This is a genomic window from Alteromonas portus (assembly GCF_005117025.1).
In the GTDB taxonomy this organism is placed as follows: Bacteria; Pseudomonadota; Gammaproteobacteria; order Enterobacterales; family Alteromonadaceae; genus Alteromonas; species Alteromonas portus.
In genome coordinates this window covers 519043-634385 of the sequence record NZ_SWCO01000005.1, presented here as the reverse complement: position 1 = coordinate 634385, position 115343 = coordinate 519043, and the positions used below count along the sequence as shown (strand labels likewise).

At 42.6% G+C, this 115343-nt stretch carries 93 protein-coding genes (2 of these 93 only partly in view); 37 read left to right on the top strand and 56 right to left on the bottom strand.

Going from position 1 to position 115343, the window contains the following annotated elements; translation table 11 throughout:
- From E5672_RS10670 to E5672_RS10585, 18 genes are all read right to left on the bottom strand, one after another.
- A protein-coding gene (locus E5672_RS10670) for an oligosaccharide flippase family protein (RefSeq protein ID WP_136782183.1) crosses the window boundary here: on the bottom strand, positions 1 to 663 show its 5' portion. The gene continues 816 nt to the left of window position 1, outside the view; 663 of the gene's 1479 nt are visible here — the first part of the coding sequence; it begins with the start codon at positions 661 to 663; the stop codon falls past the left edge of the window.
- Positions 660 to 1550, bottom strand: a complete 891-nt coding sequence (locus E5672_RS10665; protein WP_136782182.1) for a glycosyltransferase family A protein — start codon at positions 1548 to 1550, stop codon at positions 660 to 662. Before E5672_RS10665 ends, E5672_RS10670 begins: the two co-directional genes overlap by 4 nt.
- The gene (locus E5672_RS10660; RefSeq protein WP_136782181.1) at positions 1547 to 2638 is read right to left on the bottom strand and encodes a glycosyltransferase family 4 protein; all 1092 of its coding nucleotides are present in this window, start codon (positions 2636 to 2638) and stop codon (positions 1547 to 1549) included. The genes E5672_RS10665 and E5672_RS10660 overlap by 4 nt, the downstream gene beginning before the upstream one ends.
- A complete protein-coding gene (locus tag E5672_RS10655) occupies positions 2613 to 3965 on the bottom strand; it encodes a putative O-glycosylation ligase, exosortase A system-associated (protein ID WP_136782180.1) in 1353 nt (450 codons plus the stop codon). The genes E5672_RS10660 and E5672_RS10655 overlap by 26 nt, the downstream gene beginning before the upstream one ends.
- A gap of 94 nt (positions 3966 to 4059) precedes the next feature.
- Positions 4060 to 5001, bottom strand: coding sequence for a glycosyltransferase family A protein (locus E5672_RS10650; protein ID WP_136782179.1), 942 nt, complete (start codon positions 4999 to 5001; stop codon positions 4060 to 4062).
- Complete coding sequence (locus tag E5672_RS10645) at positions 4988 to 6154, bottom strand: glycosyltransferase family 4 protein (protein WP_161569391.1); 1167 nt, start codon at positions 6152 to 6154, stop codon at positions 4988 to 4990. Before E5672_RS10645 ends, E5672_RS10650 begins: the two co-directional genes overlap by 14 nt.
- Positions 6151 to 7353 carry a right-handed parallel beta-helix repeat-containing protein gene (locus tag E5672_RS10640; protein ID WP_136782177.1) on the bottom strand — a complete coding sequence of 401 codons (1203 nt, stop codon included), beginning with the start codon at positions 7351 to 7353 and terminating at the stop codon, positions 6151 to 6153. Before E5672_RS10640 ends, E5672_RS10645 begins: the two co-directional genes overlap by 4 nt.
- A complete protein-coding gene (locus tag E5672_RS10635; protein ID WP_136782176.1) occupies positions 7350 to 8543 on the bottom strand; it encodes a glycosyltransferase family 4 protein in 1194 nt (397 codons plus the stop codon). The genes E5672_RS10640 and E5672_RS10635 overlap by 4 nt, the downstream gene beginning before the upstream one ends.
- 5 nt (positions 8544 to 8548) lie before the next feature.
- Entirely contained in the window at positions 8549 to 9274 is a 726-nt protein-coding gene (locus tag E5672_RS10630; RefSeq protein WP_161569390.1) for a sugar phosphate nucleotidyltransferase, read from the bottom strand.
- A 2-nt stretch (positions 9275 to 9276) separates the two neighbouring features.
- Entirely contained in the window at positions 9277 to 9873 is a 597-nt protein-coding gene (locus tag E5672_RS10625; RefSeq protein ID WP_136782174.1) for a D-sedoheptulose-7-phosphate isomerase, read from the bottom strand.
- Positions 9852 to 10886: a GHMP family kinase ATP-binding protein gene (locus tag E5672_RS10620; RefSeq protein ID WP_136782173.1), complete on the bottom strand. Its 1035-nt coding sequence runs from the start codon at positions 10884 to 10886 to the stop codon at positions 9852 to 9854. The genes E5672_RS10625 and E5672_RS10620 overlap by 22 nt, the downstream gene beginning before the upstream one ends.
- A complete protein-coding gene (locus E5672_RS10615; protein WP_136782172.1) occupies positions 10870 to 12165 on the bottom strand; it encodes a TIGR03087 family PEP-CTERM/XrtA system glycosyltransferase in 1296 nt (431 codons plus the stop codon). The genes E5672_RS10620 and E5672_RS10615 overlap by 17 nt, the downstream gene beginning before the upstream one ends.
- On the bottom strand, positions 12105 to 14009 hold the full coding sequence (locus tag E5672_RS10610; protein ID WP_136782171.1) for an XrtA/PEP-CTERM system amidotransferase: 1905 nt from the start codon (positions 14007 to 14009) through the stop codon (positions 12105 to 12107). Before E5672_RS10610 ends, E5672_RS10615 begins: the two co-directional genes overlap by 61 nt.
- Before the next feature lie 9 nt (positions 14010 to 14018).
- Entirely contained in the window at positions 14019 to 15101 is a 1083-nt protein-coding gene (locus tag E5672_RS10605; RefSeq protein WP_136782170.1) for a glycosyltransferase, read from the bottom strand.
- Positions 15098 to 16546: an exosortase A gene (xrtA, locus tag E5672_RS10600; RefSeq protein WP_136782169.1), complete on the bottom strand. Its 1449-nt coding sequence runs from the start codon at positions 16544 to 16546 to the stop codon at positions 15098 to 15100. The genes E5672_RS10605 and xrtA overlap by 4 nt, the downstream gene beginning before the upstream one ends.
- A 36-nt stretch (positions 16547 to 16582) precedes the next feature.
- Entirely contained in the window at positions 16583 to 17626 is a 1044-nt protein-coding gene (locus E5672_RS10595; protein ID WP_136782168.1) for a FemAB family XrtA/PEP-CTERM system-associated protein, read from the bottom strand.
- Positions 17602 to 18447 carry an XrtA system polysaccharide deacetylase gene (locus E5672_RS10590; RefSeq protein ID WP_110289305.1) on the bottom strand — a complete coding sequence of 282 codons (846 nt, stop codon included), beginning with the start codon at positions 18445 to 18447 and terminating at the stop codon, positions 17602 to 17604. Before E5672_RS10590 ends, E5672_RS10595 begins: the two co-directional genes overlap by 25 nt.
- A gap of 34 nt (positions 18448 to 18481) precedes the next feature.
- Complete coding sequence (locus E5672_RS10585; RefSeq protein WP_136782167.1) at positions 18482 to 19894, bottom strand: TIGR03013 family XrtA/PEP-CTERM system glycosyltransferase; 1413 nt, start codon at positions 19892 to 19894, stop codon at positions 18482 to 18484.
- A 232-nt stretch (positions 19895 to 20126) separates the two neighbouring features.
- On the opposite strand from E5672_RS10585, the gene E5672_RS10580 reads away from it, so the two are divergent.
- The 4 genes from E5672_RS10580 to E5672_RS10565 are packed head-to-tail and all read left to right on the top strand — an operon-like array spanning position 20127 to position 24884.
- A complete protein-coding gene (locus E5672_RS10580) occupies positions 20127 to 20762 on the top strand; it encodes an XrtA/PEP-CTERM system exopolysaccharide export protein (protein ID WP_420809571.1) in 636 nt (211 codons plus the stop codon).
- Positions 20763 to 20777: 15 nt separating this feature from the next.
- Positions 20778 to 22322 carry an XrtA system polysaccharide chain length determinant gene (locus tag E5672_RS10575; protein WP_136782166.1) on the top strand — a complete coding sequence of 515 codons (1545 nt, stop codon included), beginning with the start codon at positions 20778 to 20780 and terminating at the stop codon, positions 22320 to 22322.
- Entirely contained in the window at positions 22322 to 23248 is a 927-nt protein-coding gene (locus E5672_RS10570; protein ID WP_136782165.1) for an XrtA-associated tyrosine autokinase, read from the top strand. The genes E5672_RS10575 and E5672_RS10570 overlap by 1 nt, the downstream gene beginning before the upstream one ends.
- Positions 23229 to 24884: a porin family protein gene (locus tag E5672_RS10565; RefSeq protein WP_136782164.1), complete on the top strand. Its 1656-nt coding sequence runs from the start codon at positions 23229 to 23231 to the stop codon at positions 24882 to 24884. Before E5672_RS10570 ends, E5672_RS10565 begins: the two co-directional genes overlap by 20 nt.
- A 14-nt stretch (positions 24885 to 24898) precedes the next feature.
- On the opposite strand, the gene E5672_RS10560 is transcribed toward E5672_RS10565, so the two are convergent.
- Both E5672_RS10560 and hldE read right to left on the bottom strand, forming a co-directional pair.
- The gene (locus tag E5672_RS10560) at positions 24899 to 25963 is read right to left on the bottom strand and encodes an XrtA/PEP-CTERM system-associated ATPase (RefSeq protein WP_136782163.1); all 1065 of its coding nucleotides are present in this window, start codon (positions 25961 to 25963) and stop codon (positions 24899 to 24901) included.
- Positions 25964 to 26119: 156 nt separating this feature from the next.
- Positions 26120 to 27550 carry a bifunctional D-glycero-beta-D-manno-heptose-7-phosphate kinase/D-glycero-beta-D-manno-heptose 1-phosphate adenylyltransferase HldE gene (gene hldE, locus E5672_RS10555; protein ID WP_136782162.1) on the bottom strand — a complete coding sequence of 477 codons (1431 nt, stop codon included), beginning with the start codon at positions 27548 to 27550 and terminating at the stop codon, positions 26120 to 26122.
- 31 nt (positions 27551 to 27581) lie between these two features.
- Between hldE and E5672_RS10550 the strand changes: the two genes are divergently transcribed.
- A complete protein-coding gene (locus tag E5672_RS10550) occupies positions 27582 to 27929 on the top strand; it encodes a GIY-YIG nuclease family protein (protein WP_136782161.1) in 348 nt (115 codons plus the stop codon).
- A 93-nt stretch (positions 27930 to 28022) separates the two neighbouring features.
- Here the strand turns inward: E5672_RS10550 and E5672_RS10545 are convergent, their stop codons facing one another.
- Complete coding sequence (locus E5672_RS10545; protein WP_136782160.1) at positions 28023 to 28928, bottom strand: DUF350 domain-containing protein; 906 nt, start codon at positions 28926 to 28928, stop codon at positions 28023 to 28025.
- 268 nt (positions 28929 to 29196) lie between these two features.
- Here E5672_RS10545 and glnE point away from each other — a divergent pair, with 268 nt between their 5' ends.
- The gene (gene glnE, locus E5672_RS10540) at positions 29197 to 32184 is read left to right on the top strand and encodes a bifunctional [glutamate--ammonia ligase]-adenylyl-L-tyrosine phosphorylase/[glutamate--ammonia-ligase] adenylyltransferase (protein ID WP_136782159.1); all 2988 of its coding nucleotides are present in this window, start codon (positions 29197 to 29199) and stop codon (positions 32182 to 32184) included.
- A 182-nt stretch (positions 32185 to 32366) separates the two neighbouring features.
- Here glnE and E5672_RS10535 read toward each other — a convergent pair whose 3' ends face one another.
- The 7 genes from E5672_RS10535 to E5672_RS10505 form a co-directional block, all read right to left on the bottom strand.
- Positions 32367 to 32984 (bottom strand): TcpQ domain-containing protein, encoded by a 618-nt coding sequence (locus E5672_RS10535; RefSeq protein ID WP_136782158.1) that lies wholly within the window; start codon positions 32982 to 32984, stop codon positions 32367 to 32369.
- A 290-nt stretch (positions 32985 to 33274) separates the two neighbouring features.
- Positions 33275 to 34210 carry an LpxL/LpxP family Kdo(2)-lipid IV(A) lauroyl/palmitoleoyl acyltransferase gene (gene lpxL, locus E5672_RS10530; protein ID WP_136782157.1) on the bottom strand — a complete coding sequence of 312 codons (936 nt, stop codon included), beginning with the start codon at positions 34208 to 34210 and terminating at the stop codon, positions 33275 to 33277.
- A 225-nt stretch (positions 34211 to 34435) separates the two neighbouring features.
- Complete coding sequence (locus E5672_RS10525) at positions 34436 to 34693, bottom strand: DUF3081 family protein (RefSeq protein WP_136782156.1); 258 nt, start codon at positions 34691 to 34693, stop codon at positions 34436 to 34438.
- Between the two features lie 72 nt (positions 34694 to 34765).
- Positions 34766 to 35296, bottom strand: coding sequence for a hypothetical protein (locus tag E5672_RS10520; protein ID WP_136782155.1), 531 nt, complete (start codon positions 35294 to 35296; stop codon positions 34766 to 34768).
- A 13-nt stretch (positions 35297 to 35309) separates the two neighbouring features.
- The gene (locus E5672_RS10515; protein ID WP_205676486.1) at positions 35310 to 36494 is read right to left on the bottom strand and encodes a hypothetical protein; all 1185 of its coding nucleotides are present in this window, start codon (positions 36492 to 36494) and stop codon (positions 35310 to 35312) included.
- Positions 36491 to 37285 carry an outer membrane lipoprotein-sorting protein gene (locus tag E5672_RS10510; RefSeq protein ID WP_136782154.1) on the bottom strand — a complete coding sequence of 265 codons (795 nt, stop codon included), beginning with the start codon at positions 37283 to 37285 and terminating at the stop codon, positions 36491 to 36493. Before E5672_RS10510 ends, E5672_RS10515 begins: the two co-directional genes overlap by 4 nt.
- Position 37286: 1 nt before the next feature.
- Positions 37287 to 39581, bottom strand: a complete 2295-nt coding sequence (locus E5672_RS10505) for an efflux RND transporter permease subunit (protein WP_136782153.1) — start codon at positions 39579 to 39581, stop codon at positions 37287 to 37289.
- A gap of 260 nt (positions 39582 to 39841) precedes the next feature.
- Between E5672_RS10505 and E5672_RS10500 the strand changes: the two genes are divergently transcribed.
- Both E5672_RS10500 and E5672_RS10495 read left to right on the top strand, forming a co-directional pair.
- A complete protein-coding gene (locus tag E5672_RS10500; protein ID WP_136782152.1) occupies positions 39842 to 42091 on the top strand; it encodes an acyl-CoA dehydrogenase in 2250 nt (749 codons plus the stop codon).
- Between the two features lie 164 nt (positions 42092 to 42255).
- Positions 42256 to 42966, top strand: coding sequence for a hypothetical protein (locus E5672_RS10495; protein WP_136782151.1), 711 nt, complete (start codon positions 42256 to 42258; stop codon positions 42964 to 42966).
- A 121-nt stretch (positions 42967 to 43087) separates the two neighbouring features.
- Here E5672_RS10495 and E5672_RS10490 read toward each other — a convergent pair whose 3' ends face one another.
- Positions 43088 to 45598: a TonB-dependent receptor gene (locus tag E5672_RS10490; protein WP_136782150.1), complete on the bottom strand. Its 2511-nt coding sequence runs from the start codon at positions 45596 to 45598 to the stop codon at positions 43088 to 43090.
- 495 nt (positions 45599 to 46093) lie between these two features.
- Here E5672_RS10490 and E5672_RS10485 point away from each other — a divergent pair, with 495 nt between their 5' ends.
- The 3 genes from E5672_RS10485 to E5672_RS10475 all read left to right on the top strand — a co-directional run bounded on the left by E5672_RS10485 (position 46094) and on the right by E5672_RS10475 (position 51920).
- Positions 46094 to 48112 (top strand): putative bifunctional diguanylate cyclase/phosphodiesterase, encoded by a 2019-nt coding sequence (locus E5672_RS10485; protein ID WP_136782149.1) that lies wholly within the window; start codon positions 46094 to 46096, stop codon positions 48110 to 48112.
- Between the two features lie 5 nt (positions 48113 to 48117).
- Positions 48118 to 48696: a thymidine kinase gene (locus E5672_RS10480; protein ID WP_136782148.1), complete on the top strand. Its 579-nt coding sequence runs from the start codon at positions 48118 to 48120 to the stop codon at positions 48694 to 48696.
- A 320-nt stretch (positions 48697 to 49016) separates the two neighbouring features.
- The gene (locus E5672_RS10475; protein ID WP_136782147.1) at positions 49017 to 51920 is read left to right on the top strand and encodes a TonB-dependent receptor; all 2904 of its coding nucleotides are present in this window, start codon (positions 49017 to 49019) and stop codon (positions 51918 to 51920) included.
- 15 nt (positions 51921 to 51935) lie between these two features.
- Here the strand turns inward: E5672_RS10475 and E5672_RS10470 are convergent, their stop codons facing one another.
- The 11 genes from E5672_RS10470 to E5672_RS10420 all read right to left on the bottom strand — a co-directional run bounded on the left by E5672_RS10470 (position 51936) and on the right by E5672_RS10420 (position 64666).
- Complete coding sequence (locus tag E5672_RS10470) at positions 51936 to 52961, bottom strand: LacI family DNA-binding transcriptional regulator (RefSeq protein ID WP_136782146.1); 1026 nt, start codon at positions 52959 to 52961, stop codon at positions 51936 to 51938.
- A gap of 185 nt (positions 52962 to 53146) precedes the next feature.
- Entirely contained in the window at positions 53147 to 53776 is a 630-nt protein-coding gene (gene upp / locus E5672_RS10465; protein ID WP_136782145.1) for a uracil phosphoribosyltransferase, read from the bottom strand.
- Between the two features lie 206 nt (positions 53777 to 53982).
- Positions 53983 to 54204 (bottom strand): helix-turn-helix domain-containing protein, encoded by a 222-nt coding sequence (locus tag E5672_RS10460; RefSeq protein WP_014950268.1) that lies wholly within the window; start codon positions 54202 to 54204, stop codon positions 53983 to 53985.
- A gap of 369 nt (positions 54205 to 54573) precedes the next feature.
- On the bottom strand, positions 54574 to 55116 hold the full coding sequence (locus E5672_RS10455) for a WbuC family cupin fold metalloprotein (RefSeq protein WP_136782144.1): 543 nt from the start codon (positions 55114 to 55116) through the stop codon (positions 54574 to 54576).
- Positions 55117 to 55185: 69 nt separating this feature from the next.
- The gene (locus E5672_RS10450; protein ID WP_136782143.1) at positions 55186 to 56094 is read right to left on the bottom strand and encodes a hypothetical protein; all 909 of its coding nucleotides are present in this window, start codon (positions 56092 to 56094) and stop codon (positions 55186 to 55188) included.
- A 12-nt stretch (positions 56095 to 56106) separates the two neighbouring features.
- Positions 56107 to 58380 carry a galactose oxidase early set domain-containing protein gene (locus E5672_RS10445; RefSeq protein WP_136782142.1) on the bottom strand — a complete coding sequence of 758 codons (2274 nt, stop codon included), beginning with the start codon at positions 58378 to 58380 and terminating at the stop codon, positions 56107 to 56109.
- Positions 58381 to 58503: 123 nt separating this feature from the next.
- The gene (gene ylqF / locus E5672_RS10440; protein ID WP_136782141.1) at positions 58504 to 59511 is read right to left on the bottom strand and encodes a ribosome biogenesis GTPase YlqF; all 1008 of its coding nucleotides are present in this window, start codon (positions 59509 to 59511) and stop codon (positions 58504 to 58506) included.
- A 37-nt stretch (positions 59512 to 59548) separates the two neighbouring features.
- Positions 59549 to 60331, bottom strand: coding sequence for a TrmH family RNA methyltransferase (locus tag E5672_RS10435; RefSeq protein WP_136782140.1), 783 nt, complete (start codon positions 60329 to 60331; stop codon positions 59549 to 59551).
- Positions 60332 to 60455: 124 nt separating this feature from the next.
- Complete coding sequence (locus tag E5672_RS10430; RefSeq protein WP_136782139.1) at positions 60456 to 61334, bottom strand: transglutaminase-like domain-containing protein; 879 nt, start codon at positions 61332 to 61334, stop codon at positions 60456 to 60458.
- A gap of 18 nt (positions 61335 to 61352) precedes the next feature.
- Positions 61353 to 62591, bottom strand: a complete 1239-nt coding sequence (locus E5672_RS10425; protein WP_136782138.1) for a hypothetical protein — start codon at positions 62589 to 62591, stop codon at positions 61353 to 61355.
- A 44-nt stretch (positions 62592 to 62635) separates the two neighbouring features.
- Positions 62636 to 64666: an aminotransferase class I/II-fold pyridoxal phosphate-dependent enzyme gene (locus E5672_RS10420; RefSeq protein WP_136782137.1), complete on the bottom strand. Its 2031-nt coding sequence runs from the start codon at positions 64664 to 64666 to the stop codon at positions 62636 to 62638.
- Positions 64667 to 64863: 197 nt separating this feature from the next.
- On the opposite strand from E5672_RS10420, the gene E5672_RS10415 reads away from it, so the two are divergent.
- The 3 genes from E5672_RS10415 to E5672_RS10405 all read left to right on the top strand — a co-directional run bounded on the left by E5672_RS10415 (position 64864) and on the right by E5672_RS10405 (position 66200).
- Positions 64864 to 65229, top strand: a complete 366-nt coding sequence (locus tag E5672_RS10415) for a hypothetical protein (protein ID WP_136782136.1) — start codon at positions 64864 to 64866, stop codon at positions 65227 to 65229.
- 1 nt (position 65230) lies between these two features.
- Complete coding sequence (locus E5672_RS10410) at positions 65231 to 65437, top strand: hypothetical protein (RefSeq protein WP_136782135.1); 207 nt, start codon at positions 65231 to 65233, stop codon at positions 65435 to 65437.
- 106 nt (positions 65438 to 65543) lie between these two features.
- On the top strand, positions 65544 to 66200 hold the full coding sequence (locus E5672_RS10405) for a crotonase/enoyl-CoA hydratase family protein (protein WP_136782134.1): 657 nt from the start codon (positions 65544 to 65546) through the stop codon (positions 66198 to 66200).
- Between the two features lie 57 nt (positions 66201 to 66257).
- Here E5672_RS10405 and E5672_RS10400 read toward each other — a convergent pair whose 3' ends face one another.
- Positions 66258 to 66773, bottom strand: coding sequence for an Mpo1 family 2-hydroxy fatty acid dioxygenase (locus E5672_RS10400; RefSeq protein ID WP_136782133.1), 516 nt, complete (start codon positions 66771 to 66773; stop codon positions 66258 to 66260).
- Between the two features lie 172 nt (positions 66774 to 66945).
- Here E5672_RS10400 and E5672_RS10395 point away from each other — a divergent pair, with 172 nt between their 5' ends.
- The 5 genes from E5672_RS10395 (at position 66946) to E5672_RS10375 (ending at position 73892) form a co-directional block, all read left to right on the top strand.
- Complete coding sequence (locus tag E5672_RS10395; RefSeq protein ID WP_136782132.1) at positions 66946 to 67809, top strand: META domain-containing protein; 864 nt, start codon at positions 66946 to 66948, stop codon at positions 67807 to 67809.
- A gap of 703 nt (positions 67810 to 68512) precedes the next feature.
- Entirely contained in the window at positions 68513 to 69979 is a 1467-nt protein-coding gene (gene betB, locus E5672_RS10390) for a betaine-aldehyde dehydrogenase (protein WP_136782131.1), read from the top strand.
- An 18-nt stretch (positions 69980 to 69997) separates the two neighbouring features.
- Entirely contained in the window at positions 69998 to 71650 is a 1653-nt protein-coding gene (betA, locus tag E5672_RS10385) for a choline dehydrogenase (protein WP_136782130.1), read from the top strand.
- Between the two features lie 167 nt (positions 71651 to 71817).
- Entirely contained in the window at positions 71818 to 73035 is a 1218-nt protein-coding gene (locus E5672_RS10380) for a BCCT family transporter (protein WP_136782129.1), read from the top strand.
- A gap of 134 nt (positions 73036 to 73169) precedes the next feature.
- Positions 73170 to 73892 carry a TorF family putative porin gene (locus E5672_RS10375; protein ID WP_136782128.1) on the top strand — a complete coding sequence of 241 codons (723 nt, stop codon included), beginning with the start codon at positions 73170 to 73172 and terminating at the stop codon, positions 73890 to 73892.
- 15 nt (positions 73893 to 73907) lie between these two features.
- Here the strand turns inward: E5672_RS10375 and E5672_RS10370 are convergent, their stop codons facing one another.
- From E5672_RS10370 to soxR, 3 genes are all read right to left on the bottom strand, one after another.
- Entirely contained in the window at positions 73908 to 76961 is a 3054-nt protein-coding gene (locus tag E5672_RS10370) for a ligand-binding sensor domain-containing diguanylate cyclase (RefSeq protein WP_136782127.1), read from the bottom strand.
- Positions 76962 to 77096: 135 nt separating this feature from the next.
- The gene (gene rlmF / locus E5672_RS10365) at positions 77097 to 78092 is read right to left on the bottom strand and encodes a 23S rRNA (adenine(1618)-N(6))-methyltransferase RlmF (RefSeq protein ID WP_136782126.1); all 996 of its coding nucleotides are present in this window, start codon (positions 78090 to 78092) and stop codon (positions 77097 to 77099) included.
- 6 nt (positions 78093 to 78098) lie between these two features.
- On the bottom strand, positions 78099 to 78575 hold the full coding sequence (soxR, locus tag E5672_RS10360; protein WP_136782125.1) for a redox-sensitive transcriptional activator SoxR: 477 nt from the start codon (positions 78573 to 78575) through the stop codon (positions 78099 to 78101).
- A gap of 109 nt (positions 78576 to 78684) precedes the next feature.
- On the opposite strand from soxR, the gene E5672_RS10355 reads away from it, so the two are divergent.
- Positions 78685 to 79065: a VOC family protein gene (locus E5672_RS10355; RefSeq protein WP_136782124.1), complete on the top strand. Its 381-nt coding sequence runs from the start codon at positions 78685 to 78687 to the stop codon at positions 79063 to 79065.
- 33 nt (positions 79066 to 79098) lie between these two features.
- Here E5672_RS10355 and E5672_RS10350 read toward each other — a convergent pair whose 3' ends face one another.
- The gene (locus tag E5672_RS10350) at positions 79099 to 79812 is read right to left on the bottom strand and encodes a substrate-binding periplasmic protein (protein WP_161569389.1); all 714 of its coding nucleotides are present in this window, start codon (positions 79810 to 79812) and stop codon (positions 79099 to 79101) included.
- A gap of 108 nt (positions 79813 to 79920) precedes the next feature.
- Here E5672_RS10350 and E5672_RS10345 point away from each other — a divergent pair, with 108 nt between their 5' ends.
- Positions 79921 to 81252: a M24 family metallopeptidase gene (locus E5672_RS10345; RefSeq protein ID WP_136782122.1), complete on the top strand. Its 1332-nt coding sequence runs from the start codon at positions 79921 to 79923 to the stop codon at positions 81250 to 81252.
- Positions 81253 to 81434: 182 nt separating this feature from the next.
- On the opposite strand, the gene E5672_RS10340 is transcribed toward E5672_RS10345, so the two are convergent.
- The 3 genes from E5672_RS10340 to E5672_RS10330 all read right to left on the bottom strand — a co-directional run bounded on the left by E5672_RS10340 (position 81435) and on the right by E5672_RS10330 (position 84318).
- On the bottom strand, positions 81435 to 81902 hold the full coding sequence (locus E5672_RS10340; RefSeq protein WP_136782121.1) for a DUF3718 domain-containing protein: 468 nt from the start codon (positions 81900 to 81902) through the stop codon (positions 81435 to 81437).
- Positions 81903 to 82219: 317 nt separating this feature from the next.
- Positions 82220 to 83332, bottom strand: coding sequence for a hypothetical protein (locus tag E5672_RS10335; protein WP_136782120.1), 1113 nt, complete (start codon positions 83330 to 83332; stop codon positions 82220 to 82222).
- A gap of 185 nt (positions 83333 to 83517) precedes the next feature.
- On the bottom strand, positions 83518 to 84318 hold the full coding sequence (locus E5672_RS10330; RefSeq protein ID WP_136782119.1) for a PaaX family transcriptional regulator: 801 nt from the start codon (positions 84316 to 84318) through the stop codon (positions 83518 to 83520).
- A gap of 222 nt (positions 84319 to 84540) precedes the next feature.
- On the opposite strand from E5672_RS10330, the gene E5672_RS10325 reads away from it, so the two are divergent.
- The 3 genes from E5672_RS10325 to E5672_RS10315 all read left to right on the top strand — a co-directional run bounded on the left by E5672_RS10325 (position 84541) and on the right by E5672_RS10315 (position 88592).
- A complete protein-coding gene (locus tag E5672_RS10325) occupies positions 84541 to 86214 on the top strand; it encodes an acyl-CoA dehydrogenase family protein (protein ID WP_136782118.1) in 1674 nt (557 codons plus the stop codon).
- A gap of 246 nt (positions 86215 to 86460) precedes the next feature.
- Complete coding sequence (locus tag E5672_RS10320) at positions 86461 to 87690, top strand: serine hydrolase domain-containing protein (RefSeq protein WP_161569388.1); 1230 nt, start codon at positions 86461 to 86463, stop codon at positions 87688 to 87690.
- Positions 87691 to 87983: 293 nt separating this feature from the next.
- A complete protein-coding gene (locus tag E5672_RS10315) occupies positions 87984 to 88592 on the top strand; it encodes a hypothetical protein (protein WP_136782116.1) in 609 nt (202 codons plus the stop codon).
- 911 nt (positions 88593 to 89503) lie between these two features.
- On the opposite strand, the gene E5672_RS10310 is transcribed toward E5672_RS10315, so the two are convergent.
- A complete protein-coding gene (locus E5672_RS10310; protein ID WP_136782115.1) occupies positions 89504 to 90055 on the bottom strand; it encodes a DsrE family protein in 552 nt (183 codons plus the stop codon).
- A 401-nt stretch (positions 90056 to 90456) separates the two neighbouring features.
- Between E5672_RS10310 and E5672_RS10305 the strand changes: the two genes are divergently transcribed.
- Positions 90457 to 90930 (top strand): DUF4136 domain-containing protein, encoded by a 474-nt coding sequence (locus tag E5672_RS10305; RefSeq protein WP_240692209.1) that lies wholly within the window; start codon positions 90457 to 90459, stop codon positions 90928 to 90930.
- Between the two features lie 105 nt (positions 90931 to 91035).
- Here the strand turns inward: E5672_RS10305 and E5672_RS10300 are convergent, their stop codons facing one another.
- The gene (locus tag E5672_RS10300; RefSeq protein ID WP_136782113.1) at positions 91036 to 91485 is read right to left on the bottom strand and encodes a Spy/CpxP family protein refolding chaperone; all 450 of its coding nucleotides are present in this window, start codon (positions 91483 to 91485) and stop codon (positions 91036 to 91038) included.
- Positions 91486 to 91652: 167 nt separating this feature from the next.
- Here E5672_RS10300 and E5672_RS10295 point away from each other — a divergent pair, with 167 nt between their 5' ends.
- From E5672_RS10295 to E5672_RS10265, 7 genes are all read left to right on the top strand, one after another.
- A complete protein-coding gene (locus E5672_RS10295; protein ID WP_136782112.1) occupies positions 91653 to 92366 on the top strand; it encodes a response regulator transcription factor in 714 nt (237 codons plus the stop codon).
- Between the two features lie 12 nt (positions 92367 to 92378).
- Complete coding sequence (locus tag E5672_RS10290; protein ID WP_136782111.1) at positions 92379 to 93746, top strand: sensor histidine kinase; 1368 nt, start codon at positions 92379 to 92381, stop codon at positions 93744 to 93746.
- 180 nt (positions 93747 to 93926) lie between these two features.
- The gene (locus tag E5672_RS10285; protein WP_136782110.1) at positions 93927 to 95912 is read left to right on the top strand and encodes a class I adenylate cyclase; all 1986 of its coding nucleotides are present in this window, start codon (positions 93927 to 93929) and stop codon (positions 95910 to 95912) included.
- A gap of 247 nt (positions 95913 to 96159) precedes the next feature.
- A complete protein-coding gene (locus tag E5672_RS10280; RefSeq protein ID WP_136782109.1) occupies positions 96160 to 96552 on the top strand; it encodes a BlaI/MecI/CopY family transcriptional regulator in 393 nt (130 codons plus the stop codon).
- Entirely contained in the window at positions 96545 to 97786 is a 1242-nt protein-coding gene (locus E5672_RS10275) for a M56 family metallopeptidase (RefSeq protein WP_136782108.1), read from the top strand. Before E5672_RS10280 ends, E5672_RS10275 begins: the two co-directional genes overlap by 8 nt.
- Positions 97787 to 98093: 307 nt before the next feature.
- A complete protein-coding gene (locus E5672_RS10270; protein WP_136782107.1) occupies positions 98094 to 98684 on the top strand; it encodes a DUF2780 domain-containing protein in 591 nt (196 codons plus the stop codon).
- A gap of 145 nt (positions 98685 to 98829) precedes the next feature.
- Entirely contained in the window at positions 98830 to 102306 is a 3477-nt protein-coding gene (locus tag E5672_RS10265; RefSeq protein WP_240692208.1) for a DUF748 domain-containing protein, read from the top strand.
- A 171-nt stretch (positions 102307 to 102477) separates the two neighbouring features.
- Here E5672_RS10265 and gloA read toward each other — a convergent pair whose 3' ends face one another.
- Positions 102478 to 103026, bottom strand: a complete 549-nt coding sequence (gloA, locus tag E5672_RS10260; protein ID WP_014950300.1) for a lactoylglutathione lyase — start codon at positions 103024 to 103026, stop codon at positions 102478 to 102480.
- Between the two features lie 170 nt (positions 103027 to 103196).
- Positions 103197 to 104030 carry a YehS family protein gene (locus E5672_RS10255; RefSeq protein WP_240692207.1) on the bottom strand — a complete coding sequence of 278 codons (834 nt, stop codon included), beginning with the start codon at positions 104028 to 104030 and terminating at the stop codon, positions 103197 to 103199.
- Between the two features lie 60 nt (positions 104031 to 104090).
- Here E5672_RS10255 and E5672_RS10250 point away from each other — a divergent pair, with 60 nt between their 5' ends.
- The 3 genes from E5672_RS10250 to E5672_RS10240 are packed head-to-tail and all read left to right on the top strand — an operon-like array spanning position 104091 to position 107825.
- A complete protein-coding gene (locus E5672_RS10250; protein WP_061095629.1) occupies positions 104091 to 104600 on the top strand; it encodes a (2Fe-2S)-binding protein in 510 nt (169 codons plus the stop codon).
- Positions 104600 to 105625: an FAD binding domain-containing protein gene (locus E5672_RS10245; RefSeq protein ID WP_136782105.1), complete on the top strand. Its 1026-nt coding sequence runs from the start codon at positions 104600 to 104602 to the stop codon at positions 105623 to 105625. Before E5672_RS10250 ends, E5672_RS10245 begins: the two co-directional genes overlap by 1 nt.
- Positions 105612 to 107825 (top strand): xanthine dehydrogenase family protein molybdopterin-binding subunit, encoded by a 2214-nt coding sequence (locus tag E5672_RS10240; protein WP_136782104.1) that lies wholly within the window; start codon positions 105612 to 105614, stop codon positions 107823 to 107825. Before E5672_RS10245 ends, E5672_RS10240 begins: the two co-directional genes overlap by 14 nt.
- A gap of 38 nt (positions 107826 to 107863) precedes the next feature.
- On the opposite strand, the gene E5672_RS10235 is transcribed toward E5672_RS10240, so the two are convergent.
- The 3 genes from E5672_RS10235 to E5672_RS10225 all read right to left on the bottom strand — a co-directional run bounded on the left by E5672_RS10235 (position 107864) and on the right by E5672_RS10225 (position 112094).
- Positions 107864 to 108793, bottom strand: coding sequence for a dienelactone hydrolase family protein (locus E5672_RS10235; RefSeq protein WP_136782103.1), 930 nt, complete (start codon positions 108791 to 108793; stop codon positions 107864 to 107866).
- A gap of 123 nt (positions 108794 to 108916) precedes the next feature.
- Positions 108917 to 110725 carry a DUF1223 domain-containing protein gene (locus E5672_RS10230; RefSeq protein ID WP_136782102.1) on the bottom strand — a complete coding sequence of 603 codons (1809 nt, stop codon included), beginning with the start codon at positions 110723 to 110725 and terminating at the stop codon, positions 108917 to 108919.
- A 10-nt stretch (positions 110726 to 110735) separates the two neighbouring features.
- Entirely contained in the window at positions 110736 to 112094 is a 1359-nt protein-coding gene (locus tag E5672_RS10225) for a radical SAM protein (RefSeq protein ID WP_136782101.1), read from the bottom strand.
- Between E5672_RS10225 and E5672_RS10220 the strand changes: the two genes are divergently transcribed.
- Together E5672_RS10220 and E5672_RS10215 are read left to right on the top strand one after the other, a co-directional pair.
- Positions 112093 to 113136: a hypothetical protein gene (locus E5672_RS10220; RefSeq protein WP_136782100.1), complete on the top strand. Its 1044-nt coding sequence runs from the start codon at positions 112093 to 112095 to the stop codon at positions 113134 to 113136. The genes E5672_RS10225 and E5672_RS10220 overlap by 2 nt on opposite strands.
- 113 nt (positions 113137 to 113249) lie before the next feature.
- Positions 113250 to 113807 carry a PepSY domain-containing protein gene (locus tag E5672_RS10215; protein WP_136782099.1) on the top strand — a complete coding sequence of 186 codons (558 nt, stop codon included), beginning with the start codon at positions 113250 to 113252 and terminating at the stop codon, positions 113805 to 113807.
- Here the strand turns inward: E5672_RS10215 and E5672_RS10210 are convergent.
- Positions 113802 to 115343 carry the 3' portion of a TonB-dependent receptor gene (locus E5672_RS10210; protein WP_240692206.1) on the bottom strand. The gene runs 540 nt beyond the window's last position, so the window shows 1542 of its 2082 coding nt (coding positions 541-2082); its start codon lies beyond the right edge, outside the window; its stop codon occupies positions 113802 to 113804. The genes E5672_RS10215 and E5672_RS10210 overlap by 6 nt on opposite strands.

Here is a 115343-nt window from a genome sequence, read left to right as displayed (position 1 = left end):
AGTGTACCCCAGTACAGCACGAACCATAATTTTACCAGAAAATCTCAGCTGACCTTTCGCAATATTGAAATTAAGCTCTGGTCGATAGGATGATATTTGATAAGATCCGATACAATAAACCAAAGCATTACAAACACCCCCCGCCACTAGAGCCCAATAATTTTGTAACCAAAAGGCAAACACTAGCATAACCGCTGTTGACACTAGCTTTGCACTGAGCAGCAAAGCAGAAACGCGCTTAAAATCTAGCTCTTTTTCAAATTGGACTAAGCCAATATTATTAAGCGCAGAGAAAATACCCGAACAAGCCACAACTACAATTATCAACTGAATTTCAGGGGCATTCATAAAGTCAGCAAGAAAGCCAGACAACGCTATAATCAAAAAAATTAAAGCGATCTTTAATAGCAAAGCGACTGTCCAACTCGAGTCCATTGCTTGTTTATCGAGCTGTGTCTGAGATATTAAATACCTATTTATACCAATGTCTGTCAAGGTTTCAAAAAAGCCGATACAAATAGTTGCAAGAGCGACTAGGCCGAACGCAGAAGGGTCCAACAACCTAACTAGAACAAGCGTACTACCTATCCCAATAAAACGAACACCCCACTTACCGAGCAAATTCCAAAGGTAAGCCACTGTTAACTTTTTTTGTATACTCATTTTTCGACACTAATAGTTTTTATTTGTTTTGAGGTCCGCGTGTCTAAAAAAGTATTCAGTCTGTTATCCGTCCTAATGTGTTCTGGCCTGTGGTAACGGTATAGGTCAACTACATGACTAGGCAATGAAGCAAAGTTGTCATTCTCAAGGGTAAGATACGCTTTAATACAGTTTTGTTGGATGTGTCTCAAGCTGTAGCGTTGTAGCCTACGCCAGTACATCTTTATATTTTTAAACGTATTAGGGACCAGCCGATGGTAACCGAATAGCGCCCCTTTTATTCCAACCATCAATCCATTTTTAACTCCATTGCTCAATTTAAAATCACATTGAGCAACCCAAGCTAAAAGGCTGTCATCGCCAATTAACCCGACAGGTAACATAAAGCCGGTTTGTTTTATTTTCTCATGGAATAATGGCGTAATAGCGTAAAAGTTACCACTTAGTGCTTTACCGTTTAGAGTGTTTCTGGTGATAATTTCGCTATAGCGGCCTATAGGCTCTGGTATAGCTGCTAGAAGGTATGCATCAGTGTTTAATTTCGCGCCCTCCAACAAAGCGACTAAACTATCTTCACTTATTGTGCAGTCACCATCGACCATTACAATCAGACTTTCACTATTCTGCACTAATTCATATATAGCAACATTCCAAGCGTTGGATTTATCGCCTAGCCTAATATGTTTGGCGTCGAAATCATCTCGGGTGGAACAGAAACTATCAATAATAGATTCTGAGCTATCTGAACTTCCGTTATTAACAATATGGACTTTGAAAGCTGTGGACTCTGGCATATTAGCTAAAGCCACTTCTATGCTTTCTAAACATGAAACAATAAAGTCTTCTTCATTATGTGCAACCACACACACTTCAATGTGACGTATCATGGTATTTTTACTTCCTTATCAGCACATACTTCTAACAAACTTTCCCAGCGCCCTATTGTTATCTCCGGTGTGAAATGGGATGCACGTTCAAATGAACGTTCTGAGTAATATTGTCGATTTGATTTACTTCCAATCATTGATGCTAGTTCTCTAGACAAGGCACTTATATTTGCCAATTCAACGACTTTGCCATATTCCTCTTTTATTATTTCGGCTGGCCCCATAGGACAATCGAAAGCAATAACTGGCACACCATGCGTCATAGCCTCTACGATGGTTAAGCCGAACCCTTCGTAGCGAGAACTGCAAACAAAAATCCCAGCATCTAAGTAGCATTTTTTCATGTTTGAAGAAGGGCCTTCAATTCGAATACTCTCATCGTCTTTAGCTGCTGCCAAGAGTTCTGTTTTCGCACTGCCGTTAGGACCTACTATTCGAAGAACCCAACCTTGTCGCATTTCACTCGACAAGCACTTCCATGCTTTCACTAAAAGGTCAAACCCCTTTTGCTCAGTGTAACGTCCAGCAGACAATACGACGTGGGCATCTCTATATGGATTAAGTAGTGGCAATGGTAATGCGCAGGGATTAGCGTGTACGACAACAGAAGCTTTGCAATGATATTTCTTTTCCCACTCTCGCTTATCCTGCTGAGTTAATACTACTATAGTGTGAGCAAATCTGGCAGCCAGTCTCCTAGCAAACCAACGACTACCAAACCGGGTTTCAATTTGTGAATTAAAATGCTCCCACACAATCTTCTGATAACGTTTACCAATTGTTGCCGGAAGGCTCAATAGTGCCATCTGAGAGTCTGAAGCTATAACGGCATTTGGTTTAATTTCGCCTAAGATTTTTCTTAACACATAAACTTTCTGTGGCAAAGTTTTAAGCATATTAGCAGCGTCATCGCCGAGAAATTTAATTTGAACGTTGTCTGATAATATGAAAGCAGGTTCTTTACCAGTTTGCTGCACCGAAATTAAAGTAATAGTGTGGTGTTTCGCTAATTGATTACAAAGCTGAAGGGTAACTCTCTCCGTGCCCCCCATAGCAGTGTAGTCATGTATTAATATGGCCAGTCTCATTACCAAACCTTACTTGTTGCATCGTCTTCACTCGCACTTCTGCGACTCTTTTTTCTTCACCTTTAACGACAGCAGAAAGTGCAGCGGTCATTCCTACGAGCGCAAAAAACAAATCGTTATAGGCTGAACTAAGAGCTGCGCCAGCAGTTAGAAAGGCAATAAGCGAGAGCCTGAGCATTTCTGCTAAATTAACATGCCAGAATACTTTACTTGTCTTTGCTATACTGCTGAGGTTTTTCAACGTGATTAATACGATGAAACCATACCAGATAGCACCAAGAAAACCGTGGTCAGCCAACACTTGAAAGTAAATACTGTGGGCTACAAAAACCGTATCACCAACATTAAGAGTCGCACTAGGTATCCAAGACAACGTCTCCCAATCTGCAATAAGACTGTTAATAGTTCCTCTATTGGTGAATGTAGAATCGAATCCCCCTCCAAAAAATGGATGTCTAATTGCCATTAACATAGCAAGCTTCCAAGATTTCAATCTACCTTGAAACGACCCATCCTCACCCGCATCGCCAATAGTCTCCATTCTGTTAAACCACTCGTCAGATAGGATGGCTAGTGCCACTAATCCGCCTAACGACATCACAAACCCATCACGAAGCTTGTTTTTTGACTTCAACCAGTATGCAATGCTGAACACGGCTAATCCTAAAAACGCACCACGAGAATCAGTTCCGAGCACGAACATGACATTGAAAAACGCTACGCCATATAATCCATTTTTAAAATAAAAGTTTTCTTTGTATTGGCGAGCCAGAAAAATTGCTATAGGAATACACATCAAGGACGCTAATGCTGATAGATTATTATCATTAAATGCTGGAGTTAAACCAAATATGTTATGACCACCTAGGGATATAACGAATTTCGCTCCTTCTATCATTGCAAGCGCTCCGAATGATAGAGTAATCCCCCAAGCAACAGCCTCAAAGTGAACTTGCTTTCTTACAACTACAGCAATAAAAAAGAAAAGTAGTAAGGTCCGCCAAAATAAATCGAATCTAAACCAAACATAAGGACCATAACCATTGTTAAGCATTGTACTGATGACACAATGTGCAAAAAAGATGACACAAAGAACGAAGATGGCGCCACTTGGAGGTTTCTTATTTCCCTTGTTGATCGCAAAGCTCGCCATAGTCACTACTGCGAAAAGGAAGTTCCAACGCACTGATGTCGCTAAGCCGCCATGAGCCCATAAAAAGGGAGGCACAAGGGCAGACCAAATCCAAAATGATATTGATAAAAATGGTTTTCTCAATGCTGCGTAAAGTAAAAGCGGTAAAATTAACACTAAAAGATAATCACGCATTACTTATCATCGTCCTGATTGTCAATTTTGATAGCCTGAAGCGATAACCAAACTAGAAGCACAATTTCAAGTAAAAAAACGGTATTGTCTATCACTACAGATGCCTCAAAAACTCATTAATTACGTATTGTGATAACTTTTCGTATACTCGCGAACTGAAACGATGACTTCCTATAAAGTGTAGTGTAGACACTTTGCCTATAAAATTATCAGGGTCTTTGTTCCCTTTCCCTGTCGATGGGAAGCCGTAATTTGCGTACTTGGGCCATGGCAGAATGAAGGGATCGTCTGACAATGAAACCATTAAATTACTCGCGACCTGCTCTGAGCCCCATTCGTTCCACTTTATATGCCCCAACTTACTCTCTAGCTCTAGAGACAGCGCTTCTAGCCTCTCAAAACTAGGCCCCATTATAGGAAACCCAGTGAGAGCGGAGCATCCACGACAGTATTTTTGAAATCTTTCAGATTGCAGGGTTGTGAGAGCTCTTTCCGTTTCTACTTGCACATGAGCACCCTGCCACCTCTTTGAGAGCGCTGACATGTACTCAGGGGACACAGGAAAACTGAAAATAGGGTTCCCAATCGTGAATGCTCTATTCTCGCTAACCGCTTTGGAAATCTCAGGAATAGCGGACATGGTTAACGTATCAGTATCGACTTGGATTACATAACGCTCTCTAGAGAGCTCAAGTATTCTGATTAACCTCTCCCATGTCCCGCCTCGAGGGCAGTGACCGACATCAATGTCGTTAATGTTAGTAATTGTTAAGTCGGAGAAGTGTGCTTTAAACAGTTTTTTATCTTCATCCGTAAGTGAACCATCATCAACAATTTCTATTGCGCACCTTCCCAACTGGAAAGCGAAGCTTTTAAGTGCCAACAGAGCCATATCTACCGCACCGTGATAAACTTGCGATAATAAGACAACATTAGCGTCTTCATTGGATGGGTACATACCTGTTGCACGTACGTTAAAAGCAACCTTCTGGAATAGTGCTTTGTTTATTTTGGTTTGTAGGTTATTGAGAGGCATCAAACTGACCTCTCTTCATAACCCTTTCCGCTGCTAAATTTTCGATGACCTTGGCATTTCCTATCCACTGTAAAGATCTTCGCTCAATCGTCTGTAAAGCAGACTTAGAAAGCTTGTCGACAAGTTCGGGCGATGAAATAATTTTAATTAACTTATCAACCATATCTTCGAGGTTTCCACTTTGAAAAAGTAACGCATTGTGCTCATCAGCTAACAACTCTCTTATGTTGGGACTATCATCTGCTAATATCGCTTTCCCCATCGCTAAATATTCAAGCAGCTTCAAAGGCGACGCCCATGGAGTAACCGCTGGCTGCAGTGCAATGTCAATTTGACTCAACCAATATGGCATTTTATCTCTAGAGACTAGGCCTGTGGATATAAATTGCCCCGTAAAACCCAATTCATCAGCAAGTTTATTTAGGCTAGGCAATACGGGACCATCTCCTACAAGTAGAAAAACAATATCTTGTCTATCAAGGGAAGCTAACGATCTCATGACTTTATCAAGGTGGTGCCACTCCCTGCAGAATCCTACAAAGCCTACTACACATTTGTCCTTTAAATTAGGTAGCCGTTGAGAATACAAAGACGGGTTAAAACGCGCCGCATCGACTCCGTTAGGAATTACTTCGATGCGATCTCTAGGCACCCCAGCGACATAGATGAATTCCGCGAGCACTTGCGTGACTGGCAATACAACATCAGCATTACGCCAAGCATAATACTCAGACCACCTTGCGAGCCGCCTGAGAGAAAGGCCACCATAGTCAATCCGTTCTTCGTACAAGGGAGAGTTGACCTCTAACAGTAAAGGCACTTTGCAAAGTTTCGCTGCCCAAATTCCGCCCGTAAAGAACAAGTTATAACGTTCATAAATTACATCGGGCTTGAATTTCCAGATAGACCACAGCATTTTAAAAAACGCCCAAAAGCTATAAGAGTATTCAATAGACTCATATAGCATTTGGGGTAAATAGTTCTTTAGTTTACTCACCAACCCACCATTGCTACCAAAACTAGACTGTTCAGTCATTTTCGGTGCTACGATGTGAACGTTGTGACCTAGCTTGCGAAGTGCATTTACGATTTCCTCAATATGAACATATTGCCCGTCTTTGCTGGCAACTCTGTGGTGATAGAGTATCTTCATTGACTTTGAGTTCTTATTGGACATTTATCTTGCTCAGCACACCAAGCATTTGGAAGAAAAGGATAGTTAGGAAAACCTATTTCTTCCCTACTTTCATACATTAGGTTCGAGTTATCTAAATCCGGCGTGTCAACCTCACCTACTATTATATTTTGTGATATTACGGTTTCCACGAACTGGTTGTCTGTAGCCAACATACTGTCATAGCCAATTCTGTCGAACATAAAGACGTTCTCTCTAAGTGTGATGCTATTTTCGGTATGCTTTCTTCCCTCTTGCGCGTAACCGATCGCTTGTCCATTCGATGACATAGCCCCTTGCTGAAGCAGTGATTTGTCCAATACGAGCTTACCACCATTTGGAACATCAATTAGCCGGCTATCTACACCTGATAGAGAGGCTATAATACTGCCATGTATTTCGGTAACTGGTCCCCTACTTTTGATTTCGTGTCCTTCACTCTTCGAAGCAATAAACATACTATCGTAAATATAAAGCTCAGCTGTGTTAGTATAGATACCATGAGCCCGGCCAAGACGCCCCAACTGTTCGAAACGACTATCGTAAATAAGAATTTTGCTAATTTTGTCAGTGGCTTCCAATACACCATTTTCGCTACTGTGAAAATACACATGCTCTAAGGTTAGATTTGCCCCCTCTTGGCGGATACACGCTCCATTACGGTCACCTACCGTAACCCCCCTGCATTCAATATTTTTAATCGTTAAATCATCAGCATAATTAACAATATACCCTTTTCCTCTTATTGCTGCTTTTTCAAAAACCACATGCCCCCTACCAATGATGGTAAGGCGATTTTGATGTACTTCAAAAGGTTCAGAATATACGCCTTGTGCGATTTCGAGAGTGTCACCATCGTTCAGGCTTTTGAGCGCAATTTGAAGAGATTCGAAAGGCTTCCCATTAACAAAGTGTAAGTTAGAAACACTGTGTTCATTACTTGGCTGCCAAGTTGAAAAAACCGCTTCTATTTCTTGTTGAAGGCTCGGAAATTTGAGCATTTCTTTACGCTCACTAGCTTTTGCCGACGCATAATACTTGCTCAAAACTTTGCTTGAGACTTTATCAACTAGGTCTGGACGCAATACTAGGAAAACAATGAGCATAATATGACCTAATAAGCCCGTAATAAAAAAGTACCTTTTAAATGTGATGATCGTCTTTTCTTTAACGCTCATGATGGGCTTTCCTTGTTTTCAACAATCGAAAGAAAAATTCTATAAAGAGAATCGCAGCTTTCACTCCATGAAAACTGCTCAGCGTACTTACGCGTTAGGACTCGTGAAGGCTTCTCTTCAAGCAATTGACGAACTCCCTTTGCGATAGCATCACTTGAACGATCAACTAAAATTCCTGCACTTTTTGTTTTAACTACTTCGGGCGTCCCCCAAACTTTCGTTGCAACAACAGGTGTCCCTGATGCCATTGACTCCAATAGTACATTTGCCCAGCCTTCACGACTTGAAGCAAGAACTGAAAGATCCGCACTTCGAAACCATTCATTTAAACTCGATTGGCTTAGCGCCCCTAGAAATTTAACTCTTTCGCTCACTCCGGACTCTTTAGCAAGTAATTGCAGTTTCTTTAGATCGGGACCATCTCCTGCAATTGCTAAAGTTACGTCATCTAGCTTTTTTAGTGACTCAATGATTAAGTGATGACCTTTTCGCTCTATCAGCCAACCAACTGAGATAATTAAATGCGGAGTATCTAACCCCAAGGAGCTTTTCAAAGTTCTCTGAGTATCATCATCACTAGCACTAAAAAGTGATAGATCCACTCCATTTCTTACAACAGTTACCCGGCTATCTTCGACTCCTAGTGTCATCATTTCATCCTTAAGTGCTTGGCAAACACTCATCATGTGGGATGAACTTGCGAAAACCGACTGTAACATTTTTCGAGCTTTTGGGTATGTGGGTACTAAATTGATATCTGTACCTCTAGCAGTACAGGTAAACGGAATATTAAATCTACTTGCCACGCTTTCAATAGCAACTCCGTCAGGGAAAAAATAGTGTCCATCAATCAAATCGACATTTTTACGTTTTAGAAGCTTTTGTAATGTCTTTTTGATAGCTTTCGATAAGAAAAATGGAGTTATATACATTCCAACTTTAGGTAGGACTACATATTTGGGGTGGAATATCGTGATACCGTCTATGGTTTCGCTGTATGGAACACCGGCATATTTAGCGTATTCTCCAAACTTTTTCCATGAAAAAGGAAACCACGGCACAGGGGCAATTACGGTAGCTGATATTTCTGGGTAAGCACACAAAAGTTGCTTTAATCGCGTATGAACAAAAACACCATGCTTCGGATCGTTCTTGTTTGGATAAAGTGTGCTAATGGTGACAATTTCCATCAGCTTTACTCTTCTACTATCTTAGGTGATGTGGAAAAGAGCCCCTTATTCAAATCTACAAGGCGTTGAGCACCAGCAAAATCTCCAGGGGTTCCAATATCGAAGAATAAACCTTTCGTTTTGAACACATTTATATGTAACTCTCTATTAGCTAGTACATTTTTTTCAAAGCTAAAACGCTCCGGTTGGCCTAAAAAGGCGTCGTTAGAAGTGTTCAACCAATATATACCTGCATTAATAAACCCTTTGCCACTCTTCCCTTTTTCAGAAAAACCTATGAGCTTTCCTTGTTCAATATTGGCAGCGCCGAATCGAGACAGGTCATCAACTTCTGTGCATACAAGCCCAAGTTCGCTTTCGTTTTCACGCATTTCATGAACGAATTTCAGTAAAGAAAATTCAATAAACGAATCTGCATTTGCAACTATCACATGTTCGCTACGACAAAGCGCTAGCGCTTGCCTTATTGCTCCACCGGTCCCAAGTGGTTCTCGCTCAATAGAGAAATCAATATCCCAATCTGCGAAATGATGCCTAACTTCTTGTTCTACCATATCAGAAAGGTGAGAAACTGCTAATACAAATCGCTTTACACCCTGGTTTCGAAAATTCCAGAGTATATAGTGTAAAAAAGGTACACCATTTACCTTCGCTAAACACTTAGGGTAATTGTCTCTAGTCACACTGTACAACCGAGTCCCTAGACCACCGGCAAGAAGAATGGCTTCCACAATTACTCCTTAGGTTTATATTTAGCAAACAGTGTTTCTTCGACAATAGCACAAATAATGTGACCAATACTGATGTGTGACTCTTGAATATAAGGCGTGCACGTTGAAGGTACGTTGAGCGTTATGTCACACATTTCAGGTAACTTTCCTGCATCACCACATAAAGCAATAGTATGTATGCCCATCTCTTTCGCTTGTTCTACTGCCTTCACAACATTTACCGAATTTCCAGATGTACTTATTCCAACAAATATATCGCCTTCTCTGCCATTCGCCTGTACTTGACGAGAAAATAGATTTTCAAAGCCATAATCATTACCAATAGCTGTTAGCATCGAAGTGTCCGTAGTCAAAGCAATCGAAGGCAAACCAGGGCGGTCAAAGTTGAACCTGCTAACAAATTCAGCTGCAAGATGTTGAGAATCAGCAGCGCTGCCGCCGTTTCCTGCAAACATTACTTTGTTTCCACGTTGCAGCGCTTCGATACACAATTCGCTGGCTTTAACAATTCGCTCAATCAATACACCATCAGTAAGTATTTTCTGTTTGACCTCAATACTCTTTTCAAAATGGCTTTTTATATATTGTGTACCGTCCACGCTTTTACCCCAAAATTTGTAAATTGAAAATTATGTACTTGCCCTGAAGTTTGCTTTAGCTTTTTTATGAGCGGTTGTTTGTCTACAGGGTCAACAAAAAGCATCATGAAACCACCTCCCCCGGCCCCTGATAGTTTTAGAGACTTTGCACCATTTTCGATAGCCATAGAAGCTACCTCTTCAATGTATGAGTTTGAGATTGAAGATGACGTTGATTTTTTAGCCAACCATGAAGCCTCTAAAACTCTCGACATTCCTTCTATATCATTTCTCAATAGGCACTCTTTCATTTCAAAAGCACTCTGCTTGACTTTGTGAAGTGCTTCCAATGACTTATCACTATCTGTTTTGGTTGATGCTTTTATTTGGTCATCAATGATCTTACCAGAGTCTCGAGACAGTCCCGTGAAATAAAGTATGATCTGACTCTCAAGCTCGTTTTGTATATCATTTCGGATACGCAGCGGATTGACTAGAACTCTATCTTGGTAAAATTCCATAAAATTGAAACCACCAAATGTGGCTGCGTATTGGTCTTGTTTACCCCCCGACAACTTGCAATCCTCTCGCTCAATTTCATAAGCGAGATGCGCTAGATCATATTCACCAAGAGGTAATTTAAGAAGCTCCCTAAAGGCAGCTAGAATAGCCACAACCATAGTCGAAGAAGAGCCCAAGCCGCTCCCCGGTGGAGCATCTGAAAACGTTATAATATCAAGAGCTATAGGCTTGCCACCGTTAAAGTCTTGTATGACTCGTTTGTAAATAGCTTTGTGAAGAATTAATTCATCTTCAACTATAAGCTTATCCTGTATGTTTTGTGTATACTTTTGCTCTATATCTTGAGCGGAAAAACAGATTTTATCGTCATCCCTGGTCTGTATTGTCGCGTAAGCAAACATGTCGAGTGTGACATTTAATATAAAACCACCATATTTATCGCTATATGGGGATACATCCGTGCCGCCTCCCGCTAACCCTATACGAAGTGGCGCTTTAGCTCGTACTATCATTTCTATCTTTCCTTGGGTAAAGTTTATCGAGAGGCTTAAGTGCACCTTCCCAGCTATATCGATCGACTATCCATTTGCGATTTTCTTCGCCGATTGCGGTAGAGCGCGCATTGTCGGAGACCAAATTTAGGATAGTCTGAGCCATAATAGCTTCATCATCAATAACTAATCTCTTTTGCTCTGTGGGTAACGCTATTCCCTCCTGTGCCATAGAGGTCATAACCACCGGCTTGGCCATGGACATTGCTTCAAGTACTTTATTTTGGACCCCTCGAGCGATACGCAAAGTTGCAACAGCGACTAGAGCTTTGTCGATGTAAGGACGCACATCTACAACTCTCCCTGTAACAAAAACGCCTTTAATTGAGGCCAGTTTTTTAACGCGCTCCGTGGGTTTCCCACCAACTATGTAGAAAATCAGTGCTGGGTGCTCTTCTATTATTAGCGGCCACACCTTTTCACAGAACCATACCACCGCATCTTCATTTGCCCAATAATCCATTGCGCCTGTAAAGCAAATTGACAAGCTCTCCGCAAGCGGACTATCAGTGTGGTCAAATTGAGCAGAAGGGTCAAAATAATCGGTATCAACACCATTGCTTAGCGTAATTATCTTATTACTAAAAGCTTTAGGAGAAAGTGATTTGAATAAGTCTCGTTCTTCATCCGTTATTAACGTTATTGCGTCAAACTCTGAAAGAATCTTTTGCTCTAGTTTTTTTAGTAGTTTATATTCTCTTGCGTAAATAATTTTTGAATAGAAGGGCTTGTTTTCACAGTACTGACGCCATTTGTCTGAGTCTATGTCAGCCATATCTAAAACACGCTTTTTATTTTTGTATACTGGGAAGTCAATAAACTGAGCCATCCCTGACGAATATACGAAAAGATACTCTATACGATGCTCATCAATCACTTCATGAACCCAACTTTGCAATTCTTCATTCCGGTAATGTGCAGTAGAAACGGACTCTGCTAACATCAGGGACTTTAAACCACTCGTTAGATATCGTTTTCGCGTAATGTCGATAAATTTAACTTCCCTACAGTAGGCTTTTACCTCGTCTATGTATTTCTTATCAAATTCATCATCAATAAAACTTCCCAAATAAAGGTCAAAGCGCTTGCTTAAATAATTCATAAGATTAAAAGTAGTAATCTTATCTCCCTTATTTGGAGGAAAGGGCATTCTGTGGCACAGAAATAACAAAGGAGGCTTCATTGATGTCTCTCTTTTTCTTCTTTTACTAAAAACTGGCACAACATCATTATTGTCCATAATGCGGCTGCATGGTCGTATTTCCCGCTAATGTGCTGCTGAGCTTTCTCTAACAATACATTCCTATCGAAAATTTCATGTTTAGAAACACATTCAGAAGATAACAAATCCATCATTTTTTGTTTCAACGGCCCGCGCAACCAGTCAGCCATTGGTACGCTAAAACCCATTTTTTCTCGATATAGTGTGTCTTTCGATAGGTAAGACTCGAGTGCTTTTTTGAAACTGAATTTTCCTTCACCATTATTCAAATTTAGTCTCGAGGGCAGTCTGAAACCCCATTCTACAAATTTATGGTCAAAGATAGGAACCCTTACCTCTAGCCCATGCGCCATGCTTGCTCGATCTACTTTTGTATGAATATCACCTGTTACCCAAGTTTTATAATCGAGATACTGTGCTTCTTTAAGCTTATCTTTAATTTGTTTACCTTTAAGTACGTTGTCAAATACTTGATTTGATTTGTATTCTCCAATGAGACGCTTAAATCCTTTATGATAAAGAGCTCTTCGCTCATCGAATCGCAGCTTACTTACACTATTCAGGTAAGCTTCCGAAGAGCTCATAGATAACGATTGAAATGTTGTTTTAGCTCGTAAAAATTGAGGAGCCCAATCGAGCTTTGGATAGATACTGCCTAAAAATCCGAAAACGCGTCGCCTAATCGGGTCGGGAATAACATCTCGTACTCTCTGTTCATTCATGTGAAGACGATACCTCCGATATCCTGCGAAAAGTTCGTCCCCGCCATCTCCTGAAAGGGCTACTGTCACATGTTTTCTTGCTAGCTCGCAAACCTTGTAGGTAGGGAGGGCCGATGAGTCAGAATAGGGCTCGTCATATAACTCAACCATTTTATCAATCAACGTAAAATCCTCGTGATTGACTACCTCTAAATGGTGTGAGGTTTTATATTGCTTAGCAACTAGTGACGCAAATTCGGACTCATTATAGTCAGGGACATCGAAACCTATTGAGCATGTTGTAACAGGCTCCTTTTGCAGGCCGGCCATCATAGCTACGACAGCGCTTGAATCAACTCCCCCAGATAAGAACGCCCCCAAAGGAACTTCTGACTCTAAACGGATATCCACGGCTTCGCGAAAACGCTCAGTTAAAATTTCTTTGTCTAGTTCATCATATTGTGGTTGGTCCCAGGGTAAATCCCAATATTGCACGGGCTTGGGCAAAGTTCCTGATTTCCCTCGCTGAAATAACAAGTAATGGCCCGCTTCCAACTTTTGAACTGAAGAATAGATACACTTTGGGTCAGGTATATAACCAAAAGTAAGATAATCTTCGATTGCTGAATAATTTAGTGTTCGGTCTAATTCAGGGTGCGCTTTTAAAACTTTCAGCTCTGAGCCAAAAATAACACTACCGTCAGCCAATTGAGAATAATGTAGAGGCTTGATTCCTAACCTATCTCTTGCCACAAAAAGTTGTTGTTTTACTTCGTCCCATATGAGGAAGACGAACATTCCTCGCAGCTTATCTAGACACTTTACTCCCCATTCTCTCCATGAGTGTAATATCGTTTCAGTATCACTGTGAGTTTGGTAGGAGTAGCCTTTTAATTTAAGCTCTTCGGCAATTTCATGATGATTGAAAATCTCACCATTAAAAACAATTACAACATCCTTATTTTCGCTGTAGATAGGTTGACCGCCGCCTGTAATATCTATTATTGATAAACGACGGTGCCCTAGTGCAACTCCATCTCCATAGAAGTAACCTCCAGCATCCGGTCCTCTGTGTATTTGAGCGTTGTTCATATCTTCTAACACTTGTTTAGATATAAGTTGCCCTTTGTCAAAACTAAATATTCCGCTAACTCCACACATACCGGCTTCTCATTGGTTGTATAACGATAAATAATCAGAGACCATCTTATCTTCATCAAAATATTTACAAATTCTTTCACGTGATGCATTTGCGAAACTGTTAAGTAAATCCGGCGACTCGAAAAGCTGTATCAGTGAATCGGCCAACGCATCTGCGTTCTGCGAAGGAACAACTATACCTTCCTTTCCCGTAACGACCTCAGGCATCCCGCCAACGTCCGTAACGATAGCGGGTACACCACTAGCCATGGCCTCTAACAATGTCATTGGTATACCTTCACCGATAGATGACATAACGAATACGGAAAAGCTTCGGTACACGTCAGGCATATCCTCTCGAAGCCCTATCAAGCTTATTTTTTTAGCCATATTCTTTGAAGTAATGTGGTCATGTAAAATCGATTCGCTTTCTCCCTCGTCTACAATACTCAGCCTCGCTTTCTGCGCAAACTCAGCGTTACGATAAGCCGCTAAGCAGAACGCATCTATTAAGAGGGTCTGATTTTTGATTGGGTTCAAGCGACCCACATTACCAACGACAAACTCGTCACTCGGCTTATGTTGAGGTGTGAAGAGTTTAGTATCGATACCATTTCTAATTAACTTTGTTTTACTATTAGGAAGACCAACAGTATTCATCAGCCACATATGTAGCTCTGTTGAAACTGAAACCCAAGTGTGAATGAACGGTGAAACTAACCGTCTTAGCAACTGATATTTTTTATTATCGCCAAAAGGATCATATACGTCTCTTCCATGCTCTGCATGAACACGAACTTTTACGCCTGATAAGGCTGATAATACTTGAAGTTCAAGCGTCGCGAGGTTGTAGCTGTGAACCACATCGGGCTTGTAAGCTCGCAAAAGTTTCCACCATTTAAAAAAAAGTCCAAAGTCTTGACCATCTTTTTTGCCCAACGCTATTACGCTTGCGTTACTAGGAAGGAGTGAAGCGAAAGAGTCAGAATAAGAAGTTAGACAGACTACTGTATGTTTATAATCATTGGGCATACGAGAGACGGTGTTGATTAGTACTCTCTCAAGACCCCCAACGTGGAGTCCATATACTACGTGAAAAATAGTCTTAGTCATCGCGCAGCCTTTGTTTCAGTCGGAGGTAGAGGTAGAGTGCCTAACCGCTTTAATACTATATCAACTGAAAGGTTTTCGGGTATCTCTGCAACGACATAGTAACCATCGGCTCTTTTGCCAGACATACGATTGAGAAACTGCTGCCACTTTGCGGTTAAAGCAGGTGCTACGGAACGGTTTTCCAATTGATACCAAATCAATAGGCTCTTACTATGCCCATGGACGTTTTGAATCTTAATTATTTCGAAAGAATCGTTGTTTCTTCGAATTAGTTCTTTAGCCTTGAGAAGGCTGAATTCGTCATCGTTGAATGGTCGATGTAAAGAGCTTACTAATTCCTGCTCGTCGCTATCATCTCGATAGGTTAATCTCAATGGGACTTCATTCAAAATACCGGTCCATGACGGTTGAATAGTATCATCGTCAACTTCCATCCAATTAAATGAAGCTTGCTCTCCAACTTGATAATAGGAATCTAGTAACTGACTGACGTTAATATCTTTTGATAAACTGTGTTTACTCGCGCTGAAACTCGACGCTAATGGCAAAAGAAGAACTAACACGGACGTAAGAAATACAGAATAACGAGCTTCTATTTTTCCAACTTCTCCGTTACTTGAGTAATTAGCTTGAGCATCATTAGCAACATTTCCTAAAAAGAACAAAATAACTAGGACAAATAAAAAGAAAAACCACCCATATACTAAGTGATCAGCTCCTACCGCATGCTGCATGTCAGTAACATACCCTATAACCATAATGCCGAATGCTCTAATTCCGTTAGCGATTACTGGTACAAAAGCGCAAACCAATGAAAATAATACCCGCTTCCATACGCGCTGATAGTTTAGATACGCTAGAAGCACGCCCAGTGCAAAAGTGCCAATTAAGAATCGTATTCCAGCGCAAGCTTCTGCAACATGGAAGGTCCCGTTTGGTAAATACAGATACAATCCCTCCCGATAGACCGGAATGCCTACCGCGATTAGAAGTTGGCAGCTTATATCTGCGGTAATTACTTGCAGATGTGGAACAAACTCTTCGCCAAAAGGAACGGCGAAATAAAGGTAGAAAATAGGAAACGCTACAGCTTTGAAAACATGATTTCCGACCAGCGTCCAGATAATTATTATAAGAGAAGTAACAGCACAAAAATGAGCAACAAGTTGTACATTTAATTGCTGTGCTAAAACAAATAACGCTTGAATGAACAGCAACGGTGCAATTAACAACCAAGTAGGCCGATAATCTAAGCTTTTGAGAAGTGCCCTCTTTTCATATAGAAGATAAATTGTTATGGGGATGATAAAGAAACAATGTTTATAGGTCTCGGACTGAGACCACACCATAACCATGTGTTGTAATGTTTGGAAATAAACGAATGCCCAAACTAAAAACGCCAATCCCCCAAGAGTCAAATAGAAATTTACTGAATTTTGCCTCATTGACTTATAATCCTGAAAAAATTAGCAGACTGTGCTCTAACCTAAAAAGCGGCTCAGGTAAGGGCCTAAGCGCTCAGTAACAAACAAAGGAAGCTTTTTCCACATTTTGATGAAATATCTATACTTAGGATTATCTGGGCTTAAGTTTGGCAAATTAGTAGCTTTAACTAATTGACAATAATAATAAAGAGGCTGTGGCTCTATACCCCAGGTTTTCTTGTAGCTTCCCGAGCCGGAATTGTTTTTACTTCGCCCAAAGTCAAATACTTCACAATCACGTTTTTCCCTGGCCCGGCACATTAGGCTGTAATACATAAAGTCGTTACCACGGCAATATCTAGCTTCTGGAGTGCCGCCTCCGTAGTATGGTAAGACTTTATTTTTATAGTAGAAAGACAAAACTGCAGATACCGGCTGTTCGCCATTTTTTATACTCAAAAGTTCTACCCGGTCACTGAATACCTCTTTGAGTTTTGAAAAATATCGCTTTGGAAACACAGGTGTTCCCAGATTCCTTACACTCTCAGAGTAAATACGATGAACTTCGCTTATATCTGATGTTTCCTTTGCTGTTAGTTCATTCTTCAGTGACTGTCTCACATTAGCTCGTTGCTTCTTCTTTATTGATTGTAGTATCGCCTGCTCATCATCAGGAATAGGCATGAGATAAGTGGAATGATTACAATTAAGAATAAGATTCGAATTATTACTGCGCGGCTTCGTATACCTAAACTCAACGTAATCAACATTGAGTTTCTTTCCTAGCTCTGCGGCTGCATTTTCCAATTGTAACAATCCGCCGTCATCATCGGCTATAGCTCCGCCATACACACAAAACGGAGTGGAAATTAAGACATGACCAAACAACCTACTTTTTTGTTCAAACAGCGGTAGCACACCGCAGATAGTCTTATTATTTTCTAAAATTAAGTAATAAGGCGTATGTTTATAGACCTCACAAATTACATCTCGCCAGCCACTAAGATGAAAGAAACTTCCCTCACTATGGTTATCGACGTAAGCATCCCACAACTCAAAGTCATGTTTCTCTGTCGCTAGCTTACAAACTCTTTCCGACATTGCGCCTGTTCCTTCAGTCCATAAACATCTGTCATCGTGCCCCATTCAAAATCTGTCAATAAAGAACGAAGTTTTCCTTCCATTTTACTAAGATTCACATAATGCCGAAAACGGGATTTAATGGGTAATTTCTTTATGCGAGGTTGTTTGGAATCAATCTCCCAAGGATGGAAGTAAAAGTTGTAAGGTTGGTTTTCAGATTCTAAAAAACCATCAATCCTTCGTTTCGATAACCAATAAGGAAAAAGCCTAAAATATCCCCCACCTCCAATACCTTTATTAGTATTGTTGTTACGCAAAGTAGGGATTGGGATCTCTATAATTCCCTCTGGTCGAGTATGTATGAAGCGAGGCCAATCGGGAACTCCATATAGGTCGTGTTCTATCGGATATGTACTTGAAGAGTATGTAAACCCTAATTCAGAAAGTAATTCATAAACCCACTGAGTATGCTCGTTGATAGAAAAACTTGGTGCACGGTAACCCACAACTTTCACACCGCCTGTATCTTCAAGAACCTTTTTACTTCGGCTAACGTCTTGAGCAAAGCCCTTCTTATCTAAAAAGCCAAGCCGGGTATGGTCATATCCATGGCTAGCTAACTCATGTCCTTCAGAAACAAGTCTCTTTATAACACTAGGACACTTTTCAGCAACCCATCCCAAACAGAAAAAAGTTGCTTTGACATTATGCTCGGCAAATAGGTCTATCAACCTATTTGTATTATCCCCCACCCTCAGTGGGAGTTTCGTCCAATCATTGGGCGAAATTGATTTCTCGAATGCCGAAACTTGAAAATAGTCTTCAACATCTACTGTCATTGCATTTTTCAAAGGTTATTCCCGTCAGTAAAAACTATCTTCCACGTCCAAACAAAACTACTTCAGTCGTTCTAATTAAAATTAACAAGTCGAGTAAAAGACTTTGGTGCTTAACGTAGTACAAATCAAATTTAAGCTTTTCCATCGAATCGGTCACGGATGCCCCGTAGGGGTAATTAAGTTGAGCCCAACCAGCCAACCCCGGCTTGACGTTGTGTCTTTGATTGTAATATGGGATCTCACGAACAAGTTGCTCTACAAATTCTGGACGCTCTGGCCTTGGTCCAATAAAGGCCATTTCACCTCTAAAAACATTAAACAGTTGTGGCAGCTCGTCTATTCGATATTTTCTAATAAAGTGACCAATGCGTGTCACTCTGTCATCATCCTTCGAAGCCCACTTTGCTCCATCTTTTTCAGCATCAGGACGCATACTTCTAAACTTCATAATTCGAAATAACTTGCCATTAAGCCCAACTCGTTCTTGTTTATACAACACTGATGTGCCCGTTTTAAAGCCGTCATCAAGGTAAATACAAACAGCAGTCAGCAACATAAATGGCCACGTTAGTAGAAATACAATAAACGCAAGAAAAGCATTGATCCCGTAATCTAGGGAGTCTCTTAGATAGTTTTGGGTTGAGAAGCCGTTAGAATAAATTACCCACGAAGGATACATAAGATTAACTACAATTTGGCCCGTTTCTCTTTCCATGAAATCTAGCAACTCTGTTACTTCGATACCTCTTAATTTGCATTCAAATAACTCTTCTAGGGGCAAAGTCCCCCTGCGCTGATCACATGCAATAACAACCTCCTCTATATCATTATCATAGATAAATTGACGGAGGTTTTGCTCTAGTCGAATATGTACAATCTTTTCTGACTTTATACCATCTTCTCGATTATCACCCGGTACGGGAATAAAACCGACCAAATCAAAACCAATTCTATCAACGTCCCTTCTCATCCGCTTTTCTATAATTGACGCACGTTCCCCCGCCCCAATTATTAACGTGCGGGTCTTACCCAGCCCAAGTAAGCCCAAGCGTGTGGTGAAGTAACGAAAAACCACGAGAGTAATAATAGAAACAGCAGCTGAAGCAGGAAGAAAATACGGGTGGATTTTCAGAGAAGTACCAATAGTTGCACTTACTATCTCGATACAAAAGTAAGCGATGCCGACACTGACAAAAATTCGTCTGATAATCCCTCTAAAAGTTTCTCTTAGCTTACTTTCGTAAAGACCTACAGAAAGAGACGAAATTACGATGAAAAAAGTAAATAAAAAGGTAGTAGTTAAGACCTTCAGCGTATCTACTGAATCGTCGAAATAGTAATTATCAAGCATCACATACATAAGATATGTGATGTAACTTACTAACGTAAAATCACAGATTACAAGCAAATTCGAGCGTTTGTTTTGCTTTTTATTGTTTATTGCCATTAAGTTCGTTCCCTGGCGTTACTAACGCATGCGCAGCTTTATAATAGGTATCTTAAATCAATATACATAAACTTTGAATAGGACTGAAATCTACATTTAAATATTTTTCAGAAGAATATTCCCAAACTTAAAGCCTTAAGGCTTGCCTAATCTTTTAATTCAGTTAACAATGAATTCATAACCTATGAGTAAACTTTCGCTTTCAAAAAGGATTTAACAAGGATCGCTCGAAATGAAGGTACAGATGTTAAGCTTTAGATTAACTTGCGTAATTTCCATATTACTTTGTCTGTGGAGTTGCTCATCCAATAACGTGCTTCCCAATGCAACTATACATCCATCCTACACAACAGATATCGATGATTACAAGTATCTTATAGGGCCGGGTGACTCCGTAAATATTTTTGTTTGGCGAAATCCCGAATTATCTGGTTCATTCAGTGTTAGACCCGACGGAATGATTACTACCAAATTAATCGAAGATATTGAGGTCACAGGCAGAACGCCGACTCAACTTGCAAGAGAGTTAGAGGAACAACTTAGTGTTTATATCAATAATCCTAGAGTATCGGTTACGATTGGAGGTTACGTTGGGCCGTTTAGCGAACAAGTAAGGGTTATTGGTGAAGCCACTAACCCTAGAGCGGTCAACTACAAAGAGAACATGACACTTTTAGACTTAATGATTTCTGTCGGCGGAATCACTGAGTTTGCGGATGGAAACAACACCCAATTGATACGGATAGAGAACGGGGAGCAAAAAGTGTACAGAGTGTTTATTGATGATTTAATACGAGATGGAGATATTAGTAAAAACGTAGATATGCTCCCTGGAGATATTTTAATAGTACCCGAGGCTTGGTTCTAGAACAAAGGGAAGTAGATGTTCGACTTACAGCAGTTATATGCCCAGATCCTTGACTATCTAAAAGGCATATGGATAAAAAAAAGGTATATACTTTTCGTTAGTTGGCTAATTTGCCCTCTCGGTTTCCTGTACGTACTTTCGTTACCAGACACATACTCTAGCTCTGCTCGAGTGCATGTTGATACACGATCAATGTTAGCTCCATTACTTAGAGGGTTGGTAATAAATCCTAATCAAGCACAAGAAGTGAGCCTGATTGCGAAGACGCTTAAAAGCAGGGAAAATCTAGAACGAATTGCCAGAGAAACGGACTTAGACTTAAAAGCAATTGGTCCGGGGGCTTTTGACCAGTTGATCAGAGAGCTTGAACGCGATATCAGGATCAGTTCTGGTGGTAGAAGTAACATATATAATATTTCCTATAATAACCAAGATCCTAATATTGCAAGAAATGTTGTCCAAGAGACACTAAACCTCCTTATAGAAGGAAGTCTAGGTAAAAATCGCGTTCAATCCGACTCAGCGTATCAATTTTTACAGCAGCAAATTGATGAGTATGAGCAAAGGTTAACTGAAGCAGAAATGCGTGTTGCAGACTTTAAGCGAAAGTATTCTGACATATTACCTGAGACAGGCTCTTATTACTCGAGGCTTAAAACTGCCGAAAATAATCTAGCAACCACTAGACGCACAATGGTTGAAATCAAGGAACAAATCACTTCCTTAAGAAAAAATGTAAAGCTGATGCAAAGCGCAGGTTCTAACGAAGGGGCCATGATTCCAACTCGTTTCGACTCAAGGATTGAAGCTCTGGAAAATAAGCTAGATGAATTGAAGCTTCGCTTTACTGACGAACACCCTGATGTTATCGAAACTAACAATTTGCTCGACAGATTAATAACTCTGAGAGAAAAAGAAGTAGAGAGCTATATTGCTAGTATCGAAAATGCTTCTTCGATGAGCGCCGATAACCCATTGTCAATAGATATTGGGCAATTAGAAAGTCAGCTAGCATTGTTGCAAGTACGAGAAAGCGATTACGAATCCCAAATAGCTGAATTGCAAGCGAAGATTGATTTCGTACCACAACTAGAACTAGAGCAAAAGGCGCTAAACAGAGATTACGGTATTATTAAAAGTAAGTACGAACAATTATTGCAAAGACAAGATTCAGCCGAATTAGGGAAAAAAGCTGACATTTCAGACGATGACCTAAAGTTCCGAGTTATATCTCCGCCAATTTTACCTAGGCAACCTTCAGGTCCAAACAGGGTACTGCTCTACACCGTAACTTTGGTTATTGGCTTCGCTGGCGGTTTAGGTCTCGCATTTATTGTTTCACAATTTTCTCCGGTCTTGATGAGGGCCGAGCAGTTGTCTGCACTGGTATCACTTCCAATCTATGGAACTGTAGCCGATCTAGAAATTGCAAGTGTTCGCAAAAAACAAAGAAAACACTTGTTGATATTTCTTGCTTTATCTTCAATATTGCTTGCGACATATGGTGCCCTAGTCCTATTGTCAATGATGAATATAAACTTATATGAGCGTTTTATGTGATGAGTACTATTGAAAAAGCATTGGCGAAAAACAAAAAAACAAAGGCTATCGAGAATCAATCAGAGGAACCTGTAAGTGAAGGCTTTGGTCAAGAGACTCAATCGGTTGGTGTCTCTGCTCAGGCTAAGATTTCAGATGAAAAACCGGAAAGTATAAATGACTACTCTGATGTAAATGCTGTCAGTGCAAATGATGAAATTCGACTAGATCTAGATTCACTAAGTGCAAAAGGAATGGTGGATAATAGCGCTGAGCGAAGATTAATAAATGAAGAATATCGAGCAATAAAACGCAAAATTCTTTCAAATGCATTTGGGCCATTATCAAAAACACTTGACCGCAGCAACGTTGTAATGGTGACAAGCTCTAAGCCAGGTGAAGGAAAAACTTTTACTGCCGTAAACTTGGCTCTTAGTATTGCATCAGAACAAGATAAAACAGTTTTACTTGTTGATGCTGACGTATTGAGGCCCAATGTTATGAAAACGCTCGGCTCTCGAAACAGAGAGGGTCTGATTGAATACCTTCTAGGGGAGAAGCAAAACATTTCAGATGTAATGCTCTCTACAAACATACCTAAGCTTAAGCTTATCGCTGCTGGTAAATCTCACCATTTGTCTAATGAACTTCTCGCAAGCGAAGTTATGCGGACTACAGTTGACGAATTTTCAACACGTTACAAAGACCGTATCGTTATTATAGATACACCGCCACTGTTAGGAATTAACGAAACTTCAGTCCTTGCAAACTTGGCTGGTCAGGCTATTGTTGTTTGTGAGGAAGGCCGCAGTAAGATTCATGATATAAAAAATTCTGTATCTCACTTGAATCCTGAAATGGCAATCGGATTTGTCGTTAATAAATCTCTGAGACAAGACAATGGGCCTGGCTATTACGGCTACTACTATGGAAGCAATGGAAGCTAACAAGATGGAAAGAAAAGGATTTGGCATTTCTTTAGTTCAGCTTAGCGTAATGACTTCGGTAGCTTCAATGAATACAAATGCTGCCGAATTTGAATTCACTCCTTCAGTTTCAGCTACATTAAATTACGTCGAAAGGGTAACTGATAGCCGTGATAACTTTTTTGCAGGTGAAATAACTCCAAGAGCATTAGTAACCTATCAAAGTAATAACGCTTCCGCTTCGGTGACGGTAAATAATAGGAATATCTATAGAGATACCTCCGATGACTCATTTGAAAGTTACTTGACGAGTAGTTACAACGTTCAATACGAACTGTACGACCAGAGTATTTTTTTATACACCAACGGTTCTCAGCAATACAACTCCATAAACTCTAGCAATTTGTTAATTAATGACCTAGTCACAAACCCAGACGACTTAACGAAAACAAGAAATAACACAGGGGGCCTCCGAATCACTAATCTTGGCAACTCCTGGGTAACGTTATCATCAAATTTATCGGCATCATTGTTTGAAAGTGAGAGAAGTAGTACAAGTGAAACTGCTTTCGACACAAAAAGCTATCGTTCGAATCTCAGCTTGGATAGTGGTAGTAGGTTCTCATTTTTTCGATGGAGCCTAGGAACAAATTACAGAGAAATTCAGCGAAACAGCGGTTTTGACACAATGAGGCGTAACTCATTTGCAAATACTAATTTTGCTATTACTGACCGATTTTTTTTAGTCGCGGGGTTTAACGAGTCAAAACAGGATTTAAATGGAGTAGAAAGTATCGATACCTATAGAACTTACAATGCTGGGGTTCTGTATCAAAATCAAAATAATTTACTAAGAATTGCCTACAATAGCGTGAGCGAACAGAGCACGTTTTCTGAGAACGATGATAGTGGCTTTTACTCGATAGACTTTAGAGTCCAACTCAGCCCAAGGACAAGCTTCTCTGGAAGTAAAGACCAGGCCTTTTATGGCGACACTGAATCATTTTCATTCATTTACGCGAGCAGAAAGCTGAGAGCTACAGCTACATATTCAGAAGAAGTTACCTCCAACTCATCAATTTTTGACTCTAATGGTGAAGGCGTATTTGTTTGTCCAGACAACTATTTAACAATTGATGATTGTTTTGTTCCCGACTCTTTAAGTTATGAATTACAACCTGGTGAGCAATTTACAGATTTATCAACATTCCAAGATGACATTAATGACAGTGAGCGGGTGAGAAAGAACTGGGTTGTTAATACCGGTTACCAATTTAATCGATTGACAGTTTCTCTTCAGGGGCGACGACTCCAATCATTGTATTTCGACGACACTCCAGATTCACTCCAACACTCCTTTTCGACGTCACTCATTGCTCGTCTTGGTGTAAGAACCTCTTTCAATACCAGTCTATCTTACATAAAAACAGAGTATGATAGCTCTTCAATAAGCGATTCGGAAACTTATGTTGGAACGGTAGGGATGAGCTTTAGGATAAAGAGAGATTTTACATTAAGTGTTCAGAGCCAGTACCGGAACTTAGACTCATTAAGTCAATTTGAAAATTATCAAGAAAGACGCTTTTTGATTACGCTCAATTACAGCCCTAATAGCCGTAACTTAAGTACACAGCAGAATACTCTTCGTTCCAACTAACGTTTGCGAAACCATCACTCTTTCTTGTCATCACTCTTAAGCCGCACGTAAGTCTTAAACTTCTTCTTCATAAGCTTATCTACGTACTGGGTCATTTTCACTTTCTGTGAAATTGCGTCATCCAAAGCATCAACCAACTCAGCAAGCATATCTAAGTAGTACTTAGTGTCTCGAATAACATTGCCTTTCGGCGTCATGATGGTTTGGCTTTCGGGGTGGTCAGCAAACCCCATATGTTCGGTGACTTCCGCGCCTGTTTTATCTGGTTCGAACATCTCGGCTTTTACTTCTTCAATAACCTCGTTTACCGCACCAGCGTCAAAGCTATCTAGCTCTTCTAAAAAGCCATAAAGCATAACCCTGTCCATAAGGGTATTAATTTTACGAGGAATACCACGAGAGAACATATGAATGCGCTCTAGCGCTTCGTCACTAAACAGTGCAGAGCCGTTCCATCCGGCATGATGTAAACGGTATTCTATATATTCTTTACACTCTTCTAAAGAAAGTGGTGCTAGATGGCACGACGCCACAATACGCTGCCTGAACTGCTCCATATTCGGCGCACGCAGTATAGGCTGCAGCTCTTCTTGACCAAGCAAAAAGCTTTGAATAAGGGGCTTGCCGTTTAGCTGGAAGTTACTCAGCATTCTTAGCTCTTCGATGGTTTCTAACGGAAGATTTTGTGCTTCATCTACAAGTAATAACGCACGTCGGCCTGCTTTATTTAAGTCGTACAAGAAAATTTCAAGGGCTTTTAAAATATCCGCTTTTGAACGTCCTTCCGTAGGAATATCAAATTTAGAAGCGACCATCTTTACTAGTTCGTCTGGCGAAAGTTTAGGCGTAACGATTTGCGCAGCCGCGATATCATCTTCAATTTCTTCAAGCAGGCTATTTGCTACGGTAGTTTTTCCCGTTCCAATTCCGCCAGTAATAACAATAAATCCCTCGGCTTGAGAAAGGCCATACTGCAAGTAAGACATGGCGCGCTTGTGCCATTTACTTGCAAAGAAAAATTCAGGGTCTGGGGTTAACTGAAACGGTTTCGAGTTAAGTCCATAGTAACTTTCGTACATGCTATTTACCGTTATTCCATTAGAAATGTATGTTCAAAACCAAGGCGTAAAGTTAGTTTTGAACAGCGCGTTGTGTTTTACCTATGCTTTTAATCCATATGGTAACCAACAAAGCGCCGTTATCGAAGTATTATCTTTATAGCTCCCACTAAAGGCTTATCGCAGTTTGTTTTCAGTAATGCGTTCGATAATACCTGTAGTAGATACACCATCTTCAAAGGTAAGCACTTTAACTTCACCTCCATTCGCCATAACTTCAATTCCGCCTGCAATTTCTTCAATTTTGTAATCGCCGCCTTTTACGAGCACATCAGGCAGTAGTCGGGCAATAACTCGTTGAGGTGTATCTTCTTCAAAAGGCACAACCCAATCAACTGCGCTTAAGCCCGCCAGAACGGCCATACGCCGGCTGACGTTATTAACTGGGCGCCCAGGACCTTTCAATTTAGTCACTGACGCATCGGTATTCACCGCTACTATTAGTCGGTCTCCCAACTGTGCAGCCTCTTCAAGATAAGCTACATGACCAGAGTGCAATATATCAAAACAGCCGTTGGTCATGACAATACGCTCGCCGCGGGCTTTAGCTGCTTGAAGCGCAATTTCTAGCTGGTCTTCACTCATCACGCCACCATCTAAATGCACCGACTGCTCACCTAACGCTAGTGCTAGCTCTGTGTTCGTTACCGTAGACGTACCCAGTTTACCTACAACAACGCTGGCTGCTAGATTTGCAAGCACACAAGCAGCTTGAAGTGGCAAATTACAGGCCATGGCAACCGCTAAAGTTGACACCACGGTATCCCCCGCCCCGGTTACGTCATAGACCTCTTTCGCTTTTGCTGGCAAATGAAATTCAGTGTTGTCGCCGTCAAACAATGTCATGCCGTCTTCTGAGCGCGTAACAAGAAGAGCACTTAAATTCAGTGATTCTTTTAATGACAGCGCTTTTTCTACCAGCACTTGTTCACTACTTATCTCACCTACAATACCGCGAAGCTCATCCATATTAGGTGTAACTAATGTGGCGCCAGCGTATTTACCAAAATCACTGCCCTTGGGATCGACTACCACACGCTTATTCTTGCTGCGTGCTTTTTCTATAAGAGCCTGTGGGTTGCTTAAACAACCTTTTGCGTAGTCGCTTAGAATAACTACGTCAGCATTGTCTAGCGCCTTATCGAAAGCTAATTCCAATGCCGATTTGTCTGCCTCCTCAAAACTCTTTTCAAAATCTAAGCGCAGAAGCTGCTGATTTCTGCTCATTACTCGAAGCTTTGTAATAGTATCGAAGCCATCAACTTCGAAGAACTCACAGCGAATGTCGTGAGTTTCTAATCGCTCTTTTAATATCTTGGCGTTTTCGTCTTTACCACACATGCCAAGCAAAGTTACCTCTGCACCTAAAGTGGCAACATTCACTGCCACATTGGCCGCGCCGCCGGCTCTATCTTCAGAATGGTTAACGTTTACAACGGGTACGGGCGCTTCTGGAGATATACGCCCTGTACCACCGCTCCAATAGCGGTCAAGCATTAGGTCGCCAACAATAAGCACTTTTGCCTTACTAAAATCTGGTAATATCATGCTGAGAGTAATTAATTAGATATTTAATACATTGGCACAGAGTATAACAGCCAACACAGGCAATACCCACCAACGAAGCGTAAATACCCCTTGGTATCTTTATATGGTCGAGAACAAACTCGGGCACATTTATACCGGCATCACTACCGACCCCGAAAGGCGTATTGCTCAGCATAAAGGGTTAATAAAAGGTGGTGCAAAAGCACTTAAAGGTAAGTCGCCATTAACTGTCAAAGCGGTTTTTGAGCTTGAAGACAAAGCACAAGCAGCAAAACTTGAATATGCAGTAAAGCAAATGAGTCGCCCTAAAAAAGACGAAATTATTCGAATAGGGCAACTCAATGAACTAGTGTGCATTAAATCAGTATTTGGATACTGAGAGAGTGGCAACAAACTTGTTGCCAAACCATTATCACTTGAAGGTGTCCAACACTAAGTATCTAATATATTTCTAAAATAAGAGCCGAAAAGTCTAACCACCCAAAACGCCATTAATAATCATGGCGTTACCGATACTCAAGGTAAAACCTAAAGCCGCCACACCGACGTTATGCTGATGGTCCACTTCTTGACGGAAATTCATGCCAAAGAGAATAATTTTTTTATTCGCCAAAACCAATAAATGAAGGGCAATTGCCAAACCCACACTCACAATTAACCAACCTGTCACGTTGCTCACATAGCCCGACGGATTGTAAATAAGAAGGTTCTTAGCTGCTGAAACAATCATAGCTGTTCCAAGCAAATTGCCACTATGCTCGATAGCAAGCGCTAACTGCCCCTTCTCAAGTGCACCTTGAAATGAATCGTTTTGGTTATCACGTGCATATCTAAATTCTAATATTCGCGTCATAACAAGCAGCATGGTTAACACTACGCTAAAACCCGTTACTATTGCTATCAGCGCATTCATGTCACTGCCATCAACCCAAATCATAATATTGCGAAGCACTATGGCACTTGCTACCAGGCTTGCGGCATCGACAAGTGCAACACTTACGCTTCGTTCGGCAATCATGGCGTGAGTATCTACTTTATTTAACACCAGTTTATCGTGAGCAAAGCGCCCAAACTTCACCAAGATAATACCTACAATGCCAAAAGTAACCATTCCAATTGCGGCCTCTTGGTAGCCTACGCCTATATGCCGGCCAACCACTGAGCTCAACACGATACACAGCGACAACATGCCACCGGCAATGCTTATCCCAAAAGCAAAGTTATCTTTTACACCAAGCTCTTCGGTTACTGAATATTTTCTAAATGCGCCCGTCAGCCATTTCATAATCATCAGTAGCACTAACGCTATTACCACATCCATGGCAAGATAAATTAATAGTTCCTGCGTTAGGGGTACTAGTTTTAGTAAGGCTTCCACGTTATCTTTGCTCCTTGAACATACGAAGGTCTTTGCCGATTATCCTTTTAAATCAATATTATTGCAGTAGTGTCTGCAGAGAAAACAGCATCCACTTATAAAGTGGACACAAAGATTGCGGCGAACTTGTTCAGATTAATTTTTAATAAGCGCCAGCCTTTGTTATCGATACAATGTAATTCAGTAGAAAGCTGATATTGAATATCATCGAATAACGCTGGCGTATTCGTTAATTTAATATAAGTGTTATCTTTAAGACGCGAGCATTATGCCAATAGACAACGAAAATTGCATGACAAACCTAGAGCAAGCCGAAAAATTCTGGCATCAGTTATTAGATTCACCTGCTTTAACAAAAAGCGACAAAGGCATTGCTGAAACGCATCGCGACGCCCTTTTAACCGCTTTTGCTCGCTCAGCGTTCTTAGCAGAAACGCTCATAAAAAAGCCTGCGTTTATCTCTAGAGTTGTTGGGATAGCCAACGATTCAATGTCTCCCCATTTAGCTCACAACCAACCAGAAACCGCTCAAATAGAACAAGAGCAAGAAGCCAACGACGAGAAAAAAGAAAAGGCTTCGGGCGCGCTTTCTTTTAGTGCTGAACTAGACACAAAACTTAGAATGGTAGAAAGCGAAGACGAGTTATTGAAGGTGCTTCGTGAATATCGAAACCAAGAAATGGCACGCATTACATTTTTAGACGTGCTTAATAAACAGGTTATTGAAACATCTCTTGAACAAGTTTCAGCTTTGGCAGACGCCCTTATAACCAATGCTTATTACTGGGTTTACCGGCACCTAGCTCTTCGCTACGGCACACCAAAAAGCAATAATAAGGATATGCACATGTATATTCTTGGCATGGGTAAACTAGGCGGGCGAGAACTCAACTTTTCCTCAGACATTGACTTGATATTCGCTTACCCAGAAAAAGGAGAAACTAGCGGCGGCAAAAAAGCGTTAGAGCATCAGCAGTTTTTTACCAAGCTGGCCCAAAAGCTTATTCAAGCGCTGAACAAAATTACTAATGATGGGCAAGTATATCGCGTAGACATGCGATTACGTCCTTTTGGTGACTCTGGCCCGTTGGTTATGCATTTTGCTGCCCTCGAGGACTATTATCAAGATCAAGGCCGGCACTGGGAACGCTTTGCCATGGTCAAAGCTCGAGTTATCAATAATGACAAATCAGATAATGTAAAATGGCTCAACAGCATTCTACAGCCTTTTACGTTTAGGCGTTATTTAGATTTCACCACACTTGATGCGCTGCGCAATATGAAAAAGCTTATTGCTACCGAAATTCGCAGGCGACGATTGAGTAACAATATCAAGTTGGGTGCGGGCGGTATTCGAGAGGTAGAATTCTTTGCCCAGAGCTTTCAGCTTATCCACGGTGGCCGTGAGCCTGCCCTGCAAAGTAAGTCATTACTACGCACTTTAGATGCATTGAGTGATTTGGACATTGTCGAAAGCGAAGTCACACAACAGCTTAAACAAGACTATCTATTTTTGCGGAAAGTAGAGCACACCTTGCAACAAAGCCAAGACTGCCAAACACAGACCTTGCCTGATGAGCTTTGGCAGCAGACAGCGCTTGTTGATGTTATGGGTTTTGATACGTACAGCGAATTCTTAAATCAGCTAGACGCTACCATGGCGCGCATTCACGGTCACTTTAACGAACTAGTGGAAGAGTCACATGACACGCATTCTGAGGAAGATCAGCTGTTTATTGCTTGTCAGGACGCATGGCGCCTTTCATTGCAAGACGATGAATTTGCTGAAGCGTTTAACGATCACCTTTCATCCAAAGACATTAACGACGTATTCTCAATTCTGGCTGGGTTTAAAGAAAAGCAGAGAAACTACCGAATAGGTCAAAAAGGTGAAGACACGCTTAATAAATTGTTACCTGAAATTCTGTATGTCCTGATTAACCAGCATCCTAATCACACGGCACAGGTATTAAGCCGGTTACTCGGCGTCATTGAAGCCATTACCGGCCGTACAACGTATCTCGATTTGTTGTTAGAAAACCCCGATGTGCTTAAACAGTTAGTAAAACTATGCGAAAGAAGTGACTGGATTGCTCAAGAAATTAAGCGGTTCCCGCTACTTCTGGATGAACTCCTTACCCCGTTATATTTAGGGCAGCAAAATACCGATATTCATACCAGCAAGCTGGAATACCAGACCGAACTGCGCGAGACCATGCTACGTATAGAACAAGATGACGTAGAAATGTTGATGGATGGGCTTAGGCAGTTCAAGCTCTGTCAACAACTTCGCATCGCTGCCAGCGACATCAGTGAGTCTCTTCCTATCAATAACGTAAGCGATAAACTTACCGTATTAGCAGAAGTTATTTTAGAACACGCATTACATGCTGCATGGATGCAAATGCGGGAACGTTTCGGTGTCCCTTCGCATCTTGAAGGTGATGACAAGGGTTTTGCCATAATAGGCTACGGCAAACTAGGTGGTTATGAGCTAGGGTATGGTTCGGACTTAGACTTAGTGTTTTTACACAATGCGCCCCGTTCAAGCAGTACCGATGGCAAAAAATCTATTGAGGCACAACAATTTTATATCAAGCTCGCTCAGCGAATTATGCACCTGCTGAATACGAAAACGCTGTTTGGTCAACTTTATGAAACAGACCTTCGCCTGCGCCCTTCTGGAAATGCTGGCTTATTGTGCTGTCACATTAACGGCTTTGAGAAATATCAACTAGAAGAAGCTTGGACTTGGGAACATCAGGCGCTTGTGAGAGCAAGAGCCATCTGCGGAGACGTATCGCTTTTAGATGATTTTACTCAGGTAAGACATTCAATTCTCAGCCTATCGAGAGAGCTGGATACACTGTCACAAGACGTTTGCAAAATGCGTATTAAAATGCGTGAGCATCTGCTAACTAAAAATAATGAAAAAGTGGATTTAAAACAATGTGAAGGTGGAATTACTGACATTGAGTTCATGGCGCAATACCTTGTATTAGCCCACGCAAACGCTGTGCAAGGAATGACTGAGTATCCAGACAATCTACGAATTTTCGATGTCGCTACCAAGGCGAATATTATTGACACTACAACGGCGCAAAAGCTTCAAAAAGCGTACCTGCGGCTTCGAGAGCAATACCATCACCTAACCCTTGCTGACACTAAATATGCAGACCAAAGTGAAGAATTAGATATCATTCGCGAGCAAGTGACAAGACATTGGGACATGCTGTTTGGAAAATGTAGGCAATGAACTAGGTAACCTGATCATATTATAAATATGACCAAGATGTGCAGGTGTTGGTACTGAAACAAAAAAGGTTATCGATGGCATCAGAAGACTAACTTTAACAAATGTAAGTTAGTCTGATTACCATGAAGCCTTTGAATTTTTTTAACGTCACTTATTGAAAAGTGGGCCTTGTAAGCAAGCTATTACCCACGAACAAGTCGGCAATTATTTTTAAGAAAATCCGTTTCTTCTGCTGTAACAACGAGTGAACGCTGCTCTGCACATAAATACGCTTTTACTTCACCCTCAAAACTGCTGTCTATAGCGCTTGCAATTTTTGCTAAAGAGCCTGCAACCGTATTATCTAGTTGAAACTGATGTTTAATAACAAAGTCTTGTTCCAAGTTCCAAATTAACTGCATACCTTCCGCTTGAGCATATTGTGAAATAGCCTCGCGAAGCGTGTTACCTTCTTTAAAAGTGCGATATTTGTGTTCGCCAGTCCAATTCTTTTCCACAGGACGGGTTTGACTAGACATTTTTGCTAACTTACTGTCCAAATTAGGATCGACACCGGCAATATCGAGCACGAAGTCGCCCTGCTCATCTTCTAACGGGTCAGTTGAAGACATTCGAAAGTCACGGTAAAACTCGCTGAGGCCCTTGGAAACAGATTTCTCTTCTTTTTGTGACGCAGGTGTAGGTGATTGTTCGTGTGTCTGTAGCATATAAATCAGTACGCCTGCTGCAATAACAAGTGCCACCGCAATACCAATTTGTTTTGCCCAAAATGAAGAACTTGAATAGCTCGTTTTTCCCATAACCTACCAATCTGCCGTTGCGCAAGAACTAGATTTAAGCGTTTTGCTAAATCTATACGAATATCCGTATTTTAGTCTAACTGCTAGAGTTTAACCTATTATCCTATATATCTATTTTATTGAACCACACTGTTCGCTGCCTATCTCACTGTTAAGCAAAACCAAAGCAATACATCTCATCCCTAAACGGTTGCCGTACCCTGGCTATGGAGCGTTATCAAGTACTCATTATTGTGGGAAATGCCGAACTTTTTTATTTTTCCTACCTTTAGATATTTTTTAAATGCATCTTACAGTGATTTATAGAGCGATTCAGGGTTACTCTCGGGGCGAGTTTTAAAACGCTTATGCATCCACAAGTAGCTTTCTGGCTGCTCTTTCACGGCGCTATCGACATGTTGATTTAGCAACGTTAGCGCCTCAACATCTTCCATTTCGCCGAGGTTAGAGAGCGGTGGATATATCTTTATCTTATATCCGCGCTTTGTGTACTGCGACGTTATGATCATAGGCTCTGAGTGAGTTCGTCTGATAAACATAAGCGTTGCCGTGGTGGTCGCAGTCTCTTTTACGCCGCCAAATGGCACGAATATGCTTTGCCTAGGACCGTAATCCTGGTCAGGCAAATATAGACACAACTCTTTATCGTCAAGGGCTGCAAGTAAAGCTTTAGCGTTGCGCTTATCAATCATGTATTTGTTAGAGCGGTTGCGACCGTGATACTGAAGATAATCGATTAACGGGTTATTGTGCTTTCTATAAAAGGCGATACTCGGGTGATAAAAGCCAATTCCTCGGCATGCAAACTCTAAGTTCATGTTATGTAGCGCCATGCCGAACACGCCTTTCCCCTCTGCTAGGGCAGCCTCCACATGTTCAGTACCTTCAATTTCAATAGCACGTTTAACCCGCCAGTCTGGCCACCACCACCCCATGGCGGTTTCGAATAGCGCCATGCCGGTTCGACGTATGTTTTCTTTGTAAAGTGCTTCAATTTCACTTTCTGACAACGACGGGTTCCAAAGCTGTATATTTCGTTTTGCAACTTTCGCTCGTTTAGGTACCACCAAAGCGATCAGCTTGCCTACTCCGCCCCCTACCTTACGGATAACAGGCAAAGGTAACCAGGTAATGAAGTAAAGAATGAAAACGCCCAACCAAACAGGCCAGAACTTTGGGCCAAGAAATGCCAGTTTAAACTTAGGAGCTTTTATTGCCGCCGCCAATGTATCTTTTCCCTTAAATGAAGTGGGCGGCATTGTATCAGAAGCTTTCTAGCGGGGCTAATTAGGCCAGTTAACTAACAGAATGTTTAGGATAAAAGGGGTCAAAACACAAGTAAGGCAGGCAGTGACAGGATTATACTATTCGCTAAATATCACCACCTAGCCTATGCGTTTACAAAATTGCCTGTTTTAACTTGCTGTAGCAAAAATGAAAGGAGTCGTTACTCAGAACTCTCTATCAATTTCCTTTAGTTTCTTCTCAAAAGATTCGTACTGATCTTTTGAATCATAATCAAAGTGATACTGATTATGAAAACCAAACTGGAGCTTCACATTCACGTCTTCAATGTACAGCGTATATCCGTCGTGGTCAGTAAAAGCAGTTATTCCGTTAAGCTTGTACTGCTCGTTTTCTTTTGCACCGTGTTGGCGAATCTTATCGAAAACTTGAAGTAAGAACTTGCTGTCTAATTCGTTTTTCATTGTAAATCCATAGTTGTGAATTTACTTACTTTTACATTAACAAGCGGGTTTTGGATTTAAAAATGCTAAAGATCAATTGAAGTTATATCTGAAGCCGACGTTAACCATATTTGTAGAAAAGCTGTCTTCCCCAGTCATATGAACATATTCTAAGCGAATCATAGATCTAACACCGACATAATAGTCAAACCCTAAACCAGCGATTCCAGCTGCAATGCTTTCCGAAGCACGGCATTGCGTAACCACACCAGCGTCAGAACACTCTGAAGAAAGATCTACATCTACTTTAGCAATACCTAATTTGTAAAATAACTCCCCTGTACCACCACTTGCCTTACCTAAGAGCGCAAGATAGAGGGCATCGCCTTTATTTTCGTTCTCATTTTTTGCATAGTCAAAAAGACTGATATAGCCAGCTTCCGCGTACCACTGTCTATGTATTTGTTTACCAAAGGCAAGACTAAAGGCAAATTCGCTGTCGCTTGTGGTTGACGTTTCGAAGTCGTTATAAGCTACCGTAGCTAGTCCATAAGTTTTAGGTGCAGCATTCGCTTGAGAAACTCCAAGCGCCATCGCACCAAGCATCCATAAAAACCGATTCATCTATTTTTTTCCCTCAAAAATAGTACTCTAGTGAAAATTGTATATGGTCATCTCTTCTTAAGAAAAAGAAGGGATCATCTTGGTCGTCAGATGAGAAAAAATAACCATCTAACGTCCATCGCCAATTCGCTGATAATCTACTACTTGCTTCGATATAGGCAGAGTACGTTGACGTAGCATCTAAATCTTGTACGAACCCCACAAGTATTTCACTACCGGCAATATCGTTAGCCATAATCCGCAAACCAAGCATCATATCGTTCTGAGCTATAGCAAAGAAATTATCGTCCCGCTCATCGTATTGATACTCTGCTAAATAACCAAGCCCATACCTACTGCCAAATACACCTTCCTGAGTGTACTCGAACCCCGCAACCAATGCCGCAAAGTCTTCAGACTGCCCCTGTCTATAAATACTTTCCATTTTGAGTAGCCATGCTCCGCTAACCTTAAGTAAATCTACACCTACTTGTTCTATCTGAGCATAATATGGGTTTATAGACAGTTCTCCTGAATCGGAAATTTGCGTAATTAATTCAGGCTCCCTTGTGGTACCAGAGAAATACGAAAGTCCTACTTCCCAGTCATCGATCGAAGATTGCCACCTAAGTGCGTAATCAAGGTTACTCTCTTCACTTGATGATTCGTAAATAGCATCTGAAATCGCCAATGGCGGGCGAAGCCTTCCCTCAGTACTTTGAAACGTTCGCTCGCGGAAATAGGGCAAAACGAAAACTGAAAAATTCCCATAGTCTGTAAAATATGAAACGTTCACCATTGGTTGGCCTAACTTGGCTTCACCATCTACAGACTCTACCGAATCGGTCTGGTTGATAATGTCCACGAGGTGCACAGACTCAGTTTGCCCCCAAAACACCTTACCTATGCCAACCTTTGTTTCCCAAGTATCTCGGTAATGCGCCCACTGCAATTCTCTAATATCGCCATGTGTGCGTTCACTATCGTGCTCATCCACACGATAAAAAGGATTGAAAATTAGCGTATCTTGGCCATCGTTGAACTCAGCATAGATTTCGGGAGAAAGATAAGCAGAAGCATACGTACGCTCTTGCTGTGGATACAACGAATCCTGCAAATAATAACGTAAATCAAGGCCCGCAGAGCCGGTGAGTTCCGCAGAATTGGCAAAAGAGGTAAAGTTGACAATTAGTGACAGTGCAACCGCTTTTCTAATCATCGAACTCTCTTTAATCTGTTTTTGTCGAAGTCACTTTCTTGTAAATCTGTGTCAAAAGTTAATTCTTCGGTAATCAAAGACGTCGACTTTTTAGTTTGTACATTTCGCATCAAGCTTTTCATAGGGCGCCAAAATTTGTTTTTGTATTGTTTGTAATCTGATAAATAAAGCGTTTTTAACAATGACTCTTTGCGGTCGAAAAACTCAACTTTCTGAACACGATAATGTGATTTATCTATCCAAACTTTTTGATAAGAGTATCCTGAGAAATCATATTCTGGAACTTGCTTTAAAACGAAACAGGCCTCCCCATTTACTTCTTCCTCTCCCAAGAATGTGTACGAAAACTTTTCCACTTCGTACGATGTCATATCTTCAAAGGCAAACTCACTACCTACGAAAGGGCCGCTTTTGCTTTGCGACGATATGCGCTTTACACGCTTCAACGCTGGCAAGAATATCCATTGTTCATCAGCTTCAAGCGCATGAGAGAAACTTAAAAATGCAGTACCCTTTACATCTCTAGGGGATTCAAAAACGGTAAGTGCCTTATCTCCGTCATCTTTTACTTCCAGAGACTTAACTTCAAGTTTTCTCGTCGCTTCTTTTCCCTGAGAATTTTTCAAAAGCATCAGAACTTTCGCCTCATTAGCTCCCCAACCAGTATCTCTGGCCTTGCGCTCTTTAGCTATAGCGATGGCCTTTTCATCACCCTTTATCTCTGAAGCTAAACCGTAGCTAGCGGTACAACCTAATGCTGTAATCAATACTATGCGCGAGAGAAAATTCATATTAAGACTCCTTCTGGGCCGTTTTAGTGTCTTCTAGCCATGCGAGCAACGCAGGCAGAAAGATAAAATCAACAATTAATGCGGCCACGATAATAATGATTGTCAGCATACCCATGTGTGCATTTAAGACAAAGCTTGAAGATGCTAACACGGCAAAACCTATAGTAAGAACAATTGTCGTAGTCGTTAAAGCCATTCCCACCGTTTCAAAGGCATAAACAACACTTTCTCTTGCGCTTGAACCATGCTCTCTAGCGGTCTGATATTTTGTCAAAAAGTGAACGGTATCATCTACTATTATTCCCATCGTCATACTTATAACAACAGAAAGTGCCATGTTTATTTCACCTGAGATAATTCCCCATACTCCGAATCCTATCGCGGCAGGCAGTAGGTTTGTTATTAAACTTATGCCACCAAGCTTTATCGACCTCAAAGCAAATAAAATGAGTATGGAAATCAAGACAAGTGCGAAAACACTTCCCCACACCATGTTTTTCATATTTCGCTCTCCGATGTGGGCAAACATCAACGGTGGGCTTGCTGCTTCAATTCTATAATCGTCCGACAGACTCGCAAAATAATCTTTTGCCTCTCTTTCAAGCGTTGTTATATCGCGACTTCCCAAGTTTTCAGTAAGCGCAATTATTCGAAGTGCTGACTTATCTATATCAATTTGGTTACCAAGGTCTAACCCAAATGGCAGAGACATTTCATACAATAATAAATACTGGGATGCGAGCTCGCCATCCGCGGGTATTACATTAAAGTTTTGGTCATCGCCATTCATGTTGCGGTTCAAGCGTTTAAGCGTATCGGTAAAAGTTAAAACGTGGTTGACTTCACTTCGCGCCCGTAACCATTTAGAAAATTCCTCTATCTGCTTTAAAAAGCCAGGGTCTGTAACACCGTATGATTGGTCAGTGTAAATTACGAAGTCAATATTTGACATCCCACCAAGCTTTTCCTCGTTTACTTCTACAGCTTGCCTAAACGAACTACGTTCATCGAAATATTTAACCGCAACATCGTTTAAAACATTATTTGTAGCAAATAGGCTAATTACCACAATGACGAGGAGCGAAATAGGAAGCAATGTCCGATGGTTCCGATTAACTAAGGTTGCCCACGTAGAGAATACTGAATTGTTTACCGAAACAGACGGCTTGAGAGGTCGCAGGGTTAGAAGTGACGGTAATACTGTGAGTGAAAAAACACAAGCCAGCATTACACCAACAGCTGTCATGTTGCCTAAGTGGGAGAGAACAGGTACAGCAGAGAAATTTAGCATAACAAACCCTATAGCAGTAGTTATACTGGTAATGAAGATAGGCTTTTTATTTACCTCAACACTCTTTTTAATTGCATCTTTATTAGCCAATCCTTGGTTTAGGTAGTACTTCGCTCCGACTATAATATGAATACAGTCTGCAACGGCAAGTGTTGAGATCATAGTCGGCGCATTCACAGTAGCAGTGCTTAAATAAACGCCAAGCCAGCCTGTCAAACCTACAGTAATCGCTACGGAAAAAATCACTACTACTAATGTGAATATTGCTGCCCAAAGCGATTTCACAATCAAAGCAATCGCAATAAAAATTAGCAAAAACATTAAGGGTATTAATGTTTCGGCATCTTGCTGTGCAGCCACGGCGAACGCATCGTTCATGATCACCATGCCATTCAAGTAAATGTCATGGTCGGGATATTTACTCTCAAAGTGAGATTTGATTTGTTTTGCAGCTTCGGCTATTTCAATTACTTGCTGGGTTTGATCGCCATCAGGTAACTGAATTGTCGTATCGATAACGGTAACATCTGTTGTTCTTGATATGAGTCGACCGTAGACTTCTGGACTGCGAGAAAGTACTTGAGCGATGTTTGCAATAGCTTCTTTTGAGAGCTTCTCTGCAGTAATTAAATCTTCAACAATTAAATCGCCTTCGTCATCAAAAGTGTTTTGATAATTCGATATTGATTCGACTCTTGTAGACAAAGGTAATTGCCATGCAGCTTCTGTTAATTCGTTTACTAGCATAAGCGTGGAAGGTTTTAGTACCTGACCGTCGCTAGGCACTACCATGAAAGCAACATTTTCGCTTTTATTGAAAATGTTCTGCATTTCTTCAAAAGCAAGCCGTTGTGGGTCGTCAGGCTCGAAAAATACCTTATAGTCCCCGCGGAAATATAAGTTTTGAGCTCCGATAAGAGAAATGGCTGTGACCACTAGGACTAAAATTAGCGTTATGACAGGGAATCTTATTGCTACTGGCGCGCTGCTAGGTGTGTGACTCATCACAGTATCCTTGGTTTTGTATAACGAAATTTTACATTGAAAACAGCAATTAACATAACCCACACAAAAATTTAATCATCATAAATAACTGCACGTACGTATATTCTGCTGACACAATACATTTTGTTTTATCTACTAAGTCTATGATAAACGGCAACATTAACACTAATTAACGTTTAAATTAGTGATTTTTTTTGATCTTTTGTGAATAAGGTGTAGTATTAACCTACACAACTGGTCAGATGAGCGGATGAGTTATTATGAGTATCAGAACTAGCTTAAAGAAAGTATTACCCCCAATTTCAATCACAGAACAAGAAGCCCTAGATGCGGGTGACGTGTGGATTGAATCTTCAATTTATCAGGGTAAGCCTGACATGCAGGCGCTGCGCGATATCCCTCAGGCAAAACTGAGTGCGGATGAACAAGCATTCATGGATGGTCCAGTAACCGAGTTACTGAACATGATCGATGATTTCGAACTAGGTAACGGCAAGCACATTCCTCAGGAAGTTTTAGATTTCCTAGGCAAGAACCGTTTCTTCTCTATGATTATCCCAAAGAAATTTGGTGGTCTTGAATTTAGCCCTTATGCAAACTCGACTATCGTAGCCACAATTGCAGCGAAAAGCGGTGCAATCGCAGTAACCGTAATGGTTCCTAACTCGTTAGGCCCAGGTGAGCTTCTTATGCACTACGGTACAACTGAGCAGCAAGACTACTGGCTACCTCGCCTTGCAGATGGTCGCGATATTCCATGCTTCGCGCTAACAAGCCCAGAAGCAGGCTCTGACGCGGGTGCTATTCCAGACGCGGCTATCGTAACTAAAGGTGAATTCAACGGTGAAGAAGTACTTGGTTTACGCGTAAGCTGGGACAAGCGCTACATTACGCTTGCACCAATTGCCACCGTACTAGGTCTTGCATTTAAAGTGTTCGACCCAGACCAACTACTTGGCGACAAACTAGAGCTTGGCATTACCTGTGCTCTTCTACCTAAGTCTCACCCAGGTGTTGAATTAGGTAACCGTCACGACCCTATGGGCGTACGTTTCTATAACGGTACGACTCGTGGTCAAGATGTGTTCATTCCTATGGACTTCATTATCGGCGGTCAGAAGAACATCGGTCGTGGTTGGCAGATGCTAGTTAGCTGTCTAGGTGCAGGTCGTGGTATTTCACTTCCAGCAATGGGTGTGGCAACTGCACAATCAGCATTTAAAGGCACGGTTGAGTATTCATTCGTACGTGAGCAGTTTGGTCTTCCAATTGGTCGCTTTGAAGGTATTCAAGAGAAAATGGCAGACATCGCGGGTAAGACGTTCTTACTTGAAGCGATGCGTGTGTTAACAACTGAAGGTCTAGGCCTAGGCGTTAAGCCATCAGTAGTTACCGCTATTGCAAAGTATCACATGACCGAACTAGGCCGTGACGTGATGAACTCTGCTATGGATATTCAAGCGGGTAAGGCGATTCAGCGTGGTCCTCAGAATACGTTAGCGGGCGGTTATGCTGCGCTTCCTATCGCAATTACGGTAGAAGGTGCAAACATTCTTACTCGTAACCTAATGATTTTTGGTCAAGGTGCAATGCGTTGTCACCCTTACCTTAAAGACATGGTTGACCTGATCCACAGTAACGAAAGTTCAGCGGATGCAGAGTTTAACAAAGTACTTCGCAAAACTGTTGGCTTCAGCGTTAAAAATGCGTTCCGCAGCTTAGGTAAAGGCTACCTTCCTTTCCTACGTGAAAGCGAGTCGGCGTTGCCAGAAGTTCGTAAGTACGAGAAGCGTGTAAACAGCATCTCTGCAAAACTAGCGCCACTTGCTGATTTATCGTTAGCTGTACTAGGCGGTGATCTTAAGAAAGCTGAGCTTCTATCGGCACGTCTAGGTGATGTAATGAGCTACCTATACGGTGCAATGGCAGCAATTCGTTTTTACGAGCAGCGCATTGAAGACAGAAAGCTTGCACTTCCGTATTTCGAATACGCGATGCAGTGGTCTTTACAACAAGCTGATCAGGCAATTGTTAACTTCATCAACAATTTCCCGAACACAGCAACACGCGGTCTAATGCGTCTTCTTACCAACACCTACACCAACAGTGTAGCAGGTATTAGCGATGACCTAGTGCGTGAGCTTTCAATCGCGTCTATGCAGGATAACAGCGTGAAAGATCAGCTTACTCACCTTGTTCGCGTTACGCCGGGAGACGGCAACGACATCAACGAGCAAGCGTTCAAAGCGAAGCATGCAGTAGCGCATCTTCTTGGTAAAGTGCAGAAAGCACTTCGCAAAGAGCCTGTAGTGCCGTTCATTTCTTTTGAACATGCACTGAACAAGCTACAAGAAAAAGGTGTAGTAACGGCGGATGAAGCCGCTAAGCTTCACGACTACAACGAAAAGCGCAAGCTAGCAGTTCGTGTAGACGAATACACATTCGATATGGAACTTGTTCCTGCATCGCAAACGCTTAAAGCGATTGATGGCGGTCAAAACGCTGCGTAAAGATGTAACGATACAGTTTTAATGACTCGAAGCCCTGTCACTGGCCCAGTGACAGGGCTTTTTATTATCTATTTTATAAATGCCTAGCTACCATATCCTTTCCATCGCTTAATTCGTGCTCTATCCTTTAAGTACTCCGTATTTCTTATACAAGGATTTGTGCAGTGAAAAAGGTGCTAGTTTTAGTTAATAAAAGCATTTCACTTTTCTATTTTTGTCTGACTTTCTCATTACTATTACCATCTTGCGCTTTTGCTCAAGACAGCGAGCAAAACTTCATAATTGGCGAGCTCAACCACCCGCGAGTAAATCGTTTTTATAAACCTTTAATTCAGCGCGCTTATCGTGATATTGGAATAGCTGTAACTTTTGAAAAAGTTGGCGGTGAACGAGGTCTTCGGCTCTTAAATGAAGGAATGACCGATGCAGATGTTATTCGTTATGATGTCGTCTCACAGCCTGACAACAATATTATTATTGTTCCACCGGCTCTTTCCCATGGCGCATCATTTTTGCTCTGTATCAGGGGCGCTCAGTGCGATAAAAGCGTTATTCAAAACCCAACAAAAGCAATAGCTGTTACCACGCGTTTTTTCTTTAACATGCATATAAGTCCTGAAGAACTTAACGCTAATATTTTTGAGTTCGATGACTTTAATCATGTCATCAATTTATTATTAAATGGCAGGTTTGATTACGCCATTTTACCAAGTGACTATTCAGAAAAAGCTATTTTCGAGCAATCAGGGATAGAATACATACCCCTTGTAGAGCACGAGTTAGTTCATGTTATCCACAAGAAACACGCTCATTTGATAGACCGTCTTTCTGCTTCTATCGCAAATCAACTGGATCTAGCAAGAAGCAACAACTAACTGCAAAAATAAAAACGCCCACTTTAAATGAGTGGGCGTTTTACAGGCTAGATATTTAGCTTGCTATGCATGTTATATCTAAATTACATCAATGCGAACTACGTACTTAATTATCCTGGGCTTAGTCGAACATATACTTAAGTGAAAGCACCGTTGTGCGGCCATTCAGAGGACGCGCTCGCACATAACTCCCCACCGCCGCAGAACCTTCTTCTGATTCAGTGATGATGAATTCATCAGTCGCGTTGTTCATGCTTAATGCCACTGAGAACTGGTCATTTACCCAATACGTAGCGAACAAGTTTACTAGCGTATAGCCATCTTGCTTAAGGTCGTTATTGTCTTGTACAAAGTACTCTGTTGAACCTTGTAGCGAAGCGCCAACAGACCATGTATCAGTTACGTACTCTGGTGTAATTGTCCAAATCCAGTCCGCTTGACGACGCGGAGTATTACCTACTAATGCAGGGTTATTAACGTCGTCACTAATTTCAGCGTCAGTCCACGTTAAGTTACCCGACATCACAATGTTGTCTGTTGCATTCCAGCGACCTTCTAACTCTAAACCTGTCGCTTCATATTCACGCATAAACGTCAGTCCGCTTGTCACTTCGGCTTGTGTATCTTCAGTAACAGTATCAAACAACGTAGCGTTAAGCATCAGGTCTTTCGTACCGTACTTATAGCCAATTTCGAATTGCTTGGTTGTATCGTAGCCTGACGTGGTACTTGTTAGGCTGCCGTCAGCATTTAGCGTACCGCCAATCTGAAGCAGACGATCAGCTATCGCTCGACCACCCTTTGAATAACGCGCAAAGAAGGTTTGGCTATCGCTAAGAAGATAAGAACCGCCAATGGAGTACGACGTGTTGTTCGCAGTGTAATTTACTATTTGAGAAGCCGCACCGGCTCGGTTTAAGTTAATTACCCCCCCACTAATAAAGCCACTGTTGATTGCAGAAGCATCTTCTATTTGCTCAATAACACCGTTACCGTTCAAGTCGAAATCTGCATTACCGCCACAGCAAGAGCTAATTAGTTCTCCTGAAGCTTCAGTGGTATCGTGACGTACCGACGCATCGATAAGAATGTTGTCAGATAGTTCGAAACCAACGTTCATATAGGGAGCTTTTGTTACGTAGTTAAGATCCCATTCCCAAGAAAGGAAGCTTGCCGATAGTAAACCATTAGAAACTAGTTCAACCCCATCTGCATCAGTAATGGTAAGCAACTGAGAATTGTCACCATCAAGCGTTTGAATAAAGGTCTGCCAGCTTGACCAGCTTGTAGCGATATCTTGATTTGAGTAGTAATAACCTACAGTCAGGTCGATACCGTTATCAAATTCTTTACGTAAGCTGAAGTCGTTGACCATATTGCCAAGATCGTTGATACGCGTATCAAACTGAAGATTAGTGAATGCTTGGCCAGTATATACTTCACCTGCATTCGGTCCGTTGGCTAGCACCACGCTTGTGCTCTCACAGTTCAGTGCGTTGCCGTCACCATCTGTTGCGCCAGAACAAAGTGCTGATGTAAAATTAGACACATCGCCAGGGCCTGCAGGGAAGCCATCAGTAAATGGCGCAATAAAGCCGCCTGAAATATCAGAAATACGGAACTTATTTAGTAGGAACAAATTCTCAGCTACTTCTAAATCAACTTCCACGCCAAATGAGTTAACTTTTGACTCGATACCGTCGCGAACGTCACGATTTTCTGGGTTACCGAAGCTGTCGAAAGTAGAAATATTCGTGTTGTAAGCTGAATTCAATGCTTGTGAGCTCGCATCGTAACCAGGAACTGGGCCGTATTCACCATCACCTTTTACCAGTACGGGTGAAGGAAGGTATGTCGACACTTTGTCATCTAAATTCTTGTAGAAGAAACGAATGTGACCGTTGTCTAGCATTTTGGTGATATTGAACTTAACTTGTCCCCCCTGGTCACCGTTATAGCCTGTTTCACGAGGACCTTCACCGCCGCGTGCAAAGCCGGCAATGTGGTAGTAAAGGTCATCGCTTATTTCGCCACCGTAGCGGAAATCTAAGCGGAATTCTTCATAGTCAACGCCAAACGAGGTGCCAATTGCACCACCGCCAACTTCACCGGTGTTGCTTATCAAGTTAATTACACCACCTGGCGAGTTACTTGCAAACGTTGATGCAGAGCCACCGCGCACCGCTTCTACATTTGCGACGGACCAATCGTAGCGCAAGAAGTTATCTGCATTTCCGAAATTAATATCGCCATACTCTAGTACAGGAAGACCATCTTCATGAAGCTGTAAGAACTTAGAGCCACCTGTAGCAAGCGGAATACCACGAATAGTAATGTTTGCGTTACCGCCACCACCCGAAGACTCAGCTCGAATACCAGGAAGTGCGCGGAATACTTCAGCGGTAGAGCGTGGTGCTAGTTTTAAAATATCATCTTCATCAAATGCGCTTACAGAAACACTGGCTTCCTGCATAGTTGCGCCACCAGGTGCTGCGGTTACAACGATCTGCTCGAATTTTTCTTTCGATTTGCTTTGTTCATTAGGCGTTGCAGTTTCTTGTGCAATTACAGACCCTGACAGTGCTGTACAAACAGCAAGAGTTAATGCGTTGAGTGTGTGATGTTTTTTCATGTTTTTCTCCGGCAATGTGTTGGAGTTGTTAAACCCTAAGTAGCCTTCTCCCTAGACTAATAGGAATTGTGGCAACACAACAAACTTAATCGATTAAGAATCTATAACAAAAAAACAACATTGTAAACGATCTGTGAATTATTTTTTTATGAAAGCCATTTTCATGGGATAAGTGTGTTAAATATTTGAATTAATATAACAGAGAAACAAGTATTGATACGGAGGTTTTCAACAATAAAAAATATCGATTAAGTTTATTTAATAACAGTAAAGCGTGGATTATTGATGTTAAATAATGTACTAGTTGTCTAAAACATTTAGATGCATTGAACTTTGGTCTCATTAAAGCTGCTTCATAAAAAACGTACTATATTTATAAGTTTAAGACATGCACTCTTCGAATTAATTTTGTAGACATTTTTGCGCAGAGACAAAATTTGTCCTCTTAAACAATATTTGTGCATACCGTGAGCATTATCTAAAGGTTTCAACAGGTTGAGTAAACATCAAGACATTATTTCGAAGATTGAAATAGAAAGAGACACCACTGACATGCTGATAGGCAATAGCTTTATCGGCTTTTTGATGACCATTTTCGCTTTTTCAGGGCTTGTCTTTTTCTTCGAAAACGTTGACCCATCGACTTTTTCACAAAAGCTCAAAGTGTGGGGTGTCATGATAATTGTTTGTGTTGCCCGCCTAACGGATGCCCTTTACTGGCGAGTCAAATTAGCTGGAAAAGCTTATGAGCCTGGCCCTGCTCTACTCCGATTTTCTGCCGGTTTATATGCTACAGGGACGATTTGGGCGCTTTATTCCGTCCTGTTTTACTCGACTATGTCCACCATTGAACTTGCTGCGACTATGGTTGTGCTTGCAGCCATGGCCGGGGGCGCGGGAACGGTTCTATCACCAAACAAAAAGCTTGTGGGTTTCTACTCAACGGCCCTGTTAGTACCAATGTCGTTATGCGCACTAATAGACGAACAAGGCGAATTCTTTATCCTAGGTATACTTGGCCTGGTATTTTGGTTCGGCATCTTTATGAGCGCTTTTCGTTACCACAAGTTTTTTATAAGCACACTGCATCTTAAAGCAAAAAATAATAGCCTAGTTGAGCAAATGAAGGTTGAACGAAGTGAAACAGAAAAAGTAAACCAATTGCTTGTAGCGTCGAATGAAAAACTTGATGCGTCGAACGCAAACCTAGAAGCCGAAGTTGAACGACGAACCGCTGACCTTTACAGAATATCTAATAGAGATCCGTTAACTAACTTACTCAATCGTAACGGATTCTTAAAGCATTTAAACAACTTACTCGACACGACTCGCGCATTGGATAACTCATTGGCGCTACTATTCATCGACTTAGACGGGTTTAAACAGGTAAACGATAGCTTAGGCCACAAAGTTGGTGACATTGTTTTAGCAGAGATTGCCAGCAGACTACGTAATTACACTGAGGAAAATCACCTGGGTAGATGGGGAGGCGATGAGTTTGTTTCAGTTATTCCCTACGCTAACATCGACACGGCTAAAGCGGTTGCTCATGCGATGCGAAGTGGTGTCACAATCCCGATTATTGCTAATGATAACCAAGTTACTCTGGATGCAACCATTGGTATCGCAATGTTTCCTGAACATGGCGAAACAGCCGTTGATTTGATCCAGCAGGCAGATTTGACCATGTACGATCAAAAGCGCGAGCAGCGCGGCTCTGTAGGCGTTTTCAGCGAGGCTTTACACAATGAGATAAAACGAGATCAACGACTCTGCGAAAGGCTCCGTTGTGCAATCGACAATGGTGAATTTACCGTGTTTTATCAGCCAATAATGGATGTGAATTCAAACACTCTTTCGTCTGTAGAAGCCCTGCTTAGATGGAACTGCGATGATGAACATATTTCTCCTGCCGTTTTTATTCCGCTGGCCGAACGCAGTGGACTTATGCCTGAAATAGGCGCATGGGTACTAAATCGCGCATTGATCGATTTATCTCACTGGCAATTTAAACAAGGACTTGCGATATCTATTAACGTTTCAGTATCTCAACTGCTTGATGATAGCTTTTTAAAGGTGCTAGATAATGCGCTGAAATCTACACAGATTTCATCAGAGAGGTTGCATCTAGAAATCACTGAAAGTGTTTTCGCGAGTAATAAAGAAGTGGTAGGCGTAAAAGTCAATGAGCTCGTGGCTCGAGGCGTTAAAGTGTCTATCGATGATTTTGGTACTGGCTACTCATCGTTAAGCCGCCTACAATCTATGCCCTGCGATTTTATTAAAATTGACCGATCTTTTGTACAGAATAGCTCTGAAGAGAGTGATACCATAATAAGGGCAACACTTTTAATGGCAAAAGAGTTTGGCTGTAAAACCATTGCCGAGGGTATTGAGACCGAGCAGCAAAGGCAACATCTTGCTCAGCTGGGAACCGATTACCTACAAGGTTTTTACTTTGCTAAACCCATGAGTGCCAGCGACCTTATCTCTTGGTATAACGAAAATTATTAATCACCATGGCTCAACTTTATTTCTATTACTCTGCAATGAACGCAGGGAAGTCTACCTCGTTACTTCAATCTGCATATAACTACCGTGAACGCGGTATGCATTCGATTATCTATACTGCCGCGTTAGATGACAGATACGGCGTAGGTAAAGTAACATCCCGTATTGGCTTACAGGCTGACGCAAAACTTTACGCAAAAGACGACGATCTTTTTGCGTCAATTCGCAAAGACTGCGAGGCACGCAAACCTGACTGCGTTTTTATAGACGAGGCGCAGTTCCTGACGAAAAGCCAAGTCAGACAACTTGTAGAGGTTGTTGATGAATTAGACGTTCCCGTTTTAGCATATGGTTTACGTACTGACTTTTTAGGTGAAACCTTTGAAGGAAGTCATTACCTACTCGCATGGGCAGACAAGCTTTTTGAACTAAAAACTGTGTGCCATTGCGGCCGCAAAGCAAACTTCGTCGTCCGTTTAGATGAAAACGGAAAGGCCGTGAAAAATGGCGATCAAGTCCAAATCGGCGGAAACGACACTTATGAATCAATGTGTAGAAAGCACTTCAAAGCGCTTGTATGGGATTAAATTAAACTAACTAGCAGTAGCGTCATTAACACGCTTGCATGCACGATAATTCATCTATTCTTAATCAGTCTCAGCGTTTAAAAAAGCAGGTAGTTCCAAGCTACCTGCTTTTTATTTCTTATAACTTTCTCATTGCACTTGCTAGCTTTCAATTTATCTTATTGAAAATAACGCTACATATGGATACGACGCTCATCACTTCCTCTAATGCCCAGCAACTCTTAAACAATTAAGCCATTAGCTTGCGCCGATCTCAAACTGCTACTATTGTTAAATTGCTGTAAAACTATCATATTTAAAAAGTCAGCAAGGTATCACTCATGAAGCACACACATACGTTTAAACCTGCGTTAATCGCTATTTCGATTACCGCTGCTCTTAACAGTGCGACATTACGAGCGCAAGACACGCCTGACGACAAGCAATTAGAAATTATTCAAGTCTCGGGTATCCGAGGCTCTTTGATACGTGCACAAGCAGTGAAAATGGACAACGAGTCTATAGTTGAAGCCATTTCTGCAGAAGACATCGGCAAGCTTCCTGATTCTTCAATAGCGGAATCGCTTGCTCGATTGCCAGGCCTTTCTGGTGAGCGTGTAGGTGGAAGAACATCTGGTATTTCTGTACGTGGCTTCAAAGAGGACTTTACCGGAACCTCTTTAAACGGCCGGGAGCTTATAGGTATTGGCGATAACCGTGGCGTAGAATATGATCTGTACCCTTCTGAAATTATGACAGGCGCTACAATTTACAAAACCTCAGATGCATCGCTTATCGTACAAGGCATTGGCGGTACTGTTGATCTTCAAACTGTGCGCCCGCTTGCAGCACAAGAAACACTTACAGTAACTGGTGTTTATGAATTGGGTGAAAATGATTCTGATAACCCTGAATTCGACAATAGGGGCAATCGTTTAGCACTTTCCTTTGTTGAAAAGTTTGCAGATGATACCGTCGGTCTCGCATTGGCTATTGCATCAACGGAATCCCCTAGAAATGAAAGAAAATACGGTGTTTGGGGTTATGGTGAGAACGATGATGGACAGGTACTTCCGTTTGGCTTAGACACTCAGGCCATTAGCCGAGTTTTAGAAAGAGATACTTTTTCCGCCATTTTTCAATGGCGTCCCACAGATAGGCTCGATATCGTGGTCGATGCCCTTGATATTGATTACTCTGATTCAGGGGTAATTCGCGGTTTCATCGAGCCTTTTGCAGCAGCTAACGTTACCGGCAGCGGCATTAATAATTCAGGAACACAGATCAATGCAAACCCAGTCCTTAGAACTGACCCCGCACAAAAAGACGGTGAGCTGCAAACCTTTGGATTGAACATCACTTACGACATAAGCGATGACTGGTCAGTTACGCTAGACGTTGCTAACAGCGAGTCGAGCAAAAGGGACTTGCGCGGCGAATCTTATGCGGGCCTTGCTCGCTCAGGTGCACTCAACGAAGGGCAATTGGGTTCACGCGAGTTCCAAATGAGCGAAGACGGCATCTTCTTTACTGATAGCAGCGGCCTAGACGCCTTTTCTGACCCTGCTCTACTTCAGTTGGCTGGCCCTCAAGTATGGGGCGGCGGTATGGCTAATATTGCAGAGCAATTCGCTACCGACGCTCTCCAAGCCAATGGCCAACCCTACAGCTACTTTAATGCACAAGACGGATTCTTAAACTTCGCTGATTTTGAAGAAGAGTTGACGACCGTGCGCTTTGAAGCAGTTGGTTATATTGACTGGCGCATTTTTAATACTTTCACCCTAGGAATAAATTACAGCGACAGATACAAAGCAAAAGATAATAAAGGTTTTTTTGCCACTGCGTCTTCCTATCCCTTCTCTGAAGCGATTCCCGAACAATATCTATATAACGGACTGGCGGACCTAACGTGGGCGGGATTAGGATATGTTGTCGCGTACAACGGTTTCACCCCTTATGAGGATGGTGAGTACACACTAAATGATGCCGGTCTGTTAGAGCCTGACCGCTTAGGCGATACTTATACTGTTGATGAAGAAGTCACTACTTTGTATGCGCAGCTGGACTTTGAGACCGAAGTACAAGGTTTCAATGTAAAAGGGAATGTGGGTGCTCAATATGTACAAACCGACCAGAGTTCATCTGGGTTCATCGGTATTGTAGGGCCCAATTTTGCTGTATGTGATGACGATGATAATGGTGTGGTAGATGCCGACTGCATTACCACCGACGGCGACGATTATTCTCATTTCCTACCTAGCCTGAATGTAAGTGTGGAGCTGGATGAAAACCGATATTTACGCTTTGGCGCGTCTAAAACCATAAGCCGTGCCCGAATTGATCAGATGAAAGCATCAGGTTTTGTTAAATTCGATCAAAACATTGAGCTTATTGCCACAGAGAACTCTGAAGCTGCAGTAAGAGAATTTGGTTCACCATGGTCTAAATTCACTGGAAACCCTACCCTTCGCCCACTCGAAGCTAACAATTTTGATTTATCTTTTGAAAATTACTTCGATGAAGAAGGTTACGTCTCCATTGCACTTTTCTACAAAGACTTAGTGAATTGGACCCGTGATGGCAATCAGCTTATCGATTTCACAAACGATGCCACCAACGGTGGCGCAAATTACTTTATACCTGGATTTCATGACAGAGTAATAGATGTTGCAGGTAATTACGGACCTCAAGATACGCCATATGACGTGGGCGACTTGGTTACACCGCCTGACCAAGGTTTCTATTCTTTCTTCGAAGACGGCCTTGAAGGAGAAATGAAGGGTATTGAGCTGACAGCTAACATTCCATTGAGATTGATTGCTGATAGATTAGACGGTTTTGGTATCGCCGCTTCAGCAACAATTTTAGACGCTGAGCTTGAAGATGGCACTGCGATCCCTGGTCAGTCAGACAATACGTACAGCATCACTGCGTACTACGAGATGAACGGCTTCGAAATTAGAGTTGCAGCAACCGACCGTTCTGAGTTTCTTACCTACCAGCGTGGAGGGTCAAACAAAATTGAGCCAGCAACTCGTAACGCTGTTACTCAAGTCGATGCTCAAATTAGTTACGACTTCGCTGACAGCGGTGTTGGATATCTTGAAGGACTAAGAGTATCGCTTCAAGGCGTCAACCTTACTGATGAAAAAGAAGAAACCATCGATGATGCGGGTATTGTTACGCTGCGCCGCGAGTTCGGCCCCTCTTACATGCTAAATTTTAACTATGCCTTTTATTGAAAAGCGGAGAAGCAGCTATACCGTCTCTCCGATGCGAAGCTCAAATGGAAGTGTGCTTTTAGTTGAAACCATATTGAGTAGTGCTTTGCTGGCTTCAATACCTTTACCTGCACTAGACTGGCATACTGTTGTCAGGCTAGGTCGAGCTCTTTCAGCTTCTTCAATACCATCGAAACCTGTTATTTTAAGCTCTTCTGGAACCTTTATTCCCATATCTAGTGCTAAGTGCAGCAGCTCGAGCGCTATAATATCACTCATACATAAAACGACGTTAGGTCTGGGGGAGCTAGTTAGTACTTCTTTAGCTGCCTGCCTTGCAAAATGTCTGTCACTTTCTGGAAGGTGCCAAATGCGCTCGTTACTGACCGTAATGTTTTTTTCCTCAGCTGCTCTTAAGTAACCGTCGAGTCGACGGTGAGCAATGGAGTGGTCCACATCAATCAATGGGCTATCATAAATACGACACGTTGAAGGCGAATCGATGAGGCGAAGGCCAAAGATTGCCACATTATCACCTTCGTTTAACGCATGAGAAGCAACGCGATACGCTGCCTCCTCGTTATCAATGTTAATAGACGGCTTATCTTCAATATCAAAATCAACCGTCACCACGGGTTTAGGCGATACCGCTAACTCCGTCACCAAATTGCTATTACGCGGCTGCCCATAACAGATAAAACCGTCAACGAAATCAACGACATCAAGAATACTGTCAGAGTCTCCGGCGTAAAGTAGTAAGTGCTTGCCATTTTCTTGCAGCGTAGACGAAACACCTTTGATAAAGGTACTGGCTACGGGATCACTGACCATATATGAAATGCTATCGGCTAATACCAAAGCCACAATGTTTGATGTGCCCTTTCTGAGGATCTGTGCAGCTTTATTTGGGCCGCTGTAACCAATCTTTTTGCACTGCGCTAAAATCTCTTCGCGTTTCGCCTTCGATAATTGATCTGGGCGGTTGAATGCGTTTGAAATAGTAGCAGTTGAAACGCCCAGCTGTTCAGCAACATCTTTTAGGGTAAGTTTTGTTTTTTTCATTGTTTTTAGCTCTTTTCACAAATCTAACTACCCAGATTTATAAACAAAAAAGGGTAGCAAGCGTGCGCTCGGACTACCCTTTGACTATATCATTAACTTAAACGTTTAACGCGAGAAATTTAGCGTAAACTCCATGAGTTGTGTAACAAATTGCTCTATGGCTTAAATTTTAGATATTTTCGTTCTTAGCGCGTACCGAAGATTTTATCTCCAGCATCTCCCAACCCCGGTAGGATATAGCCTTTATCATTCAATCTATCATCGATAGCTGCGGTAAAAATATCAACATCTGGGTGAGCTTCAACCACAGCTTTAATACCTTCAGGCGCTGCAACAAGGAATAGCCCCATAATTCTTCGACAGCCTTTCTTTTTCAAAAGGTCAATTGTCGCAATCAAAGTACCCCCGGTTGCCAGCATTGGGTCAACAATCAGTGCGGTGCGTTCATCGATATTTTTTACTACCTTGTCAAAGTAGGCGACTGGCTGCAGTGTATCTTCATCGCGGTACAGACCCACTACACTAATCTTCGCATTAGGAATCAGTTCAAGTACGCCTTCAAGCATGCCTAGGCCAGCGCGAAGAATAGGAACGACCGTAATTTTTTTACCTTTTATTTGTCTTACTTCTACTTCATCGCCGGACCAGCTTTTAATCATTGCACGCTCGGTCGGCAATGTTCGCGTTGCCTCATAAGTCAGAAGATTTCCCACTTCAGAGGCAAGCTCGCGAAAATCTTTGCTGCTAATTTTAGCATATCGCATGAGCCCTAGTTTGTGCGCAATAAGCGGATGGGTAATTTCGTGAACGGCCATGGAAGACTCCTTGTAATCGATTTAGCTATATTTTAACCCAGAAGTATTTTAGTTAAAGCGATTAGTCGTAAAAATATGTTTGTTCAATGCTTATAGGGAATGAACATAAACATCACTCTCAAGCAAAGCTGTCCAACTTTTGACAGATATCTAAACATTATCTTACAGCTCAAAGTTGTCGATGTTCTATCTTAGCCCAACTTTTATTACCCCACTTGTAAAGTAGCGCCGTCAGGCATAGTCACTTCAATTTTCATATTCCCACCAACGGCTGCCAAATAAGCGGCTGCACGTTGAAGTGAAACGTCCTGAATGCGCTTTGATTCCAGTTTACTTACACCTGAGGCCGTGACCGATAAGGCCATCGCTACTACTTCCTGTTTAACTCTATGTTGCTTTCTGATGTCACCTAGTGTGATTTCTTTCATTGTCTTTTACCGAGAATTACGGGCATTAAAAAAGCCCAGATGGTGATACCTTCTGGGCTTTTGCAAAACGTTTTTACCTGCAGTGCCCAGAAGCCAATACTTGCCCCTGAACACCAATGGTCAGGTGCAATCAGTAATTAAAATTATAAAAATAACCAGTTGAAACGTTTCGCATAATAATTCTCTTTTTACAATGTACTTGTACAAACGGCTTGTTGCCGCGACTAAGTGGAAAAGTTTGAGACTTGAAACATTAATGGATGCCATAGCCGCCTCGTGTCACTTATCCTTAACCATACCATGCAGATAAGCAATAGCAACGACTTTCCAAACTGGAAAGTATAAAAAAACAGAATGGATTGAGCAGTTTTAAGTCAAAGACATGTACACGTGGTTAACATCAGTGCCGACTTCAGCCTCTTTTAGGGAGGTGAGAAAGCGCGGCACAAGGTCGCTTTTCTCTTCAGGTGACCAGCTTGCAAAACATTTATCGTCTGTCACTTCGTAAGGTCCCTGTTTAACTTCCATGAAAACTACTGGGCTGTGGCACACCGTTGCATGCCAAGTATTAGGGGAAATTTCAATTCCACTTGTTTCACCATTTGCCGCTAACGTAACTTTTTCTGTAACTACGCCTTCATCGTTGAAGAACAGAATATCTAGCTCGCCTTCTACTACCATGAAGAACTCCCATTTATGCAGCTGCACATGTCTGTGAGGCCGCACATAGGAGTCTGGCATTATGGCAATAAAAAGACGCTGAACCATATCAGCATAAGATTTATGAACGTTTAAGTTAGCTCGTCGACGAGGGCTTTCTGCCGCCGTCTGTTTTAGCTGTTTAAACAATGCTTTATCAAAATACTGAATATTGTCCAACGTCGTTTCCTGATGAATGCTTTGATGTTGCATTAAAGCCTATCGCTCTTTTACCGAATGGCGCAAGCTTTAGCAATCGAGCATTGCATGAAATCTACTTTTTCAGTGAAGACTTGCGACCTCTACCCACCCACCTTGGATGTATTTCACTTTTTTATCTTGGTGACAGAACACAGGGATCTTCCAGCCGTCCTCACTCCGATTTTCTAACCGATTGTCAGGCCAGGTGTATGCGGCTTGAGAAGACAGCTTAACCCATTGTTTATCAGTACTTACTGGCGCGCGTCCAAGCGACTGCCACCCTTTGCTGTGCGTATTCACTTCCACGCCTTTTGGGCTAAATCTGAACATGGGCGATTGGTATTCATCCAAAACCACCATATGGTGGTCCCCTTTATAACTAACTCGAATTGCCCGTTCAGCGCCTGGGATCACCATAGCGTTCAAGTCCGCAATTGGTGACGACGCATTATCTACAGTTACTAAAGTACGCTTGGCAGGAGGCGCCAAAGACTTAAAGTAACCAGAAATATCGCTACGCTCACCGTTTAAAGCAATCGCTACATTCCACGTCTCTACGTGCTCATCTGTTTTTTCAAGTCGTTTGTCATACCAGCCATAGTAATTATTCTTACTCACCTGCGACCATTTAGATTCCACCTTGTTATCTGTCACCCATTCCGGCAAGGGCCTGGGCCCCGCGGTTTGTACCTTATACCACATAGGGTGATCCCAATTCGCATAAACGCCACTTTGCATTATGCGAATGAAAGGTTCACCATCGTCCCCAAGCACTTCAAGCTTTCCTTTGCCGGTAAACTCTACAAGAATTTCATTTCCCAATGGTGAGCTTTGAATTTGAGAAGTTACATTGGCGTGTTGGGTGTTGGCTTTATCAATGACAGGCAGCCACTCCCCCGCAACAGCTGAAGCGCCGTGGGCTGATGCATTTGCAGATACCAATAGAAACGTACATAACGCAGTGCTTATTAAGATTACTTGCTTAATCATGGCTATATTCTCCTACTGACACATCGCCGAAAGTTCGCCTGTTACCGTAATGGCTTTTGAAGCTGAAGGAACTAACTCGCCGTTTTCATTACGCGCATTAACAAACAGCATGTAATCCCCTGGTGGAACCACGGCTTGCTGCGTTGGCATTTGAACTACAACGCGTCTGTCAGTTTTGCGTACGATAGGAAGTATTACGCTGCGCTGATCACCGTCAATCAAGTGAGTGATATTAGTACGTCTTATTAACACTACCGACTCTATATTGGCATTCATGGCTGCTGTTGCCGCATCGGTATTTTTAAGGCCTACCGCAAAACGTTCTCCCACTGCGACAGTTTTGTTTCTTTTTCCGATGGCAGGACGGTCGCCAAACATATAAGAGGGTTTATAGATTTCAAAGGAAGGATCTCTTCCGTCGTTTGGAGAAAACCCTGGAAGCGTAACGCTATACGCATAAGCGGTGTTAATGGGTGCATGTCCACCAATTAATACACTACCATCAGGTAACAATGCGGCAGAATTATGGTAAGTACGCGGTCTATTTTGTTCGGCAACCTGCTCAAATGTTTCAGTTTCAGGGTTAAATATTTCCGCTTTCAAAATAGGTTTACCCGAACCCGGCAGCACCACTTCATCTCTGTCAGCACCCGATACAACCAGCACTTCTCCTGTAGGCAACAACACGCCCGTACCATACCAGCGCCCCTGCTGAAGGCTGCCCGTTGACCGAGAGTCATAAAGCATTTTCTCACCTTCAATAGTTACCGAGTCGATGCGCGCTAAATTCGTCCCTAAATATAAACCTGGGCTTGTTGCCGCAACACCGGTTAACACGCCACCAGCGGTAAGAAACTCAGCTTTACTGTACGTACCGTTCTCATCTGGCGTGAGTGGCAGCATCATTGAAAACGTTGAGCCTCTAAATCCAGCACCAAGCAGGGCTTGTACATCAGCTAAGCGATAGGGGTCGTCGATTATAGGCGCTAACGCATCGAAGGGATTGGAAATAAACTCTTCCGTTAAACCCGTGAGTAAACCACTTAACGACTCATCCGCTTGTGTGTTAGTCACATTTAGGAAGCTTGCCAAGTCAGAAATACCCGCTTCGCTTAAGTGAAGCGGTAAGCCAGCAAAACCAAGGTCAGCCCATGTTTTAGACTGCGGATCATACGCCGCGACGATATTCCATAATGCCTGATCGTAGCTTTGCCCAAATGGGTTAAATGCCTGCCCGCCACCGTTGTAAAACACATGACCGTTAGGTAGAAGATGTAATCTTGGATAGAGAGGCAGTGAACGCTCGGCCAGCGGGCCGTTATCGGTCCATTCTCCGCACGATGTGTCGTAGGTTTCGGTAACCGTAACATTGCGACCTGAAGTCTCAGGGCGGGTTAAATAAACCGGCTTCACTAACTTAGTTACGCCACTAGCTACCAGCACGTTTCCGTTCGCTAACGACAGTGCACTAGGGTACCAACGCCCAAAGTTCATATCCCCTGTTTTGCGCCAGCTGTTGTCTTCGGGGTTGAAAATACGGCTATTTTTCAGCCCTTCTAGTTCAGACAACCCGAAATTAATAGGCTCGCCAAGTAGGCTCGTATTCACGCCAGGCTCATGATAATAATCGGTTCCACCAACAGCCATAAGCTCGCCGTTAGGCAGACCGACCAAATCGGCACAAAAAAGCGCGCCGTCGTTATTGGTTCTATCGTCATCGGTGTTCAAATCAAGAGGCAACGACGTACCTAAAAAACCCGTGATATCGCCAATAATGGTTTCTGAATCATTGCCATCAGGGTTAGCCCCTGCATCGACAGGCGATGGCGCTATCCAACTTGCATTGTCGTTTTTCATCGTCAGCACGCGGGTTTGATCATTAATTATCGCTGAACCGATTTCCAACAGCGCGTTATATTCTACGTTTTCGGTACCTTCTAACGCATTAAAATAAAGGATACGGCCATCGTTCAATAGCGCCAAACTACCCGCAGCTGGCTTGCATTTCAGCACACCGTCTTCGTTTTCTTCACATTTCCCGTTATCTGGATAGTTGTTGAGTGGATTAGTAATGTTCGTGTTGTTTTGGTCCGGGAACTCACCCGTCACTAGCGGCTCTTCAAAGGGGTTTGTAAAAATACCCTGCTGCTTACAAACAGCGATATCTGAACATTCCGGGGTGACGATAGGAACCTTACCCTTATTTCGGTCGGCAAGGGCGAAGTGAGAGGTGATACTTAATGTAAGTAGTGTGAGTGTGGGTAAAACCAGTGGACGTTTGTGCATTGTGGCATCCTATTCTTGTTAAGTTAACATGCCGTTCTATCTCTGGGATCACACCAAAAAATGTAAACAGCATGTTAACCAAACGACTCAATAGGATGCTTGGATGCAAAAAATACTATATTTTTATTTTTTGTTTTGAGCGCGCATTCTACGGCTTTGTTCTTGACGCTTCTCTTCTCGTTTTTCTTTCCGATCTTTCTTATCAGGCGTTAGCGAGCCTGTTTTGAATTTTGCTTTACGCTTGGCTTTCGCTTCTGCTTTCTTTGCCGCCTCAAGTGCCATTTCTTCTTTCTCGACTTCCAGCATTTCCGGTGTCTCTAGCGTTATGCGCCCCAACTTGCCCGACTGCAGTTCTTTAAGCAGGATCTCGCATATTTTATGAAGATTTACGCGGCCACCCGCTTGAATTGCTCCGCGCGTTTTAGCGGCGGCTTCCAGAAACTCTATTTCAGTGTCAGGCAACTCGTCCAGCTTGTAGCGCTCCTTCATTACCTCTGGATACGCTTTAATAAGGTAATCTGCCGCGAAAAAACCGACATCGTCGTATTCCATCGCGGTGTTTTTAACAGCGCCCGATGAAGCTAACCGATAAATTGAATGTGGGTTTTCAAGCTTAGGCCACAGTACTCCCGGTGTATCAAACAAGATAATACCGCTGCCTAAGTTTATGCGCTGCTGGCTTTTCGTTACAGCGGGTTCGTTACCTGTTTTCGCAATGATTCGGTCGGCTAAAATATTAATTAGCGTCGATTTACCCACGTTAGGTATACCCGTGATCATAGCTTTAATTGCTTTTGGCTGACCTTCTTTATACGAACAAATACTTTTAACTAGCTGCATGATTTGCTTGCTGTTGCCCGGGTTATCGCTAGAGGTCGTGATCGTCTTCACGCCGCGCTCTTTCTCTAAGCTCTCCTGCCAGCGCGCAGTAATTTCTGGGTCTGCCAAATCATACTTATTAAGAATTTTAATACAGGGCTTATCGCCGCGTATTTTTGCAATTTCGGGGTTTTCACTGGAATATGGAATACGCGCGTCAAGCACCTCAATAAGAATGTCTACTTGATTAAGCGACTCTTTAATTTCTTTCAGGGCTTTGTGCATGTGCCCAGGGAACCATTGTAATGCCATGGTTAATTCCTATCGTAATCGAGTTGAGGGGCTGAACTTAACGGGTTAATTCATAAGCGCAGATATTCACAGCGCTGGCTAAGTTTAACGAGTCAATCTTACCACTTCCCGCAATGGTATACGCCGTTGCGTTTAGCTTTGATAGTGCGTCAGCAGGCACGCCTCGTGCTTCGTTGCCAAACAGATAACACTGGTAATCACCAAAGGTGTTAGAGGTGATATTGTCACCATTCATATCCAAGAAAGCGAAACGTTCAAATCGCTCGCTTAGGCTTTCAAGCGCTACGTTTAACTCCATGTTCACATGGAAAATAGCCCCCATACTTGAGCGCACAACTTTCGAGTTATATGGGTCCACACTGTTTGGGCTTAGTAATAGCGTAAAATCGCCAAACCACGCTAGCGTTCTTAGTATGGTGCCTAAGTTGCCGGGGTCTTGAACTTCATACAAATAGATGTACTTTTCGGTACTGGATTTGTTTGGGGAAATGTTGGTTTGTGACCGCTGTGAGCCTAACGAAGTGTTAGGAAGTGGAACGCGAGCAATAATACCTTGAGGTGATTTGGTATCGCTTAGTTGCTGCATTTGTTGAGACGATACCGATTCTACCTTCATATTAGAGACTGAAGAAACAAGTCTTTCTTTCACCCACGCCTCATAATCAGCTGTCACATAAAGGGTGATATCACCTAATGTACTGCTGTTATGCTTAGCAACATTAATTAACTCTAAAACTAAGTGCTCTCCTTCCACCAAATAGAATCCGAACTGCGTTCTAAATTTCTTTTGATGAAGCTTTTTCACGTCACTTAGTTTCATTTGCACTGCCCTTTTTATAACTTTCGGCGCAAGTGTAAGGTATGAAACCCGAAACGCAAAGCGGCAACGCTTAATAGTGAAGTAAAAAAGGCGTCATACAATCACCAATAGGATAAGAAATCACCTATCTTTTTTGAACAACAGTAATACTCTCGGGGCTGTTTAGTACCGCTTTAGAGAGGCTCAAAGCATAACCAGGCCCTTCGTTACTTAAAATATGGGAAGGCAAATAAAACGTGTTAAGAGACTCTGCACCGTACATTGCTGCGTCTATACTCCACCAACGCCCATCAAGCCAAAACTCATTCCATGCATGACCAATTGCTTCGACAGTGCTACCGTCGTCAACTATTATCGTACCAATAACGACTCTGGCTGGGATAGCAAGCGCTCGTGCTAATGCGGCAGCAAGAACCGCGTATTCTGTGCAATCTCCGCTTTTAGATTTCGCAACCGTCGATGCAAAGGAGAAGCTATGAATATAAGAAGGCTCGGTAATATAGTTTGCAACAAATGCTTCAATCTCCGCGCCTACCTCAGCAGAGTAACTCTCTACTTTTGTTTCTTGAACGCTAGCACCTTTGCCTTCATCCTCTGCTTTTACACCTTTACCATAATCAGACAAGAAAGCGTCGGTTACTGCTTTAACTGACGCTTCTTCATAGTCAATTACAAACGTATTAGCAAGATATTGAGAGTGTGGGGATTGGGCATCTACCACTGCCATTACATTCTCACTTATCGAAAGCCTTAAAATACCATTGTGGTGACCTGCTACTTCTATGCCACGCCACTGGCCTAAAACCGTACTGACTAAGTCGGGGTCGTAAACCTTTACATCAAGCACTATCTCATTTCCAAGAGGCAACGACACATTTTCGCTTAGCGTTAGAGGGATTACTGCGAACTTAGGCGTGCTTTGCGCATAAACAGTGTTGGAAGCAAAAAGGCCAAGTAATAACGTGATAATCGCGACTTTTTTTCTGACTATTGTATGTTTCATAAGTTATCGAAAGCCGAGTTACAATTCTGTTGGCTTACCAGACACATACATGGGTGAAATGTGGAAATTCATAGGCCCCATTTTCATTTCAGCGTTTTGCATGATAAACGCCTCATCCACTGTATAGTTGACTTTAAAACCTATGACGTCCGCAGTCAGTTTTAGTAAGCCATTTTCAGTGCCATTTTTTTGCAGCTCTGTGGCTGTCGCCTGGGTGGGGTCTGTGTCAGCATTCCACATATAATAGGTAGCCGACGTTTTATCTGATGCCGCAAGTTTTTGCGTCTCAAGATAAGCGCCAAAGTTTGAAATAAACTCTCCGGTGAACGGGAGTTCAGAAGAAATTGCCTTCCCCTGAATTTCACCTTCTAACACCCATTTATCGTCTGGCATAGAAACGCCCATCGCAGAACTTAATTCACTATTTTCTACTGCATACTGATAGGCGTTAATTAGTGTACCATCAGCCCGACTCCAAGAACGAACGCGGGCGTCAGTGGATGCTACCGTACTTCCATCGACAGGTAATATTAACGACGTTGTCTCAACAATCTCCACATCGCCGTCGGCATCTTTAATAAATTTTTCCGACACTACTCCCACTAATTCGCCATGCATTTTCATACCATTAATGGCGTGAAAGAAAGGCTGTGGGTTTGAGGATTTGTCTACGGCATTAACAAAAGAGGAAAACACGTCTTTAAATGTTTCTCGGTAGCCGACTTCATTGTGTAAACACACTTGAAGGCCATTTGCTGTTTCTGCAGACATTCCCTTGAGCAGGCCCGACACGCGCTGTTCAGGCTCACCAAGGTTGTACAGTAAGTTGTAGGCGAAAACCGGTGTATCACCCATTGTTGACATATCTAAACTAAAATTAAACTGGCTATCGAGCACTTTCTCCTGCGCTTTTGAAATATTGGATACTGCATATTTCATCATATTCACAAGAGAGTTTGCTAAGCCGTCATAGTCTTGAAAAGCCCAGCATTCGACGGGAGACTCTGACCCAATATCAACGGTAAAATACCAATAGTCATCAATAGGTTTAGCATCAGACCACGTACCAATGGCGGTTGCGTTGATAGGAAACGCCGGTAGCGACACTCGGGTGCGAGGCAAGTCCCTCGCCTCTTTCTTCAATGATGTATTAAACCACTCAGGTAACTGTTCGCTTGTTACATAATCTTTAGCGCTCAAGGGGGAAGCAACAAGACCTGACATTAAGCCGCATACAAGCAAAGAACGTTTCATCATTTTTAATTCCTTTTAACTTTAAGGTTTTTATTTATTAGTTCAGTTTATTCTTCAGCAACAACATAAATTTCACCGTCGTAAATACCTTGGACGGTAAGCTTCTGGCTTGCCAGTGCCTGAAGATAGTCAATGTGCGCTTGTTCCACTTTCTGTCCAGGAACAATAAGCGGAATACCAGGCGGATACGGTGTAATTAAACCTGCTGCAGTACGTCCAACGCTGTTTTGCCATGGAATGGCTTCCCTAGGGCTGAAAAACGCTTTTGACGGAAGGTCGTCTAAATGAATTGGCGGAATGTCTGCCGGTAACGGACTCTTGCTCTTGCGCTTGCTTAGGTTAACGGCGCCGTCATCAAGACGTTTTAACGCGTTGTACAGTCTTACAATTTTAGAGCGCATTCCGCCTAACGTAAGCAGCACTAAAATAGTGCTATGAGTAAACTTCTCGATTTCTAAACCAACTTCGTCCATTAAGAAACGATGTATTTCTTGATTTGAATAATCGAGCGCCGAAACGTCAATTAAGATTTTAAGCGGGTCGTGCCCAATGTTGTCACTTTTAAAGTGACAAAACATATTCGCAAAGTCACTAGGCGAAAGTATTTTAAGTCGCTTGAACTTGGCCATTTGCGATTTGAGTTCGGCAACATTGCTTAATAGCTCATTAAGGATTTTGTAGCCTTCCATTTCCAGCTGCTGACGACATACATCAAGCGAGGCAATGAGTTGATACTTGGGCGAGGTACTGGTGTGAATTGCAAACACTTCTTTAAAGAAGTCTTTATCGAAATCCGGATCGTTTACATGAATAAATGATGCTTGCGAGAACGCCGACACCACTTTGTGCGCAGAGTGAGTAATATAGTCTGCCCCAGCGGCGATAGCAGAGTAGTCACGTAATGCAGGGTGGAACAAGGAATACGCAAACCATGCTTCGTCAATGAACACTTTAATGCCATGCTCATGGGCTAAATTTACCACCTGCTTAAGGTCGGTCAATAACCCGTCATAGGTACAGCCCGTCAGCACGATAAGTTTCGCGTCAGTATTTTCTTCAATAAGCTGCTTAATTTGCGCCATTTTAGGCGGTGAAAATATACCGTATTCAGGGTTAAATACACTGTCTAAATACACTGGCATGGCTCGCGCCTGAATAATGCCGTAGTGCACTGACTTGTGGCAGTTTCTGTCGGCAATAACTTTGTCGCCCTCACGCAACAGCGTCTGCAAAATAATTTTGTTTGATGTAGAAGATCCGTTCGTGACGAAATAGGAATGGCGAACTTCAAATGTATTCGCGACTGCGGCTTGCGCTTTACCAATAGCGTGAGTGCCATCTGATAGTGAGCCCAGCGAGTCTACGCTTACCGATAAGTCACTAACAAACACGTTACGCCCAAAGAAACGATAAAAATCACTGATATAGGGTGAATTTCTAAAGCTTGCGCCACCGCTGTGACCTGGCGTATGCCACGAGTCGTTAGACTCTACCACATAGTCTTTGTATTCAGTCCAAAATGGCGTTTCGTTTCTATCATCAAAATCATTGATGATATAACCCAAAATGGACTCTGGGTCTGAAATAATGTCGTTACGATAGAAGAATGATTCAATGCCATTGGCTTGGTTTACAATATCCAACCCTTTTACTGCATCGCCTAAGACATACACGGGAAGTTCTGGGCGAATGCGTTTAATGGCGTCGATAACTCTGGCGTTATTATCAATCACCGCGTTGCGTGCAGACGACTTTTCGCTTGTGGTTTTCTCGTTCGCGTTTTGTGCACTGACGCTTTCGGCTGCGGTGCTCGTATTTTCATTAAATACGCCATTTAAAGGCACTACGTCCGTCAGCTCTTTAACCTTCGCTACCACATCCCAGCTAAATACCACAGCCTGAATGTCACCGTCTTCACGAACAAATTGCAGTGCCTTTGCAACGGAGTTCGCTTCAAGCAGGCTTATTTCAACGTCACTTCTGTCAAAGTAAGCAATCGTGTTGCCTATACTTGATGTAATTTGTTCCAACAGATCAACAGCATCTTCTATAACGAGAATTTTTAAATGAGGGCGCATTAACCAACCATGTAATTAATAATGAGCATTTAGCACCAGGCTAAAACTCATAAAACTAAGAATCTATAAACTAATAATCTATAAACAAAACAGTAAAACTAAAAATAGTGTAACTCTGAATTTCACTGGTGTCGTGTAAACTCTTGCTATGTCGTAATAAAAGTGCGTAAACGAATTGGACGAGGGCTAAATCACTCATGCACACACCTTCCCTTCAGAACCAATTCCCACACGCTTATCTCTCAAACTCAACAGAGCACAAAAGTAACCTACGAGAATTCTTACACTACGCGAAAAATGTGCTCCCTTCTATTGCTTCAACGAAGAAAAGCACTTGGCCAATACATCATGACCACTGTTTTATGCGGGTGATTTTAGACAATATTGTCGGCTGTGCGTGGTATGAGGTCATTCCCTCGCCGGCCTATAAAAACCTGACCGACGAGCAAGCCAGCGCTGCATTAAACCTTGCCAAACAAATAGCCACTGAGAGTGTCTCGCTTCACGCACTCAACCAACACTCGAAACAATGGCGCAATAAGCAGCTAAAGCTGGAGTTTTAGTATGACAAAACGAACAACCATTAACGACGCAATTTTAATAGAGGATGGCCAAGACCTAGAGCGAATTGTGAAAGATAAGCGAGCGCAATGGCGGGCTAATAACGCGAGAGCGCGTCGCAGGCAACGCCGATATAAAAAGAAGCTTATTGCAGAACTTCCGCGAATTATTACCGATATTCATAGCACATATCCCGAAGATGAAGCCTAAAGCACTATCATAAAAGAAATCAATTACCTACAATCACTGCTAGAAAGTTGCGCTTAACAGAGTGTAACGTAAATTAATTCCTACTAAGAAAGTGACAGGACATACCATGGCGTTTAATTTAGCTATTAATAACGATATTGCAGTAATCACCTTTGACGACGGAAAAGTTAACGCCGTTGGCTTTGAGCTTATTCAGCAGTTTAACGATGCCTTAGATGAAGCAGAGCAAAACGCAAAAGCGGTTGTATTACACGGCGGTGAAGGCAAGTTTTGCGGCGGGTTTGATTTATCGGTAATGAAAGCCGACGACAAAGCCAAACAACACGAGTTGGTATCAAAAGGCGCTGAGCTAATCGTACGCCTATATAGCTTCCCACTACCTGTAGTCGTTGCTGCAGAAGGTCACAGCATTGCAATGGGCGCAATTATGCTTATGGCTGCTGACCTGCGCATTGGTAAAGACGCAGATACTAAGTATGGTCTTAATGAAACCGCCATTGGTATGGTACTCCCGCCTTTCGGTATGGAACTAGCCAAAGCTAGATTAGCGAATACGTCTCAAACTGAAGCTTTACTTTTCTCACGTATTTATCAAGGCAGTGAAGCGGTAAAAGCGGGCTTTTTAGATGCGGCAGTACCTCAAGAGCAGGTATTAGCGACAGCCATGGGTTATGCAGAAAAGTTGAAAATGTTGCCTAGACAGTCTTTTGCTGAGTCTAAAATACAATTGCGTAAAGAAACGATAGAGAAGATGAAAGCTTAGCGCTTATGTTATAACAGCGCGTTGAGACTGGTTATTTCAACGCGCTGTCTAAAGCAGTTACTTTACGGGTCCGGAGCGGCGTTCAATCTCTTCTTTAAGTGCACTTCTAAGGCCCAATTCAAAACTCAATTCAGCAAGCACAAATAGTGGTCCTATAGCCAGCCCCATTATGTCGTCTACGAACGCAGGCTTTTTACCCTCATAGTGATGACCAATGAACTGTAGCACCCAACCACCAATAAAAATGCCAAGTGAGATAGCAAGCCATGTTCCCATTTCATTCTGTGCGATAGGTTGAGCGAAATAGACCATAGCCCCCGTGATAAGCGTCATCACTACGCCAAGCTTTATATCTAACTTAATGTAGAACGCATTACCAATTGCCCAAACAAACAGCGCTGGGCTTATGATCAGCTCCCCAAAAAATGGCGCGCTCACTAGAAACGCAGGCTTACTTAGTAGGCAGAAAACCGAGAAAACAATTAGCGGAATACCGACGTAATGGGTGTATATGTTTCTTTGATCTCTGTGGTACTTGGCGTACTCACTTAAGTGCTGTTCTAAATTTTTCATACTGCATCAACCACAAATTAAATCGAGATTTCAGTTTACTCTGCTACTGCCCTCACAAACTGTCGTCTTGACGACAAACTAAACCAACGTCTATTTAGGACAGGAAACTTAGGGTGAACTTCGTAGGCAATCACGAATCATAGTAAAATTGATTAAAACAATTGGAGTTTTCATGACTTACAGGAAGTACCTTTGTGCTTTGGCAGGTTCAGCGCTTCTCTCTTTAACAGCGTGCAGCTCGGCTCCCTCTCTCTATTCAGATGAAAGCGAAGGCAGTGAAAAGCTTACCGAAGGCAAACCACTTACGTTAGCAGCTAGTCACTGGCAGGTTGAGAGTATAGGTCGGTCAGGAATTATCGATTTCAGTCATGTTACGCTTAACGTAAATTCAAACGGCGACACAAGCAGAATCAGCGGTAGTACAGGTTGTAATCAGTTTACTGGAGCGCTTAATGTAGAAGAAGCCGAAACAGTATTTAGTGATGAAAACTCAACTGAACCCTTTTCCACTGATAAGCTCATTCTCACCAAGAAGGCATGTGCTCCCGCACTGATGAATCAAGAACAACGCTTTATCGATATGCTAGCCGCATCGAAAAGTTATTCGATTGTGGAAAATACTTGGCTGGTGCTTTATGACGGTAATGGTAACGAAATCATTAGAGCGATTGTAGCGCAGTCCTCACAGTCGGCAGCCAATAGAGCAGCAAGCTCAACAAACCTTAATACTGATTCGGTGTTGTCTGAACAAACTTCATTGCAAAAACAAGATGTTGTTAGCTCAAACAGCCAAGAGTCGACCAAAACGTATACATGTGAAACGCCTAATGCCAATCTCGCTACATTACAAGTAAATACGCTGGGGCCAGACACCTTGGCCTTAACATTAAACAATACCCATCACATTGTGCAATTATCGCGTTCAGCTTCGGGGGCCAAATACACCAACAACAAGAATGTCGTGTTTTGGAATAAAGGTGATGCTGCCACCCTTTCGATCAACTCAGGTTATTACCATTGCAGTTTAAACACCTAAAGTGAAATAGATGCTTGTTTAACGGTTCTCGCCCCAGGCGTTAGCGTAGTGTCTACCTTAATATTTATCTGACATGATAAAAGGGCTTCATCTGCCCTTTTAGCGTCTCATTTCCGCTCTATCAAATTGTGTAGCGCAAAGTTGTTAGATCATTGCTTATAGCCCCGCGCGTTTTAGCCTTTATTCCAACTCAATTAGTTTCAGTTAAACATTTTCGCACCTTTAATAGGTCAATCAAAAGTGAATTAAGCATGGAGATAGCTAATTCTTTATATTTTTAATGTTTACACTTTTACTATTTAAAATCATTTACTTACCATCAAATTTCGAAGGTTACTCCTAGTAATTCCGCTTCTGTGACAATGCTCACAAGTTGAAACAATAGTTAGAACACTATACAATTTATTTTTATTGAACAGCCAATTAAAATAAAAACATCAGTAAAGAAACGTGCGACATTACGTTTATAAACCTTAAATAATGCGTCATTGGCGCAGTAGGTAACGATGTTTTTTACAGGGTGACTTTTACAAAGCGAAAGTGCTCTATTCGAGCAAGTTAACACTTCAATAGAGAAAATGATTTCAACACTATTCATCATTTTGAAACTATTTCTACGTATTAGGTATTCGTAATAGAAGTTAGTGCGCAGTACCCGCAAATTGGCGAAAGTTTTAGTCCTTTTAAAAGTAGGAGTTTATGCATGTCATTACCGACTTATCAGAATTTCATTCACGGCAAGCCGATGGCAAACAAAAGCAAAGAAACCTTTGCAGTAACCAACCCCGCAACCGGTGAGGTAATTTACCACGTAGAAGTGGCTGATGAGTTTATTCAACAAGAAGCAATTAAAAGCGCTAAAGAGGGTTTTTCAGTGTGGTCAGCAATGATGCCAATTGAAAGAACCCGCATTCTTAATAAAGCGGTTGCATTGCTTCGTGAGCGTAATGACGAACTCGCAAAGCTTGAAGTACTCGATACCGGCAAGCCTATTCAAGAAGCCGACTGTGTTGATATTGAAACTGGTGCTGATGTCATTGAGTACTATGCCGGCCTTGCTCCTACTCAACTAGGTACCCAGCAACCTGTGGGTGGCGATTTCTTCTATACGCGCAAAGAAGCGCTAGGTATCTGTGCCGGTATTGGCGCATGGAACTACCCTATTCAAATCGCTTGCTGGAAATCAGGCCCCGCCCTTGCCGCAGGCAATGCGTTTATATTTAAGCCGTCAGAAGAAACCCCAATGGGTGCGCTTAAACTGGCTGAAATTTTCACCGAAGCTGGCGTACCTGACGGCGTATTTAATGTGGTTCAAGGCGCAGCACAAGTAGGTCAGTGGCTTACAAACAGCCCTGACATAGAGAAAGTATCGTTTACCGGTGAGGTAGGCACAGGTAAAAAAGTGATGCAAAGCGCCGCTGCGTCGAACTTAAAAGACGTGACAATGGAGCTTGGCGGGAAGTCACCGCTTGTGGTATTCGAAGATGCCGACATTAGCCAAGCTATCAGCGCCGCTATGCTTGGTAATTTCTACACCCAAGGTGAAATCTGCACTAACTGTACCCGTGTTTACGTTCAACGTTCTGTGTATCAAGCCTTTATTGATGAGCTAAAAACCCGTACCGAAAACAATATTGTTATGGGCGACCCGCTTGACCCTAACGTAAACCTAGGCGCACTTATTTCTAAAAAGCACCAAGAACTGGTACTTGGCTATATTGCCAAAGGAAAAGAAGAAGGCGCAACGCTGTTAACCGGCGGGAACGCTGCCTCTCCGGCATCTGCACCAAATGGCTATTTTGTTGAACCAACAATTTTCACCGACTGCACTGACGATATGACTATCGTTAAAGAAGAGATCTTCGGGCCAGTAATGAGCGTTTTGGTTTTCGATGATGAAGACGAAGTGATCGCACGGGCGAATGACACTGAGCTAGGTTTAGCCGCCGGTGTATTTAGTAAGGATATCCAGCGCGCACACCGCGTTATCCACCAACTTCAAGCCGGTATTTGCTGGATAAATGCATATGGTAACTCTCCGGCTGAAATGCCTGTAGGCGGCTACAAACAGTCTGGCATTGGACGTGAAAACGGCGTTGAAACGCTTAATAGCTACACACAGACCAAATCGGTTTATGTAGGTATGAGCCAAATTGAGAGCCCGTTTTAAGCCGCAGTAGGAGTACATATGCATACATTTGATTACATTATTGTTGGAGCTGGTTCTGCCGGCTGCGTGCTAGCGAACCGATTATCAGAAAACCCAAAGCACAAGGTGTTGTTACTGGAAACCGGTGGCTCAGATAAAAGCATTTTCATCAAGATGCCAACGGCGCTGTCTATTCCTATGAATACCGACAAGTATGCGTGGCAATTCAACACTGAAAAAGAGCCATATTTAAACAACCGTGAAATGCACTGCCCCCGCGGTAAAGTGTTGGGCGGCTCATCATCCATTAACGGAATGGTATACGTACGCGGCCACGCTAAAGACTTTGATGAATGGGAAGCTCACGGCGCAGAGGGCTGGAATTATCAGGCGTGCCTACCCTATTTCCAAAAAGCTGAAACCTGGTACAAAGGTAACGACGCTTACCGAGGTGGCAATGGTGAACTCGGCGTTAACAACGGTAACGAAATGAAGAACCCGCTTTATACGGCCTTCATTAAAGCCGGCGAACAGGCGGGCTACGACATCACAAGCGATTACAATGGCAAGCAGCAAGAAGGCTTCGGGCCTATGCATATGACCGTGAAAGACGGCGTACGCAGTTCGGCAAGCCGTGAATATCTTGACCCGGTAAAATCGCGTAAGAATTTAACCATAGTGACTGGCGCGCTGGTTACTAAAGTTGTGCTTGAAGATAAAGTCGCAAAAGGCGTTGAATATGTGGTTAACGGTAAAACTGAAACTGCCGCCACATCTAACGAAGTGATTTTAAGTGCCGGCTCTATTGGCTCGCCACACATCCTGCAGCTTTCTGGAATTGGCGACAAAGAGATTCTTGAAAAAGCAGGTGTCGATGTTAAGCACCACCTGCCGGGTGTAGGTCAAAACCTGCAAGATCATTTGGAATTTTATTTCCAGTACAAGTGCAAACAGCCAATAACGTTAAATCGCAAACTGGGCTTAATTTCAAAAGGGTTGATCGGCGCTCGCTGGTTGCTTGACCGTTCTGGGTTAGGCGCTACGAATCACTTTGAATCTTGCGCGTTCATTCGCTCGAAAGCAGACGTGGAGTGGCCTGACATTCAGTACCACTTCTTGCCTGCCGCTATTCGATACGACGGAAAGTCAGCGTTTGATGGCGATGGCTTTCAAGTGCACGTAGGTCACAACAAACCTAAAAGTAGAGGTAGCGTAACCCTTCAGTCGGCTAACCCGACGGTTCCGCCTAAAATCTTGTTTAACTACTTGCAGCATCCAGATGATATCGAAGGGTTTAGAGCATGCGTAAGACTTACACGAGAAATCATCGCACAGTCAGCATTCGACGACTTCAGAGACGGCGAAATTCAGCCTGGCGAGCACATTCAGACGGATGAAGAAATAGACGCTTTTGTGCGTGAAGCCGTTGAAAGTGCTTACCATCCGTCGTGTTCGTGCAAAATGGGCGAAGATGAGATGGCAGTGGTTGACTCTCAAACCAATGTTCATGGCATTGAAGGGTTGCGAGTGGTGGACTCTTCTATCTTCCCCACTATTCCGAACGGAAACCTAAATGCGCCGACCATCATGGTGGCGGAGAAGGCGGCAGACATCATTCTGGGTAGACCCGCTTTGCCACCACAAAATGTGGCGGTAGACATCCACCCTAATTGGCAAACCGAGCAACGCTAAACGTTAAAACGATTTCGCACCAGTGTGCTTGTTCTACAGCAAGCACACCTTCCACAGTGCCTATATGCCGCCGTTAAAGGTGACGATGCGTGTAGCTGGGTGGACTGTTGAATAACGAAAAAAAGGAAAAAACATGCTTTATTTTTATCAATACTGGGAGGGTGATAATGACAGTATGGCTTAGTGCAGGCATTATTTTCACTCTACTTTCTGTAGCCTATATTTTGTTTAAATGGGGCAATATGAAAGTGGTCGGCGTAACGCCGGTTAGAACCTTTACCTTTATTGCTATTCTTTTTACCTCAGGTTTGGACGTGGGCCTTATTATGTTCCCGCTCACTGAATTTGCTGGTTATGCTGACATAAGCGCAAGTCCTGAATATGCCTTCACCAATCCGCTCGCCATTGAGTTTGGGTTTTGGGGGTTCTTAATTTGGGGGTTTTACTTTCTTACTTGTTTTTATTTCTGCGTAATCGAGCCGAAAGTAAAGTTTTTCGAGCTTCCGGTTGTTAAGTTCGTAAACAACGTTGTAATCATCGGCACCTGTGCCTTCACGGCGTTTTTACTGCTGTCTAACCTTCCATGGTATTTGCCGTCTGTAGGTGATGGTGAATCTGTAGTACCTGCGTTCTACCTAATCGTATTCGCAGCCATTGCCTTTGCGGTCTATTCAAGTACTAGTATTAAGTACGTGCGTATTTTAAGCCTTACAACCACATGGGTATTCATTGCCCTAATTATTGGCATGTGGGCCGCAGCATTTGTGTTTGGCGAAAGTGAGATAACGGCTTATTTTACCAATTTAGGTCTTATTGGCGGGTACTTTGCGAACATCGATAACTTCGTACTACCCATTAATGAGTATCACGAGTTCTATCTATTTTGGTGGTTCAGCTGGAGCATCATGATTGGTCAGTTTACGTCTCGTTTTGTGGGCGGCCTTAAAACTTACCAAGTTATGCTGGCTATGATGGTTATCCCATCTATCCCTATCGCTGCCTGGTTTTCAGTGTTGTACCACTATCACAGTGCCGGTATTCCTACAGAAGGAATAACCAATATGGCGATGGTATTTGTAGGTATCGTTTTTGTAATCAACTCACTTGATTCACTAATAAGACTTTATACCGACAACCTTAATATGACTGTGGAGCGCATTGGTAAAGGTAACTACATTGCTCTGAACATAGTCGCACTGTCGTTACTTACACTGCTGTTCAAACTAGATTTCTTGCAAATTCAGTGGGTGGGTGCGTTAGTAATCGCTATCTTCTTCAGCTGCTTTGCTTTCATTTTAAGTCAGAAGTTTAAATCGGTGACGGCCATTAAAACATCGCCGAAAGAAAACAAAATTGACTTTACCAAGATAGAAAATCTTAACTAATCAAATCACTTCTTACCTCGTTAACATTGGCTCAGTTTGAGCCAATGAGGGTAAGTGTTGCCCGATATCTGCCTAAAAGCGTATTAAATAGAAAACGGGCCAAATAAAACAACGATAAAAACAGGTGTTTAACAATGAAAAAATTGAATTCTTATTTTACATCCACGCATATTTTCACAGTGGCTATTGTCGCAGCGTTATATTCTTCAGCCACGTTCGCTGATTGGAGCGCCAATATCTCTGCGGTTTCAGATTATACCTTCAACGGCGTTAGCCAAACGCAAAACGACCCTGCACTACAAGGTGGCGTTGATAAAGCATTTGATAACGGCACTTATGCAGGCACGTGGGCATCTAATGTAGATTTTGGTGGCGATACAAACCTTGAATGGGATTTTTACGTGGGTCGTTACCAAATGCTAACCGAAACGGTGAGTTTGGACTACGGCATCGCTTATTACTCTTATCACGGTGGCGATGATTCAAGTGATGGCAATTACCCAGAGGTGTATACCAAGTTTGGTTATGCCAGTGACTACGGTAGCTCAGAACTAAACTTCTGGTACACGTGGGATTACTTTGGAACAGGCGCAAAACACGCTATCGCAATGGTTGCTCATACCTTTGAACTAGCACCCAACCATCATTTACGTGCAAGCTTTGACGTGTCTAATTCACTAGACAGTGACAAGTGGCTGTGGAATGGTGATGACACCTCTTTCTACCACTACCGTTTGGCTTATCAGACAAGCTACGAAGGTTTTGATTTCGAAATTGCTGCTGAAAACACAAATCTTGATTTTGATACCGCCGATGAGCGCATTGTGTTTGGTGTGTCGAAAACCTTTAGCTTTTAATCCAATAAGCTCGTACTAATCATCGCTTTTATTTTTTAGCGATGTAGACAACAGTAGACCTTTATTTGCAGCGTTGGAAAGACCATTGACACTCCAGTCTGTCCACGCTGCCATCTCTTTAAATGCATTAATAAAAATAGTGGTATTTCGACCATTATTTTTAGCTTGATACAATGCCCAGTCCGCAATCAAAATGGCATGTTCCCATACCTTTGAATCTAGCATACAATCATCCCAAGGAAGCTTAGTTGCTCCTATTGACATTGTAATGGGCTTAGGTAGTTCCAAAACATGGTGAAGCGTCGCTATAGCGTTATGAAGTCGCTTATTAAACTCACCAATATCGTTTGGATTTATTGACGGGACGACTAACAAAAACTCTTCTCCACCCCACCTTATTAACCTATCAGTGTTTCGACTGACTGTTCGTAGCGCTTGGCCAACATGATGAAGTGCACTATCACCCTTATCATGACCGTATGTGTCGTTTAGTTGTTTAAAGTTATCAAGGTCTATAAGAAAAATAGCGCACACTTCTTCGACGCCATCTGACGCATCCTGCTGTTCTGTTTTCGCATTTACTGCTTCAAAGATCTTGGGTGCGAAGTTTTTAACTGCTCTTCGATTGTATAAACCTGTTAGAGGGTCGGTAATTGCCGCCTCTTCTAGCGCTTTGTTTTTTTGTTGAAGCTCGCTGTTTACGCGCTCAAAAGCGGCAGTACGCTCATTGACTCTAGCTTCAAGTATCTCGTTTCGTTGTCGATACGAAGCAATGCGAAGGCGGTAAATAATATAAAAAACTGCAAGCAAGGCTAAAACGCCGACTAGCTTAGCCCAGTTAGACTCCCACCAATGAGGCGTTACATAAAGTACTATTGCGTCTCCAGGCAGCCAACCCTCGCCATCAATTCTAGACTGGACTTCAAAAACCGTTTCTCCCGCTGACAACTTAGCTAAAAAAGCCTCTTCTCTTGAACCGGAATATATCCAATCACTGTCATCTAAACGATATCGATATTCTGGGACCGACTCTGCCGAAAAAATGGGACGTGAAAAAATAATCTCTGCATTTCTCTTTGTGTTGAGATTTATTCGATTGCTGTAATTATTTTCTCGTTTGCCATCAACATAAACACCCGTAATGATAGTTCGCGCCGCTAACTCATGGTTTTCACTTTTTTGAACCGCTACTACACCGTTTAATGTTGGCAAATATAGGGTATCTTTAAACACTATAGATCTTAAATTACCCGCGCCATTACAACATCTCAAATCGGCTCGTGCGCTGAAGGTACCATCATCTCGCAAGACAACAGTGCTCTTTACATGCGAGTCAGTAATATCGTCGATTTCCACATACGCAACGCCACTTGCACCGCTTAACCAAAGTTTATTACCACGGGTTGTTACACTGAAAAAATTTTGAAATGGTAGTCCGTTCTTAATGTTAAATGAGCGCCACTGCTTACTTTCATCAAGCATCAACAAACCCTGACCGTAAGTTCCTACGAAAAGCCTTCCATCATTTAACTCAAGTAGTGAAGAAGCAAACACACTGGTACCGTTAAGTAACTCTACTTCCCGCCACTTCCCATCTGTTTGACTAAACAATCCTGACTCTGTGCCTACCCACAGTACACCGTCCTTCGCTGTCAAGATGCTGCGAACTGATTGCTTTTCAAATAGTGGAACGGACTTAAAATCGACACCGTCAAATTGGAACAGGCCCTTTGTCGTCGCTACATAAAACGCATCTTCTCCTTGGTATAAGGTATTTATTTGCAGACCTGTAAATTCAGGTATCGCCTCAAACTGTGATGCTCCGTTCTTGCTCCTAAAAAGGCCTCTTCGAGTGCCAACCCAGAATTCGCCGTTACCTTCAAAAATACTATAAGCATCGTTACCTTCTACTGCGCTGGGAGGAACTATTAGTGACCAGTCGTCTTCGGACTTACTTTCAAACACACCTTTATTCGTTGCTGTGTACAAGCGATCTTCCCGGGCAAAAAAGGACCATATACGAGCACTAGATATATTTTGTGTAGGAGCTACACGCCGTACGTTCGTTTTCCAGTATATTACTAACCCATTAGCTTTCGTACCAAGAAACCACGTCTCTTCATCGTTAAGAAGCACGCTATTGTCGAGCAGAAGGTTATTATCTACAAACGGTGTTAAGCTATTGAAAGTAGGCTCAGCTTCTGAAGAAATATCAAGAAGCTGGCCTTTATCCGAAACCGCCACTACGCCCCCGTTTTGAGTGCTAAATAGGCTCTTAAATTTAATTTCAGCAAAGGCTGGCATTGTCTTAAAAAGACAGCTTTCAGATGATAGTGTGAAGCGATGAAGTTTTTGCTTTTGCAATATGTAGACTGTATCTTTTTGCACTAACAGACGTTCTGCATTGGCAAAAGCGCCAATGGGGTAGCGGCACTTCTCTTGCACTGAGGACGTAAGACTGGTCTGCAGCAACTCACCTTGAGTCGTTAGCAACCACAAATTACGACTATCATAATACGAGTTTGTAAAAGTAATATCTGCGTAACTGTAAGGCTTGGCTCTGTCGCCTTGAAGTGACCATAGTGAATCAGTAATTACCCACACCGCGTTTTTAGCATCGGCGATAACTTGCTTTATTGGTTTGTCATCAAAATTAGCGCTAAATGCCTCAAACTTACCATCATCGAAGCTCACTAACCCGACGCCTGTTACTATCCAAAGTCGTCCTGTGTTATCAAGGAACAGTGCATTGATCCAGTTAGAGCCTAACTCAGGTGTATTGATGGTATTGAAAAACTCGAATTTGCGTCCGTCAAATCGAGCAAGTCCGTTCTCTGTGCCAAGCCACACAAAGCCATTGTTATCTTTGACTATTGATTTGATAGATATCTGAGGCAACCCTTTTGCCGATACATATTGCCCTACATCATAGGTCGGTACGCCAGCCACACTCCACTTCTCAACGCGGTAGCTTTCGCCCCACGAAGCAGCACTCGAAAGACCCAAAAACACAATAATTAAAGAACATAGACAGGTTATGTTGAATAAAGAAAAGGGACGGTTTTTCATTGAACCTCAAAGAAAACAATTAAAGACGTCGGGAGCTTGAATTTCACAATAATGAAGACGTGCTATTTAAGAACAAACCTTTACGACAATAGTTGTTCACATCACCTACGCTGTCAAATCAACATTCGTATGAATTTAGTCAGAAAAAGACCACGCTAAGAAGCGGCTTAGCTTGCTCCCCTGCCCCATATCAATGACTTTACACTGCGTCGCACCATAATAATTAATGCTGGTTTTTAGCGGTTTCAAATGAGCACTTTTCGACACTAAGCAGGTAAACCATTCTACGTTGCCTTTCACAGAGACACTTTCTTGAATCATGCGCTGAATGAAAGCAAGTTCACCGCCTTCGCACCACAGTTCATTGGCTTGCCCCGCAAAATTCAAGTTCGCGTCATTACCTTGGTAAGAAGCATTTTGACCTTTTAGCTTAGATGTACGACGCCCAAAACCTTGATCCCGATTATCAGTGAACTTTGCACCACTTCGTTTCTTTTTGTTACGGGTTAAATTAGATGTCTTCCTTTGCGTGCCAGACAGTGCATCTTGCGCAGACTTGTGAAACGGAGGATTGCACATAGTAAACGTAAACCGTTCATTTGCTTCAATCACGCCGTTGAAAATACTTGCTCTATTCGCTTGTTTACGCACTTGGAATTTATGGGCTAACACACTATTTTTACTAGCAATAGCTTTAGCACTTTTTACTGCGACGTCGTCAACATCACTGCCTACGAACGACCAGTCATAGGATGAAACGCCGATAATAGGATAGATAGCATTTGCGCCCACGCCTATATCAAGCCCACGAACGTTTTGGTCTTTCCCGTTTTGACTCTGCCCGCCCTGCGCACTGCTGCTTTTTAATTTTAATAAGTCAGCAATACCGTGGATATAATCTGCTCTTCCAGGTACAGGGGGACATAAATATCCATCAGGAATATCCCAATATTCAAGACGATAATAGTGATGAAGTAAGGCCGCATTAAGCACCTTCACCGCTTTTGGGCTGGTAAAATCTATACTGGTATTGCCACTTTTAGCTTTAACGAGAAAAGGCTTAAGTGCAGGGTATGACTGGCACAGCGCATCCATGGGATAGCCGTTCTTATGGAGATTTTTTGGGTGCATGAAGCGCTACTTTTTGTGTGAAACTAAAAACTGAGACTGCACGTTTTCATCGAGCAACTGGGCACCGCTACCTTGGGCTGCCACTTTATCGTCGCTATTGTAAAGCCTACAGCGCTCTAATGACAAACACCCACAGCCAATACAGCCCTCTAGCGACGCCTTTAAACTGGTCAGCGCGGCTATTTTTGCTTCTATATGCTCATTAAAAACCCTGCTTAACTTTGCCCAATCAGCTTGTGTGGGCGTTCTGTTGTCGGGAAGTGTAGACAACAGATCTTTTATATTAGCAAGGGAATAACCCATGTTTTGCGCTATTAAAATAAAAGAAACCCTGCGAATAACAGAGCGAGGAAAGGCTCTATTTCCGCCACTTGTGCGTACAGAAGGAATAAGGCCTTCATTTGCATAATAGCGAATTAATGACACTGCGTTTCCTGTACGCTTTGCGATAAATCCAATACTGACCATAGGTTCCGGTGCCATAACGCCTCCCACTTCTCCTGTTTTAAATTGCCGCTAAAAAACACTTGATCTAAAGTTAGCTTTAGATATTAAGCTCTTTCTTGTCGATTATCTACACAAGGAAAAATACATGACCACGGCATACTTAGAGCATACAAATATCACCGTTGAAAACCCAGATGAGCTAGCAAGCCTTCTCTGCACTTTGTTTGACTGGAAAATAAGGTGGAGCGGCGGTGCGAAAAATGACGGCTACACCGTACATGTAGGAAGCAATAAGGACTACCTTGCGCTATATAGACCTAAAAAAGTCAATAACATACAAAGCGATTATAAAACCTTGGCAAACATTAATCATATCGGGATTGTTGTGCCAGATTTAAATAAGACCGAACAACGGGTGCTTGCCCTGAATTTCAATACCTACAGCCACGGTGACTATGAGCCAGGTAGACGCTTTTACTTCATGGCACAGCAAAATATAGAAGTTGAGGTAGTTTCCTACTGCTGAATTATGTTGTTGACCTACCTTGTGGTAGTAAACTTAAAAAGGCATGGTAAGGCCATACTTATAGTAAAGCTGCGCGAGTACACCTTGCTCGCGCAGAACTTCTAATTGTTCATCAAATGTTGTTTTAAGCGCCAAACCATGATCGGTGAAAGCAAAAGACCAATATAATTCAAAACTGCCTATCTCTGATACTTCGTATTCCGATCTATCATCACGTTCATTTAAGGCAAGCTGCACTAAACTGTCAGCTCCAACATAGAAGTCGATTTTTTTCATAGCCAATAAAGTTAAGCCTTTATATGAATCTTCAACTTCCAGCCCCATTTTCGCTTTTTCTAAATATGGATAGTACACCATATCTTCATAACCAGAACGGTAAGCGCCGAGTTTGTCATTTAGAGCGCTTTGCGTAAGGGCATCTTCAACACGACTTACCATGACTACCCTATCGATAAGTACTGGTTGCTTAGAGTGGTAGAGCCTTTCTGTTTTATGCATAGCACCTGTCATATCAATATTACCCTGTAATACATTCTTTACCGCACGTTTCCACGGATAATAGTGGATGTCTAATACGTACTCAGGCTCTGGAAAAATTTGATGCATTAGCTCGTTATAAAAGCCGCTTCCATCATAATCAGTATAGCCTTGCCAATAGTCAGTGCCCCATTTAATCGATGTTTGCGCAAACGATTTTAAACTCACAAACGAACAAAACAGCAAACAAAAGCAAGCAGACAATTTCATCAAGACATCCATTTAATTGATTTATATATACAAAGCGAAATTTACATGTTAACGGTATAGAGAATAGCTGGTAAATACAAAAATAAATGCCAAATCAACGGAATGCATATGAAAAAAATTATATTTCTTCTACTCACCTTTTTTGGTTTCAGTGTACAAGCCAGTTCTGTGCTTTCGATGAAAGAAAGAAGTGTCCTAATCGATAGCATACTTGAACAGCGCTTCAATGATGTACTCCCCCAAATTATGGAGCGAGAGGGCATCGATATGTGGGTGTTAATGTCACGGGAGTACAACGAAGACCCGGTTTTGAAAACCATGCTGCCTTCTACTTGGATTTCTGCCAGACGTCACACCATGTTAGTTATTTTTAACCCAATGAACGGCCAACCTCTAGAGCGCTTAGCCGTAGCAAGATACGCGGTAGGCTCACTATTTAAAAAAGCGTGGGATAAAGAAGCTCAACCCGACCAGTGGCAAGCCTTGAAGCACATCATTGAAGCCCGTAACCCCTCGAAAATAGCTATTAATACATCAGATGCATTTGCACTTGCAGATGGTATGACTTCTACCGAACACGAAAAATTTATGGGTGTACTTTCTAATGAGCTGAAAAGCCGTGTTGTGAGTGGTGAAAGGCTTGCTATAGGCTGGTTAGAAACGCGCAGTGACCTGGAAATGCAGTACTATCCAGTTCTAACTCAAATTGGTCACTCTCTTATAGCAACGGCATTCTCAAATGAAGTCATTACACCTAACGTAACAACTACAGACGACGTTGTTTGGTGGCTTCGCGATCAAACTCGTGCACTAGGGCTCACAAATTGGTTTCACCCTACGGTTTCGATACAACGGCAAGACAATGATGTCTTCGATCAGATAACCGCTTTTAGCAAACGTCCTGGCGAAAACATTATTCGGCCAGGTGATCTGATACACGTTGATTTTGGCATTACCTACTTGCGACTTAACACTGATCAACAGCAGCATGCTTACGTGCTGAAACCTGGAGAAAAAGACGCGCCTGCGTCACTTAAAAAAGCACTAAAATTGGGAAATCAGTTACAAGACATTTTGACCAGCAATTTTAAAGTAGGAAGAACGGGCAATGCCATTTTGAGTAGGTCGCGACAACAGGCTATTGAACAAGGTATTTCCCCCGCAATTTATACTCACCCACTTGGTTTTCATGGGCACGCGGCTGGTCCAACAATAGGAATGTGGGATGCGCAAGAAGGTGTGCCGATTCAAGGTGACTACCCAATGTTTGCACAGACGGCCTATTCAATTGAGCTTAATGCAGCGAGTTTTATTGAAGAATGGAACAAAGAAATACGAATAATGCTGGAAGAAGATGCGTTTTTTGACGGAGAGAAAGTGATGTATTTAGATGGAAGGCAGACTGAATTTCACTTAATTCATCCCGCTAAAAAACAATAAATACATGTCAAGGCTTGTACTTATTTACAATGGTAAAGGGTATCAATTGACAAGAATAGCCAGTATTAAAGAAGAGAGTAAATAATAAAACTCGTAAAGTGTCAGGCCTTTCGCCCTTTCAAGCGAAAGGCCATGAAACTGTACAAAATATTAGCAGTAGGTTGCTACCCTAAAACGTAGTCTTATTCAGCTGCAGTGCGAACTACTACGTTTTCTGCGCTGTATTCACGCACAAAGTCAGACATTTCTTTGTGGTTACAGATAATGTTTTCACCTTCCAGACCGAACTTCGCTAGTGCAGCATCTTTACCTACAGAAAGTGCTTCTAAACAAGCTTGTGACGCAACGTCTTGGTTCTTAGCAACAAGTGCTACAGTTTTTGCGTTTTCAGTGGCTTTGTTGTTCTTGTACATGTAAGCAAAAGTGCGAAGTGACTCGCCGTTACAACGTACAGATGCACTGAACTCTTCAGCGTTAAAACCATTTGCGCGAATAAGGCGCAATGCAGGGCCAAAACCCTCTTTAGCCGCAGTCAAACACGCTTGTGTTTCAATGTTGTCGTTAATTGGCTTTAGTACTACGTCTTTTGCGAAAGATTGAGTAGCAGCAACAGATAGTGTTAGAGCAATAGCGAAAGTGGACAGTTTCATTTTTGAATTCCTATTTTGTAACTAAATTAGATATCACCTAAGTGATGTGTACATTATGAACAAAACTTTCAAAAAATAAAGCTTTTTTCGTAATTTAATTACAGAAAATTGGAATTAAACAGACAGATCACGTCAAAAATGAAAGTTATTTACAAAAACTAACATGTTTTATATAAAATTTTACATATAAGTATTTTTAGTTACAGGTGTAGAGTCGAGATGCACAAAAAAACGCGCATGAAATTGCTTTCAGCGCGCTTCGTTTTGTCAATAATAAGAAATCAAGTTGAGTAGCAGAGTAATATTAAAGTGTAAACCTATAAAATGAGGTCATGCATCCAATTAAGTGAAGGTAACTGCTGTTCTGGTTGGTAAAAAAGTCGATTGAGTCTACCCAATAAATTAACGGAACGACTGGGATCGTGTGCTTTAACCCTGTGCTCGCTTTCAGTAAGCATGAACTCCCATGGCTGAAGATTGAGTTCATCTACCTCTTCTTGCTTAACGCCTAGTGACTTTAGCGTTGACAAAATTCGCTCCGTTTTGCTTTCAGCAATAGGAATAATTTCCTTGCCGTATAAGCTATCTAGCGGCTCATTGATAGCTTCTAGCGTGTGATTTATAGCTGCCCAAACTTCATCGTGATCAAACGCCCAACCTCGCGGAGCATAGTACCCCTCAATTTCCCATTCAAACTCAGCGTTGCTTACGGCGATAGAACTTTCCGCTTCAGGAGAATAGGCTAGATCAGGTTTAGCACCAATATTGTAGGCGTCTACACTCATGGCAACGCAAATGATCAAGTCACCACAATGTTGTTTGTTTGTGTAAAGCGCTTCAAAGGCCGCCCGCTTAACCCCCATCCAACCGTGTACTCTTGAGGGCTGTTCAACAAAGTGTCTTACATCATCGGGCAGGTCTTCGCCATAGGCATTGATGAGCAAAGGAAGCGGATTCTGATCTGGCGCTTCGTCTGGCATCCACACTTCGTATTCTTGCCTGTTGTCAGCTTTTCCTCGACTTTTTATTCCATAGGACAAATTCACAGGACGACATATACTTCTATCTTCATCCACTTTGTGGAAATACTCAGAACGCATGCGTTTAATGAATGGCGCGTCTAGTCCTGCTAACGCTGCCGTTGGGTAGCGATAGCCTATCTCACTATGTTCAACCATGTGTATTGTGGGGATAGCCTGTGTCAGCTTACTTTTCAGCCCCGATAAAGCGGTGACCTTGGGTAATACAATACTTCGCTCAGGCTCTATGGTCAGCCTGCTTCCATCTTCGGTTACGAACTTTGGCGTTTTATGAAATTCGTAGTCCGAAAACCCTAAAGTGTCTACCGCTGCGTTCCTATATCGAGAAAGCTCACTGAACAGCGCGGTATGATTGCGAATATGTTTAAATAACGGTCTTGATGCGGTCATTCTCTCTCCATTTACGCTACTTCCATTTGAGCTAATTACTTTTAGTGTTGTGTACGGTCAAATTATTATTTGCCAACTTATCTTTCTAGCTGCTCTCACATAATACATTTATGTGTCAGAAGTACACTAAACTGCATATACAGTATTACTAACAATCTACAAAGGCTCTTTAGCCACGTTTGTATTTAGTGTTGATTTAAAAACTGGTGCCATATTTGTGCGCCAGCGTCATCGTAACGTTTTACTAGATTTCGATAGCGCTCGCGCATTGCTACATCTACAAGTGGTGTTGGCAGCAAAGGGTCAAAAACCACGTTATATAATGCCCTGTCCCCTATCACATAAGATTCTTTGGTCGCTTCTTCAAGGGGTAAAGACGGTAATCGAGCAAGCGATTTTTCAATCTCGCTGCAACCTTCGTCATAAAATGTTTCTAAATTTAAGTGGCGCCACAAACCCATCGCTTTGCTTTGTGTTCTACTGTCAAAGTTGTTAGCGCTAAACACTAGCGTTTTACTCGACAAGCCTAGTGCATAAAGTTTGTCTCTTACTTCATCCGCTCCGCCTGAAAAATTGTTAGGTCTAAGGTAAACGTCGTTTGCTAGCTTTTTCATCCCCATAAGCTTGAGTGCACGTTCATTATTTCTGTGCTGCTTCTTATCACTTTTTGGAAGAGTACTGGTTTGAGCAACAACCCAATCGTCTTGCCAAGTAACAAGTTCATTCTCATCCTCTCGCCACTGATGTATTTCCTTTGCGAAACGAATGCCCTTGTCGCCCAGTTTGTAATAACCGCGTTCAACCAAAGAAATAAGCTGTGCAGACTGCAAACGTGTGAGCGTAACGCGGATGTTGTTTTCGGAAATACCAAACAGTGCCCCTACGCGAACAGCTGCACTGGCATTCATTTGAATATTGTCACGGGACCCCAATAGCTTTAGCAGTAGCTTTCGTGCGACGGGCTTTTTCTCTTTTTCTGATTGCAAACTCTATTTACTTCTTTGTCTCGGATAAAACTAATTTTTTAATCGAACTATAAGTTGGCTTAAGCCCAAACATATACTCGCTCATCATTATATAAACAGGCGCCGGGCACAAACATTACATCAAATATTAATTTGCATTATTAAATGTAATATTTAAGGTAATACCTACGCTAAAAGCGAAATCCAAAGATATGCTATATGTATTCACTAAGTGGAAATGCCATGACTTCTTCAAACCGATTTGTTACGCACGTTGTAGAAAACCAACCCTCCATTCCTGTCCCCTACAATTTGTGGCGTGATGATGCGTTGCTACGTGTGTCTGTAAATCAGCATTTGCCGCCATCCCACCAGCATGACGAAGGGTTACTAGATAGATATGGTCAACTTGCAGGTGATGCACTTATGAATCATGGTGAACTTGCTAACCAAAATAAGCCCGTCTTTCATGCATTTGACCGCTATGGCCGCCGAATTGACGATGTTCACTTTCACCCCAGCTATCACGCGCTTATGGAGTGTGCGATGCAGCACAATGTACATAACTATTCGTGGAAGCATGAAGGTATTAGTGGCGCACACACCTTCAGGGCAGCGCTTATGTATATGCATTATCAAGCTGAATCTGGTACATCGTGCCCGCTGACCATGACGCATGCGGCTATTCCGGCCATGCGGTATGGAAAAAGCTTACCACCTTACTACTTAGATAAAGTCATCAATGGCGTTTACGACCCTCGTTCTCTGCCGGCTAGCCAGAAAAACGGACTAACTATCGGTATGGGGATGACAGAAAAACAAGGCGGGTCGGATGTTAGGCGTAATACCACTAAAGCGACTAAACAAGCCGATGGCAGTTACCGTATTGTAGGGCACAAGTTCTTTTTCTCTGCCCCCATGTGCGACGCGCACCTCATACTCGCCCAAGCTGAAAGCGGGCTAAGCTGCTTTTTACTACCAAGGGTATTAGAAGAAGGTACACTTAATAATGTTCGAATTCAGCGCTTAAAAGACAAGTTAGGCGACTGGAGCAATGCATCTTCTGAAGTGGAGTTTCAAGACGCCACGGCATACCTTATCGGAGAAGAAGGCCGTGGCGTGCCAGTGATCATCGATATGGTGTCATTAACCCGATTAGACTGCATGATTGGTTCATCCGCACTTATGCGACAATCGCTGGTTCACGCCTTACATCACGTCAGTCACCGCGACGCCTTTGGCAAAACGCTAATCAATCAGCCTTTAATGCAAAATGTGTTGGCAGACTTAACCATAGAATGCGCAGCTGCTACAGCGCTTACTATGCGCGTGGCAAAAGCGGTAGATAGTACACAAAATGATAGCCATGAAGCAGCATTGGCAAGGCTGGCTACAGCAATTGGAAAATACTGGATTTGTAAGCGCACGCCTGAGTTTGTGAACGAAGCACAAGAGTGTTTAGGGGGTATTGGTTATGTAGAAGAAAACCCTATGCCAAGATACTACCGCCAAGCCCCACTGAACTCCATTTGGGAAGGAAGTGGGAATGTACAATGCTTAGACGTACTCCGCGCACTCGCCAAAGAGCCTAATGTTAAGCAGGCCTTATTTAGCGAGCTTAAAACCCAAGTAGGCAAAAACAAGCACTACGATATTCACCTAGGTAAGTTATTAGACGAGCTATCAAATACGCAGAACATGGAAACACGTAGCCGATATTTAACAGAACAAATGGCACTAGCGCTACAAGCATGTTCTCTTCTTGCTACTTCCCTCGACAACGACGCCTTTAAAGATATTGCCCACACATTCTGCGAATCACGACTTAGCAATGCTTGCGGTTTTGCTTTTGGTACGTTACCCGACACCACGCCATTTGAGAAAATTATTGCGCTTGGGCAGGTATCATATGCTTAAGCAACTTCGTATATTTTTTGACAATTAGTACTGCGTCCATCGCGCAAAATTGGAGGCAAGCTGCCGCTTTATACCTTTAGTTCAATTAGAAGTTACCAACGCGCTTGTCCGCTGTAAGCAATACGCGGACACTTGCTTGGACCAAATTTACTATTTCGTTCATCGGGTTAGCGACCGATTAGTTTACAGATATTGGTAATCGCGTATTATTTTGACGGGACAAAAAGGGAATAACAGGGAATGTTTATGAAAAAATTAGTAATCTCGTTAACGATATTCTTTTTTGCTTTTGTCTGCGCATTTGCATTACTGCTCTCCATACAATATTCACCAACGTATGTTTTTCGATTAGCAACAATGCATGTTGCAGATATTAACGATCATCAATTCTTCCCTAAGCGTTCGATTGAAAAGAGTAATTCACCGTCAAAATTCCAATTGAAATCCCAAGAGCAATATATTGAGTCGCTATTTGACAGACGACTAAAAGTATCTGGTTTTGATTCTTTCGACGACTGGGCTTTGAAGTCTCAAACTACGTCCCTTATCGTCATTCGTAACGACGAAATTCTCTACGAAAAATACTTTAATGGTTTTTCAAGAGAATCCTTTTTTCACTCTCAATCAATGGCTAAGTCATTTATATCGTTTTTAATTGGGGTAGCGATTGATGACGGCGTTATCGAAAGTGTTGATGACTCAATTGTTAAATACATACCGATTTTAGCTGAGCGAGATATTAGGTTTAATAGCATCACTATTCGTCATTTATTGGAAATGAGATCAGGGTTGAAATATACGACTCACTACATACCTTTTACCAATATTCATTCACCTTGGCACGACGAGGCTGTTGGGTATTATCACAATCATATGCGAGATAGGCTGCTCAACGATATCGAAGTTGAAAATAGCCCCGGAGAGCTTTTCGAATACAACAATTACAATACAAATTTTCTAGGAATGATTATTGAAAATGCTACGGGTAAAACCGTATCCAATTACCTAGAAGAAAAATTATGGCAACAAATTATGGAATACGATGCATTTTTCTCACTAGACAGCTGGGAGTCTGGTTTTGAATACATGCCCAGCCGATTGATAGCTAGAGCTATTGACTACGCGAGGTTTGGTATGTTGTATCTTAATAAGGGCGAGTTGCAGGGAAAGCAGTTAATATCAGCGTCATGGGTAAAGCAAAGCCTTGCTGAAATTTCTAACTCTTCGCCGGATATGTATCCAGACTGGTTCAATAACAATAATTGTGAGAGAACATATTACAGTTTTCATTGGTGGGGTCATGTTAACTGCGATGGTACAAAGCAGTTTTTTGCAACAGGTAATCTTGGTCAAAATATCTATGTAATACCGGACTTACAAATAGTAATAGTTCATACTGGAAATTCGTTAAAATATTACGGTGATCAGGATATGTGGCACATTGCTAAACTGTTAAGAAAAGATCTAAATAATTGAAACAAAGATAACTGGAATGTTTAAGCATTCCTTTTTAGCGGCGGCTATATGTACTCTTCTGCCGTTTAATTAAAAATATTTGAACGGCAGCTTTTGGCACAACTCGGAAGCTTGCAGCCTAAACACTGCAGTTCAGAACCTTGTCTATTGGTGCCCGCCGACGCTCGCCGCTAGGCAGATAGGCAAACCGGACGTCTAATCGATTTTCCTCTATAAACACTGGTCGTGTTTTTTATGGGAGATGAGTATTACTATGAAGTTTCAGTAATAAGCTTTTGGATTTACATTCAGCCATGGCGATTTTTAAAGGAATAAAATTTCTGGATAAACTCAACAAAGTTATACATAGCAAAGAGAGTAAAACAGGTATTGCCATTCAAATTTTTGGCGCAATTTGTTTTTTTGCTGCAATGACGCTTCTTTTTACATCAACTAAATCAAACTCGCCCACTCTATACTTATTTTTTGCGGGCTTTTTTTCGTTCTCAATTCTTCTATGGGTGATTGGCGCTTATCAGAAGCGGAAATTTTATAAACTGGGCAAGACTCCCTTAACATTAACCCCATCAATCTGCACAATTGGCGAAGAATTTAAAGGCTCTATTGAAATTGAAAAGCCAAACTTTAATAGAGTTAAAATAATATCAATTACGCTATGGCATCGCACAATGAGGGGCGACGACAGCCGAAAAGATATAGTTTGGGAGTCGAGTGCAACAACACACATTAATCATGTAGACGGTAAAACAATCTTAAATTTTTGTTTTGCTATCCCGCATGGTATGGAGCCGACAAACAAAGCGTTCTTTTCAGAAAATAAATATTTTTGGGAGGCTAGTTTCGAGTTTGTTGAATCAATGCAAAGTATTAAAAGAACTTGGGAAATCCCAGTAAAAATATAACATGCAAATCAATAGGCTTAGAACACTGGGAGCTGAGCGCATGCCTAGATGGCGCACCTATATTGAAGCTTGTTATTTAGGTAGTGAATCTCAATAGACTACCGTGAGGAATAAGCACATATTGACATTACATTCTTAGGTAAAGAAACCCGAGTTAGCAGCTCATGTTCAGTAGCGCAAGGTTTGATTTGGTCGATTTCACTTTGTTGGCCCAAGGCTTTTTCACACATTTTGAGTAGGTATGGTTAAGTATAAAAAACTCTATACAGCGTGCTTGTTCCTTAATTTGTTTCTTTTGCCATTATCTACATATGAGATGTTGGTAAGTATTACTTCTTACTTTTGGAACGAAACTAAAGGGGTAGTTGTTTCGACTAATAGAGTTAAAGTAAGGCTTGGAAATGGTTACATTGAAGAAGCAATGATAGAGTTCACTTACAGCGTCGATAACGTTGAGTACGTTTCAGATATAGTTTCACTCGGTCCGAGGATAAGGTTAAAAAACAGAACGTTTGCTTTGGATTACCTCAAACCATATTGGAGTGGTAAAGAGGTGCGCATCTTTTACCCAGTTTTTTTCCGAGTTTTGGAACGTTAGAAAGAGGTATAAAATTAAGCACATTTTTTTGCTTCTTTATTGCAATGGTATTGCTATTTTCTGGAAGAGCTTTTAAACGCAAAGTTATTACAGCGAATAAACTTACGTAGATTGAAAGTGATGTTGATTAATCTCACTTCTAGAGCGTTTTTTGGTCTGAGTTAACTATGCCTTGAACATAACGAAACTTGCCTCTAGTGAAAGAGCTCGCAAACCTGATAGTCGCCTGTGTGCCTTAAACAGCCGACCACCTTATGTTTACGCGTAAGCTAATATACTCATAACAACAAAATCCTTACGCATATCAAACAACCTAAAAAGGATTAACGGAATACCCCTTTTGTGCCAGGCGCGCGTGGGCAGTCATGGCTGATAAGTCCATCTTTCCCCCCTCTATCATAGCTTTTTGTTCAACGCCATGGGCTGCAGCTGACTGCCCGCAAACTATAACTTCAACGCCTTGTTTCATTAGTTCAGTCAGCAGCACTTCATTACCGTTAGGTTGCCCCTTGCGCTGCTTAAAGCTCGCTGTTTTAAGCATTTCTTCTGTGGCAGAGCCATGAACTACGAGCACAAGGGAAAGGTTTTCCTGTTTCACGCCGTTAGCTACGTGCATATTGATAAACCGAGCCAGCGACTCAAACTTGCGGTTGACCTCGCCAGGGCCTGCTGCTTTAGCTACGTCAAACGCAACCTTGAATGCCTGATTTTCAGTAAAACTAACGCCTTCCACTGGCGCATGTTTTCCGAAAGAGCTGAACACCGGGCCATATTCAAATTCTGATTTAGCAAAAGCTTGCCCTGCCATAAAAAATGCCACTACCAAACCAAGTGACGCTCTGCTAGTTACTTTAATCTTATTCATTTCACATCCCTCGAGCACTAATGCGCAGGTCGCGCTGTTTTATGCACTTTAAACGTCATGTCGCTCACATCGCCACTCACATTAAATATTTTGCTATAAGAATATTTTAACGAGCTGTACATTTGTAGAAAAATAACCGTATATTTTTCGTATCAACACGGTTAATGGTGATAAATAGAGATCTAAAGTACGCTAGCATCTCGTTAAAGAGAAGACTAGTTGAACTCTTTTGCTGACAGAGTATTCTTTTAATAGCAATAATTTACAGTGAGCTTAATATGCTAAGTAGTGCTTCAAGGAATTTCGATACCCGCTTTCTTAAGCGTATATCTCGTTTTAAATCAGGATTATTTTTTTTACTGTGTACGGCTTTAGTTGCCGGGTGTAGCAGTAAGCCCCAAGTGAGCGTAGACGAATCACAAAATTTTTCTGACATCAAAACCTTTTATATTCAATCGCCGTTGAATCCCATCAATGAAACCCTCGCCAACCATCTGTCTTCAACCATAACCGAGCAGTTAATTACGAAGGGTTTAACACCGTCGGAAGAAGAGAATGCTGATGTTTCTGTGGGGTATTTGCCATCAACCACAGCAAAAGAAGACGGTACTACTTTGAACCTTGGGTTGGGTACAGGTAGCTTCGGTCGTTCGGGCGGTATATCGTTGGGCAGTATCTTTAGCATACCTGTGGGAGAGCAGACGTCTCTGCAGCAGGGGCTTCAAATAGATATGGTGAAAGATGGTAAGTTTATCTACAGCGCTTCAGGTAGTGTTGAACTTGAATCGAAAGATAGCATTAGTATTCAAAAGAAACTCGATGAACTTGTAATAAAATTGCTAGAACAGTACCCATCAAGTGCTATTCAAAACTAGCTAAATACATTTCACACGGGCCATCATTTACAAACGCGGCTTGCCAATGGCCGTTAGCAAAAAAGCGCCATGAAGGCGCTTTTTACTGATTAAACGTGGTATGAATTAGCTATGTTGACGCTGTTTTTTCCCACGTTTCTTCTTCATTTCATCAAACTTCTCTAGTTGCTCATCAGTTAGAATTTCAGCAACCTTCATGCGAAGTTCTGCGCGTTTTAGAAAGCGAGCTTTTGCTTTTTCTGCTTTTTGATCCGCAATAGCTTCCACTTTCGCTTGATAGTCAGCGTCGTCAGGATTTAGACCCGCTAACGCATTAACTTTTCTGCGCTTTCCTTCTTCTCCCATTTCAGCTCGCTTGGCCTCGCGCTCAGCCTTAAGCTCTTCTTTTAGCGCTTGAAATTGCACCTTTTGCTCGTCGGTCAGGTCAAGTACTTTTTCCATTTTATGCAAAGGCAAGAAATCACCACCTCTGCGTTCATCTGAATTCTTACCGCTTGCGTAAGCAGTGGTTGCGATACATGCACTTAATAAAACACCGGTAATTAATTTTTTCATCTTAATCTTCCTACTTGTTTTGTCATGTTTATGCATGACGTTTAAAAATGATGTTGTTTCATCAACGGAATTAAGTATGCGTGAATCAATCGATAAGTAGGGTTAAGCTAGTGTAAAGTTCGGTAAAGTTGGCAAAACGCCACGGTTAATAGGAGTAATATTCAGGCATGGAAAATGAAAAAATCAATGTTTTACTTGTCGATGATGACCAAGACCTGTGTGCCTTACTCCAAGAATTTTTGGAGGGAGATGGCTTCAGTGTAGATGCAATTCATAACGGTGACGAAGCAGTAAAAACACTTTTAAATACTGATAAGTACGACACCGTTGTGCTAGACATTATGATGCCCGGCATGTCTGGACTTGATGTGTTGAAATCAGTAAGAGCCGAAAAGCAAACCCCAATTCTTATGCTGACAGGTCGTGGCGATGACATAGACCGAATAGTAGGGCTTGAGTTAGGTGCTGACGACTACTTGCCAAAGCCTTGTAATCCTAGGGAACTTGGTGCCCGTATCCGCGCCATAATTCGAAGAACGCAATACCTGAAGGCCACGCCTACCACTTCGCCAAGTGAATTGCATGGTATACATCTAGACCTTGGTGCAAGACAAGCCACGGTTAATGGCAAATCTATTGCACTAACTGGCGCTGAATTCAATGCACTTAGCTATCTTATGGAGCGTGTAGGCCAAACTATATCGAAGCAAGAAATGACGCAGGAAGTATTAAAGCGTCCATTGGAAGCCTATGATAGAGCGATGGATGTCCACGTAAGCCGAATTCGTCAAAAACTCGCAGCAGCCGGCGTTAAGAACGTCATTCAATCTGTTCGCGGTGTTGGCTATCAGATGTTAACCGTACCTCAGCAATCAGAATAGAAGACAAGCATAATGGTGAGTAACATTAAATGGTCAGGTATTAAGGAAAATTTAGGGTTTAAGCGCTTATTCTGGCGAATTTTTGTTGCATTTTGGGTGGCCAGCTTAGTGGTAATGGCGGCGACCGGTTATGTGTTAGTAAACGAATATACAGCAAATAACTACAACAACCGCTTTCTTGATGATGCGACAAATCAAGCTGAAAGAATTGTATGGCGATACGAGCATGAGGCTTTAACCAACGGCAGATCAAAAAGCGAGATCAAAGAATGGGTTAAAAGGCGTAATGGCCGAGAAAACCAATTAATCCCCATGCTAATTTCAACGCCTGATAACGATGTCGTTTATCATTATAGAATGAACAAAGTGCCTGAAGAGCATAGAATTACACGCGAAATATACGGCCCTTCAAATATCCGCTACATCGCTCAGTTTAGGCAGCCGCAAACACCTCGAATTTACAAACAGGTGCTCAGTCGTTTTCAGTCTGTACAGTTCATATTTATATTTTTAGCCTCGGCAATGGTCAGCGCTTTATTAAGCTGGAGTATTGTAAAGCCTATTAAATATTTAGGAGCGTTTAGCCGAAAATATGCCAACGACCAAACTGCGACACCCGTGCCCTCTCAACTTCTTACTCGTGGCGACGAATTGAGCGACCTGGCAGCCGATATTAATTTTATGGTAAGCAAAACCGCCGATGCAATCGGTGCGCAGCAAAGGTTATTACATGATGTATCTCATGAGTTGCGCGCCCCTCTTGCACGGCTACAGGCATCTGCCGCAATCATTGAACAGCATCAACCTGAAAACAAACACGTATTGCAAATACACAATGACTGCCATCGAATGGACCAACTCATTCAACAAATTTTAAACTTTTCTACCCTAGAAAATACACCTCAAAATACTGAACAATGTGATGTTATTGCCTTATGTGAACGTGTTTTGGATGATATGGCAATCAATTACCCGGGTATTCCTACCACATTAACGTTTGATCAAACGCATAGAGACAACGCCACTATTAATGGTTTTCCCGAAGCTTTGCACCAGGCGTTAGATAACATCGTTGGCAATGCATGCAAGTACTCGAATAAAGGCCAGCCTGTTACGGTAGAGGTTACATCCAGTGCTAATAGCGTTGTCATTGTTGTTAAGGATAACGGTATTGGAGTAGATAACGCTGAAATTGAAAAGTTGATGCAGCCGTTTTACCGCGCCGGGAACCAAATGCATACCGAAGGCTTTGGTCTAGGCTTAACGATTGCGCTAAAAGCAGTAGAAAAGCACGATGGAACACTTACTATGCAAAGCCCTGAAAACGGTGGTTTGAGAGTTGAAATTACGTTACCTAAAGACTCGACTACTCAGCTTTAAAAGCACATTTTAGCAAGATGCCGATTGCACAAAGTAAAGGAAGCACGCTTTCCTACATTGAATATTTTCTTTGTGCAAAAAATCACTGACACGTCAGAGGTTGTATTGTTGGCAAAAAGAGAGGAAGTCGATGCGAATTAGCGTTATGCTTGCCTGCATGAAGAAGTGCAGACTAACATAATGGCAGCGCAACAGCCGCTTTCCGTCCAGCAAAACCTTACTATTAGGTTATTGCGTGTATTAAGGTACAACAAAGCCCGTATTGAGCGTGCGCTTACGCTTATGCCTGAAAAACACAAACCACTTTTTCATGTACTTCCATTTCTTGTACACGTTAATCATGAGGCACTACCGGGCTACGTCTCCTCATCGTCGTCTGACGATACCGTTCCTTTTGGCATTAGTAACTATTCATTTAGGCCTGATATTGAAAAAGCGTTATTACGATCTTTCCCTACTGAAAGTCATCTTTTCTCTGACATCAAGCAAATTTGGCCCAGACAAAGGGCTATAGAGTCACTTGTTCTCATGGGCAGCGTGGGCACAATTGCGCAAACCGATGAATCAGATTTTGATTATTGGGTGTGTATTGATGGCAATCAATTTTCAGACATAGAACTTTCCTTACTTCAGCAAAAACTTACCGCTATTGAAAAGTGGGCCGACCACACTTTTGGCATTGAAGTACATTTCTTTCTATCTGAAATAGACAAGGTTAAGCAAAACGATTTCGGTGTTGCTGAAGGTGAAAGTGCGGGTTCTGCGCAAGCCTTGTTTTTAAAAGCTGAGTTTTACAGCACCAATATTGTAGTGGCAGGCAAGGCCCCTTTTTGGTGGCTTACACCGGAAAAAGCCAGCGAAAAACAATATCAGGCCATCTACAACAGTCTTGAAAGAGGTGGCTCACCAGATCTTGATTGGTTTATGGACTTAGGCCACTTAGAGAAGCTTGATGCCAGCGAACTGTTCGGCGCTGCTATTTGGCAATTGGGTAAAGCCATGGACTCCCCCTTCAAGTCGGTTTTAAAAATGGCAAAGCTTGAAGTGTATTTAGCCAATATATCTAATGGACAACCGCTATGTAACTTGCTTAAAAAGCATGTACATCGCGGCGCTGAAGCGCCGGGCCATGTGGCAGACATCGACCCTTACGCATTAATGTTCGACGAACTTATCACCCACTACAAAGCAAACGGCCAAGCTGAAGACGTTGAAGTACTTCAGCAGTGTTTGTATTTAAAGTGCGCATGCCCATTAAGTCAGCCCCTTTTCGAAGGAGAAAAACCAAACTTTAAGCGCAGAATTTTAGCGTCTTACGCAAGGCAATGGGGATGGAGCCGAAAGCAGATCCTCCATTTAGATAATCAACAAGATTGGACATTTAGCGAGCGTGTACAGCTTAGTCGTCGAGTTCACAGTTTCCTATTAAAATGCTATCGACGTATTTCTAAAGAGCTTAGCCACTACCAACAAGTAATGGATGAAAAAGACATGACGGTGCTTGGTAGGCGGTTAAGTACGTATTACGCCAAAAAAGAAGATAAAATTGAGTTTCTGCGACGTGCATTCGACGAGAGTCTGTACTGCGAAAAAATAACGATAGCCATGCGCCAGCTTAAAAACGGTGATGAAGTGTGGTCGGCCTATGCGGGTGATTTGTTAAGTAAATCAGGTATTATTGATGAAGCGCAGAAAATATCCCAAGCATCTAGCGCGATTGCATTAATGGTATGGTTGGTTTCAAGTAAAATAATTGATACCAGCAGTAAAGTTTATCTTGATTACAACTATGGCGAAGTAAGTGAGTTAGACCTTAACGACCTTCTCAAGCATTTGTGCAAGTATTTCCCACCGGTTAAAGTTTCATCGCTACCTCGTATGGATTTACTAGCACCAGAGCGCATCACCGCTTGTTTCGCGATTGTGAACTTTCCTACCTTACGCCAAAAGGCTACGGTTGAAGATGTTGCCGTTATCTACAAAACATCTTGGGGTGAAACGTTTTTGAAATTAGGCAACGATGTGCTGGATAACTTATGGTACGAGCTTCAAGAAGTCTCCCCAAAGCCGGCATGTTATGTCATGGTGCCAAGGGGAAATCAACAATCTCGTATATTGGGCGAATTTTTAGAGTCAAACGACTTAAGCTTTAATGTCCTTTACTAAAAGGAACTGCTCGGCCTTCCCTGAACGTTTAAATGTAAACTCACAGGCTTTACCTCCCACTTTCACATTTCTTACATTCACGCACAAAGCGTTAAACGCTAACCAGATTAAACCACTGCTTTCTACTGACATAACCGCAAACACCAGCTGTTTTAAAAACCTACAGAAAACGCTTGCACTTTAAAATTACAAGTGTAATCTAAACACATAGACTACAACTGTAATCAATAAAGTAGATTCCGTTCCTATGAGCAAAATGTCAGATAAACCCGAAATTTCTAACGCTGAATTTGAAGTACTGGACGTGCTGTGGGACGACCACCCAGCCACATCAAATGAAGTTATTTCACGCTTAAATGATAAGAAAGACTGGCACGAAAAAACCGTAAAAACACTATTAGGCCGCTTGGTGAAAAAAGAAGTACTGGGATTTGAAAAACAGCAACGCCAATACCTTTATTACCCGCTGATTGCGCGAGAAGACTATACAAAAAAAGAAACAGCTAGCTTTGTTAGTCGTTTATTTAAAGGAAAAATAACGCCTATGGTCGCTGGCTTTGCCAATCAGAATTCATTGTCTAAACAAGACATAAGCGAGCTGAAAGCGCTTATAAAGGAATGGGAACAAAACAATGATTGATTGGATTGTTGCTCAGCAAGGTATTTTGTCGCTAGTGCTTGTTTTGCTCATGGTGTGCGAGCACTTTTTCACCAATAAAATTGGGGCTTCACTTACCTATAAGTTATGGGCATTAATTCCAGGATGCCTAATAGTCAATAACCTTCCTATGTCGCTGGTTAGCATGCCATCGAATAGCTTTACTCGCTACGTGGTTGGCGTTAAGCCAACAATAGACACCGCTGAATTCGAAACCGTTTTATTTATTTGGCTAACTGGTGCAAGCGTAATCACAGCCTACGTACTAATGCATCACATAAAGATTTGGGCATCGATAGGAAAACAACGCGCTATCCATACTAATGCGTACTATTCCAGTAAAGCTACCACACCCATGCTATTTGGCTTTATCTCACCTAAGGTGCTTATTCCTTTCTCGTTTAAAAGTGTGTTTTCAACTAAGCAACAAGCGCTGGTATTAGAACATGAGAACATTCATCGCAAACATCACGACCACCTGTGGAATATGTCAGCGCTGATTATCGCAATTGTATTTTGGTTCAACCCACTGGTTTGGCTAGCGCTAAAATCCTTCCGAATCAATCAAGAACTGGCTTGCGATCACGCTGTACTGAAAGACAAGACCGACAACGAAAAACTTACCTATGCAAAAGCACTTGTGCAGTGTGCCGAGCATAGTTCAAACGCCCTGCACTTTACACGAGGGCTTTACCCAACCTTTGGAGAAAAAAGGACTATGATCAAACGTTTAAACGCGATAAAGCAACCTATGCGTAACAATAAAGTACTAGCTGCAGGCGTACTTTCAGTTGCCGCCCTACTCACTATTAACACCGCCTTAGCAAATGCTCCAGTCGCAGAGACAAAATCTGAAGCTAAAATTAACGAAGCATCACCGGTTAAACGCGTTCCACCAACTTACCCAGAGAAAGCAGCACAAGAAAATGTAGAAGGCTTCGTTGTGCTCTCTTTCGATATTACAGAAACGGGGGCTACAGATAATGTAGAAATTGTAAAATCGGTACCTGCTGGCGTGTTTGATAAAAGTGCAATAGTTGCCCTGAAACAATGGGTATATAAGCCTCGTATCCAAGGAGGAAAAGGCGTGAGACAAACTGACCTTCTGGTGCAATTAGACTATCAACTTGGCGCTTCTCTTGATACAGCGAGCGTTGAAAAGAACGCATCCCCTGAAGTAGAGCGGATAATCATTCCACCCAAACAGAGTAAGTAAATCAAAAATCCAATCAGAACATTAAAAGGAGCGCACCGCTCCTTTTAGTGTTTTGTCTAATTGACTAAATTTACGTCTGCTGCACACTACGGTTTCTACAATTCAAGTCTCTTGAAGAAGTGTAAAGCGCCTTTACACTTTGCCTAGAGAATTTACGACCTCGTTACGTTAGAATGTAAGTATTCACACACCTGAATACTTCTAATTTATGGAAGGTTTAAATAGTTGCTAGCGCAAGCTACGATTATTTTCAATCATGTTACTCCAGATGGGCTGGCGCTCCTGGCGTACTAAAAGGAAACCAAATATGAACCGTATCGTTTTAGCACCTGCAGTAGTCGCTCTTACGTTATTTACGACCAACGCAAATGCCAATATTGATCAGCTTAAAGGCCTATTAGGCGACAAAAAAGCGGAATCGACAGTAACTTCAACCAGCCTAACTGAGATGGCAACCAATGCAGCTTCAGGTATTGATTTAGCCAGCTTAATAGGCACAGTCTCTGACAATCTGAGTGTTTCTGAAACTCAATCAGAAGGCGGCATCGCCTCTATTATGAACTATGTGCAAGGCAACCTTTCAGGCGCCGATTACGCCCAGTTGGCAAACAGTATTCCAGGTATTGATAGCCTTCTTGAAGATGTGCCTGCTCTTAGCAGCAATTCAGCAGCAAGCTCAAGCTCTTCGCTATCGGGCTTACTTAACAAGGCCTCTGAATACAGCTCTACGCTTAAGTCGGTAAACGACCTAAAGCAACAATTTGAAGTGCTAGGCCTATCAACTGACATGATTGCTAGCTTTGTTACGCAAATTAGCTCGTATTTAAATGTAAATGCAGATGAAGAAACACAGGCGTTGTTTAAATCTGGTCTAGATAATTTGCTAACCGCTTTGTAACCTATCTAAAGCGTATTAATTCTTTTTTACTACCCAAATTAATACGCTTTAACGTTTTCGCAGGGGTATTTAGCATGGTGAAGTAGCAACCCTTGCCAATCTTTCCACACTCAAAAGTGCAGCCTAATCGCCTATGCAAAACGCAATGTCTTGGTTTTCAGAGAAGCCAAAATGGTTTCGACTATCGACTTATCTTGTTCTCATCTATCTCACTTACGCGCTTCTTATTGGTGTTGTTACACCCGCGGTGCTAAAAGCAAAGTTACCCGATGCAGTGAAAGAAAACATTGGAAGAGAAACTGCTATTGAAGATATTGCAATCAACCCTTTCTTGCTAAAAGTAGACGTTACTAATTTTGTTATCTACTCAAATACTCACTCTACAAATGAAAGCGAAGGTAACCCAGCAGAGCAGCAGCAAGAAAACCGCTTTTTTAGCGTAGAACACGTTTCGCTAGACCTTGGGTTCTGGCAATCACTTTTCACCTTAACTCCTGCCATTGAATCGCTGACCATAAGCAAGCCTTTTATTTCCATTGCACGTTTAAGCGAAAATGAAGACACACAAATCTTCAACTTCTCTGACATTTTTACCCACATAGAAAAGCGCAATACAAATGCCCCTGCAGAGCCTGAAGATGCTAGCGAAGGACAAATTCCCCGAATTACGTTAGGTGACTTTGCGCTTAACGAAGGGCGAGTGGTTATTGAAGACAAGGTGACCAACACCCTGCTTGATTACCCAGAACTGAGCGTTGACTTGCAAGATTTGGATACTCACGCTCTGATCAGCTCAGGCAATGTTGGCAACAAAAATACTAACCCTAAAAGCGATAAAAGTGAGAGTGATCAATCAAAAGGTAAGTTAGCGTTCAACCAATATCAATTTAACTTACTCACCGCAGAAAAAGGTAACATCGCCATTGATGGCGAGTTTCAATTATCTCCACTAAAAGTTACGACAGACATAGCGATAAACGATGTAGCCCTTACGCCGCTTTGGTCACTTTCAAAAGATTTGATAGAAGCAGATTTAGTAGACGGCAAGGTGAGTTTAAGCCTGCATGCTGAAGTTTTTGAACAAGATACAGACTTCCAGTTTATTCTGGAGCGTGGCGAATTTGCTGTTAACAACCTTGCGTTTAACGCTGGCTCTTCGTCTAACACAACAGGCACTGCTAACAGTTCGCAAGAGGTTCTTGCCATACCCTCGTTTGCCATACACGATGTAAACGTAAACGGTTTAGAACAGCAAGTAAGCATTGCTGGCGTTGCCATCGACAACGTTCGAGTGTCGGGCCTATTTGACAAGTCAGGGCTTGATTTACAGCGTCTGTTTACCCCAAAAAGCCCAGCGGCAGATGCTACATCAGCTAACGCTACCCCCCGCGCAGCGCATATAGGTAATAGCGCAGCACATACAAGTAATAGCGCAGCACAAGAAGGAAATAGTGAAACAGAAGATGAGGATGTTTCCAACGTAGCAACCGACAGCACAAATGAACTAGCACAAGAGACCGCGTGGTATGTCGAGCTTCACCAGTTTGCATTTAATGGCGGTAGCATTGACCTTTTAGAGCGTAGCGTAAGTGACGGTACTTACTACCGCATCAGCAACCTTAATATTAAAAGCGGAAAAGTCACTACTGACTTCTCTAAACCTATCTCCTACACCACCAGTTTACATGTCTCTGCCGACCCACAGACGTTTAGCGACACATCCAAAGGTGCACTAAGCAGTAGCGGCAGCGTAGTTATTGCAGAGCAAACCGTGCAGGGTAAAGCAGCGATTGAGCAACTGGTGCTAAGCCAGTTCCAGCAGTACGTTTCCCCCCACGCAAATGTGACCCTTGAAGATGGGCTATTTAATTTAAACGTTGAGTTTGATGGGGCATTTAACGATGCCTCGGATAAAGACGATATAGACTCACTAAACGTTAAGGCTAGTACTAGCATTAATAATTTAAGTGTATTGGATGACGCCAGCTCTCCCCTACTACAGTGGCAGTCTTTAAATGTAGACAACATCGAATTTGACCACGCATCGAACCAGCTAAGCGTAGACAACATTCACCTACAAGCGCCATTTGCACGACTTATTATTGATGAAGCTAAACAGACCAATGTGAGTAAGCTGATTGTCGCTTCATCAGACAAGTCCGCTAACAGTGAAAGTTCCAGCGAAACTGGCAGCGCAACCGCGTCGAAAGCATCAAACGCAAACGTGCCTGCGGGCACTACAGCTGAGCCTTCACAAGCCAACGAATTGGCCATCGCAGTCAACACCATATCAATAGAAAACGGCAAAGCATATTTTGCTGACCATTCACTAACGCCCAAATTTGCGTCTGCTATAGAAAGTTTAAATGGCAAAGTATTGGGAATTGACTCTCGCTCAACTTCCCCTGCCAATGTGGATATCACCGGAAAGATAGACAACTATGCTCCGGTCAAACTAGCAGGCACTATTCACCCATTAAAAGATGATATAGACCTTGATTTGGATTTTTCAGTCAAAGGCGCCGAACTGACTTCAGTTAACCCCTACTCAGGCACCTACATGGGCTATTACATTGACAAAGGCTTGCTGTCTTTGGCAGTGCAATACAAACTAAACGGTAAGGCACTGGAAGGTAAAAATCATGTTGTTATTGACCAATTAACGTTGGGCAAGAAGTCGAACTCTGATCAGGCATTAAGCTTACCGCTTGGGCTTGCCATTGCGTTGCTAGAAGACAGAAACGGCGTTATTGATTTGGGCTTGGATGTGTCTGGCGATATCGACAGCCCAGATTTTAGCTTTGGCTCTATTATCCTTAATGCCATTGGTAACATTATTACCAAAGCAGTTACTGCACCATTTTCGCTACTTGCGAACCTGGTTGGCAGTGACGATGAACTCGACAACGTTGAGTTTGGTTTTGGAGAGCATTTGCTAAATGCGGACGCTCAAGAAAAACTGAATACCCTTGCCAAAGCCCTTAAAAAACGTCCAGGACTTAGGGTTAATATCGAAGGTACTGTCAACGCCATGTCTGATGCAAGTGTCCTAGCGCAACGTCAGTTGAACACCACACTTTTAACAAGAAGCGGCTATTCTGATTCATCTGCTACTTTTGACAACGTTAGTACTAACGAAAAATCTCTTGCTGGCGGTGAAAATGAAAATTCCAACACCCTTGGCAGCGCACAGCGCGACTCAATAAGTGGCAGTAGCATCCCACTGGAAGGCCCGTTAGCCGACGCGCTTTTATCCTACTATGTTGAGGTGTATACACCTGACCTTAATCAAGAATACGAAAACATGGTGGCGCAGCTTTACCCTGAACTCGCAAATTCAGACAATGAACAGAACCAAAAGAGTGCTGATAACAATAAGGAAGTCGTTAACGAAGAAAGTGTAAACCGAGCATTAAGCATTGCCCGATACAACAAACTACGTAACAACATTGATATTCCAGAAAGTGATTTAGTTCAACTGGCTGACGCGCGCAGTAAAGCGGTGAAAGGTTATTTAGCTAACGAAGCTGAAGTTGAAGCAAACCGTTTATTTTTGCTAAATACCCAGCACGACTTACATACCGAATTTAGCGGTGTGGAATTAACGTTAGAGGCGAAGTAATGACCGGGTTGGCTTGAAAATAAGATCCGATAATTTAGAAAGCCATAAGGTCACTAAACAAAAAAAGGGTAGCTTATTCAGTTAAGCTACCCTTTTTTGTAAACAGTGACTACTGATATTACTTGCTACTTAAAACCCAACTAGCAAATGGTACCGTAGTGCGTGCCTTGCCTACTTCTTCAAATGGGGCGCGCAAGTTGCGGATACGTTAGACGCGTTGAAAATTTCAATCCAATAGCCGTCTGGGTCTTTGATAAATGCAATCCCTTTCATAGAACCATCATTAAGCCCTTTCTGAAAAGGAACGTCTAGTGATGCAAATCGTGCACATGCGGCTTCTGCATCAGGCACATGAAAACCAATGTGCCCAAAACCTTTTGGCTCTGTATTTCCGTTGTGATAATCCACTGTTTCTGGTGTATCGCCCCAATTGTGGGTTAACTCTAACATGGCCGGACGACCAAAAGTTTGCTGAGTACGTTCGTCAACATCGTCAGAAATATCGGAGAAATCATCACCTGCCGCCAAAAAATAAAGGCTGAACTTCATTTCTTCAAAATCTAGACGCTTAATTAGCGTCATTCCCATAACTCGCGTATAGAAATCTAGCGAACGCTTGGGATCGGCAATGCGCAGCATAGTTTGGTTGAACACAAAACCTTGTGTAGCGGCATCTTTCTCTTCATACAGGCCTTCGGCCTTATCGAAATGTCGGCTCATAATAGTCGTCCTTAGCGATATAGATAATTAAGGCAAGGCAATCTTGCTTTGCCTAAAAACGAGTGCATAGAAGTGAGGGGTAATCTTCTTTTCACAACAGCACTTAGTCTATCCTCTTACGCGCTTTACCTCAGATGCGTTTTATACAACGTCTATTTTTTACAGCGCTTTTATTTTTTAGGGAGCTTTCCCCAAACCGAACCTGCATCACTCTTTTTCACCGGCGACACTTTAGAATTGGTGTTTTTGCCAGCCGCTTCTTTTTGTTTGCTAGCGCCTTTATTAAATGAGCCTGACTTAGTACCAGAAGTGCTTGGGCTATCTGATTTTTTAGGCGAAGTTTGTCGCGTGGACTCCGGTCGGTATTTTTTCACCATACCTTGCAACAAATTGCGAACCACTTGATCGCCAGCAGGTTTAAAGTTGCGATGGTCTGGCTTTCTAAAAAACGCCGACAGCTCACCTTTACTTATTCTGAAGTCTGCTAATTTAAGCACCGCTATCATATCGTCATCTTTATAACTCATCGCAATACGGATTTTGCGCAGCACTTCGTTATTGCTTAATCGCTCTTTTGGCCCCAGTTCTTGAGGCATTTTCCCTTCTTGACGACCACGGTTTTTGATGATCAATCCATCTAAAAACAGCGCAATAATCTTATCGCGACACGGTAAATAACCCTCTTCGCCTTCCCGCTTCATTACAGCATGTAAATAATCAATTTCCATGTCGTAGTTCACTAATTTAAAAATGCTTATGGCGGCGGTATCGTTTATCGCTAATGCATAACGAAGGCGACGTAGAACATCGTTGTGGATCATGAAAATGGGCCTGAAAAGTGGAGTAGCCAATAATTGGTATGGATTAAAGTGTAGCGCAACGTGCGCTTTCGCATATTTTACACTACTTAGCCGTTTGCATCTATCGCGGGCTGTCGGGTGCGTAATTTCTACCAACACATAGTGAAACCAAATTAACGTACTTGGCGTAACGACATTGTACATCTGGTTTCGCTCATTTCATCGGCGTACCGAAATTGAGCTCATTGGTAGAAGGATACTTCCATGGCAACATTAAATCTCAACGGGAAAGACGTCAGTATTCCCGATGATCCACGAACGACTTTGTTAGATTTTCTCCACCAGCATTTATCACTTTTTGGCACCAAAAAAGGTTGTGACCACGGTCAATGTGGTGCTTGTACCGTTATCGCTGACGGCAAGCGTATTAATGCATGCTTAGTGTTTGCATTCCAGTTAGAAGGCGCTGAAGTCACAACTATTGAAGGTATCGGTGAAGGTGAAAGTCTTCATCCGCTGCAAAAAGCTTTTATCGAGCGCGACGCGTTTCAGTGTGGCTATTGCACATCTGGTCAAATATGTTCAGGCGTATCCCTACTTAGGGAAATGAAAAATGAAGACCCTAGCGCAGTTACTTATAGTCAAACTCGTCACAGTAAAGCTTCATTGAAAGAAGATATCAGCGAACGCATGAGCGGTAACCTATGCCGCTGCGGTGCCTACCCTAACATTGTGGATGCTATAACCGATGTTATTGCTTTGGAGAGACAATAATGCAGCCATTCACTCTTCATCATTATAACGGCGAAAAGCCGTTGAGTAGCCTGCCCCTGGACACAAGATCACGTTTTTTGGCCGGAGGTACAAACCTAATAGACTTAATGAAACTACAGGTAGAAACGCCTAAAACATTAGTAAGTCTTGCGAAATGGGATAAAGCTAACACTATCAGCGAAGACGATAATTACTATTATATTGGCGCCATGGTGACTAATTCTGACTTAGCGAAGTTCGCTCACACGCAGCCCTCTCTGTCTTTACTTGCGCAAGCTTTATTAAGCGGTGCAACAGTTCAACTTAGAAATAGGGCAACCACGGCAGGCAATTTGCTACAACGTACCCGCTGTTATTACTTTTATGACACCACAAAAGCCTGTAATAAACGAGAGCCAGGCACTGGCTGTAGCGCATATGACAGCATGAATAGAATTCATGCCATATTTGGCACCAGCGAGAGCTGTATCGCCACACACCCTTCCGACATGGCCGTAGCCATGATTGCGCTTAACGCACAGGTACATACGCAGCAACCTGATGGCAACACGCGTCAAATCGCACTACGAGATTTCTACCGTGAGCCGGGCGAAACGCCGCACATAGAAACCCAGTTAGACGAAGATGAACTTATCACCCATGTCAGCATAAAGAAAAAAGCAAACGGTACTCAGTACTACCACAAAGTACGCGACCGTTCTTCCTATGCGTTTGCACTCGTTTCTGTTGCGGCTGGTTTGAAAATTGAAGATGGTCGTATTAAAGACCTTTCTCTCGCCTTTGGTGGTGTGGGCACCAAGCCTTGGTATCCGCAAAAAGCAATCAGTGTTCTTGAAGGCGCGGAACCAACCCAAGAAGTCATATTGCAATCCGCGGAAGCTGAGTTATCCGAAGCAAAAACGTTTGGCAGTAATGACTTTAAACCAGAACTATTGCGCAGGACGTTAACAAAAGTGCTTTTAGAGTTAGCAGAACATCAGGTAAAGCACCCAGGACATGAAGGAGCTTTATATGACAACGCATAATGCCAAAACTGTAGGGACGCCAGTTAATCGAGTTGATGGTTCAGCAAAGGTGTCAGGTCAAGCAAGGTACGCTGCGGAGCATATGAGCGATCGCACTCCTTTGATAGGCTGGGTTGTATCAAGTGATACTGCCGTCGGTAAAATCACATCCCTTAATACAGAGCAAGCGGAACAGGCCGATGGCGTACATGCAGTTATCACGTATAAAAATGCAGGTACTCTTAAGCCTTTTAGCAAGCCTGCGGATGAAAGTCGGTTTACTCAAAGTCGCGCCGTACTTAACGAACCTCACATTCGTCATTTCGGTGCGCCGGTCGCTCTAGTTATTGCTGATACGTTGGAGCAAGCACGCTATGCCGCAAGTCTAGTAACCTTCACCATAGACGGTGAAATACCAGATTTGCTAACAGAATTCGATGGTGCAACGCAAAAGCCTGCGTCGCTAGATGGTGGGTTTGAGGCAGATGCGTCTAGCGGTGATAAACCGCAGCAAAGCGATATCCAAGCAAGCATTAACGAAACTTATACTACACCAAGCCAAATCTCTGCCGCTATGGAGCCTCATGCCACGGTTGCCGACTTTAAAGATGGAAAGCTTGAGGTCTATTGTAGCGTTCAGATTATAGCGACGGCTGTTGAGGCGCTTGCGATTACGCTTGAAATGGACGCAGCAGACATCGTAGTGCAGAGCCCCTTTGTAGGTGGCGGGTTTGGCTCTAAGCTAGGTCTTCATTATGATGCAACGCTCGCTTGTATAGGGGCAAGGTATTTAGAGCGGGCTGTAAAAGTGGTGTTAAGCAGGCGACAGGTCTTTTATAACACCCCGCATAGAGGGCACAGCATACAGAAAATTAGCCTTGCTTCTGGTGATGATCATGCACTGTTAAGCGTACAGCACAAAAGCGCTATGCCAAAAGCCAAGGGCTATGAGTTTGCCGAAGCAACAGGTGCCGGCGCACGGGTTACCTATAAATCTCAGTTCATTGAAAGTACCCATAGGGTCAAAGACGTAGACCTGCCGCTTATCGACTCTACCCGTTCTCCTGGAGACGCCATTGGCTCCCTTGCTTTTGAATCGGCCATTGATGAACTTGCCCACGAAGCTGGTGTCGACCCGCTTACGTTTCGCATAAAAAACCTGCCGGTAGTTCACCCTATGAAAGGCACGCGGTTTACCACCCACAACTTAGGTGAGTGCCTTCGTCAAGGCGCGCAAAACTTCAAGTGGCAGCATAAAACACAGCCCACACCGGGTAAACAAATCGGCCATGGCGTAGCGAGTGCTATGCGTATGAATGTGCTGGTGGAAAGTTCAGCTGAAGTGGAATTGAGTGCTACCGGTGAGGTAACGGTTCGCACTGATATGACAGATATTGGTACAGGCACCTACACTATTCTCACACAAATTGCCGCCGATACTTTAAATACGTCGGTAGACAATGTCACAGTAAAACTCGGTGATAGCCGCTACCCTGCTTCATGTGGTTCAGGTGGCTCATTTGGCGCAGCAAGCTCTGGTTCGGCGGTTAAAAAAGCCTGTGAAGCGCTTATTGCGAATATTAAAAGCTCACTTCCACCAGCCCTTAGCCAAGCTGAAGTACAAATTTTAGATGGGCAAATAAAGTTAGTCTCAATTGCACAAGGTGATGATGATGAAGTAAGTAGTCCGGTATTACTCGCCAACTTTATGTCCGACAGCGACTTCCCCATATCAGCAACCGGTAAAGTATCCGAAGATGACACCAGCGATGATGAGCAGTATTCATGTGGCGCTCATTTCGCGGAAGTAGAGGTAGATGAATACACGGGTGAAGTTAGGCTACTCCGCCAATACGGTATGTTCAGCGCGGGGCAAATCTTGAATATGAAAACAGCTGCATCTCAAATAAAAGGGGGAATGGTATGGGGTGCTGGCTACGCACTTACTGAAGGGATCCATCACCATAGAGACACGGCAAGCTTTGTAAATCCAGATTTTGGTGAATATCATGTGGCAGTCAATCGGGACATTGCCGAAGTTAGCCTGGATTTCTTACAAGAGGCAGATTATGCCGCATCGCCAGTGGGCGCAAAAGGTATTGGTGAACTAGGCATTACTGGAGCAGGCGCCGCCATCGCTAACGCAATTTATGATGCATGCAAAGTGAGAGTACGAGACTTCCCCATTACCATGGATAAAATAATCGCAGGTAAAAACTAAGCAAAAAAAGCGGCCTAACAAGGCCGCTTCACATTTTACTATTTCAAATGGCTATCAAAAAACTCTACCGTTCGACGCCACGCTAATTCAGCATCTTTGGGACTATAACGACTTGTTGAATCGTTGTGAAAGCCATGCTGTGCTTTAGCGTAAGTAAAAGCCTCGTACTCAGCAGCATTTTTTTCTAATACTACTTTGTATTCCTCCCATGTAGCATTCACTCGCTTATCGTTTTCAGCAAAGTGAATCAATAAAGGGCCTTTTACTTGATCGACTAAGGGCTGTTTCGCTGGAGTCCCATAGAAAGGAACAGCAGCGTCCAACTTGTCAGGTATGCTGGCTGCTAGAAAATTAGCAATATACCCACCAAAGCAAAAACCTACTACACCAAGCTTGCCTGTGGTTTTTTCGTGCTCTTTTAACCACAGTGCTGCCGCTACCATATCTTGTTCTATCTTGTCCTTATCAAGGCTCTTTTGCATAGCACGGCCATCGTCATCATTTCCCGGATAGCCTCCTAACGGAAACAGCGCATCAGGAGCAAACGCTACATAGCCTTGCATAGCTAGCCTTCTGGCTACGTCTTTTATGTAAGGGTTTAGCCCGCGATTTTCGTGTACCACTAAAACGCAAGGCGCAACGCCAGATTCCGGTAGACTAGTGGGCTGCACTAAATAACCGCCGCCTTCACCATGGCCTTTGGGCGAAGAAAAAACTTCGTAAGTCGCTTTAATTGCGGGGTCGTTAAACGAAACCTGTTCTGCTTTGGCATAGTCAGGGATCAGTGCGCCACCAATAGCGCTCACGGTCAAACCTGCAACTGAAAGCGAAGCAAGCCTGGTTAAAAACGTTCGACGGTCTATATCCCCGTGGGCGTATTCATCGTACCAATCAAACGCCTGTTGAGGGATATTTAGCGATGCTTCTTGCGGTGTTTTTTGCGGTTTTTGGGAGGTATTTTGCTTCATCTGTTTTAACCCTAATGTGGTAGCACAAACACCGTGCTCCGGAAATTGTCGATAACATCTACTCTACGTGGGATAGCCAAGAAAGCAAAGCGCAATTCTTTTACAAAGCAATAACTCTTTACGTCACATAGACTTAGTACCTTGTAACCACCAAGACGCTGCAACTTGTAGTGGCGAGGGGTCGTTAGTTTCAGAAACCCAAACAACGAGGGCGTGTTTTTTGACTTTTATATGAGTATTACTGGGCAAGGGCAGACTAGCCACATATTGCTGAGCATGAGCATTGTCGCCGTTACTACTCAATAACGCGTTTTCATAATCGACTACTATAAAGTCGTGAGTGAGTTTACGCCCCGCGTTTTCTCCCCGCTTGACTGAGGTTTCTATGCCAAAGCCAAGTAACGCAGCGTGAACAACTAGCATGTTCGATGTACTTCTGTTGATATTGTTGAAGGACACCTCAATGATGTTGTTTTGAACTGAAGCATAAAGTTCGCCAGACAGAGGGGCGACTCGGTTAGGTAACGGCTGCCCCCTAAACCATCCATTCCAGGCGCGACCGTTTAAAGCAAAACCTGGCGTAGCAACGGTGTTTGCTTTGCCTACACGCTTGTAGTCTCGCTGTCTTTTGCTAAAAGCACTATCGGCAAATGGATCTTTCCAGCCAAAATAATCCCAGTAATCCACGTGAAAGTTAATGGGAACCAGCTCTGTCCATAATTTATCGCTCTGTACAAACCCTGAAATCCATTTTTCCGCAGGCGGACAGCTGCTGCAACCTTGGGATGTATAAAGTTCCAAGACGGTTGTTTGATTGGGCGAACTGGTAAGTGTAAAAGGCGTGTTTGTTGATTCATTGGTTGCTATATTTGTTGCTAAGTTTGTCGCTACGTCTGTTTCTAGCAGCGGCCCAGATAACAGCTTAGATAACGGCGCTAATTCGGACACTGGAGCATGTGCAAAACCTGCAGTTTTGCTTTCATTAGTATGCAGAGTAAGGGCAGCTATAACTATGGGGTTCGTTGTGGCTTGACTTGAAGCATTATCAACGTCGCTATTTGTAGATGTTGAAACCTTCGGTTTTTCCGGTTGCGCATTGATACGCCAGTCATAATCAATGAACCGTAGCTTATAATTGTTAGGAATAGGTTCGGCTAGATACTGGTTAATGTATTGTGGCAAGTGCTTTACTTTGCCTGAAGCGACAAAGTCTTCTGTATAAAAATCTAAGATTTCCGAAACGTATACGCGCTTTTGCTTATCATCAATGTAAAAGTGTTTCGTATCAGCAAAGAACTCATGGGTGGCTTGTTCAAGGGTGTCGTCTAAGGTTTCTGCATAAAATGGCGTTTGCGGTAGCCTCGGGCAATCTTTTACCATGCAGTTAAGCGCAAAATGGGCTCTGGGCTCGTTAAGCGGTCTAATCACATCATTTTCATAATCATATAAATTGGTAACTTTATTGCCAATAACCACATCGCGAAATTTGAAAAAAGCTGCCCGCGAAAAGAAACTAGTGAAGCCATTTGGAATACCTTTTTCAATAACACCGTACATGGCTAACGCATTATAGCTATTGATATGATAGGCCATCACAGATTGTGGTGTGTCGAACAAATCAGGTGTAACTTCAGGGCTGGCAAAACTAATAAAAGCGACAACGTTTTTAAGTGGCGCTATATCTTTAGATAACCCTTTGAAGTCTGTTCGCCCCTGCTCATCTACATAGTGTTGGAGCACATATTCCCAATCTTGCGTTGCCTTGCGGTAGGCCTGCTTAAGCTGCGCTATTTCTAATGGTGTAGCGCTGTTAATATTTAACCCGCTCTCAGACGCTTGGCTACTGTTGGCAGTAGGTAAAATATACAGCAGCAACATGGACAAGATAATGGCTAACATACGCTCAGATTGAGCAAATCGATAAGACTTCATGATCGTTTCCTTACACGCTTTTGGCTGGATGGTGGCGCTTGTCTCTTGCAGTAAGCGCTTTTGCCGACAGGGAACTAGGTGTTGTTGTATCCGAGATTTGGCGAATAGGGATAATATTGTTTTGTTTGTAGCGCTCTCCCAATGGCTGGTATTGCTTTACCTGCCCATGGCGGTCGGTATATGTCAGTGGTTTTAATATATGCTCATCGCGCTCGGCATTGTGCTTGCACATGGAAACAGGGCCATCTGCGGTCATTACCATAAATGAACACGCATCAATTCTGTCTTGCTGAAGAGCGTTGGCATCCATAAAATTCTGAACAAAAAACGACAGTTTGTGCACACGTCCTTTGCTTTTGAAAAGGCTGCTACGCATTTCAAACAGCTTCGATGAGGTCGCTTTTGCCAGCTTCCAAATCCACTTTGGCCTAGCGAGCAGTGCTTTACTGTAATCCCATATAATCTGTGCCGTGCCGTGTTGCCGTGTTGTTTGTATGTGCTTAAATTCTTCAATAAATTGCGCAAACAATTGGGCGTCATCAACGACAGAATAGACCTGCTTATCAGCCACTAACGTTGGCATGTAGCTGTGACAGTCGCTATGACCAATACGCACTTTCTCCCACGGCAGCGCTTTGCTAATTGTTTTTTCAATAGCAGCTTTCACGGTTATGGGGTCAATTATATCCGCTCTTGCCCCCCACTCTCCTCTGCCTGTTTCTGCCTGTAATTGGAACGAGGCGAAACTTACAGCGTCTGCATGCTGCACAAAAAAACCCACCAGCATGGGCAATTCTTTGAAATTATCGGTGTGCACTGTGGTGTTAAAAATGATCATGAGCCCCAAGCCTTTGGCCCGTTCTATGTATTCTTCACGAATAGCATTTAGCGATGCTTCATCAACGAAACCTTTACGTTCTTGGGTGGTATCAACGTGAAAAGCAACATCGTTTAAGCCAACTTTAGCTAAAGCTGTTAGCAGGTCACGGGAAGCCGCAATACCGTTGGTGAAAAGTGCGGTGTGTAAACCGAGCTTATTGGCATATTCAACGATTTCAATTAGCTCACTGCGTTTTCTTAACGTGGGGTCACCACCGGTTATTTGTACACTAGTACCAGGGCCATAGTGATGAAGAATGCTGTCTAATCGCTTAAACACTTCTTGAATAGGAATGTCACGAACCGCTTGCGAATGTTCAGATAAATAGCATAAGGTGCAGTCAAGATTACACTTTTGCGTGATTTCAACAGCAACACAGCCAATGGTGTGGGTACGGCCCAACAGTTGGTTAGGAGTAAAGTGTTCGCCCATGCGCTCTCGAGTCGAGGCAAGCTGTTGATTTCTTGTGTTACCAGGGGAGCACGCCATGTCAATGCGCCTTTTTCAAACTACTCAGTGTCAACAAAGACCTTTCACACACAAAAATACTTTCATGCTGTGCCGTTTTTTTGCTCTGAGTTTGTTGTCATGCAACGCACTAGCTTATGCTGAAACAACAGAAAACAAGTCGCCATTAACTAAGCCACTAACTTCGTTTAAAGAAGTGAAAAAGCGTGTTTTTTCAGACCCCTACCCGGCGCTTCCGCAATATAAAGTTTCACGCAAATACTTTGATGTTGACGGTAAAAACCTGCTGCTAAGTCACGCTAAAAGAACCCTTTCTTCTAACGCAAACTTTATCGAATTAGGCACCAAGCATAAGCTTCTTCAAGCTAATGGCATTTGCTTCGCCGGCACATGGAAAATGAATAATAGCAGCCCTTACTCGGGGCTTTTTCAAGCACGCACAAACGTGCCTATTATCGTAAGAGCGTCAGTCAGCTTAAGCGGCACAAAGCAGCGAGATAAGCGTGCTTTTGGTATGGCAATCAAGCTTTTCCCCAATGATCAAAGTACGGTTACTGAAAACATATTTTTAATGCACTCGCTGGGTGGCACTAAAACCCAGCATGTCGCCAACTTACCTTTAACTAACGAGCCTGCACTGGGCGAATTGCCGCCTTTTAGTCAATTGCTAACTGCATATCGCTTGGAAAGCGATCTTGAAGAAGCTGATAAGGGGGTTAGCGGTGAAAAAGCGAATGCGCGTTTTAGACCTGTTTCGCATTTGGCAGAAGTAGTGCTTCCCAACAACGACAAAGCGAAGAGTGTTACGCAAGGCCCTTACTGGCTAAAAGCGTCGTTGAAACCTGATACTCCGCTTGTGAATAAAGATGACTTTCGAGATGAATTGGCATTACAGCACTACCCAAATAAGACGCTATCTTGGGTTTTATCTGCTGCCAATTTTAGAGATGTGGGAATAGATAAAGCCCAATGGCAAGAGATAGGTGAAATCACGTTGACTGAGTCTGTGGTCTCTCTAACCTGCGACACAAGTCTTCACTTTAATCACCCTGCGATAAAATGACGCGAAGCAATTCCGTTTAAACGGGTAAACCTCGCGTTAGAGTGTTTTTACTGCCTTTCGAGATTACCGTATAGTGTAAGGTGTATTTATTATTTCGTTTTAAGTGTTGTTTCATGCCCGCGTCTTTTAGCAAAAACAGTCGTAAATACAGTCGCAATATTCACTTGTGGCTGTCGCTGATTATCTTTATTCCTGTGATCATTGTTATTGCTAGCGGCCTATTATTGCAGGTTAAAAAGGAATTCGATTGGATCCAACCTCCAACACAAAAAGCGCAAATACTTCAAACCAACGGACCTACGATTTCCTTCGACGACGTGCTACACGCTGTAAAGCAACTGCCTGAGGTTAGTTTAAATAGCTGGGACGATATAGACCGATTAGACGTGCGCCCCACAAAAGGCATCATTAAAGTGCGAGGGAAGAACCATTGGGAGGTTCAACTGAACGCACAAAATGGAGATGTACTTCAGGTTGCCTATCGACGCACAGACACCATTGAAGCTATTCATGACGGTAGTTGGTTCTTTGAAGGTGCCAAGCTATGGCTGTTTTTGCCAGCCGCCCTTTTACTTTTTGTGCTGTGGGTAACGGGCCTTGTCATGCTGTACAACACACTGAAAAGCAAATATCGAAAGAACAAATTTCGTCAGCCCTTAAACAACTCATAACAGATAAGTTATCGCCAGTTGAACACTTTCGCCCTGCGCAAATGCCGCTTTGTCATCAGCACTGGTGTAATACTGTTGATTGGTAACATTGCTCCAGCTAGCTTGAAGTTGAACCCGCTCGTTTAACTGCCAATCAACGCCCATATCCAGTGTAAAAACCTCATCGAGCGCTCGTTCTCCCTCAGCGATATCTGTCTTGCTTGCGCGATAAGCAAATACCGCAAACAAACGCATAGCTTGCCATTGAACACCTAAATCGAGCCTCTGACTATTTGCAGGTATGTCTGCAATGCTGTTACCCGAGTTGTCTTCACCGCTGATCCACATTCCGCTAAGTCGCGCGTCTAAGAGGCTATCTGATGACTGCCAGCTTAACTGGTAGCTCGCCCCATCTATGGTTGCACTGTCTAAATTTGCATATTGAAGCACGTCTTCTTCAACCGTTATACGTTCAATGTAATTATCGATTTGCTGGCTAAAAAATTCGAGCGAGCCTTGCAGTTGCTCACCGCTGTAGGCAATATTCGCCTGCACATTTAGCGCTTGTTCTGTTTCAAGCTGTGCACTACCTAGCACCGTGCCACGTGGCGTTTCGCCAGCGTAAAAGCGCTCAGTTAAAGACGGGTTTCGAAACGCGCTAGACACATACACACCGGCCGCCCAGTAAGGAGAAAGCCGATAATTTGCGCCCAAATACCCACTTACATTGGTATTAGACTGGGCATCGCTAGATTGGGGTGTACTGGCAATTGAATCATCAGACTGGTGCTGCCAGTCAACTCGAACTCCAAGGGCAAGCGACAAGCGTTCCCACTGATGTGAAGCATCGACAACCGCCGCGGCATTAATCTCGCTTGCATCCAAAGTACGCACTTCATAAGCAAGTTCTGATGCAAATGCGTTTGTTATTTCACTGGCCGTTGTGACGTTAGGTGATGCGCTTTCCGCTGGGGTTAATGTGAATTCTCTCTCATCTGCCACTACGCCTTCTCGACCAGAAACTTGCCACTGCCAATTCAAATCCCAGTCTTTCAAGTGAGTATCTTTGTTTATATTAAACCCATAATCAAATGCCTCGTTTTCGCTATCGTTGATGCGACTTTCTGGTCGCAACACCGAGGTGTCTAGACGAGATTTATGCCACCAGACATTCCCAGTAAATAGATGGCTTTCAAACGCTATTTTGCCAAGCCAATGCGTGTTTTTTGGGTAGGTGGTTATTCTGCTTTCTGGGAAGTCACTGCTCGACTTACCGATGTCGTTGTTGTCAGAATAAAGTGTCCACGCTTCTTTTATGATCCTGTCTTCAGGTCTGTGCCTAAGAAACAGGCCTGTTTGTTCAAATTGGTCAAGCAGCGGATTGCCATTCGCATCTTCTCCATTATCAGCGCTTCTGTATGAAATGTTCCAATCTGTAATGCCTGAACTGTCTGTACTATTAACACTAGCCGCAGTAGCACTGGTGCCAGCATAGCTCACTGCTTTCAATTGCTGATTACTGCTGTAGCCCACCATTAAGTAAGGCCGTTGGGCAGA

Excerpts from the sequence above, each read along its gene's own strand:
- E5672_RS10375 (WP_136782128.1), top strand. The coding sequence starts at position 73,170 with ATGAAAAAATTGAATTCTTATTTTACATCCACGCATATTTTCACAGTG.
- E5672_RS10505 (WP_136782153.1), bottom strand. The coding sequence starts at position 39,581 with ATGAGTCACACACCTAGCAGCGCGCCAGTAGCAATAAGATTCCCTGTC.
- E5672_RS10660 (WP_136782181.1), bottom strand. The coding sequence starts at position 2,638 with ATGAGACTGGCCATATTAATACATGACTACACTGCTATGGGGGGCACG.
- soxR (WP_136782125.1), bottom strand. The coding sequence starts at position 78,575 with ATGGCACCGGAACCTATGGTCAGTATTGGATTTATCGCAAAGCGTACA.
- E5672_RS10470 (WP_136782146.1), bottom strand. The coding sequence starts at position 52,961 with ATGAAAAAAACAAAACTTACCCTAAAAGATGTTGCTGAACAGCTGGGC.
- ylqF (WP_136782141.1), bottom strand. The coding sequence starts at position 59,511 with ATGGCATTACAATGGTTCCCTGGGCACATGCACAAAGCCCTGAAAGAA.
- E5672_RS10265 (WP_240692208.1), top strand. The coding sequence starts at position 98,830 with ATGTCTTGGTTTTCAGAGAAGCCAAAATGGTTTCGACTATCGACTTAT.
- E5672_RS10225 (WP_136782101.1), bottom strand. The coding sequence starts at position 112,094 with ATGGCGTGCTCCCCTGGTAACACAAGAAATCAACAGCTTGCCTCGACT.
- E5672_RS10590 (WP_110289305.1), bottom strand. The coding sequence starts at position 18,447 with ATGACAGTAGATGTTGAAGACTATTTTCAAGTTTCGGCATTCGAGAAA.
- E5672_RS10315 (WP_136782116.1), top strand. The coding sequence starts at position 87,984 with ATGGCGATTTTTAAAGGAATAAAATTTCTGGATAAACTCAACAAAGTT.
- E5672_RS10215 (WP_136782099.1), top strand. The coding sequence starts at position 113,250 with ATGCCCGCGTCTTTTAGCAAAAACAGTCGTAAATACAGTCGCAATATT.
- E5672_RS10310 (WP_136782115.1), bottom strand. The coding sequence starts at position 90,055 with ATGAATAAGATTAAAGTAACTAGCAGAGCGTCACTTGGTTTGGTAGTG.
- E5672_RS10650 (WP_136782179.1), bottom strand. The coding sequence starts at position 5,001 with ATGCCTCTCAATAACCTACAAACCAAAATAAACAAAGCACTATTCCAG.
- E5672_RS10270 (WP_136782107.1), top strand. The coding sequence starts at position 98,094 with ATGAACCGTATCGTTTTAGCACCTGCAGTAGTCGCTCTTACGTTATTT.
- E5672_RS10295 (WP_136782112.1), top strand. The coding sequence starts at position 91,653 with ATGGAAAATGAAAAAATCAATGTTTTACTTGTCGATGATGACCAAGAC.
- E5672_RS10325 (WP_136782118.1), top strand. The coding sequence starts at position 84,541 with ATGACTTCTTCAAACCGATTTGTTACGCACGTTGTAGAAAACCAACCC.
- E5672_RS10380 (WP_136782129.1), top strand. The coding sequence starts at position 71,818 with ATGACAGTATGGCTTAGTGCAGGCATTATTTTCACTCTACTTTCTGTA.
- E5672_RS10350 (WP_161569389.1), bottom strand. The coding sequence starts at position 79,812 with ATGAAATTGTCTGCTTGCTTTTGTTTGCTGTTTTGTTCGTTTGTGAGT.
- E5672_RS10300 (WP_136782113.1), bottom strand. The coding sequence starts at position 91,485 with ATGAAAAAATTAATTACCGGTGTTTTATTAAGTGCATGTATCGCAACC.
- E5672_RS10635 (WP_136782176.1), bottom strand. The coding sequence starts at position 8,543 with ATGGAAATTGTCACCATTAGCACACTTTATCCAAACAAGAACGATCCG.
- E5672_RS10475 (WP_136782147.1), top strand. The coding sequence starts at position 49,017 with ATGAAGCACACACATACGTTTAAACCTGCGTTAATCGCTATTTCGATT.
- E5672_RS10585 (WP_136782167.1), bottom strand. The coding sequence starts at position 19,894 with ATGGCAATAAACAATAAAAAGCAAAACAAACGCTCGAATTTGCTTGTA.
- E5672_RS10435 (WP_136782140.1), bottom strand. The coding sequence starts at position 60,331 with ATGAAACTAAGTGACGTGAAAAAGCTTCATCAAAAGAAATTTAGAACG.
- E5672_RS10480 (WP_136782148.1), top strand. The coding sequence starts at position 48,118 with ATGGCTCAACTTTATTTCTATTACTCTGCAATGAACGCAGGGAAGTCT.
- E5672_RS10395 (WP_136782132.1), top strand. The coding sequence starts at position 66,946 with ATGACTTACAGGAAGTACCTTTGTGCTTTGGCAGGTTCAGCGCTTCTC.
- E5672_RS10345 (WP_136782122.1), top strand. The coding sequence starts at position 79,921 with ATGAAAAAAATTATATTTCTTCTACTCACCTTTTTTGGTTTCAGTGTA.
- E5672_RS10490 (WP_136782150.1), bottom strand. The coding sequence starts at position 45,598 with ATGAAAAAACATCACACACTCAACGCATTAACTCTTGCTGTTTGTACA.
- E5672_RS10340 (WP_136782121.1), bottom strand. The coding sequence starts at position 81,902 with ATGAAACTGTCCACTTTCGCTATTGCTCTAACACTATCTGTTGCTGCT.
- betB (WP_136782131.1), top strand. The coding sequence starts at position 68,513 with ATGTCATTACCGACTTATCAGAATTTCATTCACGGCAAGCCGATGGCA.
- E5672_RS10430 (WP_136782139.1), bottom strand. The coding sequence starts at position 61,334 with ATGAAACATACAATAGTCAGAAAAAAAGTCGCGATTATCACGTTATTA.
- E5672_RS10615 (WP_136782172.1), bottom strand. The coding sequence starts at position 12,165 with ATGGACAATAATGATGTTGTGCCAGTTTTTAGTAAAAGAAGAAAAAGA.
- E5672_RS10280 (WP_136782109.1), top strand. The coding sequence starts at position 96,160 with ATGAGCAAAATGTCAGATAAACCCGAAATTTCTAACGCTGAATTTGAA.
- E5672_RS10665 (WP_136782182.1), bottom strand. The coding sequence starts at position 1,550 with ATGATACGTCACATTGAAGTGTGTGTGGTTGCACATAATGAAGAAGAC.
- rlmF (WP_136782126.1), bottom strand. The coding sequence starts at position 78,092 with ATGCACCCAAAAAATCTCCATAAGAACGGCTATCCCATGGATGCGCTG.
- E5672_RS10645 (WP_161569391.1), bottom strand. The coding sequence starts at position 6,154 with ATGAAGATACTCTATCACCACAGAGTTGCCAGCAAAGACGGGCAATAT.
- E5672_RS10235 (WP_136782103.1), bottom strand. The coding sequence starts at position 108,793 with ATGAAGCAAAATACCTCCCAAAAACCGCAAAAAACACCGCAAGAAGCA.
- E5672_RS10415 (WP_136782136.1), top strand. The coding sequence starts at position 64,864 with ATGCACACACCTTCCCTTCAGAACCAATTCCCACACGCTTATCTCTCA.
- E5672_RS10450 (WP_136782143.1), bottom strand. The coding sequence starts at position 56,094 with ATGATTAAGCAAGTAATCTTAATAAGCACTGCGTTATGTACGTTTCTA.
- E5672_RS10535 (WP_136782158.1), bottom strand. The coding sequence starts at position 32,984 with ATGGGAAAAACGAGCTATTCAAGTTCTTCATTTTGGGCAAAACAAATT.
- E5672_RS10445 (WP_136782142.1), bottom strand. The coding sequence starts at position 58,380 with ATGCACAAACGTCCACTGGTTTTACCCACACTCACACTACTTACATTA.
- E5672_RS10525 (WP_136782156.1), bottom strand. The coding sequence starts at position 34,693 with ATGAAAAACGAATTAGACAGCAAGTTCTTACTTCAAGTTTTCGATAAG.
- betA (WP_136782130.1), top strand. The coding sequence starts at position 69,998 with ATGCATACATTTGATTACATTATTGTTGGAGCTGGTTCTGCCGGCTGC.
- hldE (WP_136782162.1), bottom strand. The coding sequence starts at position 27,550 with ATGATATTACCAGATTTTAGTAAGGCAAAAGTGCTTATTGTTGGCGAC.
- E5672_RS10640 (WP_136782177.1), bottom strand. The coding sequence starts at position 7,353 with ATGAGCGTTAAAGAAAAGACGATCATCACATTTAAAAGGTACTTTTTT.
- E5672_RS10580 (WP_420809571.1), top strand. The coding sequence starts at position 20,127 with ATGAAGGTACAGATGTTAAGCTTTAGATTAACTTGCGTAATTTCCATA.
- E5672_RS10405 (WP_136782134.1), top strand. The coding sequence starts at position 65,544 with ATGGCGTTTAATTTAGCTATTAATAACGATATTGCAGTAATCACCTTT.
- E5672_RS10410 (WP_136782135.1), top strand. The coding sequence starts at position 65,231 with ATGACAAAACGAACAACCATTAACGACGCAATTTTAATAGAGGATGGC.
- E5672_RS10610 (WP_136782171.1), bottom strand. The coding sequence starts at position 14,009 with ATGTGTGGAGTTAGCGGAATATTTAGTTTTGACAAAGGGCAACTTATA.
- E5672_RS10290 (WP_136782111.1), top strand. The coding sequence starts at position 92,379 with ATGGTGAGTAACATTAAATGGTCAGGTATTAAGGAAAATTTAGGGTTT.
- E5672_RS10220 (WP_136782100.1), top strand. The coding sequence starts at position 112,093 with ATGTCAATGCGCCTTTTTCAAACTACTCAGTGTCAACAAAGACCTTTC.
- E5672_RS10460 (WP_014950268.1), bottom strand. The coding sequence starts at position 54,204 with ATGAAAGAAATCACACTAGGTGACATCAGAAAGCAACATAGAGTTAAA.
- E5672_RS10570 (WP_136782165.1), top strand. The coding sequence starts at position 22,322 with ATGAGTACTATTGAAAAAGCATTGGCGAAAAACAAAAAAACAAAGGCT.
- E5672_RS10285 (WP_136782110.1), top strand. The coding sequence starts at position 93,927 with ATGGCAGCGCAACAGCCGCTTTCCGTCCAGCAAAACCTTACTATTAGG.
- E5672_RS10520 (WP_136782155.1), bottom strand. The coding sequence starts at position 35,296 with ATGAATCGGTTTTTATGGATGCTTGGTGCGATGGCGCTTGGAGTTTCT.
- upp (WP_136782145.1), bottom strand. The coding sequence starts at position 53,776 with ATGGCCGTTCACGAAATTACCCATCCGCTTATTGCGCACAAACTAGGG.
- E5672_RS10455 (WP_136782144.1), bottom strand. The coding sequence starts at position 55,116 with ATGCAACATCAAAGCATTCATCAGGAAACGACGTTGGACAATATTCAG.
- E5672_RS10245 (WP_136782105.1), top strand. The coding sequence starts at position 104,600 with ATGCAGCCATTCACTCTTCATCATTATAACGGCGAAAAGCCGTTGAGT.
- E5672_RS10250 (WP_061095629.1), top strand. The coding sequence starts at position 104,091 with ATGGCAACATTAAATCTCAACGGGAAAGACGTCAGTATTCCCGATGAT.
- E5672_RS10595 (WP_136782168.1), bottom strand. The coding sequence starts at position 17,626 with ATGTCGGAAAGAGTTTGTAAGCTAGCGACAGAGAAACATGACTTTGAG.
- E5672_RS10605 (WP_136782170.1), bottom strand. The coding sequence starts at position 15,101 with ATGACTAAGACTATTTTTCACGTAGTATATGGACTCCACGTTGGGGGT.
- E5672_RS10420 (WP_136782137.1), bottom strand. The coding sequence starts at position 64,666 with ATGCGCCCTCATTTAAAAATTCTCGTTATAGAAGATGCTGTTGATCTG.
- E5672_RS10240 (WP_136782104.1), top strand. The coding sequence starts at position 105,612 with ATGACAACGCATAATGCCAAAACTGTAGGGACGCCAGTTAATCGAGTT.
- E5672_RS10560 (WP_136782163.1), bottom strand. The coding sequence starts at position 25,963 with ATGTACGAAAGTTACTATGGACTTAACTCGAAACCGTTTCAGTTAACC.
- E5672_RS10500 (WP_136782152.1), top strand. The coding sequence starts at position 39,842 with ATGAGTATCAGAACTAGCTTAAAGAAAGTATTACCCCCAATTTCAATC.
- E5672_RS10320 (WP_161569388.1), top strand. The coding sequence starts at position 86,461 with ATGAAAAAATTAGTAATCTCGTTAACGATATTCTTTTTTGCTTTTGTC.
- gloA (WP_014950300.1), bottom strand. The coding sequence starts at position 103,026 with ATGAGCCGACATTTCGATAAGGCCGAAGGCCTGTATGAAGAGAAAGAT.
- E5672_RS10565 (WP_136782164.1), top strand. The coding sequence starts at position 23,229 with ATGGAAGCAATGGAAGCTAACAAGATGGAAAGAAAAGGATTTGGCATT.
- E5672_RS10620 (WP_136782173.1), bottom strand. The coding sequence starts at position 10,886 with ATGATAGTACGAGCTAAAGCGCCACTTCGTATAGGGTTAGCGGGAGGC.
- E5672_RS10255 (WP_240692207.1), bottom strand. The coding sequence starts at position 104,030 with ATGTACAATGTCGTTACGCCAAGTACGTTAATTTGGTTTCACTATGTG.
- E5672_RS10515 (WP_205676486.1), bottom strand. The coding sequence starts at position 36,494 with ATGATTAGAAAAGCGGTTGCACTGTCACTAATTGTCAACTTTACCTCT.
- E5672_RS10230 (WP_136782102.1), bottom strand. The coding sequence starts at position 110,725 with ATGAAGTCTTATCGATTTGCTCAATCTGAGCGTATGTTAGCCATTATC.
- E5672_RS10335 (WP_136782120.1), bottom strand. The coding sequence starts at position 83,332 with ATGACCGCATCAAGACCGTTATTTAAACATATTCGCAATCATACCGCG.
- E5672_RS10575 (WP_136782166.1), top strand. The coding sequence starts at position 20,778 with ATGTTCGACTTACAGCAGTTATATGCCCAGATCCTTGACTATCTAAAA.
- E5672_RS10510 (WP_136782154.1), bottom strand. The coding sequence starts at position 37,285 with ATGAATTTTCTCTCGCGCATAGTATTGATTACAGCATTAGGTTGTACC.
- E5672_RS10425 (WP_136782138.1), bottom strand. The coding sequence starts at position 62,591 with ATGATGAAACGTTCTTTGCTTGTATGCGGCTTAATGTCAGGTCTTGTT.
- glnE (WP_136782159.1), top strand. The coding sequence starts at position 29,197 with ATGCCAATAGACAACGAAAATTGCATGACAAACCTAGAGCAAGCCGAA.
- E5672_RS10370 (WP_136782127.1), bottom strand. The coding sequence starts at position 76,961 with ATGAAAAACCGTCCCTTTTCTTTATTCAACATAACCTGTCTATGTTCT.
- E5672_RS10400 (WP_136782133.1), bottom strand. The coding sequence starts at position 66,773 with ATGAAAAATTTAGAACAGCACTTAAGTGAGTACGCCAAGTACCACAGA.
- E5672_RS10275 (WP_136782108.1), top strand. The coding sequence starts at position 96,545 with ATGATTGATTGGATTGTTGCTCAGCAAGGTATTTTGTCGCTAGTGCTT.
- xrtA (WP_136782169.1), bottom strand. The coding sequence starts at position 16,546 with ATGAGGCAAAATTCAGTAAATTTCTATTTGACTCTTGGGGGATTGGCG.
- E5672_RS10655 (WP_136782180.1), bottom strand. The coding sequence starts at position 3,965 with ATGCGTGATTATCTTTTAGTGTTAATTTTACCGCTTTTACTTTACGCA.
- E5672_RS10355 (WP_136782124.1), top strand. The coding sequence starts at position 78,685 with ATGACCACGGCATACTTAGAGCATACAAATATCACCGTTGAAAACCCA.